Origin of the sequence: Vibrio sp. GLN_1 (assembly GCF_043106015.1) — a bacterium.
Lineage (GTDB): Bacteria > Pseudomonadota > Gammaproteobacteria > Enterobacterales > Vibrionaceae > Vibrio > Vibrio parahaemolyticus.
Genome location: NZ_JBICMD010000014.1, coordinates 459,527 through 574,869, shown reverse-complemented (window position 1 = coordinate 574,869; position 115,343 = coordinate 459,527). Strand labels below are relative to the sequence as shown.

Genomic DNA, 115,343 nt, shown 5'->3' with positions numbered 1-115,343 from the left:
AGATACCCGCTGCTTGAGAGTCTTTAGAGTCTTTCACCATTTGCATACCTGCTTCAAGTAGAGGTAGAGATACACCTACAAGAAGAGCGACACGCATTACTGGTGGCCATACTGCGATGTCCATTGGGAAGCCAAGGATCGCGATGATCATCACCAGAAGACCAAGAAGGATAGCACCGCCAGGAATTGGACGTTTTGCAATCGCTGCTGGGATCATGTAAGTCCCCCAAGATGAAGTGATGTTACCACCACCTACCGCTGTACCTACCATCTGACGGATAGAACACATAGTCATTGTGTCATCAACGTCCATTAGTACTTTTTCAGTCTTTTTAGGGTAGTTAAGTTCTTGGAAAATACGATGACCTAAGAAGTCAGGAGACCACATTGCTACTGCTAGGATTGCAAAAGGCAGTGACGCGATGAAGTGTTCCATATTAGGAAGACCGAGCATCCAACCTTCTTCAGTGCTGCCCCACCAGTAAACAGGGTTTAGATTCGGTAGACCAGTTTCAGTGACGAATTTGATGTCAAAACCAGCACCTAGCACTAGAGCGATAATAAGGCCTGTGAAAGCACACACTGGAATCGCAAGCCAACGTTTGTTCACTTTTGCAAGGAAAGCGTATAGTGCGATAGTCACTGCAAGCACGATCAGACCCACGTAACCCATGCTGCCAGCTTCAACAGTTGAAGATTGTAGGCCAACTGCCCATTCTTGAATCGAGTTGATTTGGCTCATGGTCCCCGTCAAGCCCAAGAAAATGAGCAAGCCACCAGCTGTACCCTCTGAGGTGAGGTTCACCAGTTTAGAACCGCCTTTCAAGAAGCTAAGTAGAAGACCGAATACACCAATAAGAATTGCCAATGCAAGAGGGTGAGCACCAGCGAGAGCGATGGTACCAATAAGAGGGATCATTGGACCGTGGTTACCTGCCAAGTTGGCTTTCGGGTTGATAAAGCCAGAAGCAAGCACACAGAAAAGTAGTGCAGGGATTAGCATTTCTACACGCGCAACTTCAATGGCAAAATCTTTGCCTAAGTTAACGTGGTCCCATGCTGCAGTAAGGCCTTCAGCCCAAGACATCATTACCGCAGAGTACATTGCGATAATGCCGATAGTACCAGCAAGTGCTGGAACAAGGTCTTCAAGCTCAAAGCGGAAGTCACGACCTGGCAAGTTTAAGCCGAAACGACGCGGCTTCATGATTTGTAGTTCGTGGTCTAGGTAGTCTGAACGGCTCGCGAACTCAGATGATGGACGATGAAGCTCACGGTAGCTTTTGGTCTCGATATCTGAATCAGAGTGCGCTTTGTTAACTGCGTCTGACATAGATTCCTCATATATTTAAAAGTTATGAATTATTCATTCAAGTGTGTTATTCCGCATCCTGCGGCACGTCCTATGCTAGCTATTATTAGATTTGTTACACGTCGACGTCGTGCCTAAGCATAGCTAATAACTTGTTGTGTTGAGGCACAAAAAATTCCTCATCTTTTGGCTGGAGTCTAGCAAGATAGCCATTTAGGGTGATTGATTTAGATCACTTTAAGAATAGATGTGAAATAAAACTACAGAAAGTGTCTGGTATGCGAATGAGATGGTTATTTAGTGTGTAATTTCATTACACAAGTTGCATAAAATTAGAGTTTATTGCCCTACATCGCATGAGTCACCCTTAAATGATCAATATTCACGATGTTTATATAAAGCTGGCTTTATTCTTGCTTTGTACCGAGCAACGACGATTTTTTGGCTAATCATTGCCGCTCAGTTTAGGAAGAAGACATGAAACAGCTTAAAGTACTGCCACTTGTGGCAATTATCTCAGGTTTAATGGTCGGTTGTGGCGGCGGTGGTGGAGGTGGCGGCGGTGGCGGTACACCTCAAACTGCATTTAACTTCACTTTTGTTGCGCCAAAGACACAAGCGCTTTCAAGTAACGGTACTTGTACGATTTACGATCGCTTTGAGTCAAACAACATTGAGCAAGTATTGAATTACCATAAGCTGGGTGGTGTTTTAGACACTCAGTTAACAGCTTATTACTCTGATGCATCGGGTAACCGCGTTGGTGATTTGGTAACAGCAAGCAATGACAAATTGACGATTATTCTGCAAACGATTCCAGATGGCGGTAGTGTTACTGTTCAAGAGGTGAATGGCACTATTATTAACGCGATTACCTTTTCAAAAGATCTTTTGGAATCTGAGTCCTCTTTGAGAAACGTATACCTATCTGCAGATGCGAACGTAAGTAATACGAGCTGTCTGACGGGAAATAACGATTCAAAAGTCAATAAGACGAACTTGGACTACAAGACTGCGGAAGATGCTTCAGGCAATCCATATTCGACGTTCTACTTTGATTCCCAGCTAGAAACTGTAACGGCGAACGAATCGCGCTTTACCAAGGGTGAAAGTTTACCAGCGGTTAGTACCGAAAAAACGATGGTAGCTCAATACCGCACTGCTTCACGCTCTTCCTTGTACCAATATGGTTTTGAAGACTGGACTGATGGACGCATGGTCTTTGCAGGAACGCCTTCGATGCCTATGGTCAGTACGTCGGGTATCAATTTTTCTAAGATAGATATTGATACAATCTACAAAAACTTTTCTTACCGTTTAGCTGAAGTGCCAAAGACAAGTGCGTTTTATCACCCTGATGCATTGAAAGGCGATGTTTGGACATTCAGTGTAGAAGGCACGATTGCAACGCCTGGATGGACAGCTGCATACACAGACAAAGTTTCTGAAAACTGGAGCATTGTTGTTGATGACCGCTCTCTATTTTCAGTAACGGATACCCAGAACACGAAACCAGGTGTATCAAACAGTGTTGTTGATCTAACTGACAGTATTGGTTTAGGCCAAGAAAACGGGTTACAACGCGTGAGCTATCAGCAAGGTACGATGGTTGGTGCAACGCCATACGTTGTTCGCCATTCTGTTTACTCGTTGATCGAAGGAAGTATCGTCGTTCCTGACTTAGATTACTCTAGTGTTCCTTCTGGTGCTCGAAGTGATTTAGTTATCTCCAATAACTCGTTAATTACTCAGAGCTATGTGTTTACCGATGAAAAAGCAGACGTTAAAGCTGCTGATTTTCTCACTGCTTTTGCCAATGGTGATGGCGCTGATACGGCAAAAGATGTACTCGGTATCGTAATGAATGAGAAACAAGTTAGAGATACGATGAATCGCATTGCTCAAACTAAGACGCTGATGTTAGAGAGAAGCAATTAACACTTTTGTAAATTTATTTAGCCCCTCACTTGAGGGGCTTTTTTGTGGTCTATATTCACGAATAAAAGAATATGTTGCTATATATTGCATATTCATTTGTCTATCGTATCTATCTATTCGATTTATTTAGGTTAATAATTTGTTGCAACTTTCTAGGGGTGGTGCTAATTTGTTCCGAAATAGAGAGGGCGGAGTCCCTTAATTGCAGTGACAAAAACACAGGGAGTAGAGCGCATGAATGATGTACCAGCGCTAGATATAAAAGACCTGCACAAAACATTTGGACAGAATGAAGTCCTGAAAGGCATTTCACTTGCCGCTCACAAAGGGGATGTTATCTCCATCATTGGCTCTTCCGGTTCTGGCAAGAGTACTTTTCTTAGATGTATTAACTTACTAGAAACACCGACCGCTGGTGAAATTTGGGTAAACGGCGAGCTTATTCAAATGAAAAACAACCGCGCGGGTGAATCTGTACCTGCCAACGAAAAACAAGTTCAGCGTATTCGTTCGCGTTTAGCTATGGTTTTTCAGGGGTTTAACCTTTGGTCTCATCTTACCGTTCTTGAAAACGTCATCGAAGCACCTGTCCACGTTCTTGGAGTGCCGAAAGCTCAAGCAATTGAAAATGCAGAGTTGTTACTGAAAAAAGTCGGCCTTTACGAGCGTAAAGATTATTACCCAGGTCATTTATCTGGTGGTCAGCAACAGCGTGCTGCGATTGCTCGTGCCCTTGCTGTAGATCCAGAAGTTATGCTGTTTGACGAGCCTACCTCTGCGCTTGACCCTGAGCTTGTTGGGGAAGTGCTAGGGGTAATGAGAGATTTGGCAGATGAAGGGCGAACCATGTTGGTGGTGACGCACGAAATGGCGTTTGCTCGTGACGTCTCAAATCATGTGATGTTCTTGCATCAAGGCTTAGTGGAAGAACAGGGAGATCCAGCTAAGCTATTTACTAACCCCGATTCTCAGCGATTACAGCAGTTTATCTCATCTATCTACTAATATTCATTAGGCGGCAGAGTTTTGCCTCCTAAGTAAGCACAACGAACAAAACCAAATAAAATAGCAATCACAGGAGTATGGAAATGAAAAAGTGGTTATTGGCAGCAACTCTTGCTGCAACGGCAGTGTCTGGTGTTGCTCAAGCGAAAGAATGGAAAACAGTTCGCTTTGGCATTGAAGGCGCATACCCTCCATTTAGCTGGACAGAAACCGATGGTTCTCTAAAAGGCTTTGATGTTGATATGGCCAATGCGCTGTGTGAAGAAATGCAAGTGAAGTGTCAGATCGTTGCACAAGATTGGGATGGCATTATTCCTTCTCTATTGGCTCGTAAATACGATGCGATCATCGCGGCAATGTCGATTACCGAAGAACGTAAGAAGAAAGTGGATTTCACGGGCAAATACGCACTGATCCCAAATAAGTTCATCGCTAAGAAAGGTGCAAACCTAGACTTTGCTAATCTAGATGGCCAAAAAATCGCAGTTCAACGCGCGACAACTCACGATAAATACCTGACTGACAACTACGGTGACAAAGTTGAAATTGTACGTTACGGCTCTTTTGACGAAGCGTACCTAGACCTTGCGAACGGCCGTGTTGCTGCAGTTTTGGGCGATGCATCTGCTCTAGAGGAAGGTGTATTGAACAAAGCTGGTGGTGATGCGTACGAATTTGTTGGCCCATCTCTGACTGATGCGAAATGGTTCGGTGAAGGTTTCGGTATCGCTGTACGTAAACAAGATAAAGATCTAACGAAGAAACTTGATGCGGCAATCTTGTCACTGCGTGATAAAGGTATTTACCAAGAAATTGCTGGCAAGTACTTTAACTACGATGTTTACGGCGAATAAGCGGTAATTAAGCGACCGTTGGCTTGTTCCTAGAAGTAGTCAACGGTCGATTTTTTGAGTTTAGGGATTAGGAACTCACCTATGCTGGATTTACAAGGATATGAAGCCTCCATTTTTAAAGGGGCTTTGGTAACCATCGAAGTAGCTGTGCTGTCACTACTGCTTGCGGTGATATTGGGAATGCTTGGCGCGCTTGCTAAGCTTGCTCCCTACAAATGGGCAAGAGCAATTGCCACACTTTACACCACCATTATTCGCGGCATTCCAGACTTAGTTCTGATGATGTTGATTTTCTTTGGTGGGCAAATACTTTTAAACAATAGCCTCTATTCCATCAACGAAACGCTCAATGAATGGTTTGCATCTAGCGACCCAAATCATGAGTGGACTTCTTACTTACCTGACTACATTGATGTGAGCCCGTTTATTGCCGGTGTGCTGACAATTGGTTTTATCTTTGGAGCTTACATGGCGGAAACTTTCCGTGGTGCGATCATGGCCGTCGATAAAGGTGAGTTGGAAGCAGCAAAAGCTTATGGCATGAGCCCAGTGTTGTCGTTCAGAAGAATCCTTCTTCCTCAGATGATTCGCCATGCACTACCGGGATTTGGTAACAACTGGCTGGTATTGTTAAAAACCACCGCGCTTGTCTCCATTATCGGGCTTGAAGATATGGTGAGAATGAGCTCTCTGGCGGCTGGTACAACCAAAATGCCGTTCACGTTCTACATGGCCGTTGCACTGATTTTCCTTTTCTTCACCAGTATTTCGACGGGGTTGTTAAAACTCGTTGAACGCAAATTCAGTATTCATGCGAGGTAAGTAATGGATTTTTCGTTGATTATTGAAAGCTTCCCTGTTTACCTTCAAGGGCTTTGGACGACCGTTTGGCTGGTGGGCATTTCATTGGTGATTGGCTTGTGCGTCTCAGTTCCACTCGCCATTGCGAGAAACAGTACCAACTACGCTTTGAGCCTTCCTTCTTGGGGATTCATTTACTTTTTCCGAGGAACGCCACTGCTTGTTCAGTTGTATCTGATTTACTATGGCATGGATCAGTTTTTCCCAGTGAAAGATACCTTATGGGAACACGCGTGGTTTTGTGCTCTGGTTGCGTTTGTACTAAACACATCAGCGTATACGGCAGAGATCATTCGTGGTGCGATTAACGGTTTGCCGAAAGGCGAAGTGGAAGCCGCAAAAGCGTATGGCATGAGTAAATTTATGACTTACAAACGCATCATCTTGCCAAGTGCGTTACGCCGAGCACTACCTGCTTATTCTAATGAAGTGATCTTCATGCTTCACGGCAGTGCGGTTGCAGGGATCGTAACCATCGTGGACTTAACTGGTGCAGCGCGCTTAGTTAACTCTCGTTATTACGCACCATTTGAGTCGTTCTTGACGGCTGGACTTTTCTATATGTCGCTTACGTTTATCATTCTTTGGTGCTTTAAACGCGCGGAAAAACGTTTCTTAGCGTACCTGCGTCCTCTGAGCTAAATCATGTATTTAAGTAATGGTACCTACGGGTACCATTCTATTTTTGATACCTTCATTCATACTTTTCTGATTTATCAACAAGACTATTTCGCTCCCTCGTTCGCTTACATTACACTTCGGCAAAACCCTTGTTTAATAAGTGAAATATGAAAAAAACAATTATATCGTTGGGTCTTGCCGCTGTTGCTACCGGATGCGGTGGTGGAGAGAGCAAGTCACAATCAAACAGTCAAGTCACACCAACTCCAGTTCCTGTTCAACAAGCGCTAGAAACGGGCAATGCCCTATTGGTTTCTGACCCAAATGACTTCATTCGTGAAAGCCGTCAAGTTGTTGAGGCGCACAAGAAACAGTCGAATGCGATCAAATCTGCGATAGCAAAAAATCTTTCGGGTCTTTACTGGGATCCGACGCATGATGCCGCGATTTTTGCTCCTACCTATGGATTCAACGACACCATATTGATGACCAATAAAGCGATGGCGAGTGGCTACAAAGACCAAGCGTTGTCGATTGGTATTGCTGGTGAGCAAACTAATGGCCAGCGTTATGCTGTTTTAGGCAGTAACCCATTTCGAACCGCACAACGTTTTCCTGATTCTTCTAATGCGGCAATGACTCAATGGTTAAAAAACCTCGTTACTTGGTTGTCAGGTGGAGCTACTTCAAACGTGGTCATCGCGCAAATGGATCAGTCTTATTACTTTCCTGATGAGCAAGCGACGCGCAGTTGGTTAAATAACAATATTTCACCAGACCTGACATTTAATGAAGCTAACCTGTGCGACGGTTCAAAACTACTTAGCTGCTTGAAAGCCGATAAGCCAAACCTGTTGATTCTGTCACAACATTTGCTGTCAGGAGATACCAATCAACAGGTATTAGATGCGCTGGCTTATGCCGAGCAAGCTAAAATTCCGGTTTTGTATCTGCATTGGGACGGTGGGCTGACCGATCTTGGCCGAGACATTTTGGCAAAATTCCATGTTGACTACGTGGGGGACAACTATTGGCGTAAGTTAGGTTTGGTCGATTGGGCACCTTCATCACTGATGAACTTTGTGCCAGATTCTGTCATCACGCAACAAGCGTTGTTGTCCCGTTTCGAAACTCAAAACTTCAATGTTGATTTGTCCCAATGTGATGATAAATCATGCCCAGAAGTAGCGAACATGGACAGTCAGTTTTACGACGCTGCCAACAGCATTCGCCAATGGCTGAAATCACTTGATGAGCAAAAAATCTCGTTGTTTGAACAAGATGGTTATCAATACGAAAAGCTGATGGTGTTATTGGCGGATCATTATCGTCAAACGGCCTCTTTTCCAATGGATAAGCAGTCTACGGGGACGACCGAATTTTTGAAATCGTACTTCGCGGACTACGTTCAATACAACAGTCGTCGCATCAACCCAAAACAACCAAATATGGGAAACTTCAGCCGCAGTGAATTTGGGGCCGATGTAAAGAGAATTGATACTACGGTGAATATGGAGTCTAAACGCAGCTTCCGTTCGGCAGGAGTGTATGCGCTGCCAGGTGAGACTTTCACGGTAACGCGTAAAGACAACAATGATGTGACCACAAAAATTGTCATCAATAGCTTAAGAAGTGGAGCGACCCATGAGTTCAGTAAAGACGGTTATACTCGACCTAAACTGCTGACTTCATTTGCTTACGAAGTCAAAGCGGGTGAAACCATCACGCTGACTTCTCCTTATGGCGGCCCAGTACAGGTTCACTTTGACAAAAATGATATTCCGGTTGAACTGAGATTTAACCATGTGGCACAGCATCCTGTATGGAGAAGTGAGAAGGACAACGACACCTTTATTCAGCAGCTAGAAGCCAATTTGTTTGATTGGGCCGAGCTGATCACCCCTGGGTTTGAAGTGCACTCAAAGCGTGACAAGATGTTAGAGTCGGTCAACGATGAAATGTGGTCTACCCCTGCGGAAATGGCGCTTGCAACGGAAGAATATGTTCATAACTACCCGCATGTTCTGGCTGGTTTCCAAGGGCCGGGTATAGACGAAGTACCTGAAATTATTCAATACGCTCAAAACCAAGGCTGGGAAATTGCCAATATTGATATGGTTAAGCACATGAATGCTGACCAAGCCACTTGTGGTTATGGCTGCTCTGGTAACCCGTACGATGCTTATTGGGCCTTCAGTCCTTTAGGTCACGGTGATTTGCATGAGCTAGGCCACGGTTTAGAGAAAGGACGATTCCGATTCGCGGGTTGGGAAGGGCATTCGACGACCAACTACTACTCCTACTACAGCAAGTCTCGTTTCTTCCAAAATACGGGTAAGGAATCAACCTGCCAAAGCTTGGATTTCAAAGGTCAGTTTGAACTGTTGCAAACCAGTCGAACACAAAGCGATCCAAATGCTTATATGGCGGAGCAAAACCAAACGGGTTGGAGCTGGGGTGCTCGCGTTTACATTCAAATGATGATGGCAACTCAGCACGAAGGTGTGCTTAAAAATGGTTGGCATTTACTGGCGCGACTTCATCTTATTGAGCGTGAGTTTAATCGTTTGAAAACAGATGAGGCACTGTGGAATGCGAAACAATCAAGCATTGGCTTCTCGATGTATACCAAAGATGAAGCGAACAGCATCTCAAACAATGACTGGTTGCTCATTGCCCTAAGTTACGTGGCTCAGCGAGATATGACTAACTATCTCGACATGTGGGGATTCTCGTTCTCAGAAAAAGCGAAGCAACAAGTTGTTGCGTTGAATCTGACGCCGATGCCTCTCACTTACTTTGCAAGTAGCAATACTGGCTACTGTCTGAACGAATTCGCTCAAACGCCAGTAAGTATTGATGGTCAAACGGTTTGGCCGCTGAACTAGCTGAGTAGAAAATAACGTGCATGAAAAAGGGAGACTGAGTCTCCCTTTTTACTAGATTTATCTTAGCGTTGAGTCACGGTTATTGCTTTGCAATGTATTACTTGAATGTCGACCAGATTGGCGCGTGGTCTGAAGGCTTTTCAATACCGCGTAATTCATAATCGATACCCGACTCAATACATTTTTGCGCGAGAGAAGGAGTCGCCAAAATCACATCAATTCGTAGGCCTCGGTTGTCATCAAAGCCGCGAGATCGGTAGTCAAACCACGAGAAGCGATCGTTCACTTCTGGGTAGAGCTTACGGAAAGTATCTTCAAAGCCCCAATCTAACAACGTTTTCAGCCATTCACGTTCTTCTGGTTGGAAAGAGCATTTACCCGTTTTCAACCAACGCTTACGGTTCGGTTCTCCGATACCGATATCTGAATCGATAGGGCTGATGTTGATATCACCCATAACAATCAACTGTTCATCGTTGCTGTGATGATCGTTTAGATACGTCAATAGATCTTTGTAGAACTGGCGCTTGTATGGGAATTTCGTTTCGTGGTTAATGTTGTCCCCTTGAGGGAAGTAGCCATTAAGCACCGTTACTTTTTCACCATTTTCGTTTTCAAACGTCGCCATGATCATGCGCTTTTGGTGTTCTTCGTTATCCGTTGGAAAACCTTTTTGTACGCGGATGGGCTCTTGCTTACAAAGCATCGCTACGCCGTAATGCGCCTTCTGGCCATGAAAATACACTTTGTAACCCATGGCTTCGACATCTTCAATCGGGAACGCTTCATCATGCACTTTAATCTCTTGAAGACCAATAACGTCAGGCTGGTGTTTATCGATGAGCGCTTGGAGTTGGTGCAGTCGAGCACGTAGTCCATTGATGTTAAAGCTGATTACTTTCATTATTTATCCTTTTGAGGGCGTATTTTTCTAGAATGGTATCATTCTGAAAGCGTAGTGAAAATGAATCTCAACAAAAGAAAAAAGCGCTTTTTACTGCGCTTTCAATTTGTTTTCTAAATCTGTTTGTACGATCTTCAATGCTTTAATCGCAACTTCTGGATCAATCTCGTTGGTTTCAAGCAAGTAGATCAAATCAACGGCCAGCTTGATCTCTTCTGGTGCATCATCAAGAGGAGAGGTTGGTTGGTCTGCCATTATTGGTGCTTTTCCCTATGTGTAATTTGATTTTCTAGTTTAAGAAGCGCTGCCTCACACCGAGCTAAACGTTGCTCTGTCGCCAGTAATACTTTCTGAGCTTCAGCTCGCATAAAACTAGGTGCAGTTTCCACTGCGCGTTCCTTTTCTAACACCATTTCTCGCAAGCGTCTTGCCCATTCTTGATGCTGCGCGAGCTCTTGGTAAAGCACGTTAATTGGTTTGCGAAAGTGGCTGCTATGCTTGATTTCATTCTTACGAATTTTAGTGGTAGAAATCTCTCGCTGAATTGCGCCAATTTGCGCTACGAGTCGTTCGGTGAGGTACTCCGCTCGCAAAGCGGTGAGCTTATTTTCGTTTTGCTCTCGGATAATCGCGTCCAGTGTCGATTTCGCTTCTTTTACGCAAGGCGTAAGTAAGCGAGAACGGCAGCTAAATAAACGTTCATCAAACAACGGAACGTGATGCTCTCCTCGTTGGCGATCCAATGTCGCGGCTTGATTCGCCATGTGTTCTAAACTTTGCGAAAGTTGTTCGATGTTCATGATAAACCTACAAACCAAGCGTCATAAGCCAGCTTAATCGCCAATACGCTCACGACCGTGACAAAAACGGGACGAATGAACTTAGAGCCGAATCGAATTGCAGAATGCGCACCAACAAATGCCCCAGCCATTAAACACACACCCATTGTTAAGCCTAGCACCCAGTTAATATGACCTAAAATAGCGAAAGTAATAAGTGAGGTAAAATTACTGGTGAAGTTCATTGCTTTGGCTAAACCAGAGGCGAGCAATATATTGAGACGGTACAGCGCCATAGAACTTACAGTCCAAAACGCGCCAGTTCCTGGACCGGCTAATCCATCGTAAAAACCAATCGACAAACCTTGCAGGTACTGTTTTTTATGCAGCTTTGGGCAAGGCTCTGGTATTGGGCTTTGATGAGGGGAATGTGGCGTTTTGTGGAATACGGTATACAGCGCAGCGGCTAATATAATAAGAGGCAAGACTTTTTCTAGCCAATCCGTACTGATGGCATCGACAAAGAGCGTGCCCAATGTTGCGCCGACAAGCGTTGCTGCAAACGCGCGCCCCCAACACTGAGGTTTGAACAAGCGTTTTTTGTAGTAAGTGAATGCGGCAGTTGACGATGCAAAGGTAGCAGCCAACTTGTTCGTCCCCAAAGCAATGTGAGGAGGAAGCCCCAAAGACAGCAAAGCAGGGACGGTTAGCATCCCTCCACCACCTGCGACTGCGTCAATAAATCCAGCAACAAAAGCGACTAGCGCCAACACCAACAGCATTGTCGGCTCTATCATTTCCATAAATTCTTATTCTTCTAATATTCTATTTTTCGTTTAAATGGCGGCAGTGAGTCGATAAGTGCTTGCCCGTAGCGTTTGGTTACGAGGCGTCGATCCAGAATGGTCACTCTACCAGAATCTCGTTCTTTACGCAGTAGGCGGCCCACGCTCTGGATCAGCTTTTTGCTCGCATCAGGTACAGTGATTTGCATAAACGGGTTGCCGCCTTTCTTTTCTATGTATTCTGAATGCGCTTGTTCTACTGGAGAGGTAGGAACACCAAATGGAATTTTGGTGATCACTAAGTTTTCCAGTAACTCTCCTGGCAAATCGAGTCCTTCCGAAAAGCTTCCTGTACCAAAGAGAACGCTGGTTTTGTTTGTTTCTACAAGCTTTTTATGTTTTTTTAGAATTTCTTGACGAGAACTTTCGCCTTGTACTTGCAAAACCCAGCCTCGTTTTATGAACTCTGAAGACAGCGCTTCTGCGACTTGGTTCATCTGCCAGTATGAGGAGAATAATACCAAGTTGGCCTTTTTGTCTTCTAAGTACTTAGGCAAGATCTCAATAAGATATTCAGTAAATTGAGGTGCCGATGGTTCGTACTTCATTGCAGGTATGAGTAACTCAGCTTGGTTTTGATAATCAAAAGGCGAAGCGAGTGCCAAAAACTGAGTCCCAGATTCTGGCTTTCCATCAATGCCTACTTGATGGCAAAAATAGTGGAAAGAGTTCAACGCTCGCATTGTTGCTGAAACTAATACGGCACCAATACAACGACTCCAAATCTGTTGGTCTAGCTGCCATCCAATCTCAAGAGGGGAGACACTCACAATAAAATCGCCTTCACGATCTGGGTGAGTTTCTAGCCATCTCGCTAAAGGTGCTCCTTTTTCTCGTGTTGGCTCTGCCATCAAATGCCAAACTTGAGCGAGGTTCTCTAGTCGTTGAATATAGAAACCTAGTTCAGCGAGCGCAGGCTCGGCCAATCTTGCCGCGAGTTCGCCATCTTTGACTCTTTCTGCGATAAGATCGGCGATTTTCGCGACGCTTTGGTTTGCTTTCTTGCTGAACTGCTTTAGCTCTTTAGATTGGTTTTCTAGCCAAGTTGGCAGTTCGCCATGTTCAAAGCGGTAGATGCCTTCTTCAAACTGAGATGGGTCGAACTGTTTAGTCAGTTGAGTGAGCGCAGGTATTAAGTTTTGCACCGAGTCTTGCAAGTCATTGCGGAATCGAGCGACACGTTTCTCATCAGCCAGTGATGAAAATTTACTGATTGACTGATTCAGCTTCTCTAGCCACGCTGCTGCGCCTTTTAAACTCGCGGATGCTGAAGCGTGATCACGGGCGACGTGAGGCAGGTGGTGAGCTTCGTCAAAGACATAAATCGTATTTTCTGGCTCTGGTAAGATTACGCCACCACCTAAGTCAGCATCAGCCATAACGAGAGAGTGATTCGCGATGATCACATCATTTTTGTCCAGTTCAGAGCGAGCCTTTTGAAACGGGCACCCTCTGTGACCTGGCAAACTGTTATTGCAGCTGTGTTTGTCGCTGACAATCAATTGCCAGATGCGGTCGTCTATAGGTTTAGGCCAAGCGTCGCGGTCACCATCCCATTTCCCTTGAGCGAGTGAGCGATACATGGTTTCCAGTAATTCAATGTCTTTTTTCTTTGGCTTGGTCTCAAACATCGCTAGTTGACCGCCATCCACACCACTGGCTGTTGCGAGCTTTTCTGCGCAGCAGTAGCGCTGCCTACCTTTGGCAAGAATGAAAGAGAATTCTCTGTCTGTAATACGACGGAATAGAGGAAGGTCTTTATTCACTAGCTGTTCTTGAAGCGCGACGGTTGCCGTTGAGATAACGACTTTGCGGTTGTTATGCACGGCAACTGGTATAGCGGCCATCAAATAAGAAAGTGACTTACCGATCCCTGTGCCTGCTTCTGCTACCAGTATTCGATTGGACTTATGATATTGACCACAAAGCGTCTTTGCGATTTCAGCGACAAGATAGTTTTGAGCTCGTCTTGGTACAAAGTTATCGAGTTGAGCTTGTAGGTTCTGATAGCTATTGCGAATCGATTTTTGAATGTTACTGGTCAGCATACGGGCCTCAAATGCGTTGGAGCCGAATAGTAGCACACATCACTAGTTGTACAGTAGTTCACAAAACGGAATGCTTTTGTAAGGAATCTAGATCTTCTTCACAAAAAAATATTGAACTCCATATCAATGCAAATAATTTCATTATATGAAAAATATAAAACTTCAAAAATGTAGATTTGTTAGATTTTAATGCTGTTTTGATTGCCTTAAAGTTTGTTTTTAGATTTAAATTTTGATTATTAATAGGATGATAAATTGAGAAAAATCAAGCCGATAGTTTAGATGTTCATCGAATAAATTAAATAAAGTAAATCAAGTTGTTGTTTTTATTGGTTATTTTTATTTTTTGATATTTATATTTAGAAAATTTGACAGGCAGAATAATCTTTTGCAATCTAGTGCCCAGATTTTGTAGGTCATGCATTGTTACGAATCGATAACAAGTGGCCTCAAAAATATAAAAAAGGGAATTCGGAAAGGATATCCCAAACTAAGAAAAGGCAGTGGATTAATTATGAAAAAGACTCTATTAGCACTAGCTGTAGTTGCGTCTGCAACTTCAGTTAACGCAGCGGAAGTATTCAAATCTGAAGAAGGTTCTGTAGATTTCTACGGTCAACTACGTCCAACTCTTCTATTCCTAGACAGCACAGACCACACTGCAGAGCTAAACACTAGCTCTTCACGTATGGGTGTAAACGGTGTTTACGTTGTAAACGATAGCCTTAAAGTTCTAGGTGAAGTTGAAATCGGTGTTGCACTTGGTGACAACTACGGTGCAGGCGCAGATTCAAGCGAGCGTACAGATGACACTGTATTCGTTCGTCGTCACATCTTCGGTTTCGACATGGGCGATATGGGTACACTTCGTTTCGGTAAAGAAGGTACTTTCGCGGATGACGTTTACGGTGCTGATTACTCTTACTTCTTTGGTGGCTCTGCTCTTCTTTACGGACACGAGTGGAACAACGACTCTCAAATCAAATACTCTTTCGAAAACGATGCATTCTGGCTAAAAGCTGGTTACGCGCTAGGTGAGAAAGACAAGAACGAAGAAGTTCGTGAAGTATTCGTAGGTAAGTCTTTCGGTGAACTATCTGTTCACGCTGGTGTACTTTCTTCTGTAAATAAGATTGCAGTTAAGAATGTTGCGCACAACACTGAAAACCTATCTTTTGAAGTAACTGGTGAATACGCACTTGGTGAGCACACTCTAGGCGCGACTTACTACTACAACGAAAACGAAGATAAAAACGCTAACTCAACTGTTGATTCTCACGGTATCTCTCTAGCGGGTATGTTCGCTGTAGCACCTAAGACAACTCTATACTCTGGTTACGAACTAGTAATGTCTTCTTCTGATGTTGCTGGCACTGTTGACGCAGACGACTCTCGTTTCTACGCTGGTGTTGAATACAAGTTCTCTAAATGGGCTCGCGTATTCGCTGAAGGTGCATACGTATTTGAAGAAACTAAGCTAGACAACTCTAAAGTTGACAGCAAAACTGACTTCGGTGTTGGTGCACGTTTCTACTGGTAATCAAAACCCAGTCTGATATTGTAAGACCCAGCTTTATGCTGGGTCTTTTACTATGAAGATAAGGATGAGAAATTCTATGCAGTTATCATTTAAAGTGGCGATGGCTCTGTCTATTTTTGCCAGCTCAAACCTATATGCTGCAACAACTCTGGTGGTTCCTGAAGATGTTAAACTTCTGGCTGTCAACATGGAAAAACCTAAGTTGGAAGGTGGGATCTTTTCTGATGAAAAGACAATAGAAATACCTGATGGGACGAATCAGATTGTCTTCAAATATCAACCTGAATTTGAAATTGGCGACGATATTAAAAGTGTATATAGCGATGTGATTATTGCTAAGTTTGATGTTAATAATGAAAAGATTAAGTTCCAGCTTCCTCAATTTAATACGTATCGCCAAGCTCAAACGAGCATTTCTCCATTAGAGTGGCAACTATTGGACTCTAAAGGCCAGACAATCGATTTAGTAGAAGATACTCTCGAATCGGAGGGTGTTCAAATAGGTCGAAACTATCCACAAGAAGCCCGCAGTTATAATATTGCTGGTGGTGTCGCTAGTGTTGCAGTTACTTATGTTACTGTGAATCAGCATCAACAAGTTGTGACGGGTATTGAGCCTGCTTCAAAAACCGTAGAAAGCACTCAAGGTTCTGGGCAACAAGATACGCAAATGGTCGACTTGCTAAAAACTATGTATCTAAAAGCTTCTCCGGCCGATCAAGAAGCATTCAAGCTCTGGATCTCACAGCAATAATTCATCAACAATAATTGTTATTGGTGACGATAAAAATATAAAAAGCAGGCGATGGCCTGCTTTTATGTTTTTTGATGTTGACTACTTTAAGGAATGTGCTGTTTTAAGATGGCTAGAGCTGAATCTCTTTCCATTGGCCAGGCTGCAAGTCTCCAAGGGTAATGTCGCCCATTGAATAGCGTACTAAGCGTAAAGTTGGGAAGCCGATATGAGCGGTCATGCGTCTTACTTGGCGGTTTCTACCTTCAATGATAGTGATTGCTAACCATGTCGTTGGAATATTTGCACGGAAACGAACTGGTGGGTTTCTCTCCCAAATCGTCGGAGCTTCAATGACTTCTACTTTTGCGGGTAAGGTCATACCATCTTTTAATTCAACGCCTTTACGCAACTTCTCTAAATCTTGCTCTTGTGGCGCTCCATCCACCTGTACCCAATACGTTTTCGGCGACTTTGATTTCGGCTGAGTCAGCTTCGCTTGTAGGATACCATCATTGGTTAACACCATTAGGCCTTCACTGTCTCTATCTAGTCGACCTGCTGCGTATACGTCTTTTACTGGAATGTAGTCAGCCAATGTTTTACGGCCGTCACCATCGGTAAATTGGCTCAGCGTATCGTAAGGCTTATTGAAAATAATGACTGTTCTATTTTGCAGGTCGACTCGAGGTTTATTGGCTTTGGCTGTGCGAGTAGGGTGGCGTCTTGTGGTTTGATCCTCTACACGGTTTGGTTTACCGGAACGTTTAAAATGGCCTGTTTTAGATTGGCTGGTACGACGCCCTTTTTCATGACCTGTGCGAGATGACATGTTAACTACCCTGCAAAAATGTAAATGAACTGTGTTTGAAAGTTTTAAGTTTTCTTAAGATCGGCTATCATTTGCGCGCCTAAAACTAACAAATGCGCACAGAATAATAGACTATTTCGTGTTATTTGTTTAATTATATCAGTGCACTCATGGATTCAGAGCCAAGAGCTTCAAACTACAAGAAAGAGTGCAAACCGCATGTGGCGTTAGCGAGGAGATACACACTACTAACGTGTAGCAATGCGTCAATTACACCAACTCAGACGCTGAGTTGATCAGCCAACAAGTTGATTCAAAAATAGGGAAATTTCATGCCTACAGAAAAACCTACCATTATCTACACCATCACTGATGAAGCACCGGCGCTAGCAACTTATTCATTACTACCAATCATCCAATCGTTTACTGCATCGTCTGGCATCAACGTAGATACTCGTGATATTTCACTAGCGGGTCGAATTATCGCTAACTTCCCAGAGCACTTAAAAGAAGAGCAACGCATTGGCGACGCGTTAACTGAGCTGGGCGAACTCGCACAAACACCAGAAGCAAATATCATCAAGTTGCCAAACATTTCGGCTTCTATTCCTCAGCTAAAAGCCGCAATCAAAGAGCTTCAAGCTAAAGGTTACGACCTGCCAAACTACCCAGAAGAGCCAAGTACTTACGAAGAAAAAGCGATTAAATCGGCTTACGATAAGATTAAGGGCAGTGCGGTAAACCCAGTACTTCGTGAAGGTAACTCTGACCGTCGTGCGCCACTTTCTGTTAAGAACTATGCAAAGAAAAACCCACACTCAATGGGCGCATGGTCATCAGATTCTAAATCTCATGTATCAAGCATGGCGGGTGACGATTTCTTTGGTAGCGAGAAATCAACAACCATTTCTGGCGCAACAGAAGTAAAAATCGAGTTTGTTGGCGAAGATGGCTCTGTAAAAGAGCTAAAATCTGCTTTCCCACTGTTAGACAAAGAAGTTATTGATAGCTCTGTACTGAAGAAAAAAGCATTGGTTGAGTTCTTCGAAAAAGAAATTGCAGATGCAAAAGAGCAAGACGTACTGCTTTCTCTACACATGAAAGCGACGATGATGAAGGTTTCTGACCCGGTTATCTTCGGTCACGCTGTAAAAGTTTACTACAAAGACGTTTTTGCTAAATACGGTAAGTTATTCGAAGAGCTTGGCGTTGATGTAAATAATGGTCTTGGTGATGTTTACTCGAAAATCGAGTCACTACCAGCAGCACAAAAAGAAGAGATTGAAGCGGCAATTCAGGCGGTTTACCAAACTCAGCCTGAACTTGCGATGGTTGATTCGGATCGTGGCATCACGAACCTGCATGTCCCAAGCGACATCATTGTCGATGCATCTATGCCAGCAATGTTGCGTTCTTCTGGCCAAATGTGGGGTCCTGACGGCAAGCAAAAAGATACTAAAGCGATGATTCCAGATCGTTGCTATGCAGGTATCTATCAAGCAGTTATCGATTTCTGTAAAGAGCACGGCGCATTTGACCCGACAACAATGGGCAGCGTACCAAACGTGGGTTTGATGGCTCAAAAAGCAGAAGAGTACGGTTCTCATGATAAGACCTTTATCCTAGATGCAGCAGGTACAGTACGTGTTGTTGATGCTTCTGGCGCAGTGCTGCTTGAACAGGCGGTAGAAGAGGGTGACATCTTCCGTATGTGTCAGGTAAAAGACGCGCCAATTCAAGATTGGGTGAAACTTGCAGTAACTCGCGCACGTGCGACAGGCGTTCCAGCTGTATTTTGGCTAGATGAAAACCGCGCACACGATGCAGAGCTTATTAAAAAGGTCAATGCATACCTGCCAGATCACGATACGACAGGCCTGGAAATTAAGATTCTTGCTCCAGTAGAAGCATGTAAATACTCATTAGAGCGAATGAAAGCTGGTTTAGATACTATTTCTGTAACGGGTAACGTACTTCGTGACTACCTAACAGACTTGTTCCCAATTTTGGAACTGGGTACATCCGCTAAAATGCTCTCAATCGTTCCGTTGATGAACGGCGGTGGCCTGTTTGAAACCGGTGCTGGTGGTTCTGCTCCAAAACACGTTCAACAAGTTGAGAAAGAAAACCACCTTCGTTGGGATTCTCTAGGCGAGTTCTTAGCATTAGCTGCTTCTCTAGAGCATTTAAGCTCAGTAACTGGCAATGCTAAAGCGCAAGTTCTAGCCGATACACTAGACAAAGCAACGGGTGAATTCCTAGACAAAAATAAATCGCCATCACGTAAAGTAGGTGAGTTGGATAACCGTGGTAGTCACTTCTACTTAGCACTGTACTGGGCGAAAGCATTGGCAGAGCAAACGGTGGATGCAGATTTAGCCACTGAATTTGCACCTATTGCAAAATCTCTTGCTGAGCAAGAAGAGAAGATTGTTGCAGAACTTAATAGTGCTCAAGGCGTGAAAGGTGAGCTAGGTGGTTACTACTTACTAGACGATGCTTTAGTTTCTAAATTGATGCGTCCAAGCGAAACGTTTAACGCAATCATCGACAAGTAATCTGCGGATGACATGTCGTGAGCGGCGTGTTTTTCAGATAATAAGAAACCCGCTTAATTGGCGGGTTTATTTTTCTCTTCACAAAGGTTTAAGCTATGTGAGAGCAATGGTTTCTACGACAGCACTCAATTTACTTGGCTTGGGCTTCAATTGGCACAACGCTACTTGCGTGGCAACCCTTTGGACCTTTTTCAATCTCGTAAGAGACTTGTTGGCCTGCTTTCAGTGTACGATAACCGTCCATTTGGATAGTTGAGTAGTGGGCAAAGATGTCTCCTTCCTCTTCGTCTGAACAGATAAACCCAAATCCTTTGGCATTGTTAAACCACTTTACTGTACCTGTAGCCATGCTTATACATCCCTCATGCATTTTTTACTGATGTTGTTACAACAACCAAGTTATACCTTTAACTTGGTACTACTGTTAGCGACCGCTAACAAACGTCTCATTGATACAGAATCACATTCACCAAGTTGCTTAAATTCAAACTGATCCAGAATGAGGATTTATGCATCAATACTTTCCACTGTAGTCAATGAATCCATACAGTCAATAGTGTCGAGCAACAAACGGAAACATAATTGAAAACAAATCACTTTTGAGATTAACAATTTTGCAAACTGTTTTTTGGACGTACGCCGAAGTTTAGATATTTAGACCAAAAAGCGATGGGTTACGAAAAATCCATACTGTTGGTGTTGCTTATGATAGTGAAATCATCGGATTGAATAAAAAATGAAGTTTTCGTGATAAATAACCTTTTCTCAGTGAGGAAGTGTGATCTAACACAGAAATTAGCGTTGGTCAGATTCTGTTCGTTAGTGAGAAAAGAGAGTGATTTTTGAGTAAAAGTTCAGGGCTTATCGATAACCATCTTTTATTTGCGCGCCCGCGAGACGTGGATTAGTCTCTATATTAGGTAGCAACTTTTATCTATCAAAGTTCTAAATCGGTGCCACATCTCACTACACCGCACAGCATGCTTGTGGTAGATTGTTTTTATAGGTCGAAAACATCAACCCTTTGATACGATATCTTTAAATTGCCATGAGTAAAAATTTTGAATGGGTCACTCCGGACTCTGATCTTCTGGAGCGAGAAAGTACAAAAGTTCAGCCACCTAAGCTGTATAACGTTGTACTCAATAATGATGACTATACACCTATGGATTTCGTCATAGAGGTACTTGAGCGATTCTTTTCACATGATATTGATAAAGCAACACAAATCATGCTCAAAGTGCACTATGAAGGAAAGGCAGTCTGTGGAACTTACAGCGCAGAAATTGCCGAAACAAAAGTAGCGCAAGTTACGATGTACGCAAGGGAAAATGAACATCCGCTACTTTGTACTATGGAGCAAGCGTAGAAGAAGACTTGCTCGAACAACCCAAGTTGTTTTTTCGGGAGGTACTTATGCTAAATAAAGAACTAGAGTCAAGCCTTAACGGTGCATTTGCTCGTGCAAGAGACAAACGTCACGAGTTTATGACTGTCGAACACCTCCTACTTGCATTGTTGGAAAACGATGCAGCTAAGGAAGCCCTTTTAGCCTGCAAAGCAGACCTCGATGCTTTGCGCAATGAGCTCGATATATTCATCGATCAAACTACGCCGCTTATCCCTGAAAGTGATGAGACGCGCGAAACCCAGCCGACTTTGAGTTTTCAACGTGTATTGCAACGCGCGGTTTTCCATGTTCAGTCGTCTGGTCGCAACGAAGTAACGGGTGCTAATGTATTGGTCGCAATCTTTAGCGAACAAGAGTCGCACGCCGCTTATTTATTGAAGAAAAACGACATTTCTCGCTTAGATATTGTCAACTTTATCTCCCACGGTATTACGAAAGCTTCTGGCGCCGGAGAAGATCCATCTTCTTCAGATTCGTTTAGCTCGGATAGTGTCGAAGAAACAGGTTCCGATGAGCGTTTAGAAAGCTTTGCAACAAACCTCAACCAAGTGGCGAAGGCCGGTAATATTGATCCATTAATTGGCCGTGACAAAGAGCTAGAACGTACGATCCAAGTTCTATGTCGTCGTCGTAAGAATAACCCATTGCTCGTTGGTGAAGCCGGTGTGGGTAAAACGGCAATTGCAGAAGGCCTAGCTTGGAGAATTGTTGAAGGCCAAGTACCTGAGGTGATTCAAAATAGCGTTATCTACTCACTTGATATCGGTTCGCTGCTAGCAGGCACTAAGTATCGTGGTGATTTCGAGAAACGTTTCAAATCGATTTTGAAGCAGCTTGAAAAAGAAGAAGATGCCATCCTGTTCATTGATGAGATCCATACTATTATCGGTGCTGGTGCAGCGTCTGGTGGCCAAGTCGATGCGGCAAACTTGATTAAACCTCTACTAAGTAGCGGTAAGTTGCGCTGTATTGGTTCAACTACCTACCAAGAGTACAGCAATATTTTCGAAAAAGAGCGTGCGCTATCTCGTCGCTTCCAAAAAATCGACGTTGTAGAACCATCTCTGGACGATACAACCAAGATCCTGATGGGCTTGAAACCAAAGTACGAAGCTCACCACGAAGTGCGTTACACCAACAAAGCACTGCGTGCAGCCGTAGAGCTGTCTGCGAAGTACATCAACGAACGTCATCTACCTGACAAAGCGATTGACGTTATTGATGAAGCCGGTGCTCGTAGTCGATTAGCTCCAGCAAGTCGTCGTAAGAAGACGGTTGGCGTGGCTGATATTGAAGCCATGGTTGCAAAAATGGCTCGAATTCCAGAGAAGTCGGTGTCTTCATCTGACAAAGACATCTTGAAGAATCTTGATGGCAAAATGAAGATGCTAGTCTTTGGTCAAGACAACGCTATTGATGCGCTTTCGGAGGCTATCAAACTATCTCGTGCTGGTTTGGGTGTAGATAACAAGCCTGTGGGTTCGTTCTTGTTTGCAGGGCCTACTGGTGTGGGTAAAACCGAAGTAACTGTTCAGCTATCGAAACTGCTTGGTATTGAACTGCTTCGTTTTGATATGTCTGAGTATGGTGAGCGTCACTCTGTGAGCCGCTTAATTGGTGCTCCTCCAGGTTATGTTGGTTATGATCAAGGTGGCTTGTTAACCGATGCCGTTATTAAGCATCCTCATTCCGTTGTTTTGTTGGATGAGATTGAGAAAGCGCACCCAGATATCTTTAACTTGTTACTGCAAGTGATGGATAACGGTACGCTGACGGACAACAATGGTCGCAAGGCCGATTTCCGTAACGTGATCCTTGTGATGACCACTAACGCGGGTGTGGCTGAAACTGAGAAGAAATCGATCGGTTTAATCCAACAAGATCATAGTCACGATGCCATGGCAGAAATTAAGAAGGTGTTCACTCCGGAGTTCCGTAACCGTCTTGATAATATCATCTGGTTTAATAGTCTAGATGAAAGTGTTATCCATCAAGTGGTTGATAAGTTTATTGTCGAGCTTCAAGTCCAGTTGGATGCTCGCGGAGTATCCATGGAAGTATCGCAAGATGCTCGCCATTGGTTAGCACATAAAGGTTATGACAAAGCGATGGGGGCACGTCCAATGGGCCGTGTAATCCAAGAGCAATTGAAGAAACCATTGGCAAATGAACTGTTGTTCGGATCACTTGTTGATGGTGGTACGGTGAAAGTGTCGTTAGTAAATGATGCGCTTGAATTTGAATATTTGAGTGAGAAAGAAGCAGCAATGCACTAACGTTTGTCGTCAATTTCAAATCAAAAGCGTGCGATTGGTCGCACGCTTTTTTTATATCTGTCTAGCACGCAGACTCATCTCTTTATTTCTGTTTTATTCATAGTTGTGCATATTGAGAAATAAAGAGGAAAGCATGAAAACTTTCATCATAGCGTGGTTTCTTATTCTACTCGTAGGGTGTGATAAACACGCATTAGTTGTTGAGGCGAGTAAGCCAGAGTTTGATCCTATCATTCAGCGAGTAGAACAAGGACAAGCAGCAAACCTGCATAGCTTACTAGTGTGGCAAGATAGCCAGTTGACGTTGGAACTGTATCGTCAAGGTGGTGGGCTTGATGGTAATCGTCAAACACCAAATGTGCCTGTCGGGCAAGAGGTTGTGCATAATGTGCATTCTGTCACGAAATCCTTTGTCGCTACGCTGATTTTCATCGCTATTGATGAAGGCAAAATCGAAGGGTTAGATACGTCAATATTTGATTTCTTTCCTGAGTATATCGAGCCAGATAGAAAGGCGAAGCTAGCGATAACATTACGAGATGTTCTAAATATGTCCACAGGCTACGCATTGGGCGAATTGTCCGTACCATATGGACAAGGCAACATTTTTTCTCGTCATTACAATGCGAAGGACTTAAAACAGCAGTTTCTTTCCACTCAATTAGCTTTTGATCCAGGAACAAAGTTCGCGTACAGCGGTCTTTCTACAGTTGGTCTTTCTAAAGTAATTGAAAAAGTATATGGGCAATCATTTACGAAAGTAATGAAAGAGAAGATTTTTTCCCCTTTAGATATTGAAGAGTATCAGTGGTTGCCAAACATTGGCAGTGGCGAAGCAGGAGCTGACTGGGGGTTACGTCTAACATCCCGAGATATGGGTAAGTTTGGCTTGATGTGGCTAAACAAAGGACAATACAACGGAACGCAAATTGTTGATAAAGAATGGTTGAATGAACTCAGAAAGAGTAAGTTCTATTCATTTGAGATGGGGTATGGGTTACATTTTTGGCAGGTTTCTAACGTTGAGAATGGCGTTGCGGCAGTAGGGATAGGAGAGCAGTACATTGTTGCCATTCCGAACAAAAATGCAGTGATTGTCACGACCGCTGGGAACTACGAAACAAGATCTCGACCAGTGTTAACTCTGATCCAGCAATTGGCCGAGTTACTTTAATTCAATGTTTACAAATAAAAAACGGAGCAAAAATGCTCCGTTTTTTATTTGCATCCGAAAATCAAAGATTAACGAGCGCGGAAGACGATGCGGCCTTTTGATAGGTCGTATGGAGTCATCTCTACAGTTACTTTGTCACCCGTTAGGATACGGATGTAGTTCTTGCGCATCTTGCCAGAGATGTGAGCAGTCACAACGTGACCGTTTTCAAGTTCAACACGGAACATAGTGTTTGGTAGAGTGTCAAGGACAGTACCTTGCATCTCGATTACGTCTTCTTTAGCCATTTAATCCTCTTTAGAAATTAGGCAATATTAGCGAGCGTTATTGTGCCGCTAAATAGGAATTATGTAAAGTTGGGGCGTATTCTACCCTTGCCAACGCTGATTTACTAGCCTTTGGTGGCGTTGAAAACGCGTTTTGTAGTTCATTGCTGGACATTCATCAATCTGATAACCCAAATATAGCCACTGCTCGTTATTTTGTTGGCAGTAGTTCACTTGGTACAGCACCGCTAGTGTACCGAGTGAAAGTGGGTAGTCTGGATCAAAAAACGTATAAAACGCGCTAGAACATTGTGTCATCACATCAGTCACCGCTACACCAAGTAGTTGATTTGATTCATCATAGATGTGCAAGAACAACGTTGTCAGCCAAGTCGTTTGTGCAAAACGTGAGAACTCATCTCGCTTTGGAGGGTACATGGTACCGTTTTTGTGTCGCTTGCAAATGTAACGGCTGTAGAGCTCAAACCACTCGGCGTCCATCTCCGTTTTCATCTCCCAACGCAGATTTTTGGCTTTACTGAGCAGTCGTTTTTGACTTCTAGATAGTACGAAATCAGGTATCGATATGCGAATAGGCTGGCAAGCATGGCAACGCTCGCAATGTGGTTTGTATATTGTATCTCCGCTGCGACGAAAGCCATTAGCCATCAATAGTTGATAGTTTTGTTCAGTATGTAATTCAGCGTCCAATGCCACCGCAACACGCTCTTGTCGCTCCGGTAAATAGCTACAAGGATGGTTGTTGGTTAACCCAATTCGAATGTGTTGTAGATCTGTGCTCATGATTCTGAATCCTGCAAAACTTGGGGCGTAAAGGTGTCAGAAGCCGTTTGCTTTTCTCTTAAAGATAGTAGCTTTTGTATGAACTCGTCTCGGTCAAGTTCAAATGCGCCGAGGGATGCCAAGTGCGGGTTCATCACCTGACAATCTATTAATTGACCATGCTTTGACGCCAAATGCGTGCACAAATACCACAATGCGATTTTTGATGCGTTGTCTTTCAAACTGAACATGGACTCGCCACAAAAAAGTTGACCCACGCTAATGCCGTATAAACCGCCAACAAGCGTGTTGTCATGCCATACTTCTACTGAGTGGCAATGCCCTAGGTTGGATAGCTGAATATAAGCGGCTTGCATCTCTTCATTCAGCCATGTTTCATCTGCTGGCCGTGTCGACGAGCAAAGTTGAATGACGCGCTCAGTCGCTTGATTTATAGTGACTTTATATTGATGCTTGCGCTGAAACTTTTTAAGACTTTTTGATGGCTTAAACGTTAAAGGATCAAACACCGCACGTGGCGAAGGACTCCACCATAAAATGGGTTCTCCTGGACCATACCAAGGGAAAATACCTTGGTAGTAGCCACTCAAAATTCTATGTGGATCTAAGTCTCCGCCAAAAGCCAACAGACCATTGGGATCTGACAGAGCTTCGTAAGGGTATGGGAAGTTGAACGTTGAATCGAGTTCAGTTAAATAGATTGCCATAGAAAAGTACTGACCAATATCGAACCAAAGGAACTTGTGATGACTCGAGTTAGAAAATTTTTGAAAGTATGTCCTTGGATCATACTGTTTTTACCCCTTTTCGCCAATGCAGCGTACCAAAGGAATGTCGCAAAACCAGTGAATGAAGTGGTGTACGGGAAGATAGATTCAGTGCGTTACATCACTCAACAAGAAGTTGTGCAATCGAAAAGCAACGGTTGGAAAACTCTATTAGGGGCAACCATTGGTGGTTTAGTTGGCAACCAGTTTGGTGGTGGCACGGGTAAAGAGGTAGCAACGGCGGTCGGCGCACTGGCTGGCGCTGCGGTTGCGCAAAACCAAAGTAATTATCAATACACAGTTGAATATAAGTTGGTTGAACTGCTAATTAAAGTTAAAGGCGATAAACTGATCAACGTTATTCAGGATGTTGATAAAAATATGCTGTTTAGCCGAGGGGATGAAGTTCGTATCTTATATTTCGATGATGGAGTGCGCGTAGATTTAGTGTACTGAGTGGGTGTTTTAGCGTCAATTTTATCGTTGACTAATTATTCAGAAATTAGCGCAGATTTGCTCTGGTTTTGTGCCGGTTTTTTCGTTAGTCTGAATCCACGAAGAATTGTTTAGCTCTCACAACAGCGTGAATTGAGAGCACAAAGGATTATCAACTTTTAATGGAAAGCCTAACGTTACAACCGATCAATAAAATTCAAGGGGAAGTGAACCTTCCTGGTTCCAAAAGTGTTTCGAATCGAGCACTTTTACTCTCTGCATTAGCAAAGGGGACGACTCGTCTCACCAACCTTCTCGATAGTGACGACATTCGTCACATGCTAAACGCACTCACTAAACTAGGCGTGAAGTACACATTATCTGCAGATAAAACAGAATGTGTAGTTGAAGGCCTTGGTCGTCCGTTCTCAGTATCAGAACCTGTTGAGCTCTTTCTGGGGAATGCGGGCACAGCCATGCGACCTTTAGCAGCCGCACTTTGTGTTAGCCAAGGTGAATATGTGCTTACTGGCGAGCCTCGTATGAAAGAACGACCAATTGGTCATCTTGTGACTGCATTGCAAGAGGCGGGAGCAGATATTGAATATCTGGAAAACACAAACTACCCACCACTAAAGATTGTCGGTACTGGTCTGAAAGCAGGCACAGTGTCGATTGATGGTTCTATTTCTAGTCAGTTTCTCACGGCTTTTTTGATGTCTGCACCACTTGCCGAAGGCGAAGTGCGTATTAAGATTGAAGGTGATTTGGTATCAAAGCCTTACATTGATATTACGCTGCATATCATGAAGCAGTTCGGTGTCGAAGTGATCAACAACGACTATCAAGAGTTTGTGATTCCAGCTGGTCAGCACTATGTTGCGCCTGGTGATTTTCTTGTGGAAGGGGATGCTTCGTCGGCCTCTTACTTTTTAGCGGCGGCTGCAATCAAAGGCGGTGAAGTCAAAGTAACTGGCATCGGTAAAAATAGCATCCAAGGTGATATTCAATTTGCTGATGCGCTAGAAAAAATGGGCGCAGAGATTGAATGGGGCGATGATTACGTTATTTCCCGCGTCGGGAAGCTTAAGGGCATCGATATGGATTACAACCATATTCCAGATGCAGCAATGACCATCGCGACGACGGCTTTGTTTGCTGAAGGTACCACGGCAATTCGCAATGTTTATAACTGGCGTGTAAAAGAAACCGATCGTTTGTCTGCAATGGCAACAGAGCTTCGTAAAGTTGGTGCGGAAGTGGAAGAAGGTGAGGATTACATCATCGTTAAACCAGTACCTCACCTTAAACATGCGGCTATTGATACCTACGATGATCATCGTATGGCGATGTGCTTTTCTCTGGTGGCGTTAAGCGATACACCAGTGACGATTAATGACCCTAAATGTACGTCCAAAACATTCCCGGATTATTTCGACAAGCTTAAAGCGTTGAGCAGCTAGATCTCTAACTGAAAAGCCAGAGCGATGATGCTCTGGCTTTTTTGTCTTAATTTGCTGTTATTTAATCAGCGTAAATTCTTTAGAAAGGTGATGGGCTAAGTATTTGAACATATTGAATACTGCCGTAGTATTTGCGGTTGGTAAGCCTTTGTCATCAAGGAAGTACTCACCTTTAAATACCAAAACCCCGTCTTTTTCTTCTACGCTTGTCGCTCGCATTCCGTTGATGTAATCATCGTGCTCTTGGATGATTTGGTTTGCGATTAAAAGAAGGTCGAATTCTTCAATAAACTTTCTATCAGACATAACGTTCTCATCATTCATTACAAATTAAAAAGTGTGGCGAAGTATACCCATATTCTTTAAGGGTTTGCATGATTAATTCCATCACCACGTTGGTTGATTTGAGGCGAGGGTTAACTCAGTACTGAGGTTACGTGGATACAAAGTGGCTTTCAGCGCAACAACCTAAGGTTGCGCCATATTGACAGAAAATATTTTGTGATGAGTAACAAAATTTATTGCATTGGATTAGCAGTAGCAAAGTTTGCCTGCTTAGATATGCCGCTCAATACCTTTCAGACCCCTGTCTCTTTGAAGTATAAAGACGATGAATTGTCAACCAATCGGATCTGAATTTCAAAAAAGCAGTTGATCTTCTTTTCATCTCGCACAATAGTAAAAAAAGAAGCAATGAAATAGAACACTATGCGGGTGACCTTAAAACGAGGTTTCTACCCGCATTATTATGAAGGACGTTAGAGTCAGTTATGGGTAAATCACTCGTTATAGTGGAGTCTCCAGCCAAGGCAAAGACGATAAATAAGTACCTTGGTAAGGACTTTATTGTTAAGTCTAGTGTTGGTCATGTGCGTGATCTGCCTACGGCCGGTCAAAGCACTGGTGAGAAGAAAGCTGCAGCTATCTCAACAAAAGGGATGAGCGCAGAAGAGAAAGCGCGCGTTAAAAAAGAAAAAGATCGTAAAGCGCTGATCAAAAAAATGGGGATTAACCCATATCATGACTGGGAAGCGAACTATCAGATTCTTCCGGGTAAAGAAAAAGTCGTAAGCGAACTACAAAAATTAGCCAAAGATGCTGATTGCGTTTATCTCGCAACCGATTTGGACCGCGAGGGGGAAGCAATCGCATGGCACCTTCGTGAGATCATCGGTGGCGATGAAGAGCGATACAAACGAGTAGTCTTTAACGAAATTACTAAAAATGCTATCCAACAAGCTTTCCAGACTCCTGGCGAGTTAAATATGGATGGCGTTAATGCGCAACAAGCACGTCGATTCATGGACCGCGTTGTAGGTTTCATGGTTTCTCCATTGCTATGGAAGAAAGTGGCACGTGGCCTGTCTGCTGGTCGTGTTCAATCTGTAGCGGTGAAGCTATTGGTAGAACGTGAGCGTGAAATCAACGCATTTGTGCCAGAAGAATTCTGGGATATTCACGCAAATACCAAAACTAAAGATAAGTCAGATTTCAAACTGCTGGTTGCGCAGAAAGATGGCGTTGCGTTTAAGCCTGTTAACGAAACAGAAACCAAGGCAGCCATTTCTGTCCTTGAAAACGCAAGCTACGAAGTGTGTAAGCGCGAAGACCGCCCGACGAAGAGCAAGCCTTCCGCGCCATACATCACATCAACATTGCAGCAAGCGGCAAGTACCCGTTTAGGTTACGGCGTTAAGAAAACCATGATGTTAGCTCAGCGTCTGTATGAAGCGGGTTACATCACTTATATGCGTACCGACTCGACTAACTTGAGTGCGGAAGCAGTTGATGCTGTTCGTGACTTCATTGGTTCAGAATTTGGTGACAAGTATCTTCCAGCTAAGCCACTGACGTACGGCAGCAAAGAAGGTGCTCAAGAAGCGCACGAAGCGATTCGTCCATCTGATGTATCAGTGAAAGCAGAAGACTTGCAAGGTGTAGATGCGGATGCTCACAAGCTTTACTCACTGATCTGGAATCAGTTCGTTGCGTGTCAAATGACACCTGCAGAATATGATTCAACCACAATCAGCGTAAAAGCGGCGGAATACACGCTAAAAGCGAAAGGTCGTATCCTTAAGTTTGATGGTTGGACTCGCGTACAGCGTCCAATGGGCAAAAACGAGGACACAATCCTTCCTGCGGTACAACTTGGCGATAAGCTAAGCCTAGAGTCACTTGACCCTAAACAGCACTTTACAAAGCCACCTGCGCGCTTTACGGAAGCGGCATTGGTTAAAGAGTTAGAAAAACGAGGCATTGGTCGTCCTTCGACTTACGCATCGATCATTTCTACTATTCAAGACCGTGGCTACGTAAAAGTAGATCAGCGCCGATTCTACGCTGAAAAAATGGGTGAAATTGTTACTGACCGTCTTGATGACAGCTTCAACGATTTAATGAACTACGACTTTACTGCGCGTATGGAACAGAAACTGGACCAAATCGCAGAAGGTGAAGTGAACTGGAAAGCAGTACTCGACAACTTCTTTGCGGATTTCACTGGTGATCTAGAAAAAGCCGAGTTAGATGAATCTGAAGGTGGTATGAAGCTAAACCACATTGTGATGACGGATATCGCGTGTCCGACATGTGGTCGCCCTATGGGTATTCGTACCGCTTCTACAGGCGTATTCTTAGGCTGTTCTGGTTACGCATTGCCACCTAAAGAACGTTGTAAGACAACCATTAACTTGGGTGACGAAGAAGGTATTATCAACGTTCTAGAAGAAGACGTTGAAACGGCTGCTCTTCGTGCGAAAAAACGTTGTCCGATCTGTGAAACTGCGATGGACGCGTACTTGATTGATGACAAGCGCAAGATGCACGTTTGTGGTAACAACCCGAACTGTGAAGGCTATGTTGTTGAGTACGGCGAATTCAAAGTGAAAGGCTACGATGGCCCTGTTGTTGAGTGTGACAAGTGTGGCTCAGACATGGTGCTTAAGAACGGCCGCTTTGGTAAATACATGGATTGTACGAGTGAAACTTGTAAGAACACCCGTAAAATCCTGAAGAACGGTGAAGTAGCGCCACCTAAAGAAGATCCTGTGCACTTCCCTGAATTGCCATGTGAAAACTCAGATGCATACTTCGTGCTTCGTGATGGTGCTTCTGGCCTATTTATGGCGGCAAGCAACTTCCCTAAATCGCGTGAAACAAGAGCACCTCTAGTCTCTGAACTGGCGCGTTTTGAAGAGCGTCTACCAGAGAAGTTTAAGTACCTAACAACGGCTCCTCAAGAGGATCCAGATGGTCGCCCAGCCGTGGTTCGCTTTAGCCGTAAGACGAAAGAGAACTATGTTCGTTCAGAAGACGACGGTAAACCAAGTGGTTGGACTGCACTTTACGTTGATGGTAAGTGGGAAATCACTGATAAACGTAAAAAAGCGAAAGCTTAAACTCAACTTGTAAAATAAAGGCAGCAAATACGCTGCCTTTATTTTTATATCCACCTGTCTAAGCGGGTTTCCATCTGCTCCTTTCCCTACCGTTTTTAAGCTCTGTTTTCCCAGTTTTAACGATTTGTTTTGTCTGAATCTACAAGTGTCTTTTCTGTAAACAACATTCAGTTGAACTATTCATTTTATATTCACACATTTGTTATATCTTGGTATTTCAAACATGAACTGTAGTTAACGCGTTCGTAAATTGTTTTCACAATGTAATCGCTTACTTGGCCTTGTGTGATCTGGATATCGTCTTGAGCAAGTAACCTTTGTATGCAACACAGAACGGCATATTAAAAATTGTAATTTAGATTCTGGTTGGATAATTTATTACAAAATTAGTGCAATTGTATGCATTTATTTAGCGTCAAAAAATAAGAACAATTTGAATATTTGCATACTGGAAAATGCAATAGCTTTTTTATCTACACTGCAAGGGCTCAATAGAGGCTCAGGTGTAGGTGCAACAATGTATTCGCTTGACTCCCCGAGTTTTACTCATTCAAGTGAGTACTAAATCCAAGCTATAACGATATGGAGAACAACGAATGGCTGGTGTTTTGGGAATGATTCTTGCTGGCGGTGAAGGCTCTCGTTTGAGACCTTTAACTGAATCCCGTAGTAAACCTTCGGTACCTTTTGGTGGAAGTTATCGGCTGATTGATTTCGCTCTAAACAACTTTGTAAATGCGGATTTGATGCGCATTTATGTCCTTACTCAATTTAAATCTCAGTCACTTTTCCATCACTTGAAAAAAGGGTGGAATATTAATGGTATTACTGATCGCTTTATTGACCCAATTCCTGCGCAAATGCGTACGGGTAAGCGTTGGTATGAAGGCACTGCAGATGCTATCTATCAGAACTTACGTTTTATGGAGCTTGAAGAACCGGATCAGGTTTGTATCTTTGGCTCTGACCACATTTACAAGATGGACATCAAGCAGATGCTGAACTTCCATACGGAGAAGAAGGCGTCATTGACGGTGTCTGCACTGCGCATGCCACTAAAAGAAGCTTCTCAGTTTGGTGTAATAGAGGTTGATGCTGAAGGCAGAATGATTGGCTTTGAGGAAAAACCCGTTAATCCAAAATCGATTCCTGGAGAACCAGATTTCGCGTTAGTCTCGATGGGGAACTACGTATTCGAAGCACAAGTTCTATTTTCTGAACTCGTGGAAGATGCAGACAATGAAGCTTCTTCTCATGATTTTGGTAAAGATATCATCCCGAAAATGTTCCCTCGTGGTGACGTTTTTGTCTATGACTTCAGCACCAACAGAATCAGTGGTGAGAAAGAAGAGGTTTACTGGCGTGATGTAGGTACGATTGATGCGTACTGGCAAGCGCACATGGATCTATTGGAAAAAGACGCGCCATTCTCTTTGTACAACCGTAAGTGGCCTCTTCATACCTATTACCCACCATTGCCACCTGCAACGTTTACCGATTCAGACAATGGTCGAGTGCAGATCATCGATAGCTTGGTATGTAATGGCAGTTATGTGCGTGGTTCTCGTATCGAGAAGTCAGTACTTGGATTTCGCAGCAATATTGCATCCGCGTGTGATATTAGCGAATGTATCCTATTAGGTGACGTAAAAATTGGCGAAGGCTGTGTGTTACGTCGTGTTATTGTCGACAAGGATGCCGATATTGCACCTGGAACTCAAATTGGTGTGAATCTTCAAGAAGATAAAAAGCATTTCCATGTGTCGGAAGAGGGCATTGTTGTTATTCCGAAAGGAGCACGAGTTGGCTACTAACAACTTATCCATTCTGTTTGTAGCTTCTGAGGTTGAAGGTCTTATTAAAAGTGGTGGCTTGGCAGATGTTGCCAAGGCACTGCCGGAAGCCCTTCAAAACCTACAGCAAGATGTAAGAATTACGATTCCTGCGTACACCAGTATCGAAAGATTAGCGGACGCAGAAGTTGTGCTAGAAACAAATCTAACGTCATGGCCGCATACAAAGTATCGAGTTCTATTGCTTACGTTAGGAAACAATCCTGTCTATCTGATTGATTGTGAGCCGTACTTCAATCGGCCATCAATGTATGCAGAGAACAACCAAGCGTATACCGATAATGGTGAGCGTTTTGCGTTTTTCAGTGCTGCATGCCTCGACATGTTGCCGAAGCTGGCGTTTCAACCTGATATCATCCATGCAAATGATTGGCACACAGGGCTGGTTCCGTTTTTGCTTAAGCACAGGTATGGCAATGATCCCTTTTTTGCTCATACAAAAAGCGTCATTTCAATTCATAATGCGGTCTTTAAAGGCGTATTTAGTTATGACGACGTACAGTGTTTGCCTGAGTTTCACTGCCGAAACGTTCCCGATGCTGCGGTGAGTACCACGCATATTACTATGCTCAAAGCTGGCGTAATGAATGCCGATAAGATAAATGCAGTCAGCCCAACGTACGCTGAAGAGCTAAAGACAGAACTTGGCAGTCATGGAATGGCATGGGAGTTTCAGCAACGAGCAGGGGATCTAGTCGGAATTTTAAATGGTTGCGATTACAGTGCTTGGAATCCGGAAACTGATGTTTATTTGCCAATGAACTATAGTGCCCACAAACAAAGTATGGTTCTAGGTAAAAACACTTGTAAGCGCGCATTACAGCAGAGGCTAAACCTTGCTGAAAAAGACGTAGCCATGTTTGGTATGGTTTGTCGTTTGACTCAGCAAAAAGGCGTGCATTACTTGCTGCCGGCTTTGGCTGATTTTTTGAAGCATGATGTTCAAGTCGTTGTTGTTGGGACGGGTGATCCCGTTTTGGCTGCACAATTGGAAGAGGTTGCGGCGCAATTCTCTGACAAGTTTGTGTTTGTTGAGGCGTATGACAATGAACTCGCGCATTTAGTTGAAGCTGGTTCGGATTTCTTCTTAATGCCTTCTGAATTCGAACCATGTGGCTTAAATCAGATCTACAGCATGGCTTATGGCACCTTACCTATCGTGAGAGGGGTAGGTGGCTTAAAAGACAGTGTGAATGATTACGACGTAGACCCTTGCGACGCTACTGGATTTGTATTTTATGAACCGACGTCTCAAGCGCTGCTACTTACTATGCTGCGAGCGTTGCTGTTGTATGCGCAAAACCTGACGGAAGTGCAAAGAGTACAACTGCATGCAATGCAAAAAGATTTCTGCTGGAGGAAGGCCGCAGAATCGTATTTGCAACTCTATCGTTCAGCGTTAAATTGACGCAAGTTTGATAAAAAGTGTAACCAAAGGCACCTATTGAGGTGCCTTTATTACCTTGGCTTTACGGAGTGTGATAGGATTCTGTCACTCTCTATCACAAAGAATCTTACTTATACTGACTCATGACTCAGCCACTGCTTTTTCACAAAACCTATCTGCATCCTACTAGTAATGAGTGGGTTGTTTTCGTGCATGGTGCTGGTGGCAGTTCTTCGATATGGTTTAAACAAATTAAAGCATATAAGCAGCACTTTAATTTGTTGCTGATCGACTTACGAGGACATGGAAAATCCAATCAGCTTTTGAAAGAGTTGATAACTAGTCGTTACACCTTCACGGAAGTGACGCAAGATATATTAAAAGTGCTGGATCACCTAAAAATCCAGTCGGCGCACTTTGTTGGCATGTCGTTGGGTACGATCATTGTTCGAAATTTAGCGGAGTTGTCTTCTGAAAGAGTTCGTTCGATGGTTTTAGGCGGTGCGGTGACACGCTTGAATACGCGTTCGCAGATTTTGGTTAAGTTGGGTAACTTCTGTAAACATATCTTGCCTTATATGTGGTTGTATAAGCTGTTTGCCTACATTGTGATGCCTCAACGAAGTCAGCGTGAATCAAGGCATTTGTTTATTCGAGAAGCAAAGAAGCTGTGCCAAAAAGAGTTTAAACGCTGGTTTATTCTTGCCGCGGATGTAAACCCATTGATGAAGTACTTCAAAGACAGAGAGTTACCCATACCGACATTGTATTTGATGGGTGATAGAGACTATATGTTCATCCAACCGGTGAAAGAGATGGTTGCAGCGCATAAGCTCAGTATCTTGCGTGAAATTCCAAACTGCGGTCATGTCTGCAATGTAGAGCGTCCTGAAGATTTTAACCAACACTCTATCGAATTTATAAAGCAACAAAGTATCGTCGCCTAGCCATCAATATAGACACCTGAGAAATGAGAGAATAGGGGAACGATCATGGCTCCCCAATTTGATATCCACATTGCCAACACGCACCAAACTGTCCTTCGTTGTGTTCAAGACAATGAGGACATTGCCAGTCTTCATATATGTTGCTTTGTGACTGCTGCCTAAATGCTTCAATAATTGAGTGAGCTTTCAATTGTTGTTCTGGATCTAATAGCCAAACATAAGGATCAGTATCATCGCCAAAAGGAAGCTCACCTTTCAGACCAAAAAGTCCTTCTCCACGCACCTCACAGCATATATCTTCAGTTTTTAATAGTCCACATACGATGTGCGCTTCTGCTGGATTTTTCGCGATAAAGATTTTCATCAAATACTGCCATTTGGCTGAGTAGGGGTTGGCCTGACCTTATTCATAACCCATTTTACGAGTATTGGAAACAGCCCCAGCAAAGCAAAAGATGCTAATACCGTCGGGGATACGATACCAGAAAGGCTATCAATGGTTGCTAACTGAGTACCAGCGTTAAGGTAAACGGCAGTACCAGGGAGCATGCCTATTTGACTGGTTAAATAAAAGCGCGCAATGCTCATAGGTGTTAATCCCATCAGTAGGTTGATGAGGAAAAATGGGAACACTGGAATCAAGCGCAAAGAAAACAGATAAAAAGCGCCATCCTTTTTTACTCCTTGGTTAATCGCAACAAGCTTTTCCCCAAATCTCGATTGAACCCAATCCCTAAGCAAATATCGGCTACTCAAAAAAGCTAAGGTCGCACCGATCGTACTGGCAAAAGAAACCAAAAGTAAGCTAAACCAAAACCCAAACAAAGCTGCGCCTAGCAAAGTAACCACTGCTGCTCCGGGAATAGAAAATGCGGTAATCGCAACATACGCTAAAAAATACACCGTGGCGGCATAGACGATGTTGGCTTCGATGAATGAATTGAGCGCTTCTTGCTGCGCTTTTGCGTTTTCAAGCGTTAGATATTGACCAAAATTAGCGCCTAACAAAAGAATGGTGGCAACAAGTATCAGTCCAAAGATAAGTTTTTTATTCATGTGTGCTCCGTTTCTATATCTAGGCTACCGCTTAAAGTATTCATACTGAATATTGTTTTAACAATCTCGTTATCGAAACTAAGTCGTTGCGCTGAAGATACGGGTGTTTTGGGATTTACAAAGGAGTAGACACGAGGGGAGCTAAAAAAATTTCATAAAAAAACCGCAGTTCGCACTGCGGTTTTAGTCGATAGATTAGAGCAGACTTCTGTTACGAAAGGCCATTCATTAATTCTTCACGACGAGACTGGGGAACTACACTCCAGTGTGTGCCGTTAATAGCACCTTCTAAGGCCCAAAGTAGCTCAAGGCTAACTGTGGTGGAGTGCGTGTCTCTGATCGCTTTATAAGCACTTAGTGCGCCTTCTTCTTCAAGTTGAGCAACAGAATCAATACCCGCTTTCTTAAGCATTCTTTCTGTAGCCAATCTCAGATTCGGCAGATCTTTCAAGCGATTAGGCTTAGTGCTCGCTTGTTGTTCTTTCTCAAGTTTTGCGTTTTCTAAGGATTTTTTCGCTACTTCAATTAAGCGATCGCTAGATTCCCATAGTTCGCTGGAAATAGCGTAGTACTTAGTAACGACTGGGAAGCCACGTTTTTTATAAACGTAAGGCTTTAGACCCTGTGTCTCGAAGTCAGATGAAGTTTGTTGGTCTGCTCGTATATGAAGCTGGTTGTTTACCACTAGTGCAAACATCGTTTCATCAGCGAAAAGTCCGAAGCCACCAAACATTGAGCGCGACTTGATAGTACCAAGTGCCTCAAATAGCTTCATAGAGTCTTTGAGTATCGGTTTATCCATGTTTTGTTATCTCGGTGTAATTAATATTACGCCACCAAAAGTCAGGTCCGAGAGAGTAGCAAACGTGCGCAAAGGCAATGTCATTAAAGGGTAAAGACATTGGTTGCACACTTGCCATCGGTAACCCCGCTACCTTCCATATACTACTATGGTTCAGGCCGGAGGCTTTGCGTCCCACCCTTTCGGATGGTTTGCCCTGTGCGTGACCAGATGAGGATACTTCGTATATTGAATTAACATCACACTTTAGATTTTAAAACGTGATCTTGATTCAATAAATAATGCCATTTTGTGCATGGGTACTCATAATTGAGAATTGTATTTAATGTTTGAAAAGAAGCGGGAATTAATAATTCACATGTAAAGAAAACAGTAACTTATGGAAGTTATTGTTTTTAAGAATGAGGCAAAGTGTGCGGGAAGTGTTATTTTTTTAATAAAAAAAAGCGCCCCTAAGGGCGCTTGTGTTCATTTAATTAAGTTTCTTAACGGTGTTGCGGATAACAATCTCTGGTTGCATCTCGAACACACGCTTTTCGTGTTCTTTATCTTTAATGCGTTCAAGTAGGATCTCAAACGCATTTTTACCCACACGACGTTTAGGTTGGTGAATCGTTGTTAGCGGTGGTGAGAAGTACTCTGCAAGTTCAATGTTGTCGTAACCGATAACAGAAACGTCATCTGGAACCTTGATGCCGTTTTGTTGCAGACGGCTCATTAAGCCAAGTGCCATGGTATCGTTAAAACAGAATACTGCAGTAGGGCGTTTTTCCATCGCGGTGATCTTGTCTGCAACCAGTACCGCAGTATCGCATTCAAAGTTACCTTCAAGAATCCAATCTTCATTGATTGGCAGTTTTGCTTCAGCCATGGCACGACGGAAACCAGCGATACGCTCTTGGCAAGCAAGTTTCTCAAAGTGACCACTCAGGCAGGCGATGTCAGTGTGGCCGTTATCGATAAGATATTTAGTTGCTAGGTAGCCACCTTCTTCAGAGTTATCGATGATCTTGTCCGCACGAGAACTCTCTGGGCCCCAATCCATCACAACTTTCGGGATGTCTGAATGACGATCTAACATCTCTTTTAGTTCTTCGGTTAGATCTGAACACATCACCAAAATGCCATCTACACGTTTCTCAGCAAGCATGCGGATGTAGTCGCGCTGTTTCTCGTAGATGCCGCCAGTATTACACAAGATCAATGTGTAACCTTGACGGTAGCAGTAACTTTCTACACCGTCGATCACTTCAGAGAAGAATAGGTTAGTTGACTGTGTTACCAACATACCAATAGTACGAGTTGAGTTGCATTTTAAACTACGAGCAACTGCGCTTGGTGCGTAGTTAAGCTCATCAACCGCTTTCATTACTTTTTCTTGGGTTGCTTCTGCAACAAAACGTGTCTTATTAATAACGTGCGAAACTGTGGTAGTAGAAACGCCGGCTAAGCGAGCAACGTCTTTTATAGTGGCCATAAATGATGTCCTGTATCGAGCTACTTAATACCGTAGTGAATACAACCATACGCTTAGTTTTTTGCGCAAACTAAACACCACAACAACAGTAGTGTCTATTCTAGTAGGCAGCGGTTGTACCGAAATCGGTATAAAAAGATTTGTAGCAACTTGGTTGAAGGTACTCGGCTTCCTACTAAATATGAGGAAGTGGTTATCAACCTATTAATAAAAAACAAAAACCGCTATATTTCAGCGGTTTACATATAAATCATATTTAATCGTTTGCGTTCACATTTTAGCCCTATGTGGGCTGACTGGCAATATTTTCAGCAAGAGTTTTGTGTATTTGAAGTCACATTTTGACTGCTAAATGAACGAACGTCTTTGAGCCAGATTAAAAGCAAGCGAATAAAATAGGGAGCCCGACAGGCAGGCTCCCTAAAAATAGGCGGTGATTATTCACCAAGAAGGTAAGCGCTGTCCAGTTTACAAAATGCAATTAATAGTTGCGCAACGCTTAAGTAGAAGCCAAATTCATCAAATTGCTTACATTTTTCAGCAAATTTTGGCAACCAAGACATGAGTTGATTTTGGATGAAGTCATTTTGTTTAACGAAAGCCTCTTCCATATGTTTTTCTTGCTCTAACTCATTTGAGCGAATGATCATGTTGCCCAAAAAGTCCAATTCGACAGCAAGATGGTCTGCTGGTTCTTTGAGGTTTTCGTCTACCTGAACCCCAAAATCTGCCATCAGTTTTTCCATTTCTTCTGCAGGTTTGTCATTAAGCAAACCTGATTCACCAATGTACATAGAAGCGTACGGTAGTGCCCCATACTTATCTGTTTTTAAGAACAGCTCGCAAAAATCTGCTGCAAGTTCTAGTTGAGCATCATTGCGGTCTTGGAGTCGGTTTAGGGCATCAACTAGGCGATCAACGGCTGGCTTGAGTGATTCGTTCTCACCTAAGCCCGCTAAAAAACTGCGAATTTCAACACTGTGGTAGGTTTCTAGTTCTTTTTCGCTGAGTTCTTTAGCGAATAAGCTCGAAAACCACCAGTAAATTTCAGCACGCTTTTCATTAAAAGCTTTCACTTCTTGCATTTTTGGCTCCTGAAGGATGCTTCGAGTATTGCATCATAAAGTCAATTAGGGATATCCCCTAAGTGTAATCAAATAAGATGAATAGCAGTAACTATAATTATTGTTGATTATGTTGAATTGTGTGCACTTATTAACGGTGATGGGCAAGCTTGTTTTGAATCAATAAAAACGCTAAATCTTGCTTTTTAATGTATCTATGACTAGAAATGTTACTAGTTATGAATAGAATCCGTCTTGGATAATAAGAAGACAGAAAGTGGTGTAAATGAGCTATCACGTATTAGTCGTAGAAGATGATGTTGTAACTCGTAGTAAGCTTGCGGGATATTTCCAAAATGAAGGTTACAAAGTTAGCGAAGCAGAAAGTGGCGCGGAGATGCGCGAAGTTCTGCAAGGCGGTGATGTAGACCTTATTATGTTGGATATTAACTTGCCGGGCGAAGACGGCCTAATGCTTACGCGTGAGCTACGCAGTCAATCAGACATCGGCATCATATTGGTAACAGGACGCACGGATAGCATCGACAAAATCGTAGGCCTAGAGATGGGTGCAGACGATTATGTTACAAAGCCTTTTGAACTAAGGGAATTACTAGTTCGAGTTAAAAATCTACTGTGGCGCATTTCTGCGGCGCGAAGTGGAGCAAGTAAAGCGGCAAGCGAAACAAACGATGAACATATTGTTCGCTTTGGTGAGTGGACATTCGATATTCAGCGTCGAGCACTTAGCCGTAATGGTGAGCCAGTAAAACTAACCAAAGCAGAATATGAGCTTTTGGTGGCGTTATCGTCTTACCCGAATCAAGTGCTGAGTCGTGAACGTATTTTGAATATGATCAGTCATCGAGTTGATGCTCCAAATGATCGTACGATTGATGTTCTTATCCGACGCATGCGCGCTAAGATGGAGTTTGATCCTAAGAACCCACAAATTTTTGTGACCGTTCACGGTGAAGGCTATATGTTCGCAGGTGATTAATCACCATCAGACAAGCAGTAAAGAAAAAGGAGAGCCAATGCTCTCCTTTTTTGTGTTTATAAATCGGGTTTATTCCGCTTCCACCATCGGCGTTTGCCCTATGGTGTCACGCAGTCTTTGCCAAACGCTACCAAGGTATTCATGCCAAAACAGTTCAGTTTGCTCAAGGTAGCGAGCTTTAGGTGAATACTTGTCCCACGGTTGGCTAACTTCGTCTATCGCTAAGAAATTCGTTGGAGCAGGGATGGGTTTAATTCCAGCTGCGTTAAACTCGTACAGCGCACGGCTCATGTGGCTCGCTGACGTGACTAGCACAATCTCTTTTTGTTGAACAAAAGCGGCGGCTTGTCTTGCTTCTTCCCACGTGTCTTTTGCGTCTTCCAACAAAATAATGTCGGATTTTGCAACACCTAATGCCAAAGCAACGTTTGCCATCATACGAGCATGGCTGATCTCAGAGCCACCATCATAACCTGATAAAATTAGCTTTGCGCCTGGGTACATACGCAAAATACGAATGCCTTCCGTTAATCGCATCAACGCCGCGCGGCTTAATTGCGATGTTGGTGGAATTTCGTCATCGACCACGTGGCCATTACCCAGCACCATAACGTAGTCAATGGTACCTGACACAGGTAAAAAGGCCTTATGCTCGCGCTCAAGTGGCATGAGAAGCTTGGTTGAAACAGGTTGGAAGGCAACTAGAAAAAGGCCAACAAAAGAGAACAGAACAACGAAGCAGCCAGTTTTACGTTTTGTGGTAAAACTAATGAGAGCAAGACCTAACAAGCCTATCAGTAGCAATGCCGGAAGCGGCATAAGCAAGGCTGACATTACTTTTTTCAGCTCAAACATACATAAATAGTCCGAAAAAACATCAATTGATAATAAAAATGAGGGTGACCCTCTTTATTCCTGCTTTCCTTGTGCCAGAATAGCGGCACAATCCGATATGATAACTCAGCAGAAGTGACAGAAGACCGCAATTTCGACGATATCGCCCACAAATTTGCAAAAAATATTTACGGCTCCGATAAAGGGGAGATCCGCCAAATCATTGTGTGGGAAGATTTTCTACAGATTCTAAGTGAATTGGATGCGAGCCAGCAACCCCTAGAAGTACTTGATGCAGGTGGTGGTTTAGCACAAATGTCGCAAAAGCTTGCTAAGCTCGGACATCGTGTTGCGTTATGTGATCTATCTTCGGAAATGCTGCAACTAGCCAAACAGGATATTGAAAAAAACGGTTTGCTTGAGCAGTATCGCCTGATTCATTCGCCTGTTCAGTCCATTGCGGAGCACATGGAAGAACAGGTGGATCTCGTTATGTTCCACGCTGTCATGGAGTGGCTCGTTGATCCTAAAACGGCGCTAGAGACAGTATTGGAACAAGTAAAGCCGGGGGGCATCGCATCAGTGATGTTCTATAACCACCATGGTTTAGTCTACAAAAACGTGGTTTGTGGCAACATTCCTCATATTTTAGACGGCATGCCCCACCGAAAAAGATTTAAACTACAGCCGCAAAAAGGCTTGAAACCGGAAGATGTCTATCACTGGATAGAAGAGGCTGGTTTTAGCATTTGTGGCAAATCTGGTATTCGTTCCTTTAGTGATTACATAGGTAATATGCAATACATGGGCGATTACGAGTTTGAAGATGTGTTGGCGCTAGAAAAACAACTATGTCGACAAGAGCCATACCTCTCATTAGGCCGCTATATTCACGTGTGGGCCAAAAAGAACGATAAACAGGAATAACAATGAGTGAGATGACTCTCAATGCTGCAGAGCAACCAATCGATGAGTTGGTTGGCTGGGTTAAGCAGCACGATTTCTCGTTGAACCTGACCACAGAGCGATTGGCATTTTTGATTGCCATCGCCGTACTGAGTAATGAAAGGTTCGACGAAGAACTGGGTGAAGGTGAACTGCACGATGCGTTTGCCATCGTCACTCGACTATTTGATGAGACTGGCGAAGCCTCCGCTTTTCGTGCGAACAACGCCATCAACGAGATGGTCAAGCAGCGTCTTATTAGCCGTTTTGTCAGTGAAATTACTGACGGAGCGAGCATTTACCGCTTGTCGCCTTTAGCGATAGGAATTACCGATTACTACGTGCGTCATCGCGAGTTCTCAAGACTGCGTCTGTCTATCCAACTATCGATGGTAGCGGATGAAATGGCGAAAGCGATTGAAGCGGCACAAAAAGGTGGCACACCGGGCCACTGGAAGAAAAACGTGTACGGAGTTTTAAAATATTCTGTAGGCGAAATCTTCGATCAAATCGACCTCAACCAACGTGTAATGGATGAGCAGCAGCAATCTGTGAAACAACAAATTGCCGACCTGCTAAACAAAGACTGGCGTGAAGCGATCAACAACTGTGAAGCACTTCTGTCAGAAACATCAAGCACGTTGCGTGAACTTCAAGATACGCTGCAAGCCGCGAGTGATGAACTGCAAACTCAGATCCTAGATATTCAAGAAATTGTTTACGGTGATCCTGAGCTTGAGTTCATCGAAGAAGCCTTGTTTGGTCTGCAAATGAAGTTAGACCGAATCACAAGCTGGGGCCAGCAAGCGATTGACCTCTGGATTGGCTACGACCGACACGTGCACAAGTTCATCCGTACCGCTATCGATATGGATAAGAACCGTGCATTTAGCTCGCGTCTGCGTCAATCGATAAAAGACTATTTTGATATGCCTTGGTATCTGACTTTTGCAGATGCAGAAAGGCTTTCCGACCTTCGTGATGAAGCTTTGGTACTGCGTGATGACGAGGTAACCGGCCAAGTTCCGATGGAAGTGGAATACGAAGAATTTCAACAAGTCAATGATGAGCTATCAGAACGCATTGGTGACATGCTAAAAGCGCATAAAGAGCAAGGCACGCCAATCGATTTGAGTGTGGTGCTGCGAGATTACCTTGCACAACACCCATACACTCATCACTTTGATTTAGCTCGAATTATCGTTGATCAAGCCGTACGTCTTGGTTATTCGGAATCGGATTATCAAGCGATTCAGCCTGACTGGAAAGCAATCAACGAATTTGGGGCAAAGGTACAAGCGAATGTCATCGACCGATACTAATGAATACATGTCAGATAATCTGGCAAAAGCAATTTCTAACCCTCTGTTCCCAGCGCTAGACAGCATGCTACGAGCAGGGCGTCATATTTCAACTGAAGATCTCGACAATCACGCGTTGTTGTCTGATTTCGAGCTTGAGCTTTCTTCTTTCTACCAGCGCTACAACACCGAGTTGGTAAAAGCGCCAGAAGGCTTTTTCTACCTACGTCCACGTTCAACATCATTGATTGGCCGCAGTGTTTTATCTGAGCTGGATATGCTGGTGGGTAAGGTACTGTGTTTCCTATACCTAAGCCCAGAGCGCTTAGCGCACGAAGGCATTTTCACCAATCAAGAGCTTTACGACGAGTTGCTTGCATTAGCAGACGAGAAAAAGCTGATGAAACTCGTGACGAACCGTGCAACGGGTTCGGATCTAGACAAAGAAAAACTGTTTGAAAAAGTACGTACGTCACTTCGTCGCCTACGTCGTTTAGGGATGATCATCAACATCGGTGAAACCGGTAAATTCAGCATTAGCGAAGCGGTATTCCGTTTTGGTGCTGATGTTCGTGTGGGCGATGACATCCGTGAAGCGCAGCTGCGTCTTATCCGTGATGGTGAAGCCGTAGTCCACACTAAAGAGCCGAGCCAAGGCAGCTTGCTGTCTGAAGAAGATCAAGAAGAACAAGCCCAAGAAGAAATGACAGAAGAGGGTGAAGCATGAGCATGATTGAACGCGGTAAATATCAATCGCTTACCATGGTCAACTGGAACGGCTTCTTTGCCCGTACGTTTGACATCGATGGTCTGGTTACGACATTGTCGGGCGGTAACGGTGCCGGTAAATCAACCACGATGGCAGCGTTCATCACAGCGTTGATTCCTGACCAAACGCTACTGCACTTCCGTAACACAACCGAAGCGGGCAGCAGCCAATCGTCTCGCGATAAAGGTCTATACGGTAAACTACAGCCGGGTGCGTGTTACGCAGCGCTAGACGTAGTGAACTCACGTAACCAACGTCTATTGTTTGCAGTAAAACTGCAGCAAGTCGCGGGTCGTGACAAAAAAGTAGACATCAAACCGTTTGTTATCCAAGGTCTTCCAAGCCATGTGAAACCAACGGATATCCTGGTTGAAAGCGTATCGGCGACTCAAGCGCGCGTACGTCAAATCAATGAAGTCAAAGATGCGATTGCGGAATTTGAAGGCGTTCAATTCAAAGCCTTCTCTTCAATCGTGGATTACCACGCGCAAATGTTCGAATTCGGTGTGATTCCGAAGAAACTTCGCAACTCAAGTGACCGCTCTAAATTCTACCGTTTGATCGAAGCCTCGCTTTACGGTGGTATCTCAAGTGCGATTACACGCTCACTGCGCGATTACCTCCTGCCACAAAACGGTGGTGTGAAGAAAGCATTCCAAGACATGGAATCGGCGTTGCGTGAAAACCGCATGACGCTAGAAGCGATCAAAACCACTCAGGCTGACCGTGACTTGTTCAAACACTTGATCACTGAGTCGACAAACTACGTGGCTGCTGACTACATGCGCCATGCTAACGATCGTCGCAACAAGCTTGAACAAACTCTATCTTTGCGCTCTGAGCTCTTTGGCTCACGCGAGACGTTGATTGAGCAAAACAATCTGCTTAATCGCGTTCAAGAAGAACTTGAGCTTTTAATCGAATCGGAATCGGCACTAGAGCAAGACTATCAAGCGGCTTCTGACCACTTGCAATTGGTGCAAAACGCACTGCGCCAGCAAGAGAAAATCGAACGTTACCAAGAGGATCTTGAAGAGCTTAGTGAGCGTCTTGAAGAGCAGATGATGGTCGTTGAAGAAGCGCAAGAACGCGTGATGATGGTGGAAGAGCAAGCAACCGTTGCAGAAGAAGAGGTGGACAGCCTCAAGACGCAACTGGCTGACTACCAACAAGCACTAGACGTTCAGCAAACTCGTGCTCTTCAATACCAACAAGCGGTTCAGGCACTTGAGAAAGCGAAACAACTACTTGGTGATGACTGCCTGACGGCAGAATCCGCGCAAGCACTTGTTTCTGAGCTTAAGAACAAAGAATCAGAAAGCACTAACGCGCTGCTATCGGTTAAGCACAAGCTGGATATGTCTTCTGCAGCAGCAGAGCAATTTGAAACTGCGCTGAAGCTTGTACAAAGCATCGTTGGGCAAGTCGAACGTAAAGATGCGGCTGAACAAGCGAAAATCGTCATTACGAAAGCGCGTGAATCTCAGCAAATCGCACAAAACGAACAACAATGGCGTGCTCAACATCGCGACCTTGAGCGTAGCCTTAATCAGCAACGTCAAGCGCGCGAGCTAGTGAATGAATACCAAAAGCAGTTCCATGTTGAACTGACGGACGAAATCACGTTTGAACAAGAACGTGAACGTCACGCGATGCAAATCGAAACGCTAGAAATGACGCAAGAAGAGCTGCGTGAGCAACGCAGTGAACAGCGTCGTCTAGAACAAGATGCTGCGGCAGAAATCAACAAGCTAGAAGCCATTGCACCAACTTGGATTGCCGCTAACGATGCGTTGGAAAAATTGCGTGAGCAAAGCGGTGTAGAGTTAGAAGATCGCCATGCAGTGATGAGCCACATGCAGGTTGTTCTGGAGCAAGAGAAAGAACTGTCTCTAGCGAAAGACAAACTGGCAGAGCGTCGCTCGCAACTAGAAAGCGAAATCGAACGATTGGCATCACCTGGTGGTTCAAACGATCCTCGTCTGAAAGGCTTGGCAGATACACTCGGCGGTGTGCTTCTATCTGAGATTTACGACGATATTACAATCGACGACGCACCTTACTTCAGCGCGATGTATGGTCCGGCACGTCACGCGATTGTGGTTTCTGACCTGTCGGGTATCGAAGAGAAACTGGTAGAGCTAGACGACTGTCCGGAAGATTTGTACATCATTGAAGGTGACATAGATGCCTTTGATGACAGCTCGTTTGACGCAGAAGAACTTGAAGGTGCGGTATGCGTTCGTATGAACGACCGCCAAATGCGTTACTCTCGTTTCCCTGAAATTCCATTGTTTGGACGCGCGGCGCGTGAACAGCGTTTAGAGCTACTGCGCAATGAACGTGAGGAAGTGGTTGAGAAGCACGCAAAAGCGGCTTTCGATTCACAAAAGATGCAGCGTCTATACCAAGCATTCAACCAGTTTGTGGCTAACCACATTCAAGTCGCGTTTGAAGCTGACCCAGAACAAGCATTGGCAAATGTTCGCGAAAAACGCGGTCAAATCGCCCGTGTATTGGCTGATTTGGAAGCGAAAGAACAACAACATCGTTCTCAGCTTCAGACTAGCAAGCAAGCTCTGTCTTCGTTAGACAAGCTCGCACCAAACATGGCTCTGATTGAAGACGATACGCTGCAAGCGCGTTTCGACGAGCTGGAAGAGAAAATTGCGCAATTGTCGGAAACGAAAGCGTTCTTGAACAACCACGCGAAAGCCGTGGCTGAGCTTGAAAAAATTGCTTCTGCACTTGATGCAGACCCTGAACAGTTCGATGCGCTAGAAGCAGAATACAAAGCCGCGGACGAGCAACTTCAAGAATTGAAGAAGCAGATCTTTGCCTTGTCTGATCTCGTTGAGCGTCGTCACTACTTTGCGTATTCAGACTCCGTTGATTTGCTTAACCAAAGCAGTGAACTTAGTGAGCAGTTAAAAGCGAAGCTGGTTCAGGCTGAGCAAATGCGTACACGCTCTCGTGAAGAGTTGAAACAAGCGCAAGGCCAAATGAACCAATACAACCAAGTATTGGCATCATTGAAAAGCTCGCACCAAGCGAAATTGGAAACCGTTCAAGAGTTCAAACAAGAACTGCAAGAGTTTGGTGTTAACGCCGATGAAGGCGCAGAAGAGCGTGCGATCCGTCGCCGTGATGAGCTGCACGAGCGTCTACACACATCTCGTAGTCGTAAGAGTGAATACGAGCGTACCATCACCTCTACTGAGCTAGAGATGAAAGGTCTGGCGAAACGTCTGAAGAAAGTTCAGAAGGAATACGCAGAGCTGCGTACCTTCGTGGTTGCTGCGAAAGCGGGCTGGTGTTCAGTACTTCGCTTGGCACGTGAAAACGATGTTGAACGTCGTCTTCACAAGCGCGAGTTGGCGTACATGTCTGCCGATGAACTGCGTTCAATGTCGGATAAATCGTTGGGTGCGCTGCGTCTTGCTGTTGCAAACAATGATGACCTACGTGATGCGTTACGTTTGTCTGAAGATAATGCACGTCCAGAGCGTAAAGTTCTGTTTTACATTGCGGTTTACCAGCACCTTCGTGAGCGTATTCGTCAGGACATCATCCGCACAGATGACCCAGTAGAAGCTATCGAAGAAATGGAAGTAGAGCTAGCGCGTCTGACTGAAGAGCTAACTCAACGCGAAAACCGTCTGGCAATCAGCTCTGAGTCTGTGGCAAGCATCATCAAGAAGACGATTCAGCGTGAGCAAAACCGTATTCGCATGCTAAACCAAGGTTTGTCGAACATCTCGTTCGGTCAGGTGAAAGGTGTGCGTCTAAACGTGAAGATCCGTGAAAGCCATGAAGTGCTATTGCATGGTCTGTCTTCGCAGCAAGAACAGCATAAAGATTTGTTTGAATCTCCACGTTTCACTTTCTCAGAAGCGATGGCAAAACTGTTCCAACGCGTGAACCCTCACATCGATATGGGTCAACGCTCTCCTCAGGTTCTGGGTGAAGAGCTCCTGGATTATCGTAACTATCTAGAGTTAAGTGTGGAAGTTAACCGTGGTTCTGATGGTTGGCTGCAAGCGGAATCTGGGGCGCTATCAACGGGTGAGGCAATCGGTACTGGTCAGTCAATCCTATTGATGGTTGTTCAGAGCTGGGAAGAAGAATCCCGTCGTCTACGCAGCAAAGACATCATCCCATGTCGTTTGTTGTTCCTCGATGAGGCGGCACGTCTGGATGCGAAGTCGATTTCAACGCTATTCGAACTGTGTGACCGTCTGGATATGCAGCTGTTGATTGCTGCACCAGAGAACATCAGCCCAGAGAAAGGTACAACCTACAAGCTGGTACGTAAGGTGTTTAAAGATCACGAACACGTACACGTTGTTGGTCTGCGTGGCTTTGGTCAAACAGATAAACCGAAGAGTGAAGTTCAAGAAATGATTGAAGAGTTTGAATCATAAGCTTGGAAGCATAAAAACGCCCGCAATTAAAGCGGGCGTTTTTGTATCTGATTAATAGGGAGATGCAGGTAACGGGCATAAAATAAGCCGAGGCTGTAGGACGACAGTCTCGGCTTTTTCGTGAGCACTTAGACCAATAGCAGGGAGTATTGGAAATAATCTAAGCGCTATTCCTCTGAAATATCGGTTCCAGCTTCGATAATTTCAGCAAGCTCTTCAAGTGCTTGAACCGAAAGCTCAGACAAACGCTGTAAGTGTTGGTCAAAAGTTTCCTGGTCTACAAGCTGTGGTTCATTATTATTTGTTTCTTTTGTTAGCATCGCCCAACCTCTTTAAGTTGAGTAAGGGGAGTAAACATCATACTCAATGGGCTCAGTGGAAAAGAAACGATCTATGTTGATTCTGTTAGCTCGATCATTGATTCAAATGATGAAACCGGCGAAATGAGATAGGAAGGGGAGTGAAAACGATGGCAGAAAGAAAAAAGCTAGCAACCATGTGCTGATTGCTAGCTTGTAAGGTTTAGAACTTTGGTTTTACACCAAATTGCTCAACCGCGTAGGCTACGCGCTCTATAGGCTTAGGGTACTCCGCTGGAGTGCCGAGGCTTTCAATATGCTTCAAGCGAGGAAGCAATCCTGCTCCGTTCGCGATTTGAATAGCCAAACCAGGACGAGCATTCAGCTCAAGTACCATCGGACCTTCTTCTTTGTCGAGAACCATGTCGGTGCCCATGTAACCAAGCCCCGTCATTTCCCAAGCACTTGACGCAAGTTCTAGCAAACGCTCCCAATGAGGCACTTGCAGAGTCGATAAATCTTTACCCGTATCCGGGTGGTGCGTTACTGGTTGGTCGAATTGCACCGCGCGAATGGCTTTGCCTGTTGCGATATCAATGCCGACGCCGACCGCGCCTTGGTGAAGGTTAGCTTTACCATCAGACGCTGATGTTGAGCAGCGCATCATCGCCATGACAGGGTAGCCTTTAAATACGATGATGCGTACGTCTGGCACACCTTCGTAGCTGAAACCATCGAAGCAGTCATCAAACTTAATCAAGTTCTCAACCACGGCAACATCGTTCTTACCGCCGAGCGAGAACAACCCCGCCAGTGCATTACTGATGTGGCGTTCCACTTCTTCTTTGTTGATTGTCGCACCAGAAGGTTTGGTGTACACACCGTCTTTATGCGATGTCACCACCAGAATACCTTTACCACCGCTGCCTTGAGCTGGCTTAATCACAAAACCCGGCCAGTCTTTCACCATGTTGTGGATGGTTTTTACTTCTGCTTGGTTGTGGATCACGCCGATAAGGGCAGGGACGGTTGCCCCTGCTGCTTGAGCGATGATCTTGGTTTTTAGCTTGTCATCCACCAATGGGTATTTAGAGCGATCGTTATAGCGACCAATGTAGCTATGGTTACGCTTGTTCATGCCCATAATGCCTTTGTGGCGAAGTTTTGATGGCGTAGTGTAACGTTCAAACATCGTTTAATCCTCCGCTAGCGGTTTGAAACGACGTAGTTCTGTTAGACGGTAACCAGTGTAAGTACCTAGTAATAGAATACCCGCCAAAACAATTAGCTGTAGGCCGATAAAGTTAAATGTTAAGTGCTGGATATACGAGTTGGTCATCGCCAAGTAAACCAGTACCGCAGTCAGTAGTGAACCACCACCTTGCATTGCTACTTCTTTCGCGCCTTCTTCCTCCCACAGAATCGACATACGTTCGATCGTCCATGACAAGATGATCATTGGGAAGAAGGTGATTGTTAGACCTTCTGTCAAACCAATCTTGAATGCTACGACGGTAAACACCGAGATGATCATAATAACCGTGATAATAACCGCGGATATCCTTGCTACCAGAAGTAAGTTGAGCCGCGATAAGTAACTTCGGATGATCAAGCCTGTACCAACAATTAATAGGAAGCCCACAATACCAGTCACAAGCTGCGTTTGAACGAACGCAACCGCAATCAGTACTGGCATGAACGTACCAGAGGTTTTAAGACCAATAATCACGCGCAGGAACACAACGATCAATGCGCCAATTGGGATCAGCATGATGGTCTTGAACATTGCTTGCTCTTCTAGAGGCAAGCTGTGGATTGATAAGTTAAGCAGGCCATCGGCCTCAACCTTGTTGTTTGTCGCTTGTTGAGGCGTCACTTCTTGTTTGATCATGGAGAAATGAACTTGGCTGTTCTTGCCTCCCACAAGGTCAAGTAACGAAACGTTCGATTCATCCCAAACAAGAAGGTTAGGTTTTACGGCTTTCTGCTCTGAATTTGGCGAGAACAGAACCCAATCTTTTCCAGACCAAACTTGCACCATCGGTTGGATGGTTTGACGACGACGGCCATCTTCAAGCTCGATTACGCCAACAATTTTACTTTGAACGCCAGCTGACAGAAGAATCTTGTGCAGTGCATCGGTGCGGTCAAAATCGTTCAATAATAGAGCGGAGTTTTGGCTGTCTGGATCGTTAAGCGCTTTGATTAACTCGCGTGCAAACGTCACGTTGTCCGCAGAACGGCTCATGGCTTGATCGATGAGGGCGCTTGCTGCCGCTTGTTGCGGAGCGGATAAAGTCGGTGGCGTGATATCGCCAGCAGGAGGCAGTGGTTCCACTTTAGCTTGTGGATCAACTAAGAACTGCGCTTTGTAGTAAATTGTTTGAGGGCCTTTCGCTTGGCGAATCGACCATTCGGCACGGCGACCTGAATCAGAGTTAATGTAGGAAACGCCATAACCAGAAGAAGAAGCTGACTCGCCAATCAGTGTATAACCACTTTGTGTATGAGGGGCGGCAAGAGAAGCTTTCACTTCATTCCCGTTTGCATTGAACTCGATACGAGCCTCTACATCCCACACTTGACGTGTTTCGCCTGGCGTCCAAGGCACGCCGTAATTTTGGTGTCTGAAAACACTCAAAGCAATGCCCGCAACCACCAACAAGATGATTGAAAGGTAAAACGGTATTTTTGACGTCATAATCTACCTTATTATTTTTTATCTTCGTCCGTTTGAATGTATGTACGGCTCACATCAACCAATGCGATGTCGCGCATAAATTCTCTACCTAGTAAAACAGGATGGTTCATGTGGGAGCGATCCGCCAACGTAAATTGCGCTTTTTCATGAATTTTTCCAACTCGCACCCAAAGTTCGACCACAGCGCGACGCTCCAGTTCTTCACTTGTTACTTGACGAATTTTCACATAACGAAGAACAGGCGCTTCGATCCATGTATTTTTCTCTTCTTCTGACTTTGTTGCATCAGCAAGATGGAAACGAACCCAGTTTTTGCCGTTTCTTTCGAATTCTTCAATATCAACTGCATTCAAAGATGATGTAGCCGCACCAGTATCGACGCGAGCATCAAACGTTTGTTTGATGGAGTCGATGGTCACTTTTTCGATCGAACCTAAAACGATGTCATGAGTCGGCGTTGGTTCAATAGGGGCAGGCGCTTGGACAATAATAGGCTCTTTCGGTTTTTTAACCTCTGCCATTGCCTCTTCGCGGAAGGTGCTTAGATCACCTTGTAACTTATCGACTTGGTCTTCAAGGCTGTCGATGTAATCTGATTGGTTACTGATCTGCAGCTCTAAGTTAGTTATGCGATTATTGAAATTCGCTTCTGAAGCTTGAATAGCGGCTAACGTTTCTTGGTGGTACTGTTCGCCTTTGGTAAGTGTGCATCCAGATAATAAGGCGATGGCAACAACCGGAGTCAATCGTATTAACATTGAAAACCTTGGGATTGGATTAAGTTGTTTGTTTTTTAAGAGTTTAGCTTATATCGATAAAGGCTCACAAGTAAGAATCTTTCTCTATCTCTTATTGAGTGAGGAATAGTGATGAAAAGCTAATAATCAAGGATGCAAAGCGCACCCTTGATGAGAATAGAAGAGAGGGTAATGTCTTAATGGCAGGAAAGAGTTAAGACAATGTCAGAAATCTCAGTTAATTATGGCTTACGTGCTACCAGCACAGCGCGGCGTGGTGCCGGGTAGCCTTCCACTGTTTTGCTTGGATCGTTTGGATCTAAGTAATCTGGTAGAGAGTTGTGTGTCATCCAATCTGTTGTGCGTTGTTCATCAACTGAAGTCACGTTCTCATCAACAATATGAACATCTTCAAAACCAACCAGTTCTAGCCACACTTTTAGTGCTTTCGCAGACGGGAAGAAGTACACATTGCGCATTTGAGCGTAGCGTGAGGTCGGCACAAGTACTGCGTTTTCATCGCCTTCGATTACCAAGGTTTCCAATACTAACTCACCACCAGAAACCAACTGATCTTTTAGTTGAATCAAATGGTCAAGTGGAGAACGACGGTGGTAGAGAACACCCATGCTGAACACGGTATCAAACGCTTCCAGTTTAGGCAGTTGCTCAATACCCAGCGGCAGTAGGTGCGCACGTTGGTCACCGCCCATGAGTTTGCGAATTGCTTCAAACTGGATCAGGAACAGGTGAGACGGGTCTATACCCACGCAAAGACGAGCACCTTCGCCTAACATGCGCCACATGTGGTAACCATTGCCACAACCCACATCGAGCACGCTGCGATTTTTCAGTGGAGAAATGTGTGGAAGTACGCGATCCCATTTCCAGTCACTACGCCACTCGGTATCGATATGAATGCCGTGCACCGTGTATGGACCTTTGCGCCAAGGGTGGAAAGTACGCAGTAAGTTTTCTAGCTTTTTCAGTTCGCCTTCATGGAAAGGCGTATCGTTGCTGATGGTTACAGAGTTCTTGATATCAACTTGATCTGGTGAGCCTTCTGGAATTTTGTTCAGTGCTTTCAACCAGCGACCAAAGTCACCGTGCTCTGCATTTTGCCAGTCCGTTAACTGTTGTGGTAACACATTCAGCCAAGGTTGAAGACGCGTGTCTTGGGCAATCAATTGGTAGAAATTTGCAAAGTTAAACATAGTTAGTTAATCGCTGAGTTGATGATGTAATTAAATGAGTGAAAGCGCCGCCAAAGGCAGCATCAGTACTTGCCTGCTTGAGTACAAACTGAACTGGGTTCGACCGCGAACCTTACTTAATCGCGAACATAGAACCGAAGTTAAAGCATTGGAACCAAACGTCGTAGCTAGAGAAGCCAATTTTTGCGAAACGTTCTTTGTGGTCTTTTTTAGAGTCCGGACGCATTACGTTTTCGATTGCGCTACGTTTTTGGCTGATTTCCAATTCGCTGTAACCGTTGGCACGTTTGAAGTCGTGGTGAAGGTCAATGAGTAACTCATTAGACACTTCATCTTCGAAAACGAATTTCTCTGACAGAATCAAAATGCCACCAGGACGCAGGCCCGCGTAGATTTTTTCAAGCAGCGCGTAACGGTCTTCTGGTGATAAAAACTGGAGCGTGAAGTTCAATACCACGACAGATGCGTTTTCAATTTCGATATTACGAATATCGGCTTCGACCACAGTCACTGGCGTGTCGCTGCGGTAAGCGTTGACGTGTAACTTACAACGCTCAACCATGGCTGGAGAGTTGTCTACAGCAATGATTTTACAGCCTTCTTGTTTGATATGACGACGCATAGACAGCGTAGCGGCACCCAAAGAACAACCTAAGTCGTAGATGTTTGAGTGAGGCTTCACAAAGCGTTCTGCCAACATACCGATTGCAGAAATAATGTTGCTGTAACCCGGCACCGATCGCTGAATCATGTCAGGAAAAACTTCCGCTACGCGTTCATCGAACGTGAAATCCCCAATTTTATCGATTGGAGCCGAAAAAATAGTATCTGGATTGCTCTTAGGGTTCATAACCAAATCTCTGCATAACAAGCTGACGGGGCGATTCGTCTTCAAAAAACTAGTTAGTCTAGTCTTCAAAAACGTCAGGCATCAAAAAAGGCGCGTATTTTATGAGAAATTCGCGCTTCTGTCATGCGTTGAGCAAATTATTGTTAGAACATCTGTAACTGCGAGTTGCCATCATTGGCAGGGAAGGGGGCTAAATCTGGCAGGGCGACATGCTTTTGCAGATTCTTGTAAATGTTCGCTGCCAGCTCAGGCGCAATAATATTGTCTGCTGTGTGAATCATCACATATGGCTGTTTACCTTCCGCAATCCATTGTGGCAATTTACTTAGCCAAGGCACAAAGAAGTCGTAATTTTTTTGTTCTTCCGGATGGCCAATAAAACGAATCATCGGGTGTGAAGCGGTTGCAATCGCATGAACGGGAACTTTGGGCTTCTTCATTTGAGCATCAATGATGGCTTCATTGTCAGGCTTTGCCGCAAACACAGGGCGGCTATCCATGATTATTCGGTCAATACCGTTTTCCACCAACCACTGATTAAGCGCTCGCTCTTCCTCGCCTTTAGAGAAAAAGGCCATATGACGTACTTCTACGCCCAGTGGAAAGTTAGGCGGGAAACTGGCGTAAAACTTTTTCAAACGTTCAAGATACTCTGGGCCAAAAGCTGCTGGGAGTTGTATCGTCCATTGACCGACGCGCTCATGCAGGGGCTCCATGATTTTCATAAAATCACGAAGTTGCTCGTTGCAGCCTCTTAGCATTTGTTCATGAGTGATAGCCTTAGGGAGCTTAAACGTAAACTTAAAATCGTCGTGCGTTGCTGCTTTCCAATTTTGCACCGTGTTGTGTGTCGGCGTGGCGTAAAAGGTGGTATTTCCTTCCACAGTATGAAATACCTGAGCGTATTTTTCTAAACGCTCAGCAGGTTTAGTTCCACTACCGTAAAAGCTTTGTTGCCATTGGTTGTGAGACCACATGGTTAAACCAAGTCGAAGGGGTAAATTATCCATCATTCTTTATTGTCTGTATCTCCTGTACGCACTTTACGAGAGTTTTGCTGAAATAGGTAATTTAGCGCTATAATCAGCACCAATTTTTTCGCTTTGGTGGGCTTTTGAACATTTGTTGTACTAAAAACCACCAGGGAATGATAAAACACACTTAATTGTATGTTGAGTAGTCGATTTTCATAGACTTTCAGCGTATAACGGAATCTTTACTCTGCTCGGCAATGAGGCTGACAGAGCGTAGTTAACAATATTTGAGAGATTGGGAATTTCATTATGCGTACCCATTACTGTGGTCACCTGAACAAGTCCCTTGCAGGACAAACTGTAGAACTTTGCGGCTGGGTTAACCGTCGTCGTGATTTAGGCGGTCTTATTTTCATTGATATGCGAGATCGTGAAGGCATCGTTCAGGTAGTTGTAGATCCAGATATGGCGGATGCGTATGAAGTGGCTAACACACTTCGTAATGAATTCTGTATCAAATTGACGGGTGAAGTTCGCGTTCGTCCAGAAAGCCAAGTAAACAAAGACATGGCAACAGGTGAAGTTGAGATCCTTGCGAAAGGTCTTGAAATCATCAACCGCAGTGACGTTCTGCCTCTAGACTTCAACCAAAAGAACTCAGAAGAGCAACGTCTGAAGTACCGTTACCTAGATCTACGTCGTCCAGAAATGAGCGACCGTATCAAGCTACGTGCTAAAGCGTCTAGCTTTGTTCGTCGTTTCCTAGATGACAACGGCTTCCTAGACATCGAAACACCAGTACTAACCAAAGCGACACCAGAAGGCGCGCGTGACTACCTAGTACCTAGCCGTGTTCACAAAGGCAGCTTCTACGCGCTTCCTCAGTCTCCACAGCTATTCAAACAGCTTCTAATGATGTCTGGTTTTGACCGTTACTACCAAATCGTTAAGTGTTTCCGTGACGAAGACTTGCGTGCAGACCGTCAACCAGAATTTACTCAGATCGATATCGAAACGTCATTCATGACGGCTGATCAAGTTCGTGAAGTAACTGAAAAAATGGTTCGTGAAATGTGGCAAGAGCTACTGAACGTTGACCTAGGTGAATTCCCAGTAATGCCATTTAGCGAAGCGATTCGTCGTTTCGGTTCTGATAAGCCAGACCTACGTAACCCACTAGAGCTAGTAGATGTTGCAGACCTAGTAAAAGACGTTGAGTTCAAAGTATTCTCTGGTCCAGCGAACGACGAAAAAGGCCGCGTTGCAGTTATCCGTGTACCAGGCGGTGCAGAGTTAACTCGTAAGCAAATCGACGGCTATGCAGAGTTCGTAGGTATCTACGGTGCAAAAGGTCTAGCATGGATGAAGGTGAACGACCGTGCAGCAGGTGTGGAAGGTATCCAATCTCCTGTAGCTAAATTCCTAAGCGAAGACGTGATCAACGGTATCCTAGATCGCACTCAAGCGGAATCTGGCGACATCATTCTATTTGGTGCAGATAAAGCTAACATCGTTGCGGAAGCACTAGGCGCACTTCGTCTTAAACTAGGTAAAGACCTAGGTCTGACTAAAGAAGGCACTTGGGCTCCTCTATGGGTTGTTGACTTCCCAATGTTCGAGGAAGACGACGAAGGCAACCTACACGCGATGCACCACCCATTCACATCACCTCTAGGTGTGACAGCGGAAGAGCTAAAAGCGAACCCAGCAGTAGCGAACTCAAACGCATACGATATGGTGCTAAACGGCTACGAAGTGGGCGGTGGTTCTGTACGTATCCACAACGCAGAAATGCAAGCAGCGGTATTCGATATCCTAGGTATCGATGCAGAAGAGCAACAATTGAAATTCGGCTTCCTATTGGACGCTCTAAAATTCGGTACGCCTCCACACGCTGGCCTTGCATTCGGTCTAGACCGTCTAGTAATGCTGCTATGTGGTACTGAGAACATCCGTGATGTTATCGCGTTCCCGAAAACAACAGCAGCGGCGTGTTTGCTAACAGATGCTCCAAGCATTGCAAACCCAGCGGCTCTAGAAGAACTAGCGATTGCGGTAACTGCAGCGAAAGCAAAAGACGCAGAATAAGCGCACAACAATTAAAGAAAAAACTCCCGCACCTGCGGGAGTTTTTGTTTTAATGGGATATATCCAAACGACTTAAGAATGCTTGGGTTTAGATTCCAATAAAAATAGCGAGTTATTTAGGACGCTTCATGTCAATTATTTTGGGTATTGACCCAGGTTCTCGTATTACCGGTTACGGCGTTATTCGCCAGCAAGGCCGTCATCTGCAATATCTTGGCAGTGGGTGTATTCGTACCTCAGAAAAAGAATTGCCAGGTCGGCTTAAGCAAATCTATGCTGGCGTTACGGAAATCATCACCCAGTTTCAACCAGACGTATTTGCAATTGAGCAAGTGTTCATGGCGAAAAATGCCGATTCTGCTCTAAAGCTAGGGCAGGCTCGCGGTAGTGCGATTGTTGCGGCGGTGAATGCGGATCTTCCTGTGTATGAGTATGCTGCCCGTCTTATTAAGCAAGCTGTAGTGGGGACTGGTGGTGCAGACAAAGTGCAAGTTCAGCACATGGTGCAGCACATGTTAAAATTACCTGCAAAGCCTCAAGCCGATGCCGCGGATGCACTTGGTGTGGCAATTTGTCATGCCAATACGAACAAGACCTTGGTTGCGCTCGCAGGCAAAGCAAGCAGTGCGAGAAAAGGGCGTTATCGCTAGACTCTTACCGTACTAAAAATGAGACACCTCAGACAGATTTAAGGAATAAATTTGTTGTGAAAATGTTACAAAACTATAGTGGTCGGATGTCTAATAAGAAATCAATCAAGGAAGATTGAACATGAATCCAGCCACGCTGTGGCGCAGTGTATTTATGCCGCGCCAACCTCAATGGACGAGGACGCAACAACGTCAAGCTGACATCCTCTCTTTATTTACCTTCATCGCTTTTCTGGTCGGAATTTATAGCTTAATTAAGTGGTTCAAGCATGGACACGAAAGCCTGATCTTAACTTCTGTCATTCTGATTACTCTTGAGCTTATTTCCGCTTCTAGTCTCAAATGGTTTAAGCAACCTGCGTTATCACTTAACCTTGGTTTTGTCGGGATGTCGGTGCATGCACTCAATATCATTTATCAAAGTGGTGGTGTGGTTGATTCAACTCAAACTTATTGGGTGCCTTTGTTGGTTGTCGCTTTCTTCTTATCTGGCACTCGTCTTATCGCTATTGCTTGGAGTGGCGTGGTGATTGCCATTTCCGCCTTAATGACACATCAGCATGTTTCAGGTTTTGAGTTTCCTCAACTGGTATTATCGGAAGCTTCTCAGCGATTAGAAATTTGGTCTGGTACCGTATTGCCGCTGGTGGTGATTTGTATCGCTCAGGCATTTACTGCTAAGCAACGTGATGATGCGATTGAAAATGCCGAAGCAGCAAAAGTCGAAAGTGAACAAGTCGCCAAAAAAGCAACAGAAGGTGAACTGCATCTGGCTGAAGTATTGGAACAAGCTAATTTAAATTCGATAGAGCTGAAATCTGTTTCGCAAGCGCTTGATGAGCAATCGTCGCAGTTGGATGAGCAAGTCAATGCACTCAACGTGAATAGTGAATCTCAAGCAAGTGCGGCAGAGCAAATGAGCCAACAAGTACATCACATGGCCACAGGGATTGAAGAGTCGAGCAAGTTTGTGGAAGAGCTGCGCGAGAAAAGCGAAGATGTTCATTTGCAAGCTGAAAGGAGCTCTGAACTGCTAGAAGATTCTACTCAAGCCATCGGCCAGATCATTACTAGCCATGAAGAAATCATGAAAGTGGCAGACTTGATTACCTCTGTCGCAGAGCAAACCAACTTGCTGGCTTTAAATGCGGCAATCGAAGCGGCGCGAGCAGGAGATCAGGGTAGAGGTTTTGCTGTGGTTGCCGAGCAAGTACGAGAGCTATCTGCGAAGAGTAGCCAGTCCGCTATTGAGATTCGTCACTTACTTGATCGTAGTGAGCAAGAAGTGAAGCATGGTCAAGACGTGGTGACGTCAAGCACCGAGAGGATGAACACTATTATTCAGCAAGTGACGACGATATCTCATGACGTACAAAGTTTATCAAGCATTATGGCAACGCAAATGACAGCGCTAAAAGAACTTGATGAAGCGAGTAGCGAAGTGGCGAATGGTGTAGTGAATACAAAATCCATTGCCGAGATTGTGGCTCAATATGGCAAAGAGCTTAGCGGTCAAGTTGTTGCTGTCCGGACGCTCACACAACAACTTGATCAAGTTGTCTCAAAAATCTAACCCCACAGCATAAAGGACTGGATGTCTATCCAGTTCTTTATTATCCTGTCGCAAATTCATTTCCAAAGAGTATTTATAGTGATTGGACGTCTTCGCGGCATTTTGCTTGAAAAGCAACCACCTGAAGTTTTAATTGAAGTTAACGGCATTGGCTATGAAGTTCAGATGCCAATGAGCTGTTTCTACGAACTGCCAAATATCGGCGAAGAAGCGATTATTTATACTCATTTTGTTGTGCGTGAAGACGCGCAATTGCTTTACGGTTTTAATACAGTAAAAGAGCGTGCGCTATTCCGTGAAGTGATCAAAGCAAACGGCGTTGGCCCTAAACTTGGCTTAGGTATTCTTTCAGGCATGACAGCGAGCCAGTTCGTGTCTTGTGTAGAGCGTGAAGATGTTTCTACGCTTGTGAAGTTACCTGGTGTTGGTAAGAAAACCGCCGAGCGTTTGGTCGTTGAAATGAAAGACCGCTTAAAAGGTTGGGGGGCTGGTGACTTATTCACGCCGTTTACTGATGCCGCTCCTACTGACTCGGCTGCCGCTTCTTCAAATAGTGCAGAAGAAGAGGCGGTCAGCGCACTTCTTGCTCTAGGCTACAAGCCAACTCAAGCGTCGAAAGTCGTTTCTCAAATTGCTAAACCGGACATGAGCAGCGAGCAGCTGATCCGTGAAGCACTAAAATCAATGGTGTAACGGAAAGTTCAAGGTAACAGTATGATTGAAGCCGATCGTTTAATCGCTCCTGAAAATCCAGCGTTTCGTGATGAAGATGTTATTGACCGTGCTATTCGCCCTAAAAAGTTGGCGGATTACCAAGGTCAGGATCATGTCCGTGATCAGATGGAGATTTTCATCAAAGCGGCACAATTGCGTAGTGAGGCGTTAGACCACCTACTTATTTTTGGCCCTCCAGGTTTGGGTAAAACGACGTTGGCAAACATTGTTGCTAACGAGATGGAAGTGAACATCCGTACTACTTCTGGACCTGTTCTCGAAAAAGCAGGCGATTTGGCCGCGTTGTTGACCAACCTTGAGGAAAACGACGTGCTTTTCATTGATGAGATCCATCGTCTTAGCCCTATGGTCGAAGAGGTGCTGTATCCGGCAATGGAAGATTACCAATTGGACATCATGATTGGTGAAGGCCCTGCCGCACGTTCTATCAAAATTGATTTGCCACCATTCACATTGATTGGTGCAACGACGCGTGCGGGGTCTTTGACTTCTCCGCTGCGTGACCGTTTTGGTATTACTCAGCGTCTTGAGTACTACAAAGTACACGATCTACAGAACATTGTTCAACGCAGTGCAGATTGCCTAGGGTTGTCGATGGAGCCAGAAGGCGCGTTAGAAGTTGCTCGACGAGCTCGTGGTACGCCTCGTATTGCGAACCGTCTATTGCGCCGTGTACGTGACTATGCAGAAGTGAAGGGTAACGGACATATTTGTGCCGATGTTGCTGACAAAGCGCTTAATATGTTGGATGTGGATGCTCAGGGCTTCGATTACATGGACCGCAAGCTTCTTCTCGCTATCATGGAAAAATTTGGTGGTGGTCCAGTTGGACTCGACAATATGGCTGCCGCTATTGGTGAAGAAAAAGACACCATTGAAGATGTGCTAGAACCATATTTGATTCAGCAAGGCTATTTACAACGCACTCCCCGAGGAAGAATCGCCACAGATCGTGCATATCTTCATTTCGGAATTGAAAAATAAGATTCTAAGGCTGAGCAAAAATGCTCAGCCTTTCACCATAAGTGACCAACCTCTCATTTATTGAATTTCTTCTAATACTAATTAGGTAAGAAAAAAGCACTGATTGTTAACTCGATGTTTGCATGCAACTGGTTAATTTCTCTCCTGATTACTCTCTCTTAACATACGCTTCTAATACGGGTTGATCTGGATCAATGTGATGGATTTTTGTGCAAATTCAGCGCATAAACATTGATGTATATCAAAGCGCATTCCGGCTATAAACCTTTTGAAACAATCTGTTTTTACAAGTAATATTAGCCCCAGCTATATTAGCTGATGCTTAACAATTAACTAACCAATGAAGCACATTTTTGCAACAAAGAGTTGTGATAATTCAACAATTTTCAAGTGTGAATAACACCTGGATATGGATTGCAATATGTAGAGAGTGTCATTCAGCCGACACATAGGAGTTACCATGATTGACGTAGTTGATCTATCGCGGTTGCAGTTTGCACTAACAGCGATGTATCACTTCCTATTCGTACCATTGACTCTTGGTATGGCCTTCCTTTTGGCCATTATGGAATCGATGTACGTAATGACGAACAAGCAAATCTACAAGGACATGACCAAGTTCTGGGGTAAGCTGTTCGGTATTAACTTTGCACTTGGTGTGGCTACCGGCCTTACCATGGAATTCCAGTTTGGTACTAACTGGTCGTACTACTCCCACTATGTAGGTGACATCTTTGGTGCGCCGCTGGCGATCGAAGCACTTGTCGCTTTCTTCCTGGAGTCAACTTTTGTTGGTCTATTCTTCTTCGGGTGGGATCGTCTATCAAAACGCCAACACTTAGCTGTTACTTGGCTTGTGGCGCTGGGCTCTAACTTCTCTGCTCTTTGGATTCTTATCGCAAACGGCTGGATGCAAAACCCAGTAGGCGCGGACTTCAACTTCGAAACCATGCGTATGGAAATGGTAAGCTTCTCTGAAGTTGTACTAAACCCAGTAGCTCAGGTTAAGTTCGTGCATACGGTTGCTTCTGGTTACACTTGTGGCGCAATGTTTATTCTAGGCATCAGTTCATACTACCTATTAAAAGGTCGTGATATTGCGTTTGCTCGTCGTTCATTTGCTATCGCTGCATCTTTCGGTATTGCTGCGATCCTATCAACCATCGTTCTTGGTGACGAATCTGGTTACGAGCTTGGTGAAGTTCAAAAAGTGAAGCTTGCTGCAATTGAAGCAGAATGGCACACAGAACCAGCTCCAGCAGCGTTTACGTTGTTTGGTGTTCCTAACCAAGAAACCATGCACACCGATTACGCAATCAAGATCCCTTACGTAATGGGTATCATCGCGACACGTTCTTTTGATGAGCAAGTGACAGGTCTTCGCGACCTTCGTGATGAGCACGTTGAGCGTATTCGTGGCGGTATGTACGCTTACGAACTTCTTGAGAAGCTTCGTGCTGGTGACAAGTCAGAAGAAAACATGAGTGCGTTTGATGAAGTGAAAGGTGACCTAGGTTACGGTCTACTTCTAAAACGCTACACAGACAATGTTGTTGATGCGACAGAAGAGCAAATCCAAGCTGCTGCGGATGATTCAATCCCAACAGTATGGCCACTATTCTGGTCATTCCGTATCATGGTTGCTTGTGGCTTCATCATGTTGTTCGTATTCGGTGCGGCATTTATCCAAACATGTCGTCAAAAAATCGAACAAAAACAATGGATTCTTAAAGCTGCACTATTGAGTATTCCACTTCCGTGGATTGCGATTGAAGCGGGTTGGTTCGTCGCTGAGTACGGTCGTCAACCATGGGCTGTTGGTGAAATTCTTCCTGTGCACGTTGCGGCTTCAGCATTGACTGCAGGTGAAATCTGGACGTCACTATTCGCAATCTTGGCTCTATACACGGTATTCCTGATTGCAGAAGTTTACCTAATGTTGAAATTCGCTCGTAAAGGTCCAAGCAGTCTGAAAACTGGCCGCTATCACTTTGAGCAAAACGCTGACTCTGTTGAAGACAAAGTTAGCCGCCAAGTAGAAGCGTAAGGTAAGGAGATAACAAGATGTTTGATTACGAAATCTTGCGACTCATCTGGTGGGTACTAATCGGTGTTCTACTAGTTGGTTTTGCAGTAACAGACGGTTTCGATATGGGTGTAGGCGCGCTTGTACCTATTATCGGTAAAAACGACACACAACGTCGTGTCATGATTAACTCAATTGCCCCTCACTGGGATGGTAACCAAGTTTGGCTTATCACTGCTGGTGGTGCATTGTTCGCCGCTTGGCCTTTGGTTTACGCAACGTCATTCTCAGGCTTCTACTTAGCAATGATCCTGACGCTAGCTGCACTTTGGCTTCGTCCTCTGGGCCTAGATTACCGCTCTAAGATCGAAGAGCCAAAATGGCGTAATACTTGGGATATCTGTATCTCCATCAGTGGTTTTGTTCCGCCAATCATCTTTGGTGTGGCGTTTGGTAACCTTCTACAAGGTGTTCCATTCCAATTGAGCGAGTTTTTGATGCCAACATACCATGGCTCATTCTTTGGTCTGCTAAACCCATTTGCTCTGCTTTGTGGTCTGGTTAGCTTGTTCATGATTTTGATGCAAGGTTCTACTTGGCTACAAATGAAAACAACGGGTGAAGTTCACACACGTGCTCGCAACGTTGCTCAAATCACGGGTCTACTAACAGTGGTTGCGTTTGTTGCTGCAGGCTTCTGGGTTCAAAACATTGACGGTTACGTGATTGTTGGTGGCATCGACACAAACGCAGCTTCTAACCCTCTAAACAAAGAGGTAATCCGTGAAGCTGGTGCGTGGATGAAGAACTTTGAAAACTACCCACTACTATGGGCTGCTCCTGTACTAGGTGTTGCAATGCCGCTGCTTGCTGTATTGTCATCTCGTCTTGAAAAGTGTGCGATTTCGTTCATCACTTCAAGCCTAGGTGTTGCTGGTGTTATCTTTACTGCAGGTTTTGCGATGTTCCCATTCATCATGCCTTCAGATCTAATGCCAAGCCACAGTCTAACAATGTGGGATGCAACATCATCTGAGTTGACTCTGAACCTGATGACAGGCGTAGCGTTTGTTATGGTTCCAATCATCCTTGGTTACACGTCTTGGACTTACTACAAGATGTTTGGTCGCCTTGATGATCAGTACATTGAAGACAACAAAAACTCACTATACTAAGGAGCAATTACTATGTGGTATTTCGCATGGATTCTAGGTGTACTACTTGCTTGTGCATTCGGTATCATCAACGCTCTTTGGTTAGAGCACTCAGAAATGATGGACAAAGACAGTGAGTAATCTCGCTGACAAGGTAGTGAAGTTTCACGAACCAATGGATAAGACTCTGTTAAGAGTCTTATCCCTCATCCTTGGCTTTATGCACGTAGGATTGGTTATGTGGGATCCAGAAGCGTACCATCAAGCGATTGGTGGCTTTAACGCAGTGATCGCCCCGGCACTGATTTGGGCATTGTGCTCAAGTATGGTGTTCGGCGTAGGCTTCAAACCGAGAAATTGGTACTGGCAATTGTTGTTTAGCCCTTACTTCTCGTTAGCTATCTTAATTTATCTAACTGCGCTTTATTTCATGTAAATTGAATTACATTGCAATAAAGTTGGTTATTAAATCATCGAGTAAAAGCCGGGCAGTTTGTCTGGCTTTTATTTTTTCTACAAAAATCAAAAATATTCCTTCCGTTCAGTACCAATTGCTGTTGCTTCAGTTATAGTAACCACTTTAAAGAATTGAATATATTGGTACTCCCTTGCAAGGCACATCAAATCCCTTCCGCTGGCCGATCACCGTGTACTATGAAGACACCGATGCGGGCGGCGTTGTATATCATTCAAACTATTTAAAATTCTTTGAGCGCGCGCGTACCGAGATGTTGCGTGCAAAAGGCATTTCTCAACATGTGTTACTGGAACAAAATATTGGCTTTGTTGTCCGACACATGGATATCGATTTTAAACAAGGGGCGAGACTGGACGAACAGTTGACAGTATTAACCCGAGTGTCAGAAATAAAACGTGCGTCTTTGCAATTCTGTCAAGAGTTGGTCAATGATCAAGGCAAGATATTGTGCAAGGCCTTTGTTAAGGTAGCATGTATCGATAATAAGAAAATGAAACCAATAGCTATTCCAACATTTATCAATTCGGGGCTAACAAATAGTGACTGCTGATATTTCCATTTTAGATCTCTTTCTTCAGGCCAGTCTGTTGGTAAAACTTGTGATGCTGACATTGCTAGGCATGTCAATCGCGTCATGGGCAATGATCATCAAGCGCAGCAAAGTGCTTTCCCAAGCATCAAAAAATGCAGAGCAATTTGAAGACAAATTCTGGTCAGGTACAGACCTTTCCCAACTTTACCAAAAAGTGAAAGGGCGCAAAGACGAGATCGCAGGTACAGAAGAAATCTTCTACGCAGGTTTCACAGAATTTGCTCGTTTACGTAAGAGCAATGCGAACTCACCAGCTTACATTATGGAAGGCACAGGTCGCGCGATGCGTGTTGCTGTTGCGCGTGAAGTTGATGAGCTTGAAACAAGCCTACCTTTCTTAGCAACTGTCGGTTCAATCAGCCCATACATTGGTTTGTTTGGTACTGTTTGGGGCATCATGCATGCGTTTATCGCACTGGGTGAAGTGAAACAAGCCACACTTTCTATGGTTGCCCCAGGTATCGCAGAAGCGTTGATCGCGACTGCTATGGGTCTATTCGCAGCAATTCCTGCGGTAATGGCTTATAACCGACTAAGCAACAAAGTAAGTAAGCTGGAACATACTTACGCGACATTCTCAGAAGAATTCCACAGCATCCTTCATCGTCAAGCGATGGCTGGCCGAGATAGCGCGGATAAGGAATAAAAAGCATGGCGGGTTATCAACCTAAAAAGCGAAAAATGACGGCAGAGATCAACGTTGTCCCTTATATTGACGTAATGCTTGTGCTGTTAATTATTTTTATGGCGACTGCTCCGTTTGTAACTCAAGGCGTAGATGTCGATCTACCAAAGACATCAAATGCAACTCCTGCTCAAGAACTTGCAGGGGATACAGATAGCAGCTTTATCATCATTGAAATCGATCGTGACGGCAATTTAGGCCTAAGCGTGAACGATGAAGAAGTGCAACGTGGTCTTTCACTGCAAGATGTCATTGTTCGAGTTAAAGCAGAGCGTTCCATCAAACCTGATTCACCAGTTGCAGTAGGCGGCGATGCAGCGACGCCATACGCTGATGTTGTCCTTTTACTTGATGAATTGAGTCGTGCTGGAATCCCTAAAGTAGGGCTCCTGACCGATATTAGGGAATAAACGTCAATATTCATGAAAGACAAAAAGAAACAATCGAAAGAGTACACTAAACCGATAGTCATATCGGTAGGTCTGCATGCTCTCTTGGTAGCAGCATTGCTCTGGGGTACTGATTTTGCGATGACCAAACCTGAGCCAACTGGACAGATGGTTCAGGCTGTCGTGATAGACCCTAAACTGGTGCAACAACAAGCGAAAGAAATTCGTCAGCAGCGTGAAAAAGCGGCAAAAAAAGAGCAAGATCGTCTTGATAAATTAAGACGTGAGGCGGAGCAGCTTGAGAAAAACCGTAAGGCTGAAGAAGAACAAATTCGTAAGTTGAAAGAACAGCAAGCGAAAGATGCAAAAGCGGCCAGAGAAGCTGAAGCGGCTCGCAAGCAAAAAGAGCAGGAACGCAAAGCAGAAGAAGAACGTGTTCGCCAAGAAAAAGAGCGTACAGCTAAACTTGAGAAAGAGCGTAAAGCGAAAGAAGAAGCTGTACGTAAAGCAGAGCAGGAACGTTTAGCCAAAGAAGCGGCGATTGCCAAAGCGGAACAAGAGCGAGTAGCTCGCGAGAAGGCGGCAAAAGAAGCGGAAGAAAAGGCAAAACGTGAACGCGAGGCGGCTCAAAAAGCGGAACAAGAACGCATTGCGAAAGAAAAAGCGGCAAAAGAAGCTGCGGAAAAAGCGCGTAAAGAAAAAGAGCGCCTTGAGCGTTTAGAACGTGAGCGTAAAGAGCAAGAAGCTGCACTGGATGATATTTTTGCTGGCCTAGAAAGTGAAGCGAGTGCAAACCAACAGGCTCAGGGGAAATTTGTGGCTGATGAGGTTTCCCGCTACAGTTCAATCTATATTCAGCTTATTCAAAGCCGATTGCTAAAGGATGACTACCTATTGGGAAAGGAGTGTAGAGTTAACATTAAGCTGATTCCTACGGGAACTGACATGATTGTTTCGTCAGTTAACGTGCTTTCTGGTGACTCTAGAGTATGTGCAGCTGCAAAGAGTGCAATTGCACAAGTACCAAGTTTCCCGATGTCAACCGATTCAACAGTTAACCAAAGGCTGAAGGATATTAACCTTACGGTCGCACTACAACAATAAGGGATAAGCCGTGATTAAACGTCTTTTACTAGGAATGTTTGTACTGCTAGGCAGTCTAACAAATGTAGCGCACGCTGCATTGGAGCTGGTCATTACTGATGGTATTGATTCGGCACGACCAATTGCTGTTGTTCCCTTTAAATGGGAGGGCAGTCAACCACTTCCTACCGACATTTCTGCTGTCATTGCATCTGACCTACAGCGCAGTGGTAAGTTCAGCCCAGTGCCAACTAATAAAATGCCACAAACGCCATTCAATGAATCAGAAGTTAACTTTGATTCGTGGACAAGCCTTGGTGTAGATGCGCTGTTAACTGGCTCTATCAAGCAAAATGAGCAAGGCGATTACGTTGTAAATTACCAGCTTGTTGATGTCGTACGCGGTCAGTTAACTGGTGGGCAGAGCAAAGCTCTAGGGAGTGACGGCGAGCTTGTTTTATCTAAAGACCATGTTTTGTTTAACAAAGTGGCTACGGTAAAAGGCCCTCGTATGCGTGAGTACGCTCACCGTATTTCCGACCTTGTCTATGAACAACTGACTGGTGAACGTGGCGCATTTATGACTCGTATTGCCTACGTGGTTGTAAACGACAAAGACCGTTTCCCGTACCAGCTTCGTGTTGCTGATTACGATGGTTACAATGAGCGATTAGTATTGCGTTCTAAGCAGCCTCTGATGTCTCCTGCATGGTCTCCAGATGGGCAGAAACTTGCGTATGTAAGCTTCCAAAATGGCCAAGCAGAAATTTTCATCATGAACATCTATACCGGTGAACGTGAAAAAATTACGTCATACCCTCGCCATAATGGTGCGCCAAGATTCTCTCCTGATGGTAACAAGTTAGCGCTTGTACTGTCTAAGACGGGCACTCTACAGGTGTACACTTTTGATCTGAAAACTCGCAAACTCACCCAAATTACGCGTAGCAGATCAAATAATACTGAACCGTTCTGGCACCCTGATGGCAAATCGCTGATTTTCACATCGGATAGGGGTGGTAAACCACAGATTTATCAAGTAAATTTGGGCAGCGGTTCTATCGATCGCTTGACTTGGCAAGGTAGCCAAAACTTGGGTGGTCAAATCACACCTGATGGCCGATTCCTAGTAATGGTGAATCGCAGTGATTCAGGTTTTAATTTGGCGAAACAAGATTTGGAAACTGGTGCTCTTCAAGTCTTAACTAAGACTCTATTAGACGAGTCTCCGAGTATTGCCCCTAACGGTGGCATGGTTGTGTATAGCTCGATTTACAACAAGAAAAACGTACTATCGATGGTGTCAATTGATGGTCGATTTAAAGCTAGATTGCCGGCAACAAATGGGCGTGTGAGAGCGCCTGCGTGGTCACCGTTTTTGTAGTAATAAGTTTGATTAATAAAGGAAAATAAGATGCAACTGAACAAGGTTCTAAAAGGGCTACTAATCGCGCTTCCTGTAATGGCTATGACTGCGTGTAGTTCAAGCGACGACGCAGCTTCTAACACTGGCGCAGCAACTAACAACAATGCTGCAGCAGAAACAACAGTAGCGACGCCGATCGATCAAAGCGGTCAGCTAACTGAACAAGAGCTAAAAGAGCAAGCACTTCGCGAAACTCAAACAATTTACTTCGCGTTTGACAACTCTACAATTGCAGGTGATTACGAAGAGATGCTAGCAGCTCACGCTTCTTACCTAAGCAAGAACCCTGCTCTAAAAGTAACGATTGAAGGCCACGCTGATGAGCGCGGTACTCCTGAGTACAACATCGCTCTAGGCGAGCGTCGTGCTCAAGCAGTTGCTAACTACCTACAAGCGCTAGGTGTACAAGCAGATCAAATCTCAATCGTTAGCTACGGTGAAGAGAAGCCACTTCTTCTAGGTCAATCAGATGAAGTGTACGCTAAAAACCGTCGCGCGGTTCTAGTATACTAATTCGAGGAAATCCTCATGTTCAGTAACACTAAGCGCGCTGTTGCGCTTACGTTACTGGCAAGTGCAGCGAACTTCGCGTTCGCTGCACCAGCTCCAGTATCCGATCTCAACAGCACATCCTCAGCCTCTAAGAGCCGTTCATCTGAAACGGAAGTCGAGCGATTAGAGCGTCTACTACAAAATCGCAACCGTGTTCAGCTCCAAATGCAAGAGCAGATTGACCAAATGTCACAAGAGATCAGTGATTTGCGTGGTCAATTAGAGCGAAATAGCTATGAAATGCAGCAAATGTTGCAGCGTCAACGTGAGTTGTTTGTCGAGCTTGACCGTATTCGCGGTGAGATGAAGTCGGCACCGGTAAAAGAAACCAAACCAACAGAAACTAGTGGTAAATACACGCCAAATGTTGATGAGCAAACGGCATACCAAAATGCGGTTGACTTAATCCTTAAAAAGCGTGACTACACCGGTGCAATTGCTGCGTTCCAGCAGTTCCAGAAAGACTATCCTGATTCCACATACTCAGCGAATTCACACTATTGGTTAGGCCAATTGTACTTCGCCAAGAAACAGGATAAAGACGCGGTTAAAAGCTTTGCTGCGGTAGTGTCTTATAAAGACTCTAACAAACGAGCTGACGCCTTGCTTAAGTTAGGCGAAATCGCAGAGCGTAATAACAATGCCGCTCAAGCGAAAAAATACTACCAACAAGTTGTCGATGAATACCCAGGTAGTGCGTCGGCTAAACTGGCTGGCTCAAAGCTGAAATAAACACCATTCTAAAAAGGAAGCTTTAGCTTCCTTTTTCTTTTTAGATGCCTTCTGTTTTTTAAATTTTTTACAAAATTGCCGCGCATAAGAAAATGCCACATGTAACAAAGATATACGTCTAGACCGCTAGAAATTCTAGTTACAGGTTGGTTTTTGAAAATTAACGAGGTTACAATACGCGGATTAAAGGAAGTTGCGTAGAGCAAGAGCAATGAGCCACATATTAGATAAAATCGACACTGTTTACCCATTCCCACCAAAACCAATTCCGTTAAGCGAAGAAGAAAAATCGTCTTATATCGCGAGCATCAAAGAGCTGCTAAAACAAAAAGATGCAGTACTGATCGCGCATTACTACACCGATCCTGAAATTCAAGCACTAGCGGAAGAAACAGGTGGTTTTGTTGGTGATTCACTAGAAATGGCTAAGTTTGGTAACCGCCACCCAGCAAGCACACTGATTATTGCAGGCGTACGTTTTATGGGTGAGTCGGCTAAAATTCTGACACCAGAAAAACGAATTCTAATGCCAACGCTGGAAGCGGAATGTTCACTTGACCTAGGTTGTCCGGCGGACAAATTCAGTGAATTCTGTGATGCACACCCAGATCATACGGTTGTTGTCTACGCAAACACTTCTGCGGCAGTGAAAGCTCGTGCTGACTGGGTGGTCACATCAAGCATCGCGCTTGAAATCGTGGAACATTTAGACGCTGAAGATAAGCCAATTATTTGGGGACCAGACCGTCATTTGGGCTCATACATTGCCAATAAAACGGGCGCAGATATGTTGCTTTGGCAAGGTGAGTGTGTAGTGCATGATGAATTTTCTGCTGATGCACTTCGCAAGATGAAGAGTGTTTACCCAGATGCTGCGATTCTTGTTCATCCAGAGTCACCAGCAAGTGTGGTGGAATTGGCTGATGCTGTCGGCTCTACAAGCCAGCTTATCAAGGCTGCGAAAGAACTCCCTCACCAACAAATGATCGTGGCAACGGATAAAGGCATCTTCTTTAAGATGCAACAATTGGTGCCAGAAAAAGAATTGATCGAAGCGCCTACGGCTGGTGCTGGCGCGACTTGTCGCAGCTGCGCACACTGTCCTTGGATGGCAATGAACGGCTTGAAAGCGATTGAAAAAGCGCTTAGTGAAGGTGGAGAAGAGCACGAAATCTTCGTAGATGAAGCGCTACGAGTGAAGTCTCTTATTCCACTGAACCGCATGCTAGACTTTGCTGAGCAGCTAAATATGCAAGTGAAAGGTAACGCGTAATCACTTCTATTTATTAAGATAAATCCCAAAAAACCAGCCGAATATGGCTGGTTTTTTTGTTTTTGATTATCAATGGTTTAATATTGATTGATTTTGTAAATGCAGGGATCGGATATTTATGGCTGTGTGGCTAGTAGTTAAAAAGTGGCTTAGTTCGCACCTATTTAAATTGAGCAACCGAAACCTTCTTGTTATTAGCATTTTGTACATCAGTTTATCGTGGGGGTTTTTGGCTCTTGCGGGTGAAAAAGCGCTAACGGACAACTTCTCCAACTTCATTTATTACCTCATGGTCACCGCTAGTACGGTGGGCTATGGAGATCACTCTCCGGTCACAGACTTAGGGAAGTGGGTTGTTGTGTTGTTTGTTATTCCCGGTGGCTTGAGTTTGTTTGCTGCGTTACTGGGGCGTGTAGCTGGTTCTGCAATCGATTATTGGCGAGCGGGTATTTTGGGTAAACGGAGAGTGAGAGTGGAAAATCATATCGTATTGCTTGGGTGGAACGGGTCGAGAACAATGCACTTGATTCGTATGTTGCAACACGAAGAAGAAGGCAAGCGCCCTATCGTGTTGTGTAGTCGTTCTGATATTGAAAATCCATTGCCGGGTGAGATTCATTTTATCAAAGTGACCAGTTATACCGACGCACAGGAAATGAAGAACGCCAACATTACTGATGCGAGTTGTATCATTGTTGATAATCTTTCGGATGACATTACGCTCTCCGCTGCCCTTTATTGTGCCTCTGTGAATCCTGACGCACACTTGCTGGCTTATTTTAAAGACGACGCTTTAGGTCGATTGCTCAGTCAGCATTGCCCTAAAGCAGAATGCATTCCTGCCGTAGGAGCAGAAATGTTGGCGAAAGCGGCAGTAGACCCTGGCTCTAGCGCCTTGCACCAAGAATTACTGGCATCCACCCGTGGGATGACACAGTACTCAGTCATTTATCCTGAGAATCAACCTATCACCACCATTGAGAGCATCTTTGGCTTTATCAAAAAGCGTCACCACGCGACGTTGATTGCGTTTGATATCGGCAACGGTATCCAACTCAACCCAGATTTAGATGCGGAAGTGCCACCGGGTACCAAGCTGTTTTACATTGCAGATGAACGTATTGATGATTTTGCATGGAAAGAAATGAACAAGGAACAATAATGCACATGATTGCCGGCCTGTTAGCAGGTTTTCCAAACTTTTTACTCTACTTCTCAGTATCCATTATTTTTGTTTTGGCGTTTAAGTTCATCTACGTCAAGCTTACGCCTTATGATGAATGGCATCTGATCAAGGAAAAGCAAAATACCGCAGCCGCAGTGGCGTTGAGTGGCGCTTTTCTGGGTTATTGTATTGCGATTTCGGGTGCGGCAAAAAACTCAGTCAACATTGTCGACTTTATGGTTTGGGGCGTTGTTGCCATGCTTGCGCAAATCATTGCATTTGCCATCGTGCGTTTCATTTTGCTGCCAAGAGTTACTGAGCGCATCGAAAAAGATGAGCTGCCTGCAGGTATTGTACTTGCGGCGGTTTCTATATCGGTCGGCATGTTGAATGCTGCTTGTATGACGTACTAGGAGGAACGATGAAGCGCAGTTCCAACGTTAAACGTTCTTCCATGGATAAAAGCTTAAAGCTTGGAAAAATCATACCGTTCGCGGCATTTGGCGGAATTTTCTTCCTTGCGACCCAAGAATCAAAGACTGAAGGCTACATTTTTTCTGACGCCGATGAATGTAAATCCAACTCGCCAGAGTTTAGTGAGCAGTGTAATATAGCTTACCAAGAGGCATTGGCTCGTGCTGAACGAAATGCTCCTCGTTATAACAATGAATTCGAATGTGAAAACGACTTTTACGAAGACGATTGTTACTACAGCTCAAGCTCTCGTGCTTATGTCCCTCATTTTGGCGGCTTTTTCTATAGTCGTTCAGTTAATGATTTGAAAGGTTACAACAAGAGTTATTATTCGGAACCGATGTACCGCTATAAGTCCAAATTTTATAACGGTGCAGGCCAGTTTTTTGGCTCCTATCGTAACCAGTCGACCAAAGTCGCGACCAGTAACTTAAACAAACGTGGGGGCGGAACCATTGGAAGAGCCATGTCTCGAGGTGGATTCGGGAAAGCGGTTTCGGTCAGTCGTGGCGGTTGATTATGTTTCGACGAGAGATACAAGAACGAGAAAACTGGCGTGAATTAGCACGCCAGTTTGGTTTTGGTTTTCATTCTATGTATGGGCAACCGTATTGGGATGAGAGTGCTTACTACCAATTTACGCTGGAGCAAATCGAGCACGACCTAGAATCTCCCACTGAAGAATTGCATCAGATGTGCTTGTCTATTGTGGATGAGGTGGTTCGCTGTGAGCAACTACTGACGAAATGTGCGATTCCTGAGTTGATGTGGGAACAGGTAGCGTCTTCGTGGCAACGAAAAGAGCCTTCACTCTATTCTCGTTTGGATTTTGCGTATAACGGAACATCACCAGCAAAGCTACTCGAAAACAATGCCGATACACCGACAAGTTTGTTTGAAACGGGTTTTTGGCAATGGGTGTGGCTGGAAGATGTAGTTAACAAAGGTCGAATTCATCAAGCTGCGGATCAATTCAATATTCTTCAAGACTTTCTAATTGAGCGTTTTGCGGAGATAGCCAAATATCAACCGGGACAAACTCTCCACTTTAGCTGTTGCAAGTACACAGAAGAAGATAAAGCGACTGTCCAGTATTTAGAAGATTGCGCGCGCGAGGCGGGGCTAGCGACAGCTTTTGTGCACGTCGAAGATATTGGTGTAACGGAAGACGGAAAATTTGTGGATGTGGACGAACGAGCCATTCGTTGGATGTTCAAACTTTATCCTTGGGAATTCATGTTTGAAGAGGAATACGCGAAATACTTAGCGACTGCAAACGTCAACTGGCTAGAACCCATGTGGAAATCGATTTTATCCAATAAAGCACTTTTGCCATTGTTGTGGGAACGCTTTCCAGAGCATCCCAATCTTTTGCCTGCCTATTTTGCTAATGACCCAAAAGCGAGTTGTTTGAACGATTATGTCATCAAACCGTTATTCTCACGGGAGGGGGCGAATATTGAGATCGTCAAAGATGGAAAGCGCTTGGTGAAAACTCCGGGGCCTTATGAATCGAAGTTCAATATCGTTCAGAAATATCATCCGTTGCCTAAGTTTGGGCAGAACCATACGTTAATCGGTAGTTGGCTCGTCAATGATAGAGCGGCGGGTATTTCGATTCGTGAAGACAGTAGCCTAGTGACACAAGATATGGCGCGCTACATTCCACATGTGATTTTGACGTGATCAAAAAAGCTCTCCATTCAGAGAGCTTTTTCATATCAGATGTTCAATTTCAATGATCAACGATTACGTTATTTTATTGCTCTTCAGCCAACGCAACACCGCGTTGAGTAAGACCACATAGCATCACAGGTATAGCATTGAAGATCTCTTCAAATTGCTCTAAGCCTTCCATGCCTTGCTCTGCAAGCGTTGCAATGGTGGTTTCTGGATCGTACAACATGGTAAGAGAGAGCAGCACTCCACCCAATAGGGCACTGTCTTCGCTGTCTTCTGGCATTAACGTTTCCCAATCATCACGTGTCAGTTGCCAACCTTGAAGTACACCTTCACAGAAATCTCGAGTACTTGCTGAGACAATGTCTTGCTCATCGAGAGTACATCCTTCAGGCCATTGCCAAGAACCTTCTAGCAAAGCTGGTCGAGTTTGGTTCCACATTTGTACAATTTCATCAATGTACAGTTCTAGTTGTTCACCATCTGAGAAAGGTGCTGTCTCTTCGCCGCCCCATAAGAATGGCAGCCACTCTTGAGGGTTCAACACGTTTGGCGCTGATGCCATCGCGGTTACAAAGCCTTGAGTTTTCGCTAGGTTTAGTAGTTTTCCATCAAGTTCTGGAAGAGAAAGCATGTCTTGTAGTTTCAAAATAGAATACCATTTGTTAATGGGCTGATTGGTTGCGCTCATCTTACCAATCAATCAGTGATAAATCGATATTAGGGAATGATTCGTCTACAGATATGGAAATTCGTTCGTCACTTAGAAAAAAAAGCATTCTCGCTCTCACACTGTACCTGTGTTTTTTTATCGCTACGATAGGGTCGGTGGTGTACTTGGTGGTTGAGCCACCTGTCCGTGACAAACTAGAAAGAAATCTCGATTTACGTACTCAACTGCTTGCTTCCCAGATAAAAGAGCCGCTCATCACATCCACGGGCGTACTGAATAGCTTGGTTGGGCTTGCGCAAAGCTCAAACCAAAGCGATTCCCTTAAATCGACCATCCCTCAGATTTTAAGATTAAGCGACGAGATCATCGTCAGCGGTGGATTGTGGCCCAAACCAGAACTCAAAGAAGAACGATGGCGGTTTACCAGTTTGTTCTTTAACAAGAACAGTGAGGGGAACATCGATCAGATTCATTCATACAACAATCCAGAATCTGGCGGTTATGACAATGAGCCGTGGTATCGCGCAGCCGCTGAACGACCGTCAGGCTCGGTGAGTTGGTCTGCGGTGTATATTGATACTTTCACTCAAGTTCAAATGATTACCGCCTCTGCGCCGTATTATAGAAATGGAGAGTTTGCAGGCGTTGCGACGGTCGACCTTTCTTTGGAGGCCTTGTTCCAGTTCATTCGTGAGCACACCAACCAATACTCTTTGGGTGTGGTAATTCGAGATGCTAACTCGAATGTCATCATCGAACACAACTTTCAAATCACCAAACAAATGTACATTAGTAAACTCGATTTTGGTGAATTTCATTGGAAGCTAGAAGTTGTCAATGCTAAGGCGAAAGTGGCAGATCAAGTGTTCGAGCAAGTCATGAGTGTTGAAGGCGGCATCATCCCATTCTTATTGCTATGCGTTCTCGTTGGGTACTATTTACTTAACCGATACATTGTCGAACCTATCGTACGAATCGCTACAAAAATTGATGATTCCAAAACTGGCGGGATCATTGATATCGATTACGGAAGTGAGGACGAAATCGGCCATCTCATTACCAAATTCAACGAGAAGACCATTTACCTCGAACAAGAGAGAGTAAAAGCCCAAGCGTCGACAAATGCCAAAACTGCTTTTCTTGCCACTTTGTCGCATGAAATCCGTACGCCGATGAATGGGGTACTCGGCACCGCCCAAATCCTTCTCAAAACGCCGTTAACGGACGAACAAAGAAAACACCTTAGTACACTATACGATTCTGGTGATCACATGATGACGCTCCTGAACGAGATTCTTGATTACTCCAAGATAGAGCAGGGACATGTAGAGTTTTCGAACTCGCCATTTCCCATAGAATCGATCATCGGCAGTATAAAAAGCGTTTATCATACCTTGTGTGCAGAGAAAGGATTGCAGTTTAAGGTGACGTCGTTAGTCCCTGCGGGACGCTGGTATGACAACGACAAAGCGCGCCTTCGTCAAGTGTTGTTTAATTTACTCAATAACGCTGTGAAGTTTACTGACAGAGGCATTGTTGAAGTGACGCTGAGTGAGCAAACTCACTATGACAAAACTGTGTTGGTTATCGCGATAAAAGATACGGGAATAGGGATATCTAAAGAGGCGCAAAAACGTATATTTCGCCCATTTGAGCAAGCAGAATCATCAACCACAAGGCGCTTCGGCGGGACTGGCCTTGGCCTTGCAATTGTTAAAGAGATCGCCGAGCACATGGGCGGTCATGTGACTGTGCAAAGCCAAGAAAATATCGGCACTACATTCACGGTTGAAGTTGAGATCTCTCCTTGCGAACCTGGGAAAGTGGAATCAGGACATAGGCACAAGCTCAATTGCAATGGTTTGAAGGCCTTGATAGTAGAGGACAATCGAACCAACGCCATCATTATGGAAACCTTCTTAAGAGCAAAGGGCTTTGAATGCTCAAGTGTTGAAAATGGACAGCTAGCGGTAAATAAAATAGCTGTAGAGCCGTTCGATTTAATATTAATGGACAACCATATGCCTGTCCTTGACGGAGTTGGGGCAATCTCAGCAATTCGCTCCATGAGCAGCGCTGCGAAGTCGGTACTGATATTTGGTTGTACTGCGGATGTGTTCAAAGAGACCCAAGAGCGCATGTTAGGCGTAGGCGCTGACCATATCATTGCTAAACCAATAGTGGAGTCCGAACTGGATGATGCTTTGTACCGACATGCCGATTTGCTGTATCAATATCAAACCAAGCAAAATCAACAAGCATTAGAAGTGTTGGGAACCGATTCTTTGCTGATTAGCTTTTATGTCGCTCTAGATAATGGCAATCTCGGAGACGCGCTTGATGCGCTGCTTGCTATAATGGATAGCCTTCAACCTAATACAGATGAGGTATTGTCGGAGGTAATCACTAGGATTAAACGCGATCTACTGCGTCAATCCCTACCCGATCAGGAAGATATAGACACATTAACTATGTTACTTGCTACGCCGTAATTTACAGATAAAAAAGCAGTCCATTGGTTTTCTTCGTCGCTCTTTTGACGCTTCCTGAACTTTAGCGTATTTTTACCATATCGGTAGTGCTTTGTGCCGTCATTTATACTCTGAGTTTTTACATCTAGGTAGCATAAGCGTTTGCAATTGGTGTAATAAAACCAAATTTTGTTCCAATTCTATACCATCTACTCATTTTCAACCCTCTTAAAAGTAAGTCATTTCCATATTTTTGTGCCTTTTTTACCCGTAAAATCCTGTTTTTTCGCTAAAACGGTGAAAAAAACTACTTTTGTTTCTAAAGTTGGTTATTAATTTACAACTTCATTTTAAATATGGAGCCATAATCTACAAATGTTGTGATTTAATAGTGTCATTAACTGGTAATTAAGTTGTGTGGCAGTTAATCATATTTAGTTCTTTATTAATTGCAGTGTTTGATTTTAGGGGTTGTAAATGAAGTCTCGTGGACCATTTTGTATTCGTCATGCCGCAGCGGATACTTTTGCTATGGTTGTTTTTTGCTTTATTACAGGGATGATTATCGAGATTTTGATTTCAGGAATGACGTTTGAGCAGTCTCTGGCATCACGCACGTTGTCTATACCAGTAAATATCGCGATTGCTTGGCCTTATGGCATGTTCCGTGATTGGGTTTTGCGCCAAGGTAACAAACTTTCACCTTCCTCTTTCATGAAAAATGTGTCTGATCTTGTATCGTATGTGCTTTTCCAATCACCTGTGTACGCCGGCATTCTTTTAGCCGTTGGTGCATCGTATGATCAAATTGTTACGGCAGTTGCGAGCAACGCTGTGGTTTCTTGTGGAATGGGCGTGTTATACGGCTACTTTTTGGATATGTGCCGTCGTTGGTTCCGCGTTCCGGGTTATCATCAAGGCGTTTGATTGACACTGTTTTGTTCAATTTAGTTACTTAGTGAGCAAACGAGTGTAAAAGAAGGCTTTTTTTACGGTTTAGCCTTGACCATGAGGCTCATAATCATTAAATTAGCGCCTCGTTAGCCAAGAATGCTAACCACAATTTGATTCGGTGAGTTGTCCGAGTGGCTGAAGGAGCACGCCTGGAAAGTGTGTATACGGCAACGTATCGAGAGTTCGAATCTCTCACTCACCGCCACATTCGAAGCCCTAGCAGAAATGCTGGGGCTTTTTCGTTTTATCAATTCGTATTTTTCTCCTTCCTTTCCTTATTCTTCTCGAAAAGCCTATTTATATCCATCTATCTCAATTTATTTGTTGCTATAAGCTTTAAACATAAATAGATCATCTGCCTAACGTCATTTACTGTTTGAGGCGATTCTAAGGACAACATGAATAAAATCAGGCTACGTTGAAATCAACTTAAGTACTATTTTGTTACATTTTTCACGTCGTGAATCATTTATTTTTCATCATTCTTGTGATTTGCCTCGATTAAAGAAAATTTCCTATAAATCAATTAATTGTTGAAAACAGAACCGTTATCAAAAAGACAAAAAATATTAGATAAAGTTGATCTAGTTACTCAGTTGAATAGTCCATTTGTTTGATATGATAGTGAACGAATTGTACATATATATTAAGGGAATCTATTCATGTTCCAAAACTTTACAATCAAACAAAAGATAGTGATTCCTCTATCTTTGATAATTGGATTGTTCACCGTGAGCTCAGTATTAAATGTTATGACAACGAGCAAGCAATCTGAATTAAGCGACACCTTAAATGAACAGATCGTACCCAACCTGTTCACGATTGAAGATGCGTACCGCGATCTTTACCAAGCGACTTCTGCTGTTCAAGGCATTGCCTTAGCAGAAACACAAGCAGATATTGATCATCACATTCACGAGTACAAAGACAATGCTTACAAAGCGTTGCCGCGTATGGAAAAAGTGATTGAGCTATCGCGTGCGGGAGTGATGCCTGCATCACACGGTGCTGATGTGCAAAAACTGGTGAGTTTAGGTCAAAAGTGGCTACAAAGTTACGAAGTGATGTTGAGCAAGCCTCAATCTCAATGGCTAAGCTACTACAACGAGCACAAGAACACGTTTGAGGAGCAATTTGTTGATGTTCGCGCCCAGCTCAATGTCGTGAAAAGTGCTATCGAAGATAAGCAAGGTGAGTTGAAGTCAGACATTTCTGCGGCGACTGCACGAGCAGAATCGATTTTAGAAATGGGTATCATCGTTGTGATCTTAGCGGCGCTTGGCATGGTGTTCCTGCTGCTACGCACAGTACTTAAACCATTAAACGACATCAAAGACGCAATGGCGCAAATCGCTTCGGGTGATGGTGATCTTAGCCAACGAATCCAAATTAATACGCAAGATGAAATTGGTCAGCTGGCGAAGGCATTTAACGAGTTTGTTTCTAAAATCCAAGCGACCGTGTCACAGGTGATTGATAGCTCAAACACGCTTCGTCAAGAGATGGCAAACTTAAGCTCGCTCACCGCGACGATTGCAGATTCGACAGTATCTCAACAGCGCGATAGCGAAGCAGTTGCTGCAGCAGTGCATGAAATGCAAGTGACTAGCCGCAATGTGAGCGAGAGTGCAAATGAAGCAGCAGTTGCAAGCCAAACCGCGAATGATGAGCTTTCTAATACCAATGTGATTTTGGAGCAAACGGTCGGCTCGATTCGTGACTTGGCTGGAGAGATCGAAAGCGCAAGCCATGTGATCAATACGCTAGATAATGATGTGAGCGATATTGCCTCTGTACTAGATGTAATTCGCGGCATTGCAGAACAGACTAACTTACTTGCACTGAATGCGGCGATTGAAGCGGCGCGAGCGGGTGAGCAAGGTCGTGGTTTTGCTGTGGTTGCTGACGAGGTACGCTCTCTTGCAAGTCGTACGCAGCAAAGTACGGGTGAAATCCAAGCTATGATTGAAAAGCTTCAGTCTGGTGCAGGGCAAGCTGTGGAAGTGATGCGTGGTAGCCAAAATAGCAGTGAAGAGACCATTCAATCTGCCGGGCGAGCAAGCGAATCTCTGGCTGAAATTCTCAATGCAATTTCACGCATGAATGAGATGAACACGCACATTGCAACTGCAGCGAGTCAACAAAGCACAGTGAGCGATGAAGTGAATACCAACGTTCAGGGTATTGCAGACAGCAGTACATCGATTGTTGATATTGTCACGCAGGCTCAGCAATCACTTGCGATGCTGTCACAACAAACTCAGAGATTGGATCAGCAAGTCAGCCAGTTCCGAGTTTAAGCTCTGATATTTTAAATTGATGCGAAACAGCCCGCTGATGTGCGGGCTATTTTTTAGCTGATGTTTAACGTCGCTTTTCGCCAATTGGATTTAATCAATTAAATCTGGACTTGACCTCAAAACTCTGTACAAACACTCGCCGTTTTTATCATCAATTTACACACTTTTTGACCCGTCCACTTGTACACAGAAAAGTGTGATTTCCAACACAATATCTTCAAATCTGAGAGTTCTATTGCACCTTTACAACAAACGTATTCGACAAGCGTATAGAAACGTAAATTTTGTTGTATGTACAACACTAGGTAATTATCATTCTAAGTAATTTGTTTGGGATAAATGTATATCCACTAATCATAATCGAGCCATTCAGAAAGCATTGAATTGGATATTTGTAGGGCTTACAAAATAAGAGAGATGTTTCATGAGACGTAGAACCACGCTATCGCTGCTGATTGCATCGAGCCTGTTTATGGCGGGATGTCAACCAAGCCAAGAAGGAACTGAGCAAGGTGGTGGCGCCGCTCCCGCAACCGAAGTGAATGTGTTGACGGTTGAACCTGTTCGACAAGCTTTGACGGTTGAGTTGCCGGGCCGCAGCCGTGCATTTAAAGAGGCGGAAGTCCGCCCACAGGTAACGGGTATTATTTCAGAACGTAACTTTGTTGAAGGTGGCGTTGTGGAAAAAGGTCAGTCGTTGTATCAAATTGATGACTCTTCATTTCAAGCGGATTTGCTTAGTGCAGAAGCGGAGCTGATTCGTGCGCAAGCTTCTGAAGAATCGACGTTTGCAACCGTTAAACGTTACCGCGCATTGATTACCAAGAAATCGATCAGTCAACAAGATCTGGATGAAGCAGAAGCGGCTTACAAAGAAGCGAAAGCGCAAGTGCTCGTAGCCAAAGCGAAGATCAATACTGCAAAGATCAATTTGACTTATACCCGTGTGAAAGCGCCGATCAGTGGCGTGATCAGCAAGTCAAATGTGACTGCGGGAGCGTTGGTTACGGCAAACCAAGCCGACAAGCTAACGACGATTCAACAACTTGACCCGATCAACGTGGATATCGTTCAGTCTTCTGCTCAATTGCTGCGACTAAAAGCGGCGCTTTCTCAAGGTCACATGCAAGAAGATCAATCTGCGCAAGTCGCATTGACGCTTGAAGATGGCTCGACTTACGAGCACAAAGGCACAATGAAGTTCACGGAAGTTAACGTGGATGAAAGTACGGGAAGCGTGACTTTGCGAGCGGAATTCCCAAATCCTGATGGTTTACTTCTTCCGGGTATGTTCGTGCGTGCGACCGTGATTACTGGTGTTGACCCTAGCGCGATTTTGATCCCGCAAAACACCGTGACTCGCGATGCAACAGGCAAAGCTTCGGTGATGACGGTGAGTGCTGATAATACCGTGGCGATTACGCCAGTCATCACGGCGGAAGTTATAGACAACCAATGGCGCATCATTGATGGATTAAAAGCCGGTGACCAAGTCATTACTGCGGGTTTGCAAAAGGTGCGTCCGGGTAGCCCAGTCACCATCCAAACGGGAGAGCAGGGATAATCATGGCTCGATTTTTTATTGATCGTCCGGTTTTTGCTTGGGTACTGGCGATTCTGACCATGCTTGCAGGGATCATGTCCTTGTTCAACTTGCCAGTGTCGCAATATCCAACCATTTCGCCGACCACGATCACCATCAGCGCGCGCTATCCTGGTGCTTCTGCTAAAACGGTAGAGGACTCTGTCACGCAGGTTATCGAGCAAAACATGACAGGCCTGGATTACCTACGTTACTTGTCTTCGAGCAGTGACGCTTTCGGTAATGCGACCATTACACTGACTTTTGATAGTGAAGCCGATCCTGATATCGCGCAGGTTCAAGTGCAGAACAAACTGCAATTGGCGTTGACTTCGCTTCCTATGGAAGTGCAAAGCCAAGGTATTGTGGTGAACAAATCTAACACCTCATTTTTGATGGTGGTGGCGGTTTATTCTGACGATCCAGATTTTACACAAAACGACATTGCCGACTTTGTTGTAACCAACATTCAAGACCCAATCAGCCGTGTGACGGGTGTGGGTCAAGTACAGGCTTTTGGTTCTCAATATGCGATGCGTGTGTGGCTTGACCCGTTTAAGCTGACTCAGTTCAACCTGACAGCAATTGACGTTGCAAATGCGATCAGTGAGCAGAATGCGCAAGTGTCATCTGGTCAATTGGGTGCAGCACCTGCGCAGAAAGGTCAACTGCTTAACGCGACGATTTCTTCTGCGAGTCGTTTAAGCAGTGTGGCTGAGTTCCAAAACATCATCCTGAAATCAGATGCGAGCGGTGCAAACGTTTATCTAAGAGACGTTGCTCGTATTGAGCGCGGAGCAGAAAGTTACGATATTCAAGGTCAGTACAACGGTTTGCCGGCGTCTGGTTTAGGTATTTCACTTGGTACAGGTGCGAACGCGCTGGAAACGGCGGCTGCAGTCAAAGAGCGTTTAGCGGAGTTGAGTGAAAACTTCCCAGACGGTCTGAAAGTCGCTTATCCATTTGAGACAACACCGTTTGTAGAAGCATCGATTCAAGAAGTAGTGAAAACGCTACTGGAAGCGATTGTGTTGGTGTTCTTAATTATGTACCTGTTCTTACAGAACTTCCGTGCAACGATCATCCCGACGATTGCGGTTCCGGTTGTACTCTTGGGTACGTTTGCCATTCTTTACGCGACTGGCTTCAGCGTGAATACCCTGACGATGTTTGCGATGGTTCTGGCGATTGGTTTGCTGGTGGATGACGCCATCGTTGTGGTAGAAAACGTTGAGCGTGTGATGCACGAAGACGGGCTCGATCCAAAAGAAGCCACTAAGAAATCGATGGGGCAGATCACTGGCGCGTTGATTGGTGTTGGTTTGACCTTATCGGCAGTATTCGTCCCTATGGCATTTATGTCAGGTTCGACCGGGGTGATTTACCGTCAGTTCTCGATCACCATCGTTGCTGCGATGACGTTGTCAGTGATGGTTGCGATCATCCTGACACCAGCGCTGTGTGCTACGTTACTGAAAAAAGGTGACGCTGAATTTACGGATAAAAAAGGTTTCTTCGGTTGGTTTAACCGTAAATTTGACTCGATGACGGCAGGTTATGAGGCTGGTGTAGCCAAGTTGCTAAAACGCACTGGGCGCATGTTGTTGGTGTTTGTGGCAATGAGCGCTGGTGCGGGTTGGTTATTTATGAATCTGCCGACGTCTTTCCTACCAGATGAAGACCAAGGTACGGTGTTCTCGATGGCAATCTTGCCGCCGAACTCGACTCAAGAGCAGACAGAAAAAACACTCGATAAAGTGCGTAGCTATTTCTTGGAAGAAGAAAAAGACAACGTGAGATCCGTGTTTACCGTGGCTGGTTTTAGTTTTGCTGGTCAAGGCCAAAACATGGGTATGGCGTTTATTGGCTTGAAAGATTGGTCTGAGCGCGAAGCGCCGGGTTCGGATGCTGCATCTTTGACTGGCCGTGCTATGGGTTACTTCTCAACCATCAAAGAAGCCATGGTATTTGCGTTTGCACCTCCTGCCATCCAAGAGTTGGGTAACGCAACGGGTTTTGATTTCTATCTACAAGACTCCCTGAGCCTTGGTCACGAAGCATTGGTTGCCGCACAAGGGCAATTACTGGGAATGGCAGCGCAGAATCCAAAACTAGTTGGTGTTCGTCCGAATGGCCAATCTGATGCACCAATGTACCAAGTTCATGTAGATCACGTTAAATTGCGCGCGCTGGATGTCAGCATCAACGACGTGAACCAAATCCTATCCGCCGCTTGGGGTGGTGCGTACATCAACGACTACATTGACCGTGGTCGCGTTAAAAAAGTGATGGTGCAAAGTGATGCAGAGTTCCGTATGCAGCCAGAAGATTTTAACTCGTGGTATGTACGTAATGCGCAAGGTGAAATGGTGCCGTTCTCGGCGTTTGCAAGTGGTGAATGGACGTATGGTTCACCGCAGCTTCAACGCTTTAATGGCCTGGCCGCAATGAACATTCAAGGTGGCGCTGCTCCGGGTGTCAGTACGGGTGAAGCAATGGCTGAGATTGAAGCGATGGTTGAGCAGTTACCAGAAGGCTTTACGGTGAACTGGAACGGCATCTCTTATGAAGAGCGTTTGTCCGGCAACCAAGCTCCAATGTTGTATGCGTTGTCCATTTTGGTCGTATTCCTAGTACTTGCTGCATTGTATGAAAGTTGGTCTGTACCGCTTGCGGTCGTGTTGGTTGTACCTTTAGGCGTATTAGGCGCTGTGCTCGCAGTACTTGGTCGTGGAATGGACAACGACGTGTTCTTCCAAGTGAGTTTGTTAACCACAGTGGGTCTAGCTACGAAAAACGCGATTTTGATTGTTGAGTTCGCGAAAGAATATTACGAGAAAGGTGCAGGTCTGATTGAAGCTACACTGCACGCGGTGCGTGTGCGTCTTCGTCCAATCATCATGACGTCCTTGGCGTTTGGCTTGGGTGTGGTTCCGTTGGCAATCAGTGCTGGCGTGGGCTCTGCTGGTCAAAACGCGGTAGGTACTGGTGTGCTTGGCGGCATGATCAGTGCAACCTTGCTTGGTATCTTCTTTGTTCCGGTGTTCTTTGTTGTGGTAGAGCGTTTGTTTGATCGCCGTGCCCAAAAAGAAGCGCAGAAAGAGCGATCTCAAGAACTCGCTCCAGCAACGGAAAAGTCGGAGTAAGACTTCGTAAGCTTAACTGAGTTATACTAATAACAATAAACATAATAAAAGGGCGCGTAAGCGCTCTTTGTTTATGCTTTCAACTCGATGGTTTAATACGCCACCGATTTTGAATCAAGCCTAGGAAGAGTGATCACGTTTCGAATTCCTCATAAAAAGGTCAGAAAGCATAACATGAAGCCATAAGTTAAATAGGCGGCTATGAAAGAGCAAAAAATTTCACCTATCTCCGTTTTGGATCAAAGCCCAATGTTTGTCTCTGGGGTGATGCAACGGATGTATCGCAACCGAGCGCAAGCAGAGTTATGTCGTCAAAATCAGATGACCTTAGAGATGGCCAGTGCGTTGGCAGCGTTAGAAGAGTTTCAGCCAATGAGTCAACAAGCGTTAGCCGATGCCGTTTTGACCGAACGAAGCGTTGCAAAGCGCATGGTCGATAACTTGGAAAAACGTGGTTTTGTGTGCGTTTCGAAGAGTGAGGCGAACCAACGACTGAAAATGCTCAGTTTGACGAAAGAAGGTGAAGCAACGATAAAGAAAGTTCATCAAATAATGAGGAACTTGCAGCGCGAATTCTTCTCTTGTTTATCAGAAGATGAGTCGGCAGAGTTTTTTCGTTTGGTAAGGAAAATGACATTAGCCAATCATTCTTAAGCGTTTTCTCTGCGTTAAATCTAAGCCTTTTTGTAAAGCCTCAGCTATATTCTGAGGCTTTTTTATTTCATTTTTCAGATCAAACCGTACGATTTTAGAACCACAATACCGAACGTGCAGGTGACGGTTGAAAGCACTGTTGTCAAAGCAATAATGTTGGCTGCCAGTACCGCATTTCCTCCCATTGAGCGGGCCATGACGTAACTCGCTGCCGCAACGGGCGAGGCGTTCATGAAGAATAAAATCCCCAATTCAATACCTCGAAAACCAACAAAATACGCGCCTAACGTGATCAACACTGGGGCGACAATCAACTTGTAACTGCTTGCAAACCAAGACGGGCCTTTTTCCTTTCTCATCAAACTAAAATCCAACGACCCGCCTGTACATAACAATGCGAGCGGCAACGTCATTTTCGACAGATAGTTACCCGCATCAATGACTACATTTGGAACCGGAATCGACAACAAGTAGAAAAGCATACCTAAAACGATGGAGATGATAAGCGGGTTCTTCGTCAGTGTTCTTCCCATCATTTTTGCTGCTTGAGAGGCAGACGTAGCGCCTTTGGGTGATAGGCAGATCACCGCTTGAACGTTGTAGATAAAGGTGGTGATGGCGACATAAAGAGCAGCTAATGCGACACCCTGTGAACCATAAGCATTCGCAACGTATGCAATGCCGATAATGCCAGTGTTGGCGCGAAATCCACCTTGAATCAACACGCCCTGATCGGGAGAAGATTTAAACAGAACAGAAACGGACATGTAGGTGAAAATAAAAAACAGAATGCTCGCGACTACGCCGTAGTTGATGAAACCACTGGCGGCAGAAAAATCATGCTCAGAAGCCACAATACTGACAAACAACATGGCTGGCAGCGTGACCTTAAAAACCAGCTTAGAGCCAATTTCAATAAAGTTATCGTTGATGAGACCAAACCGTTTAAAGATAACGCCAAGCACCAACATTAAGCAGATGGGGCCGGTGATCGACAAAGAGAATTGCAACTGATGTAAAACAGAATCCATGTAAGTATCCGCAGCAAAAAAGAAAAAAGTCATTATTGTTTCGCTATTAAGCCACAAACTAGGGGGCGGGGAATAGGGAAGCGATGAAATTTTATTCTTATGTTGATTAGGATGTACGTTGCATTCCGATATGAGCCTAATATCTCAGTTTGACCAAGCTCGACTGGTCGAAGGTTGCATATATTGGTTTACTACTCCGACTTATCGCACTGGAGATAAAACAGAACTCCAGCGCCGACAAGTGAAATGAAGTTGAGCCGTGCTCATTCCTTGTGCGGTTCTGGTGGTGATAAATAGGAGTCCATCGATGAAAAGTAAACACAACAAAACCGTTCTATGTGCATTTGTTTCTGGTTCGGTATTTGGTGCTGTTCTCGTTATCGCAATGTCCTTGCCGATGTAATCGGGCAAATTTTCACACACTGCATTTTCTTCACATTGGGATTGAGCATTGTCTTAGTCCCTGTTAGCTTAAGACACATGAACTTATTCTTCACACCTTCATCATCATACTTTTTCTGGTGGCGCTCTATGTAGAGCGGCGCGGAATTCTTACATTCTTACGCTGCTGGAAGGTAGCGAAGAGTGTCTTGTCTTTTTATCTCCAGTAGCGATCTATTTTGACTAGGAGATAACCATGAACATCAAAGAAACGCATCAACCACGCGAAATCATTCTCACGGGGGACCGAGCTACAGGGCCTTTACACCTTGGTCATTACGTCGGTTCGTTACAACAGCGTGTGGCATTACAATCGGAGCATGACCAAACCATTCTGGTCGCCGATATGCAAGGCCTGACCGATAACGCGCACAATCCTTCAAAGGTATCTTCGAACATTCTAAACGTAGTCGCAGATTACCTTGCAGTTGGCATCGACCCCATTCAAACCACTATCTGTTTGCAATCTCAACTGCCAGCCCTCGCAGAATTGACGATGTATTACAGCAACTTAGTGTCCATTGCTCGCTTAGAGCGTAACCCAACCGTAAAAAATGAAATTCAAAGCAAAGGTTTTGAGCGTTCAATTCCTGCAGGGTTTCTGACTTACCCAATTTCTCAAGCAGCTGATATAACGGGTTTTCGCGCTACACTTGTTCCGGTTGGGGATGATCAATTACCAATGCTTGAGCAAACGAATGAAATCGTGAGAAAGATTAACCACCTTGGCGGACAAGAGATCCTAAAAGAGTGCCGTCCGTTGCTTAGCGATGCGCCACGTTTACCGAGTACTGATGGCAAAAATAAAATGTCGAAAAGCATGGGCAATGCCATTAACTTAGGGGCGACTGAAAAGGAAATCTCAGCTGCAGTAAAATCCATGTACACCGACCCAAGCCATTTGCGCATCGAAGATCCTGGTCAAGTAGAAGGCAACATTGTGTTCACTTATCTCGATGCTTTTCACTCTGACAAAGAGCATGTCGAGCAACTCAAAGCGCACTATCGCCGTGGCGGGCTAGGAGATGGAACCACGAAAAAAGTATTGGAAGAATGCCTTCAAGAAATGCTGCGTCCGATCAGAGAGAAACGGGCATTGTATTTGAACGACAAAGCGCAACTTATTGAGATTCTTAAACATGGCAGCCAAGTCTCTCGAGAAAAAACAGAACAAGTTTTGTCCGATGTTAAGAGTGTGTTTGGCTTGAACTTGTTCTGAAATAGGTTCGGGAACACAAAGTAAAAAGGCGCGAAAGCTAACCTGCTACGTGCCTTTTTTGTATGCGCACCTTATGAAGCAAAGAACTCGCGACGAAAATTCGCTATCTCTTGTTGATAGTAACGCTGCCAGTCAGATTCAGACCAACTCGAGTGGCTGGTGGCTCTTTGCGTTGCCAATCTGGATTCGAGCTGCTTTAGCTCGGTTTGATAACTGCGAACTTGCTGCTTTTGTTTTGCTATTTGTTGTTCACGAGTGCGGATTTGTTTTCTTTCTTGTTCAGACAGATAGTTTTTCTGCAACTCTTGAATCAAGGTTTGTCTCTCGATCCCTTTCATACTTACAGGGATCAGAGCCACCGCTCGTTCATATTTTGTTTGGTTGCTGTCTAACCCCAAGGCGTTTTCGTTCCCCTGCCATTCGGTGATTAAATCCTCGAATGCTTTCACGTAATCTTGAGCCGATACGGCGTCAAGTTGCTCGGCTTGTAAGCTGAAGTCGTAAAGTGCGAACTCATCGGCGAAAATCACCTCGGCGAGCTCTCCCCAAATCTTTCTCGCTTCGGATTTTAATCGTGCGACACGAGAGGCGAGCGGTTGCTGCTCATCAAACAACAAATTGCCAACGCTTTGCTGCCAAAGATCATCGAGTTGATGGTAGTTCGCTAACAAATTAAAACGCTCTGCAGACAAATCTATAGCTAGTTCATTAAGTTTGGATTCGCAATTGAGCTCGGACATACAGGTGTGCCAAAACGTCTCGATTTCTGCTTTCAATGCTCGACCTTTAGAGCGGTTTAGTCGCTCTGCAAGATCTTGAGTCTCAGTGGGCATGTTGTCTGATTTTGACTTGGACTTTTGTGTACTGCTTTGGCGCTGGGGTGGCGTCGAATCACTATCAACCAATGCGATTGATTTATCCTGCAACTCCGAAGAAAGCTGCGTTAATTGATCGCGCTCGTCGACATTGACTGAAAACCAAACTATGCCCGCCAAAACGGCGGACACAGTGATTAGTAAGCTAAGCTTCATGGCTTGATCACGGCGCTGACAGGGAAGTGATCCGACAGGTTGTAATGTTTCCACAACCCCTCTGCCGTTGAACGTGGAACATCAACGCGGTTGTCGTTAAACGATTTCACGCCATATTCGTTGCTCACCATGACGTAATCGAGGTATTCCACATTTTCGCCACCAGATAGCGCTTCGCCTGCGAAGTTATTGATACGAGGGTCGAACGTAGACGCTGTATAGCCAGAGTATTGAGGCTCCATCGCACTTAGGTTTGCGATCATCTGCTGGTAATCTCCAGGGAACTTCAGCTTGTTTACATTAAAGTCACCACTGTACACGACCGTTTCGTTGTTCGGAATGTTGAGAGACTGCGCCATAGTGCGCATTTGTTGAAATTGACGCTGACGATACTCACGCGCTGTATCAGTATCGAAAGATGCGGTATGTGTAGCAAAAACATGGTAGGCCTGACCACCTTTGATGATCTCTGCGTAGTTTACGCCTTTATCAGCGAAGCAATCGGTACCCGAACAATCTGGGAACACGTATTGTGCCTCGTTGACGATAGGGTAACGACTCACAATGATTACGCCTCCGTCGTAAACGTTGAAGCCATCTTTATCCAACATCTTCGTTTGGTATGGGTACTCTTTTGCAAGCTCACGTAAAAATGCATCACGACCACTAGCAAAAACCTCTTGCAATGCCAGTACGTCATAACCTTTTACGTAATCGGGGATTAGCTCGTAACGTTCACCAATATGCGACGCAATCGCAGGCAAAGCCCAAATGTTGTAAGTCATCAATTTGAGATTTTGCTCGTTGTTATCGACGGCTTCAGCCACTTTGCTTGGTGTGACGGTGTAGTACAAATCGTCATAACGCGCGGTGCTATCGGATTTAAACGCTAGCTCTGCGCTGCGAGAGCCAAACGCCTCGGTATTTGAACGATGAATCGTGCGATCGTCTTTTAATGCCAAGTTCACGTCGGCGGCTGACAAACCGTATTCAATGGTCGAGTTGTACCAATGTCCTTCCATGACTTGGTGGAGTGTAATGCTTTCACCTTGCGGGTTAGATACGACAGTTTCAAAGCGATAGTTCTGACCCGATTTCACTCCTTCCCACCGATTAAAACTCAGTACGGGCTTTGTTTCCCAAGGGCCTAATACTTCTACGTGTTGCTGCCATTCTTCTCCGTATTGCAGCAAATCACTGCCATTGTGTTTGACCTGAATGGTTAATGGTTGGTCTGAGTTATTGGTGAGGTATACGTCCGTATCAGCCAAGCTCGGCAATGCTACTAAAGTGCTCAGCAAAAGACTCCACTGCGAAAATTTCATCTTGTTTATCCATGATTTGTGTTAGAGCAATCATTCTTATTTATAAATGTTACTCGAGCGTTAAAGATGGATGACAGCTTATGGTTCGATGAAAATAGTTCGCTACTTGTGACCTTGGTTCTAACTGAGTTGTAAACAAAATGAAGTTACAGGCGCGGTTTATACAGACGGAGAGGTAGGTTGAAATGGTGAGATTTAAAACTAAAAAGCCAGACTCACATCTGGCTTTTTAGTGACGGTTTAGCACGGCTAAGCAGGTATACCACTGTGGAACTTGAAGTCTTCGTCGGGAGTTGAAATTAGCTCAGCTTCGATACGGCCGAAGTATGCAATACGCTCGCTGATATCTTTGCCTGCAATCTGCTCAGCCAGTACAAGGTAGTCTTGATAATGGCGTGCTTCAGAGCGGAGTAGGGAAACATAAAACTTCGCAATGTCTTCATCCATGTGCGGCGCAAGTTTGGCGAAACGTTCACATGAGCGAGCTTCGATGTAAGCGCCGATAATGAGCTTATCGATAAGCGTCTCGGGCTCATGAGTTTTCATGTGTGAAATCAGCGTTTTTGCGTAGCGGCTTGCGGGAATGTTTTTGTATTCCACGCCACGGCTCTCCATGATTTCCAGTACTTGATAGAAGTGATGTAATTCTTCTTTGATCAAGAGAACCATTTTATCGATCAGATCTTGGCTATACGGCGAATCCGATTTTGCCATGATGGCTTTCGAAATATTGCTCTTACCTTTTAATGTCTCTAATGAGCCGATTTTTCGGTAAGCGAAATCTTCATACGGTTTGAACCAGTCAAGTAAGGCATATGAACTGTCTTTATCTACTGCGTATTTGCGGATCAAGAACATGGCTGACTGACCTGCTTTTAGCTCGCACAGTAAGTGATCCAATAAAATGGTTTGCAAGTTTTCTGGTTTCTTTGCTTCTTCAACCCATTCGTTGGGTGTGCTGCATTGCAGAAATTGATTGATAGGAGCAAGAAGATCTTGATAGGCGTCGAGATTAATCATTTTATTTTTAGTACGTTACGTTCAAATTTGGTTCATCCAGAGCATGAGTAAAACGGAAATCTGGATAGAAAAAAGGCTGCAAACGCAGCCTTTAATCGGATAGGGCGAAAAGCTGGTGGGGATATTACCACTTTTTCTTCTCGCCGAAGAGTGCTTCCATGTCGTTGTCACGCTCTTTGTCTGCCATTTGCTGCATTTCTGCATCGCTTTTGTCTTGGCGTTTTTTGTCTAAGTCGCCAAGCATCTCTTCAAGCTTTTGTTTTGCTTGGATGGAGTACGGATCGCTTTTTGTACTCAGCGCATCGATACCTTTGCGAAGCAGTTGTAGCGCAGTGCCCGGTTGGCCGCGAGCAATGGAATCGTTCGCTCGCTTAATCACGTTTTCGATGTTGATGCGAATTTGCATCGTTTCCAAACGCGCATTTTCGGTTACGTAAGTCTGGGTGTCTAATCGGCCTTTGTTGTGCTCGTTTCGAACGGTGTCACGCAGGCGCTTAACCAGCTTAAGCATTACGATGGCTTGCTTATCGCTGCTTGGCATTTTGAAAGAGGTACTTTCACCAGTCGGACCGTTTTCTTTTAGCTGTCCGATTTGCTGCTTCATATTCTCTATGCGTTGAGTGAGCTGCTTATTTTTCGGGTCAAGCTCATGCATGCTTTCTAGTGCATCAAGAATACGATTGTTTAGGCACAGCAGAAGCTCCTTACTAAAAGGAATATGGTGTGCGTGACCAATCAGTTCTTCAGTGCCATCAATAAGTGCAACATAGCGTGCCGATTCCTGCCTTTTGGCGGTTTCAACTTTAACCTTGTATTGCAACATGATGTTATAGCCTAGGATTAATACCAGTAGGATGGCTACCAAAGCGATTATTAAACCAATATTCATATCTTTGCGTCTGCTTTTACTTTTCTACGGCTAGCGTTCAAGAATACATGAATCTTATCTTACTCGGCACCTTATTTGTTTGATTATTTTGCCTCACCCACGTTTTCGTTACTGATAGAACCAACATCACTAAAATCGATGTTTTTATAAGCTCAACATTGTGCATATTGTTTCTCTGCTTAAGGTTATCAGCTATATGTTAGAAATTACTGTTCATTTCGTTGTGATCGCGTTATAACTAATCATTATATCGCTCGTAAGAGCGGTCAATTTAGTTATGACATTATTATCTCGTGAATGAGTAAGGGATTACGATGAAACTGCAGCAGCTGAAGTACATTGTTGAGGTTGTGAACCATAACCTAAACGTTTCTGCGACGGCAGAGAGTTTATACACCTCTCAGCCTGGTATTAGTAAGCAGGTTCGTTTACTAGAGGATGAGCTGGGAATCCAGATCTTCGAACGAAGTGGTAAACATTTAACGCAAGTGACACCAGCAGGTGAAGAGATAGTACGTATTTCCCAAGAAATCCTTGCTCGTGTTGAGAGCATCAAAGCGGTAGCGGGCGAGCATACTCACCCTGAAATGGGCACGTTAAATATTTCAACAACCCATACTCAAGCGCGCTATGCATTGCCCGATGTCATCAAAGGTTTTACGGCACGTTACCCGAAAGTGTCTTTGCACATGCATCAAGGTACGCCTTCTCAAATGTCTGAAGCGATTGCAAAAGGTACAGCCAACTTTGCGATTGCGACAGAAGCTCTCCATCTTTACCAAGATGCTATCATGTTGCCTTGTTACCACTGGAATCGCTCTATTGTGGTGCCAAAAGATCATCCGTTGGCGAAGAAAGACTTAGTTACTATTCACGATTTAGCTGCTTATCCTTTGGTGACTTATGTGTTTGGATTTACTGGTCGCTCTGAGTTAGATACCGCTTTCAACCGTGAAGGTTTGACGCCGCGAGTCGTGTTCACTGCAACCGATGCGGATGTGATTAAAACGTATGTGCGCATGGGTATCGGTGTTGGTGTGATTGCGAGCATGGCCGTCGATGAAGAGCAAGACCGCGATTTAGTTGCTATTGATGCGAGCCATTTGTTTGGTGCAAGTACAACAAGTATTGGTTTCCGCCGTGGCACGTTCCTGCGTTCTTACATGTTTGACTTTATGGAGCGTTTCGCACCGCACTTAACGCGCCCTGTTGTAGAACAGGCGATTTCTCTTAAGTCGAATGCTGAAATTGAAGAGATGTTTAAAGACATCGAGCTTCCGGTAAGATAACACTTCATTCAAGTTACGATTCCCCCTACAATCCATCCCAAATTGTAGGGGGAGCTATGCAAACGCAATTTCAATTTATTAATGACTGCTTAATTGAGCATCAACCATTATGGCGATTCGAGCCATTTCAAAGCAGCATCCAACCATCATTACCTTGGCAGGAAACGCACCCTCAGCTTTGCCAATGGTTAGAATCGCTTTCTCCCTCACAAATAGAAAATCTCAAAGCTGACTCAGACCTTGCGTTGGATGAAATCAGTGTGTTTTTGCCAGATTTACCATCCTTACTTAGGCATACACAGTTAGAGTCGATGGCATTAGATGGCCTAGCGCTAGAAAGAGGGTTAGACAGTGGAATCCCAGGGCGCAAGTTAGAACAGATCACAGCGATGGGGGAGGCAGCGATTCAATCTCATCAAGGTGAGGAATGGTTAGAGTGGTGCTCGGGTAAAGGATACTTAGGTCGGATCTTAACCACGCAAACCGATCAACCAGTGACCAGTTTTGAATATCAACAAGCGTTATGCGACTCCGGCCAACAAGCCGCGAATGAACATCATTGGAAAATGACCTTTATCCAAGGTGACGCGTTTGATCCTCAAACCAAGGCAGTATTCAAACCCACGCAACATGCTGTCGCACTGCATGCTTGTGGTGACCTTCATGTCCGGTTGATGGAATATGGAAGTGAAGCCGGCATCGCGGCGATGACGATTTCACCTTGCTGTTATCATTTGATTCAAAGCGAGACGTACCAAGCGTTATCCCAATCAGTACGAGCGTCTGAACTCATTTTGTCTAAGCATGAACTGCGCATTCCATTGCAACAGACGGTGACAGGCGGTGAACGTGTGCGTCGCCATCGTCAACAAGAGATGGTATTCAGGCTTGGTTTTGATTTACTGACACGTGAGATTTTGGGAGTTGATGAGTATCAACCCGTGCCAAGCATTCGAAAATCACAGTTAAGTGATGGTTTTGAGGCATTGTGTCTCTGGGCTGCGAAAGAAAAAGGTATCGAGATTAACCAAGCGATTGACTTTGCCGAGTTTGAAAAGCGGGCAATAAAACGTTTTTGGCATATGGAAAGAATGAGCTTAGTGCAACTGGTTTTTCAGCGACCTTTGGAGATCTGGCTCGCATTAGACAAAGTGCTTTATCTTGAAGGACGTGGTTATCGTGTTAGATTGGCAGAGTTTTGCCCTAAATCAGTTACGCCGAGAAATATTTTAATTTGTGCATATAAGAATTAGTTATTTTTTATATCTAAATCGACTATATGAAAAAGCCCACTTTATTGTGGGCTTTTGTAAACAAAACGTGACAAAATTGCTTAATTTTGTTGTTAGTTGAACATGGCGATAGCTTGTTCAGGATCTACATATTCAAGGTCAAAGCTTTCTGCGACTTCTTTACAAGTGACTTTACCGTGAATCACGTTTAGACCTTCTAGGAAGCCTTTGTCTTCCAGAAGAGCTTGTTGATAGCCTTTGTTTGCAAGTTTCACAATGTAAGGGAGAGTGGCATTGTTCAATGCGAAAGTTGAAGTACGTGCAACTGCACCAGGCATGTTTGCTACACAGTAGTGAACGACATCATCAACCACGTAAGTAGGCTCGGCGTGTGTTGTCGCGTGAGATGTTTCGAAACAACCACCTTGGTCGATAGCTACGTCAACGATTGCTGCGCCTGGCTTCATCTTAGCAATATGCTCTTTTGTTACCAGTTTCGGAGCTGCCGCGCCTGGGATTAGAACTGCACCAATAACAAGGTCTGCTTCTAGAACATGCTTCTCGATAGCGTCTTCTGTAGAATAAATGACTTTCGCTTGGCCTTGGAATTCTTCATCCAGTTTACGCAGAGTGTCTACGTTGCGGTCAAGAATTGTTACGTCTGCGCGAAGGCCAACAGCCATACGAGCTGCGTTTGCACCAACGACACCACCACCAACGATAACGACTTTAGCAGGCTCAACACCAGGTACGCCGCCAAGAAGTAAACCACGACCACCGTGTGATTTTTCTAACGTTTGCGCACCCGCTTGGATAGACATCCGACCTGCCACTTCTGACATTGGTGCTAACAGTGGCAAACGACCCATATTATCTGTTACAGTCTCATAGGCTATACAGACAGCTTTGCTCTTGATTAGCTCATCAGTTTGTGGAAAATCTGGTGCTAGGTGTAAATAAGTAAATAAAATTTGCCCTTCGCGGAGCATTGCTCTCTCAACTGCTTGGGGTTCTTTTACTTTTACTATCATGTCTGCTTGCGCGAAAACGTCTGCAGCATGAGGGAGAATGGATGCGCCGACGGCGATGTAATCATCGTCTGAAAAACCAATGCCGGCACCTGCATTGGTCTCAACTAAAACTTGGTGGCCATGTGAGATGAGTTCTCTCACGCTAGCAGGGATCATACCCACACGGTATTCGTGGTTCTTGATTTCCTTAGGTACGCCAATGATCATCCTGTATCCTCTTTCTATAATGGTTGTAAAAACTATTTGTAGGGTGTTATTGTCGAATTTGTAACTAGTATAGTTATAGGTTTGTAAAATTTGGCACCAAATATTAAAAAGTTGTAGTATATTTTTTTGCAAGGAAGTAATAAGGTGGAATAAAAAATGGCAGACAACTATAAAAAGCCGTCCAAGGAACTAGACCGTATCGACCGCAACATTCTTAATGAACTGCAGAAAGACGGTCGTATTTCAAACGTTGAGCTTTCAAAACGTGTAGGACTTTCTCCAACGCCATGTTTGGAGCGTGTGCGTCGCTTAGAGCGTCAAGGCTACATCACAGGATATACTGCGCTACTTAATCCGCAGTTCCTAGATGCATCACTACTGGTATTCGTTGAGATTACGTTAAACCGTGGTGCGCCAGATGTGTTTGAACAGTTTAACTCAGCTGTTCAAAAGCTAGACGACATTCAAGAGTGTCATCTAGTTTCAGGTGACTTTGACTATCTTCTAAAGACCCGTGTATCTGATATGGGTGCTTACCGTCGACTACTTGGCGATACGTTACTACGTCTACCTGGCGTAAATGACACTCGCACCTACGTAGTTATGGAAGAAGTGAAACAATCTAACCAGCTTGTGATTAAAACTCGTTAATTTCTTGCAAAGAAAGCGGTATATGCTTCCGCTTTCGCCATAGAGTAATTGGGTTTTTCTCTTTGATATGGTTAAATCAATTTACCGAGCGGCTTGATGCCGCTCGGAATGTTTTGCAAATTCCTATTTCATTTCCATATTCAAGTTGATTTATGTTCAAAGAGAACGCAAAGAAAGTCGAAACCATCATTAAAACCAGTGAAGAGCCTCAGTCTTCACGCTTAAATGGCTTCCAACGCTTAAAAGAGTGCTGCTTTATCGTTGGCGTTCTTAGCTCGGTATTGCTCGCTGTAGCACTATTTACCTTTAGTCCAGCTGATCCATCTTGGTCCCAAACTGCATGGGGGGGGGAGATCGATAACGCTGGTGGCCTGTTTGGCGCATGGCTTGCCGACACTCTATTTTTCACTTTTGGCTCTCTCGCCTATCCGATTCCTTTCCTACTGGCTGCCGCTGCGTGGGTGATTTGTCGTAAGCGAGGGGAAGATGAGCCAATTGATTTTATGCTGTGGGGAACCCGTTTACTGGGCCTAACTGTTCTTATCATGACCAGTTGCGGCCTTGCCGATATTAACTTCGATGATATTTGGTACTTCTCATCGGGCGGTGTAGTAGGCGATGTTCTATCAAGCCTTGCTTTGCCGACGTTGAATGTACTGGGTACAACACTCGTCCTTCTATTTCTGTGGGGGGCTGGTTTTACTCTGTTTACGGGGATTTCTTGGCTGAACATCGTCGAATGGCTTGGTGATCGCTCGTTAGCGGTATTGGCTGCCATCGCGAATAAGTTCAGAGGTTCAGAACAAGAGACGCTAGAGCCTCAGCTTGATGAGTTTGTTGAGGATAAAGTATCAACAAAACACGTTGAAGACGATCAACAAGACGACGAGACGCTTCCTCACTTAACGGCTTACGAAGTTGAAGAGCCAAAAGAGAAAGCGGCAGTACACGAATATCCTATATATATGCCGCAAGCCAAATCAGAAACGTCTACGGTAAAACCGACGCCAGAGCCCCAAACTCAACGAGTTGCGGCAGTAAATGCGACGCCAACGTATGTTGAACCAGAACCACAACTTAAAGCGGTCAGCACAGATAACGTGGATCCAATGGTTGAGCGTACCAAGCAGCTGAATGTAACCATCGAAGAGTTGGAAGCTGCAGCGCAGCAAGCAGATGATTGGGCGTCAGAAGAACAAACAAGCCAATCTTATGCGGATACAAACGCAGTCTATCAAGAACAGGTGCAAGCCAAGCATGAAGAGGTTGTTGAACACGATACGCCTCAACGAGAATCAAGCTATGAAGAGTATGAACAGTTTGCTGCTCAGCAAGAACAGCAACTCCATGTGGAACCAACGCCACACGAAGAACCTGTTATTGACACTCGTGCACTTGATGACATTACCGACCACGCTGAGCCAAGTGAACATATTGAACCAACCATCTCTGATTTTGATGTAGTAGATGAAGAGGAGGCATATGTTGCTCCTCAACCTCAGTCGCGTTCACCAGAGCCTCAACCTATGGTTCAACCACAATCGGTTTCTCAAATTCAACCAGAACAGACACCAGAGCCGAGTGTAGCGTTTGAACCAGCGCCACAAGAAGTTGAGGTTGAGGAAGTGCAAGATGGCGATCAAGATGTTGCCGCATTCCAAAGCATGGTATCCAGCGCGCAAGCAAAAGTTGCCGCGACGCAAAACCCATTCTTGATGAAGCAAGAGCAGAATTTACCAGTGCCAGAAGAGCCGCTGCCAACACTTGAATTGCTTTACCATCCGGAAAAACGTGAAAACTTCATCGATCGTGAAGCGCTTGAGCAAGTCGCGCGTTTAGTCGAAAGCAAGCTTGCAGACTACAAAATTAAAGCTGACGTGGTCGGCATTTACCCAGGCCCAGTCATCACTCGATTCGAGCTCGATTTGGCGCCAGGTGTGAAAGTAAGTCGAATTTCTGGTCTGTCTATGGACTTGGCGCGTGCTCTATCGGCGATGGCGGTACGCGTTGTAGAGGTGATTCCAGGCAAACCTTATGTCGGTCTTGAGTTGCCAAACATGAGTCGTCAGACGGTTTATCTATCAGACGTCATCAGCAGCCCTCAATTTGAGCAAGCTAAATCGCCAACGACGGTGGTACTTGGTCAAGATATCGCGGGTGAAGCTGTCATTGCTGACATCGCTAAAATGCCTCACGTACTTGTTGCGGGTACGACAGGTTCAGGTAAGTCGGTCGGTGTAAACGTCATGATCTTGAGTATGCTCTACAAAGCTTCTCCAGAAGATCTACGCTTCATTATGATCGACCCGAAAATGTTGGAGCTTTCTATTTACGAAGGTATCCCTCATCTTCTTGCCGAAGTTGTTACGGATATGAAAGACGCATCCAATGCTCTACGTTGGTGTGTGGGTGAAATGGAACGCCGTTATAAACTGATGTCGGCACTGGGTGTGCGTAACGTGAAAGGCTTTAACGAGAAGTTGAAGATGGCAGCAGAAGCCGGCCACCCAATTCACGATCCATTCTGGCAAGAAGGCGACAGTATGGATACAGAACCGCCGTTGCTTGAGAAATTGCCATATATCGTCGTTGTTGTTGACGAATTTGCCGACCTTATGATGGTTGTGGGTAAAAAGGTTGAAGAACTGATTGCTCGTTTGGCTCAGAAAGCGCGTGCGGCTGGTATTCACTTGATTCTTGCAACTCAGCGTCCATCGGTTGACGTTATTACAGGTCTGATTAAAGCAAACATTCCAACACGCGTGGCGTTTACTGTATCAACGAAGACGGACTCGCGTACTATCCTTGACCAAGGCGGCGCGGAATCGCTACTTGGTATGGGTGACATGCTGTACTTGCCTCCAGGTTCTAGCCATACGATTCGTGTTCACGGCGCATTTGCGTCGGATGATGATGTACATGCTGTGGTGAACAACTGGAAGGCGCGAGGTAAGCCAAACTACATCGATGAAATCATCAGTGGTGAGCAAGGCCCAGAAAGTTTGCTTCCGGGCGAACAAATGGAATCAGATGAAGAGATGGATCCATTGTTTGATCAGGTGGTTGAGCACGTGGTTCAGTCGCGCCGTGGTTCGGTTTCTGGCGTGCAGCGTCGATTCAAAATCGGTTATAACCGTGCCGCACGAATTGTCGAGCAGCTTGAGGCTCAAGGCATCGTGAGTGCGCCGGGTCACAATGGTAACCGTGAAGTCTTGGCTCCTGCGCCACCAAAAGATTAATGAACTTGTTTTACTCACCTTAGTCCAACTGAGGTGAGTAACTTTAGGTCTTTGACCCTCTGATAGGTATCTGAATGAAAAAACGATTTTCAGCGAAACTTTTCTCAGCGCTAGTTTTAAGCATTTCTTTCTTCTCTGCTGCAAATGCAGCCTCTCCAAAAGATGAACTGAACAAACGCCTCGCGATGAATGAAGGCTTCAGTGCCGATTTCTCTCAGCAAGTGATCAGCCCAGAAGGGGAAACGGTCATGGAAGGGGAAGGCACGGTTGAAATCGCTCGTCCAAGCCTTTTCCGTTGGAGCACGACATTCCCAGATGAGAACTTGTTGGTTTCAGACGGTAAAACTTTGTGGTACTACAGCCCGTTTATTGAGCAAGTCAGCATTTACTGGCAAGAGCAAGCGACCGAGCAAACACCATTTGTACTCTTAACTCGCAACAGAGCAAGTGATTGGGATAATTATAAGATCTCCCAGAAAGGGAATGAATTTACGCTTATCCCAACCGCAGTAGACTCTACTCAAGGTCAGTTCCAGATCAATATTGACGCGAAAGGCGTAGTGAAAGGCTTTAACGTCATCGAGCAAGATGGTCAGAAAGGGCTCTTTACATTCAGTAATGTTAAGCTTGGCAAACCAAAAGCAGACAGATTTACGTTCACAGTTCCAAAAGGCGTGGAAGTGGACGATCAAAGGAATTAATAGGTAGTGAGTAATTACACATTAGATTTCTCGGGGGACGAAGATTTTCGTCCCCTTGCTGCTCGTATGAGACCGCAAACTATTGAGCAGTACATCGGTCAGCAACACATTCTTGGCCCGGGTAAACCCCTGCGTCGCGCGTTAGAGGCTGGCCATGTCCACTCAATGATCCTTTGGGGGCCTCCTGGTACAGGTAAAACCACGTTAGCGGAAGTCGCTGCTAATTACGCCAATGCGGAAGTTGAACGTGTGTCTGCGGTGACGTCCGGTGTGAAAGAGATTCGTGCTGCAATCGAAAAAGCGCGCGAGAACAAAATGGCGGGTCGCCGCACCATCTTGTTTGTGGATGAGGTCCATCGCTTCAACAAATCGCAACAAGATGCGTTCTTACCACATATTGAAGATGGAACCGTAACGTTTATTGGCGCAACGACAGAGAACCCGTCTTTCGAACTGAACAACGCATTGTTGTCTCGTGCTCGAGTCTACAAGCTGACTTCACTGGATAAAGAAGAGATCTCACTCGCACTAAATCAAGCGATTAACGACAAAGAACGAGGCCTGGGCGATACGCCAGCGAACTTTGCTGATAATGTGTTAGACCGTCTAGCCGAGTTGGTGAACGGCGATGCTCGCATGTCGCTTAACTACCTTGAACTTCTCTACGATATGGCAGAGGACAATGCGCAGGGTGAAAAAGAGATAACACTCAAACTGCTTGCTGAAGTAGCCGGGGAGAAAGTCTCTCGCTTCGATAATAAAGGCGACATTTGGTACGATTTGATCTCCGCTGTGCACAAATCTATTCGTGGATCAAACCCAGATGCCGCTTTGTATTGGGCTGCTCGTATGATAGCTGCAGGTTGTGATCCACTTTACATTGCCCGTCGATTACTTGCGATAGCATCGGAAGATGTCGGCAATGCGGACCCTAGAGCCATGCAAGTTGCACTCTCCGCGTGGGACTGTTTTACACGCGTTGGTCCAGCAGAGGGTGAGCGTGCGATTGCTCAAGCAATTGTTTATCTCGCGTGCGCTCCAAAGAGTAATGCCGTTTATGTTGCTTGGAAACAAGCGCTCACTGACGCACATAACTTGCCTGAATATGAAGTGCCGCATCACTTGCGTAATGCACCCACCAGTCTGATGAAAGACATGGGCTATGGCGCAGAATATCGATATGCTCACGACGAGCCGGGTGCTTATGCAGCGGGTGAGCAATATTTGCCACCAGAAATGGCGGATCGTAAGTACTATCAGCCGACAAATCGCGGTCTAGAAACCAAAATCGGCGAAAAGTTAGATTACTTGGCTAAATTAGACGCAAATAGCCAACAAAAGCGCTATGAAAAGTAGGCGTTTTTGGATACATTTGTTCAGTAAATTTTTTTAACGCGTACGCTTGGAAAGTGCGCGTGATTTCACAACAAAAAGCATAGGATTAACAATGCTGGATTCTAAATTACTTCGTACAGAGCTGGATGAAACAGCTGCTAAACTGGCGCGTCGTGGCTTTAAGCTAGACGTAGAGACTATTCGTAAACTTGAAGAACAACGTAAGTCCATTCAAGTAGAAGTAGAAAATTTACAATCCACGCGTAACTCCATCTCCAAGCAAATTGGCCAAAAAATGGCGGCTGGCGACAAAGAAGGCGCAGAAGAGATCAAGAAACAAATCGGTACTCTAGGTAGCGATCTTGACGCGAAGAAAGTTGAACTTGAGCAAGTAATGGCTCAACTAGACGAATTCACGCTTTCTGTACCAAACATCCCAGCAGATGAAGTGCCAGATGGCAAAGACGAAAATGACAACGTTGAAATCTCTCGTTGGGGTGAGCCTAAGACTTACGACTTCGATTTGAAAGACCACGTTGACCTAGGCGAAATGGGTGGCGGTCTAGACTTCGCAAGTGCAGTTAAGATCACTGGCGCACGTTTCATCGTGATGAAAGGTCAATTTGCTCGTCTACACCGTGCAATTGCTCAGTTCATGCTAGATCTTCATACAGAAGAACATGGCTACACAGAGATGTACGTACCTTACCTAGTGAACTCTGACAGCCTATTCGGTACTGGTCAGCTTCCTAAGTTCGGTAAAGATCTTTTCCACACTGAGCCTCTAGCGGAAAAAGTAAACGACGAAGAGCCACGTAAACTGTCTCTAATCCCTACAGCAGAAGTACCAGTAACGAACCTAGTTCGTGACACTATCACTGACGAAGCGGATCTACCTATCAAGATGACAGCACACACTCCATGTTTCCGTTCAGAAGCGGGTTCATACGGTCGTGATACTCGTGGTCTGATTCGTATGCACCAGTTCGACAAAGTTGAGCTAGTACAAATCACGAAGCCAGAAGATTCAATGAACGCGCTAGAAGAGCTAACAGGTCACGCTGAGAAAGTTCTACAACTTCTTGAACTTCCTTACCGTAAAGTCGTTCTATGTACAGGCGACATGGGCTTCGGCGCTCGTAAAACTTACGACCTAGAAGTTTGGGTTCCTGCTCAAGAAACTTACCGTGAAATCTCTTCATGTTCTAACATGTGGGACTTCCAAGCTCGTCGTATGCAAGCGCGTTTCCGTCGTAAAGGCGAGAAGAAACCTGAGCTTGTACACACGCTAAACGGTTCTGGTCTAGCAGTTGGTCGTACCATGGTTGCTATCCTAGAAAACAACCAAGAAGCAGATGGTCGCATTGCAATCCCTGCAGTACTTCAGAAGTACATGGGCGGCGCAACGCACATCGGTTAATTCATTAGCCACTAGAACACCAAAACCCAGCCTCAGCGCTGGGTTTTTTGTTATCTGCGTCGAGTGAAAATACGTTATTATGTAGATAGCGCACGCAATAGTGAAGAGCTCGCCCAGAATTTGACAGGATGTGACAAATGATATTTTCTAAGCGGTTTTAAAATGACAAGCTAACGGCTTTATTTGTCCTTGTTGTTAAACGTTATGCCATTAAATCATCTTTCTTTGCTTGTTATTTTTCCTCTTACCTTGCTCGTTAGCGAGAGTGTTATCGCAAGTAAACTTATCCAGCCTCAATATCTAGATAGTGAGCGAACCGACCTCTTTTTCGCACGCGAAATAGCGCAGCCTTCCCAAGAAAATATAGATATGCGCAATTCATTCGACTGGGGATATGAGCTTGAGTTGAGTCGTACATCTGGCGAAACAAAATCGGTGTCTAATTGCAAAGACCTGACTAAAGCAAACTTGGCGGGTTTTACTGCGGCCAAAGCCTATGAATACGGCGCGTTTAAAGCGTATTTAATGCAGTGTCAAACATGGAGTGAGATGGCAAAGTTAGCTGCCTCTAAGCGCTCATTTATATCGAAATTGAAGTTAGACGATAACTTTCCTAAATTCGCTCCAAGTGCACTTGCTTTTGTTATATCTGACGAAAGTGAGGAGAAAGTAAAGACACTACCAACGTGGGATGAAGCAGACCATATCCAAAGTACTCGAGTCGTCAGTGAAGTGAGAGCAGAGTACTTCGACGCGACCGGTGGTTTTCAAGTCATCACGGTTGTAGCAAAAGGTGATTACAACGCTGACGGCATCGAGGATATCGTTATTGAGAAAGAAAATAGTGTACTCAGTGGCTCGTATTCTTCTTCACACGGATATGTATTAACTCGCATGTCTGAGCAAGCTTCATTTACTGTGCTGGCTGAATGGTAATGAAACTCATGGCGGTTATTTGGTTCTTAGCTGTTGCCATGGTGAGCACGTTTGCTCTCGCAGACACTCCGCCTAGAAAAGTCTTTGAATGCACAGTAAGCCAAACTACGAAGCTTAGTATATCGATAGACCAAGATAAGGAAGGGCTTCACTTTAAAGAGTTTATTGCCAATCGAAGTCAGCTTTCCCAATGGATAAGACCTCAAGATTATCACGTTAGACACTATCATCGAGCGTTAGTGGATGAAAAGTCACTGGAATTTAGTATTGGTGAACGCGTTATATCAGTCAGTGAGTACTTTAGCGAGGAGTTTAATGAGGTACAGAGAACACTCAGTGTTACTTTTAGGCTGTCAGGGCAAACAGAGTATTTTGAGTGTGAAGAAGAGAGTATTAGTAACCTTGCATTGCTTTTCAAAGAGAGCACAGAGTAGTTGAATACATAATTATTACCAGGGTGTAATAGTGTTTTCTAATTCACCCTAATTATCTTGTTATTTGCAATCGATATAATCGTCCACCTTACCACGGTAAGTAGATTTTCTCATTCAAGTAACGAGGAGGGCTTATGGCCGTAGGGTGGGCAAATGACGATAGCGTTAGCCAACAAATTCAAAATACCATCGACGACGAGATTTCCCGTGTTCGTGGCAATATTAAAGGGGGCGAAAGTGCTCACTATTGTGATGAATGTGGAGACGAGATACCTGAAGCGCGTCGAGTTGCAATGAAAGGTGTTCGTCTTTGTATCGAATGTCAGTCAACAATCGAATTGGTGTCTCAACGCCAAGCATTATTTAATCGACGAGCGAGTAAAGACAGTCAACTTCGATAGCTTTGCTGTTCTTGTAAATAAAGAGACGGTTTGAGTCTCATACTCAAACCGTTTTCGTGTTGAGTTGAACTATGAAGCGAAGCAGTCTTTACGTTGCAACGCTGCATCAATCGCATTAATTAACTTTTCAATATCTTCTGGTTTGCTGATGAATGGCGGCATCATATAAATCAGTTTGCCAAATGGACGAATCCAAACACCGTGCTCAACAAACAGTGCTTGGATGGTTTCCATATTCACTGGGCGATGCGTTTCTACGACGCCAATGGCACCCAACCAACGGGTGTTCTTCACCAAGTCGTATTCTTCAAGTTTTGGCAGTAATTCAGAAAACAGCATTTCGATTTGCTGGGTTTGCTGCTGCCAGTCACCTTGTTCGATCAATTCTAAACTCGCCGTTGCTACAGCGCAGGCGAGGGGATTACCCATAAAGGTTGGTCCGTGCATGAAACAACCTGCGTCACCACCACAAACCGTGTCAGCGACATGTTTACTCGCCAGCGTCGCTGAAAGGGTCATGTAGCCGCCTGTGAGTGCTTTGCCGACGCACAGAATGTCTGGTTGAATATCTGCGTGTTCGCAGGCAAACAATTTGCCAGTGCGTCCAAACCCTGTTGCGATTTCATCCGCAATCAGTAACAAGTCATATTTATCACAAAGCCTACGCACGCCTTTGAGAAATTCTGGATGGTAGATACGCATGCCGCCCGCACCTTGAACGATAGGCTCTAGGATCACCGCTGCAAGCTCTTGATGGTGCGAGTCAATCTTGTGTTCAAAGTCAGCAAGGTCTTCCGGCTTCCACTCATCCCAATAACCACAAGTTGGTGACTCCGCAAAGATATGCTCAGGTAAAAAGCCTTTGTAGAGAGAGTGCATTGAGTTATCTGGATCGGTAACCGACATGGCTGCAAAGGTGTCACCGTGATAACCGTGGCGCAAAGTCAGAAACTTCGGTCGGCGTTCGCCCTTCGCATGCCAATATTGCAGAGCCATTTTTAAGCTAACTTCTACGGCAACGGAACCTGAATCGGCAAGGAATACATGCTCAAGGTTATTTGGTGCGAGGGACAGCAACTTCTTACACAAACTAATTGCAGGCTGGTGGGTAATCCCGCCAAACATGACATGTGACACTTGATCGATTTGCTGGTGAGCCGCTTGATTTAGGTGGGGATGGTTATAGCCGTGGATAGTCGACCACCAAGAAGACATGCCATCGACAAGCTCTGTCCCATCTTCCAATTTAATGTGTACACCATTTGCTGAGGCCACTGGGTAGCAGGTCAGAGGTGTCAACGTTGAAGTGTAAGGATGCCAGATGTGATGGCGGTCGAAGGCGAGATCCATGTTCTATTCCAATAGTTGTTAAGGTTAAAAAATAAACCAATGTAAACTTCGTTGTTTCTTGTTGTGTTGACAGTTTATCGAGACTAAGTAGACTGTCAACACAACAAAAAAGTGATTAAAGGAATACACGTGGAAGTTCGTCATAACTGGACGCATGCTGAAGTGCGCGATCTCATGGAAAAGCCATTCATGGATCTCCTATTTGAAGCGCAGCTTGTTCATCGTCAATACCAACAAACCAACCATGTTCAAGTAAGCACGCTTCTGTCGATTAAGACGGGTGCTTGTCCAGAAGATTGTAAGTACTGTCCTCAGAGCGCTCGTTACACCACAGACATCGAAAAAGAGCGTCTGATGGAAGTCGAACGTGTACTCGACGCTGCTCAAAAAGCGAAAAATGCAGGTTCGACGCGATTCTGCATGGGCGCAGCGTGGAAGAACCCGAAAGAGCGCGACATGCCGCATTTGACCGATATGATCAAAGGCGTAAAAGACATGGGTTTGGAGACGTGTATGACGTTAGGTATGTTAACGCCAGAGCAGGCGAAGCAGCTGGCAAACGCGGGTCTGGATTACTATAACCACAACCTAGATACGTCGCCTGAGTTCTACGGCAACATCATTACCACTCGTACTTACCAAGACCGTTTGGATACGCTGTCTCACGTTCGTGATGCTGGTATGAAGATTTGTTCTGGCGGTATCATCGGCATGGGTGAAAGTGCCAACGATCGTGCAGGTTTGCTGGTTGAATTGGCGAACCTTCCTACACACCCTGAGAGCGTACCAATCAATATGCTGGTAAAAGTGAAGGGCACACCGCTGGAGACTGTGGACGATGTTGAGCCATTCGACTTTATCCGCCTGATTGCAATCGCACGAATCATGATGCCTCAATCGGCTGTGCGTTTGTCTGCTGGTCGCGAAAACATGAACGAACAGATGCAAGCGCTGTGTTTTATGGCAGGTGCAAACTCAGTATTCTACGGCTGCAAACTTCTAACGACCCCAAACCCTTCTGAAGACAAAGACATGGTGCTGTTTAAGAAGCTGGGTATTAACAGCCAAGAAGTGTCTCAAAAACCTGATGAAATCGAAGAAAACGAATTGCTGGATCGCGTGGTAGAGCGCGTTGCTGCACGTCCAACTAAAGACGATCTTTTCTACGATGCCAGCGTTTAAATCTCGAATCGAATCTGCTCTTTCTGCTCGTAAAGCGCAAGGGTTGAATCGTTCAATGAATGTGGTATTTGCCGGAAACCAATCGATTTTAGAACATGATGGCAGACGCTACATCAACTTCTCAAGCAACGATTATTTAGGCTTAGCCAATGATCAAGCGCTTGTACGTGCTTGGCAGCAAGGTCTGAGCGTTTATGGCAGTGGCAGTGGGGCATCACCCATGGTTACTGGCTTCAGTGCTGCGCACAGCAACTTAGAAGCGGCGTTAACTGAATGGTTGGGCTTCGAGAGGGCGATATTATTTGGCTCTGGTTTCAGTGCTAATCAAGCGTTGCTTTTTACTCTGCTAGAAAAATCAGACGTATTGATTCAAGACCGATTAAACCACGCATCTTTGATGGAAGCAGGGTCACTGTCAACGGCGAAAATGAAGCGTTTTAAGCACAATGACATTAAGCATTTAGAAACGCTGTTTACTAATGAAGGCAATCATCTGGTCGTGACTGAAGGTGTCTTCAGCATGGACGGCGATTGCGCGCCGTTGAAAGACATTGCGGAAGTAGCTCGCTTACGTAAAGCATGGTTAGCAGTGGATGACGCTCACGGTATTGGCGTGCTCGGCGAATCGGGTGGAGGTTCTTGTGAACTTGCTAATGTCAAACCAGAGATTTTAGTCGTTACCTTCGGTAAAGCGTTTGGCATGTCCGGTGCGGCGATTTTGTGTGATCAAGCAACGGGTGACTTTTTGACCCAGTTTGCTCGTCACCATGTGTATTCAACAGCAATGCCACCTGCGCAGGCCTACGCGCTGACACATGCGGTTTCTATGATTCAAGAGCAGTCTTGGCGACGCGAAAAGCTGGCGGAGCTAAATGAGGTTTATCAAACGAATCTAAGCGATCTGGATGGCTTTGTTGAAACAGATACCCCGATCAAGCCATTTGTGATTGGCGAATCAGAACTTGCTTTGCAGGTTGCGAACGCTTGTCGACAAAATGGCATATGGGTCACCGCGATTCGTCCACCAACCGTTCCGAAAGGTACCTCACGCCTTCGTATCACGCTCACTGCGAACCATAGTACAGAACAAGTTAAAACGCTTTCAATCGCATTGAAACAAGCATTAGGAGCGCTGTAATGAATAATGCCGAAAACATGGTGTTGGACAACGTACACCAAGACAAAGAGGCGATTGCTTCGTCTTTTGGCAAAGCGGCTGACACCTATGACAAACATGCTGCATTTCAACGAGATGTTGGCCATCGTTTGTTAGAAAAGCTCCCAAGCGATCTTACCAACAAGCGCGTTTTGGACTTGGGGTGTGGAACCGGATATTTTTCTCAGCTATTGCTAGAGCGAGGCGCAAGCGTTGTTTGTGCCGATCTTTCGCAAGGTATGTTGGACAAAGCGCGCGAGCGTTGTGGTGAGCATAATGTTCGTTATGTGGTAGCAGACGCGGAAAGCTTGCCATTCGAGGACGCTAGTTTTGACTATGTGTTTTCAAGTCTCGCGCTACAGTGGTGTGTCGATTTAAGTTATCCGTTGAGAGAAATTCGCCGAATATTAACTGCTAATGGGAAAGGGTGCTTCTCAACACTTGTTGATGGCTCGCTACGCGAACTGCGTGATTCGTGGGCAAAAATTGACACATATCAACACGTGAATAACTTTATTACTCTCAATCAGGTAAAAATTGCGTTAGCGCAATCTCGATGCCATAACCATCATCTAGACTCGACCACCATCACAGTTTGGTACGACTCAGCATTTTCTGTTATGCGTGATCTCAAAGGTATTGGTGCAAATCACGTAAGCGGGCGCTCACATGGTCTAACAAGTCGTCGTACTTTGTTGCAAGTCGAGCGCGCGTACCAAGCATTCAAAAACGATCAAGGTCTTCTACCTGCAACTTATCAGGTTTGTTTTGGAGTCATACATTTATGATTGATGCATTTTTTATTGCTGGTACGGATACTGATGTAGGCAAAACGGTGGCGTCGAAAGCCGTCTTGCAAGCACTCGCAGCAAAAGGACTAAATACCATTGGCTACAAACCAGTGGCTGCAGGAAGCGAAAAAACAGAGCAAGGTTGGCGCAATTCAGATGCACTGCACTTGCAAAAAGCCGCAACCTTAGAAGTGGCTTATGAAGATGTGAACCCATACGCTTTGGAATTACCAGCTTCTCCTCACATCGCAGCCAAGCACGAGCAGGTTGAAATCGAATACGATTTGCTGAGTGAAAAGCTCGCTCAACATAAAGAGCAAGCCGATGTTGTATTGGTAGAAGGTGCTGGTGGTTGGCGTGTTCCTGTGTCAGACACAGACAGCTTGTCTACTTGGGTACAGCAAGAGCAGCTACCAGTGGTACTTGTCGTGGGTATTAAACTGGGTTGTTTGAGCCACGCTTTATTAACGGCGGAAATCATCAAAGCAGATGGTCTAAACCTAGTGGGTTGGATTGCGAACCGAGTTAACCCAGGCACAGAGCATTACGCGGACATTATTGAAATGCTTGAATCGCGCATTGATGCACCGAAGTTAGGTGAGATCCCTTACATTCCAAGTGCGAAGCGCAAAGAGTTGGGTAAATACATTAACGTTGAGCCATTACTGAACATCGATTAAGAGCATTTCTTGTAAACGTACTCAAAACCAAAGGGCTGCAATTTGCAGCCCTTTCTATTGGTGTAGCTTAATAAGATTACTGCTACTTTTCTTGGCTAAGTCCCATCAGCGCTTGCTGTGTCTCAGCAACACGTTTAGACAAGTGATGATCGGTTGAAATACCGAGTTGCTGTTTGGCCTCATCCTCTGAGATCCCTAGGTGACAACGTAGTAAATCGATAGCCATTTGATAGTCGTTAGTTTCTACCATGATATTTCCCTCAAGACATGGAAGTTTCGAGCTTCAATAACGCTCTTAGAGCGTGCTCTGTTTTGTTCATCTCGCTTGAATCTAGCATGTTCATTTGTCATCACAATAAGACCAAAGTCTATACTTAACCTAAGGTGCTGTTTTTAGGTTGGTAACTTGTTTATGATTTTTCAGTCTCGAAAACAAATGTTGCAATTTATTGCTTAACCTTGTTTTTATCGCGGATAGACTATATCTATAACGCAACGGAGCACGAAACTAAGTGGAATCGGCTTTTATAGCGTTTGATTTCCCTTAAAAGATGTTCCATATAACAATCCGTTTTAAAAAAACGATAAGCTTCCTCGGAGAAAAGTAATGAAGCGAATTATGTTATTCCTAGCAACTAACCTAGCTGTTGTGCTGGTTCTTAGTGTTGTTCTGAATATTGTTTACGCGACCACTGGAATGCAACCAGGCAGTCTGTCTGGTTTACTTGTCATGGCAGCCGTATTTGGCTTTGGTGGCGCATTGATTTCGTTAATGATGTCAAAGGGCATGGCACTACGCTCAGTTGGCGGCATGGTGATTGAAAGCCCACGTAACGAAACAGAGCATTGGTTGCTTGAGACGGTAGGCCGCCAAGCGCGACAAGCGGGCATTGGTATGCCAACAGTAGCGATTTATGATTCTGCAGACATCAACGCATTCGCGACAGGTGCTAAGCGTGATGATTCACTGGTTGCTGTATCGACTGGTCTTCTACACAACATGACGCGTGATGAAGCTGAAGCTGTTCTGGCGCACGAAGTGAGCCACATTGCGAATGGTGACATGGTCACGATGACGCTAATGCAAGGTGTTGTGAACACGTTTGTTATCTTCCTATCGCGTTTTATCGCCAATATTGTGGCATCGAACGACGATGAAGAAGGACAAGGCACGAACATGATGGTGTACTTTGGTGTGTCTATGGTGTTGGAACTTGTCTTTGGTTTCTTAGCAAGCTTCATCACGATGTGGTACAGCCGTCACCGTGAATTCCATGCCGATGCAGGTGCAGCGCGTTTAGTAGGTAAAGAGAAAATGATTGCTGCTCTTGAGCGTTTGAAGATGAGCCAAGAATCGAAACTCGATGGCACAATGATGGCGTTCGGTATCAACGGTAAGCAGTCTCTAACAGAGCTTCTGATGAGCCACCCACCACTAGATAAACGTATTGCGGCGCTACGTAACCAGTAATACGACTTACATAGTTTTTTGAAAAGGCTTGGTTTTTACCAAGCCTTTTTTTTGCCTGATGATCGCTCACCAATTTGATTACGTACTACTTTCTAAAAATCAAAGCGCAGAAACAAAGTTATACAAGTTTTTTTTTGTACAACTTTTTCTAATTGGTCTATCTTGTACATATAATATTTTTGTACAATCATCAGTGACATTTGGGAGCGAAAGAATGGACATACAGTCGGTTGGAGACATTTACCAGAAGCTTAACAAAGCGAACCTGCATCTTCTGAAAGACGTTTATCACCAAGATGTGGTGTTTGAAGATTCGGCTCATCGCTTAGAAGGACTGCCTGCTCTTTCTGATTATTTCCAGTCATTGTACGCGAATGTGATTCGCTGTGATTTCATCATCCATGATCATCAGCAGGTTGGGGACACGGGTTTCCTGACTTGGACTATGGATCTTCAACATCCGAAATTACACAAAGGGGCTCCAATCGCTGTGAGCGGCGTTTCCCACATGAAGTTCTCCGATGGCCAAGTCATTTATCACCGAGATTATTTTGATTTGGGTGAAATGCTTTATGAGCATTTGCCTTTGCTTGGCTCTGTCATCAAAACCATTAAGCAAAGGTTGGGGCGATGAACAGTGTCGTTTTAATTACGGGGGCGACCTCCGGGATAGGTAAACAGCTGGCTCTCGACTTTGCTGAGTCTGGTTCGCGTGTCATCGCATGTGGACGCAATGAAGCTGTACTTGCCGAGCTAGCGGCAACTTCTTCATCTATTGAAACGCTGAAGTTTGATGTAACCGATTATGAGGAGACGAAGCGAGTACTGTCTTCGCTTAAGACGATTCCAGATACATGGATCTTCAACGCGGGTGATTGCGAATACATGGATGATGGCATTGTAGATGCGCAACTTATGGCGCGCGTGATGAATGTTAATGTCGTAGGTGTAGCTAACTGTATAGAAGCTTGCCAACCGTATTTTCAGCGAGGGCACCGCGTTGTCATTGTTGGCTCCATTGCCTCCGAAGTCGC

General features: G+C 44.7%; 102 protein-coding genes, 1 tRNA gene and 1 riboswitch (2 of these 104 running past the window's edge). Of the genes, 69 read left to right on the top strand and 34 right to left on the bottom strand.

Annotated elements, in window-relative coordinates; translation table 11 throughout:
• Positions 1–1,333, bottom strand: partial view of a DUF3360 family protein gene (locus ACF8OV_RS07495; RefSeq protein WP_005456280.1) — the 5' portion only. 215 nt of this gene lie to the left of the window's left edge; 1,333 of the gene's 1,548 nt are visible here — the first part of the coding sequence; the start codon lies at positions 1,331–1,333; its stop codon lies off the left edge, out of view.
• A 456-nt stretch (positions 1,334–1,789) separates the two neighbouring features.
• Here ACF8OV_RS07495 and ACF8OV_RS07490 point away from each other — a divergent pair, with 456 nt between their 5' ends.
• The 6 genes from ACF8OV_RS07490 (at position 1,790) to ACF8OV_RS07465 (ending at position 9,479) form a co-directional block, all read left to right on the top strand.
• A complete protein-coding gene (locus tag ACF8OV_RS07490; RefSeq protein WP_203502889.1) occupies positions 1,790–3,250 on the top strand; it encodes a flagellar sheath protein A in 1,461 nt (486 codons plus the stop codon).
• 234 nt (positions 3,251–3,484) lie between these two features.
• Positions 3,485–4,255 carry an ABC transporter ATP-binding protein gene (locus ACF8OV_RS07485; RefSeq protein WP_005456207.1) on the top strand — a complete coding sequence of 257 codons (771 nt, stop codon included), beginning with the start codon at positions 3,485–3,487 and terminating at the stop codon, positions 4,253–4,255.
• A gap of 83 nt (positions 4,256–4,338) precedes the next feature.
• On the top strand, positions 4,339–5,109 hold the full coding sequence (locus ACF8OV_RS07480; protein WP_005456273.1) for an ABC transporter substrate-binding protein: 771 nt from the start codon (positions 4,339–4,341) through the stop codon (positions 5,107–5,109).
• A gap of 81 nt (positions 5,110–5,190) precedes the next feature.
• Entirely contained in the window at positions 5,191–5,931 is a 741-nt protein-coding gene (locus ACF8OV_RS07475; RefSeq protein ID WP_005456256.1) for an ABC transporter permease, read from the top strand.
• A gap of 3 nt (positions 5,932–5,934) precedes the next feature.
• On the top strand, positions 5,935–6,612 hold the full coding sequence (locus ACF8OV_RS07470) for an ABC transporter permease (RefSeq protein WP_005495900.1): 678 nt from the start codon (positions 5,935–5,937) through the stop codon (positions 6,610–6,612).
• A gap of 146 nt (positions 6,613–6,758) precedes the next feature.
• Positions 6,759–9,479, top strand: a complete 2,721-nt coding sequence (locus ACF8OV_RS07465; protein ID WP_203502887.1) for an ImpA family metalloprotease — start codon at positions 6,759–6,761, stop codon at positions 9,477–9,479.
• Positions 9,480–9,576: 97 nt separating this feature from the next.
• On the opposite strand, the gene xthA is transcribed toward ACF8OV_RS07465, so the two are convergent.
• The 5 genes from xthA to dinG all read right to left on the bottom strand — a co-directional run bounded on the left by xthA (position 9,577) and on the right by dinG (position 14,055).
• Positions 9,577–10,383, bottom strand: coding sequence for an exodeoxyribonuclease III (gene xthA / locus ACF8OV_RS07460; RefSeq protein WP_203502879.1), 807 nt, complete (start codon positions 10,381–10,383; stop codon positions 9,577–9,579).
• 90 nt (positions 10,384–10,473) lie between these two features.
• Positions 10,474–10,638: a pleiotropic regulatory protein RsmS gene (gene rsmS / locus ACF8OV_RS07455; protein WP_005456217.1), complete on the bottom strand. Its 165-nt coding sequence runs from the start codon at positions 10,636–10,638 to the stop codon at positions 10,474–10,476.
• Positions 10,638–11,183 carry a primosomal replication protein gene (locus ACF8OV_RS07450; RefSeq protein ID WP_005456195.1) on the bottom strand — a complete coding sequence of 182 codons (546 nt, stop codon included), beginning with the start codon at positions 11,181–11,183 and terminating at the stop codon, positions 10,638–10,640. Before ACF8OV_RS07450 ends, rsmS begins: the two co-directional genes overlap by 1 nt.
• Positions 11,180–11,965: a TSUP family transporter gene (locus ACF8OV_RS07445; RefSeq protein ID WP_005456200.1), complete on the bottom strand. Its 786-nt coding sequence runs from the start codon at positions 11,963–11,965 to the stop codon at positions 11,180–11,182. Before ACF8OV_RS07445 ends, ACF8OV_RS07450 begins: the two co-directional genes overlap by 4 nt.
• A 14-nt stretch (positions 11,966–11,979) precedes the next feature.
• A complete protein-coding gene (gene dinG / locus ACF8OV_RS07440) occupies positions 11,980–14,055 on the bottom strand; it encodes an ATP-dependent DNA helicase DinG (RefSeq protein WP_203502869.1) in 2,076 nt (691 codons plus the stop codon).
• A gap of 514 nt (positions 14,056–14,569) precedes the next feature.
• Here dinG and ACF8OV_RS07435 point away from each other — a divergent pair.
• Together ACF8OV_RS07435 and ACF8OV_RS07430 are read left to right on the top strand one after the other, a co-directional pair.
• Positions 14,570–15,595, top strand: coding sequence for a porin (locus ACF8OV_RS07435; RefSeq protein WP_021449333.1), 1,026 nt, complete (start codon positions 14,570–14,572; stop codon positions 15,593–15,595).
• Between the two features lie 76 nt (positions 15,596–15,671).
• Complete coding sequence (locus tag ACF8OV_RS07430; RefSeq protein WP_203502867.1) at positions 15,672–16,349, top strand: DUF2057 family protein; 678 nt, start codon at positions 15,672–15,674, stop codon at positions 16,347–16,349.
• A gap of 112 nt (positions 16,350–16,461) precedes the next feature.
• Here the strand turns inward: ACF8OV_RS07430 and ACF8OV_RS07425 are convergent, their stop codons facing one another.
• The gene (locus ACF8OV_RS07425; RefSeq protein WP_203502865.1) at positions 16,462–17,160 is read right to left on the bottom strand and encodes a pseudouridine synthase; all 699 of its coding nucleotides are present in this window, start codon (positions 17,158–17,160) and stop codon (positions 16,462–16,464) included.
• A 311-nt stretch (positions 17,161–17,471) separates the two neighbouring features.
• Between ACF8OV_RS07425 and ACF8OV_RS07420 the strand changes: the two genes are divergently transcribed.
• Positions 17,472–19,697, top strand: a complete 2,226-nt coding sequence (locus tag ACF8OV_RS07420; protein ID WP_017448265.1) for an NADP-dependent isocitrate dehydrogenase — start codon at positions 17,472–17,474, stop codon at positions 19,695–19,697.
• 130 nt (positions 19,698–19,827) lie between these two features.
• Here the strand turns inward: ACF8OV_RS07420 and cspD are convergent, their stop codons facing one another.
• Positions 19,828–20,046 (bottom strand): cold shock domain-containing protein CspD, encoded by a 219-nt coding sequence (gene cspD, locus ACF8OV_RS07415; protein WP_005456215.1) that lies wholly within the window; start codon positions 20,044–20,046, stop codon positions 19,828–19,830.
• Between the two features lie 699 nt (positions 20,047–20,745).
• Here cspD and clpS point away from each other — a divergent pair.
• The 3 genes from clpS (at position 20,746) to ACF8OV_RS07400 (ending at position 24,558) form a co-directional block, all read left to right on the top strand.
• Complete coding sequence (gene clpS, locus ACF8OV_RS07410; protein WP_005456259.1) at positions 20,746–21,066, top strand: ATP-dependent Clp protease adapter ClpS; 321 nt, start codon at positions 20,746–20,748, stop codon at positions 21,064–21,066.
• A 47-nt stretch (positions 21,067–21,113) separates the two neighbouring features.
• Entirely contained in the window at positions 21,114–23,384 is a 2,271-nt protein-coding gene (clpA, locus tag ACF8OV_RS07405) for an ATP-dependent Clp protease ATP-binding subunit ClpA (RefSeq protein WP_005495889.1), read from the top strand.
• Between the two features lie 133 nt (positions 23,385–23,517).
• Entirely contained in the window at positions 23,518–24,558 is a 1,041-nt protein-coding gene (locus ACF8OV_RS07400; protein WP_317676140.1) for a serine hydrolase, read from the top strand.
• 68 nt (positions 24,559–24,626) lie between these two features.
• Here ACF8OV_RS07400 and infA read toward each other — a convergent pair whose 3' ends face one another.
• The 3 genes from infA to aat form a co-directional block, all read right to left on the bottom strand.
• Positions 24,627–24,845, bottom strand: a complete 219-nt coding sequence (infA, locus tag ACF8OV_RS07395) for a translation initiation factor IF-1 (protein WP_001040192.1) — start codon at positions 24,843–24,845, stop codon at positions 24,627–24,629.
• Positions 24,846–24,926: 81 nt separating this feature from the next.
• The gene (locus ACF8OV_RS07390) at positions 24,927–25,628 is read right to left on the bottom strand and encodes an arginyltransferase (RefSeq protein ID WP_024699955.1); all 702 of its coding nucleotides are present in this window, start codon (positions 25,626–25,628) and stop codon (positions 24,927–24,929) included.
• Positions 25,625–26,335 (bottom strand): leucyl/phenylalanyl-tRNA--protein transferase, encoded by a 711-nt coding sequence (gene aat, locus ACF8OV_RS07385; RefSeq protein WP_203502859.1) that lies wholly within the window; start codon positions 26,333–26,335, stop codon positions 25,625–25,627. Before aat ends, ACF8OV_RS07390 begins: the two co-directional genes overlap by 4 nt.
• Before the next feature lie 39 nt (positions 26,336–26,374).
• Here aat and ACF8OV_RS07380 point away from each other — a divergent pair, with 39 nt between their 5' ends.
• Together ACF8OV_RS07380 and aroA are read left to right on the top strand one after the other, a co-directional pair.
• The gene (locus ACF8OV_RS07380) at positions 26,375–26,851 is read left to right on the top strand and encodes a glycine zipper 2TM domain-containing protein (RefSeq protein WP_172440583.1); all 477 of its coding nucleotides are present in this window, start codon (positions 26,375–26,377) and stop codon (positions 26,849–26,851) included.
• A gap of 161 nt (positions 26,852–27,012) precedes the next feature.
• Positions 27,013–28,293: a 3-phosphoshikimate 1-carboxyvinyltransferase gene (gene aroA, locus ACF8OV_RS07375; protein ID WP_025612445.1), complete on the top strand. Its 1,281-nt coding sequence runs from the start codon at positions 27,013–27,015 to the stop codon at positions 28,291–28,293.
• Between the two features lie 57 nt (positions 28,294–28,350).
• On the opposite strand, the gene ACF8OV_RS07370 is transcribed toward aroA, so the two are convergent.
• Positions 28,351–28,599, bottom strand: a complete 249-nt coding sequence (locus tag ACF8OV_RS07370; protein WP_005478953.1) for a YciN family protein — start codon at positions 28,597–28,599, stop codon at positions 28,351–28,353.
• A 464-nt stretch (positions 28,600–29,063) separates the two neighbouring features.
• Here ACF8OV_RS07370 and topA point away from each other — a divergent pair, with 464 nt between their 5' ends.
• The 4 genes from topA (at position 29,064) to ACF8OV_RS07350 (ending at position 35,881) form a co-directional block, all read left to right on the top strand.
• Positions 29,064–31,694, top strand: coding sequence for a type I DNA topoisomerase (gene topA, locus ACF8OV_RS07365; RefSeq protein ID WP_029851655.1), 2,631 nt, complete (start codon positions 29,064–29,066; stop codon positions 31,692–31,694).
• A gap of 596 nt (positions 31,695–32,290) precedes the next feature.
• Entirely contained in the window at positions 32,291–33,508 is a 1,218-nt protein-coding gene (gene glgC, locus ACF8OV_RS07360) for a glucose-1-phosphate adenylyltransferase (RefSeq protein ID WP_023585404.1), read from the top strand.
• Entirely contained in the window at positions 33,498–34,955 is a 1,458-nt protein-coding gene (glgA, locus tag ACF8OV_RS07355) for a glycogen synthase GlgA (protein WP_203502857.1), read from the top strand. The genes glgC and glgA overlap by 11 nt, the downstream gene beginning before the upstream one ends.
• Before the next feature lie 122 nt (positions 34,956–35,077).
• A complete protein-coding gene (locus ACF8OV_RS07350) occupies positions 35,078–35,881 on the top strand; it encodes an alpha/beta fold hydrolase (RefSeq protein WP_005495870.1) in 804 nt (267 codons plus the stop codon).
• Between the two features lie 43 nt (positions 35,882–35,924).
• On the opposite strand, the gene ACF8OV_RS07345 is transcribed toward ACF8OV_RS07350, so the two are convergent.
• The 5 genes from ACF8OV_RS07345 to torD form a co-directional block, all read right to left on the bottom strand.
• Positions 35,925–36,245 carry a putative signal transducing protein gene (locus ACF8OV_RS07345; protein WP_140113361.1) on the bottom strand — a complete coding sequence of 107 codons (321 nt, stop codon included), beginning with the start codon at positions 36,243–36,245 and terminating at the stop codon, positions 35,925–35,927.
• The gene (locus tag ACF8OV_RS07340; RefSeq protein ID WP_017448272.1) at positions 36,245–36,937 is read right to left on the bottom strand and encodes a TVP38/TMEM64 family protein; all 693 of its coding nucleotides are present in this window, start codon (positions 36,935–36,937) and stop codon (positions 36,245–36,247) included. The genes ACF8OV_RS07345 and ACF8OV_RS07340 overlap by 1 nt, the downstream gene beginning before the upstream one ends.
• A 211-nt stretch (positions 36,938–37,148) precedes the next feature.
• Positions 37,149–37,739: a TfoX/Sxy family DNA transformation protein gene (locus ACF8OV_RS07335; RefSeq protein WP_005457243.1), complete on the bottom strand. Its 591-nt coding sequence runs from the start codon at positions 37,737–37,739 to the stop codon at positions 37,149–37,151.
• 116 nt (positions 37,740–37,855) lie between these two features.
• Positions 37,856–37,945: riboswitch (cyclic di-GMP riboswitch) on the bottom strand.
• 266 nt (positions 37,946–38,211) lie between these two features.
• Positions 38,212–39,216 (bottom strand): HTH-type transcriptional repressor PurR, encoded by a 1,005-nt coding sequence (gene purR / locus ACF8OV_RS07330; protein WP_005457245.1) that lies wholly within the window; start codon positions 39,214–39,216, stop codon positions 38,212–38,214.
• 437 nt (positions 39,217–39,653) lie between these two features.
• On the bottom strand, positions 39,654–40,301 hold the full coding sequence (gene torD / locus ACF8OV_RS07325; RefSeq protein ID WP_020904011.1) for a molecular chaperone TorD: 648 nt from the start codon (positions 40,299–40,301) through the stop codon (positions 39,654–39,656).
• Positions 40,302–40,566: 265 nt separating this feature from the next.
• Here torD and torR point away from each other — a divergent pair, with 265 nt between their 5' ends.
• The gene (gene torR / locus ACF8OV_RS07320) at positions 40,567–41,280 is read left to right on the top strand and encodes a two-component system response regulator TorR (RefSeq protein WP_005457237.1); all 714 of its coding nucleotides are present in this window, start codon (positions 40,567–40,569) and stop codon (positions 41,278–41,280) included.
• Positions 41,281–41,349: 69 nt separating this feature from the next.
• Here the strand turns inward: torR and elyC are convergent, their stop codons facing one another.
• Positions 41,350–42,135, bottom strand: a complete 786-nt coding sequence (gene elyC, locus ACF8OV_RS07315; RefSeq protein WP_097371717.1) for an envelope biogenesis factor ElyC — start codon at positions 42,133–42,135, stop codon at positions 41,350–41,352.
• Positions 42,136–42,249: 114 nt separating this feature from the next.
• Between elyC and cmoM the strand changes: the two genes are divergently transcribed.
• Genes cmoM through mukB form a run of 4 tightly spaced genes read left to right on the top strand, consistent with a single transcriptional unit; the run spans position 42,250 to position 49,553 of the window.
• Positions 42,250–43,041, top strand: coding sequence for a tRNA uridine 5-oxyacetic acid(34) methyltransferase CmoM (gene cmoM / locus ACF8OV_RS07310; RefSeq protein ID WP_005495865.1), 792 nt, complete (start codon positions 42,250–42,252; stop codon positions 43,039–43,041).
• A gap of 2 nt (positions 43,042–43,043) precedes the next feature.
• Complete coding sequence (mukF, locus tag ACF8OV_RS07305; RefSeq protein WP_005483103.1) at positions 43,044–44,381, top strand: chromosome partition protein MukF; 1,338 nt, start codon at positions 43,044–43,046, stop codon at positions 44,379–44,381.
• On the top strand, positions 44,362–45,087 hold the full coding sequence (gene mukE, locus ACF8OV_RS07300) for a chromosome partition protein MukE (RefSeq protein WP_005483111.1): 726 nt from the start codon (positions 44,362–44,364) through the stop codon (positions 45,085–45,087). Before mukF ends, mukE begins: the two co-directional genes overlap by 20 nt.
• Positions 45,088–45,089: 2 nt before the next feature.
• Positions 45,090–49,553, top strand: a complete 4,464-nt coding sequence (gene mukB / locus ACF8OV_RS07295; protein ID WP_203502950.1) for a chromosome partition protein MukB — start codon at positions 45,090–45,092, stop codon at positions 49,551–49,553.
• Between the two features lie 167 nt (positions 49,554–49,720).
• On the opposite strand, the gene ACF8OV_RS07290 is transcribed toward mukB, so the two are convergent.
• The 7 genes from ACF8OV_RS07290 to ACF8OV_RS07260 form a co-directional block, all read right to left on the bottom strand.
• Positions 49,721–49,873, bottom strand: coding sequence for a hypothetical protein (locus ACF8OV_RS07290; RefSeq protein WP_005457235.1), 153 nt, complete (start codon positions 49,871–49,873; stop codon positions 49,721–49,723).
• 202 nt (positions 49,874–50,075) lie between these two features.
• Positions 50,076–51,044 carry an alpha-L-glutamate ligase-like protein gene (locus ACF8OV_RS07285; RefSeq protein ID WP_005457241.1) on the bottom strand — a complete coding sequence of 323 codons (969 nt, stop codon included), beginning with the start codon at positions 51,042–51,044 and terminating at the stop codon, positions 50,076–50,078.
• A gap of 3 nt (positions 51,045–51,047) precedes the next feature.
• Complete coding sequence (locus ACF8OV_RS07280) at positions 51,048–52,553, bottom strand: inactive transglutaminase family protein (protein WP_005495851.1); 1,506 nt, start codon at positions 52,551–52,553, stop codon at positions 51,048–51,050.
• 11 nt (positions 52,554–52,564) lie between these two features.
• Positions 52,565–53,311 (bottom strand): ATP-dependent zinc protease, encoded by a 747-nt coding sequence (locus ACF8OV_RS07275; RefSeq protein WP_005457212.1) that lies wholly within the window; start codon positions 53,309–53,311, stop codon positions 52,565–52,567.
• A 221-nt stretch (positions 53,312–53,532) separates the two neighbouring features.
• The gene (cmoB, locus tag ACF8OV_RS07270) at positions 53,533–54,504 is read right to left on the bottom strand and encodes a tRNA 5-methoxyuridine(34)/uridine 5-oxyacetic acid(34) synthase CmoB (protein ID WP_005483112.1); all 972 of its coding nucleotides are present in this window, start codon (positions 54,502–54,504) and stop codon (positions 53,533–53,535) included.
• 112 nt (positions 54,505–54,616) lie between these two features.
• Entirely contained in the window at positions 54,617–55,354 is a 738-nt protein-coding gene (gene cmoA, locus ACF8OV_RS07265) for a carboxy-S-adenosyl-L-methionine synthase CmoA (RefSeq protein ID WP_005457217.1), read from the bottom strand.
• Between the two features lie 143 nt (positions 55,355–55,497).
• Entirely contained in the window at positions 55,498–56,364 is an 867-nt protein-coding gene (locus tag ACF8OV_RS07260) for a DUF72 domain-containing protein (protein WP_274055796.1), read from the bottom strand.
• A gap of 273 nt (positions 56,365–56,637) precedes the next feature.
• Here ACF8OV_RS07260 and aspS point away from each other — a divergent pair, with 273 nt between their 5' ends.
• The 21 genes from aspS to ACF8OV_RS07155 all read left to right on the top strand — a co-directional run bounded on the left by aspS (position 56,638) and on the right by ACF8OV_RS07155 (position 76,073).
• The gene (gene aspS, locus ACF8OV_RS07255; protein ID WP_005483110.1) at positions 56,638–58,416 is read left to right on the top strand and encodes an aspartate--tRNA ligase; all 1,779 of its coding nucleotides are present in this window, start codon (positions 56,638–56,640) and stop codon (positions 58,414–58,416) included.
• A gap of 128 nt (positions 58,417–58,544) precedes the next feature.
• Positions 58,545–59,066, top strand: coding sequence for a crossover junction endodeoxyribonuclease RuvC (ruvC, locus tag ACF8OV_RS07250; RefSeq protein ID WP_005457261.1), 522 nt, complete (start codon positions 58,545–58,547; stop codon positions 59,064–59,066).
• A 121-nt stretch (positions 59,067–59,187) separates the two neighbouring features.
• Positions 59,188–60,639: a methyl-accepting chemotaxis protein gene (locus ACF8OV_RS07245; protein ID WP_138938444.1), complete on the top strand. Its 1,452-nt coding sequence runs from the start codon at positions 59,188–59,190 to the stop codon at positions 60,637–60,639.
• 78 nt (positions 60,640–60,717) lie between these two features.
• Positions 60,718–61,332 carry a Holliday junction branch migration protein RuvA gene (ruvA, locus tag ACF8OV_RS07240; protein ID WP_005486097.1) on the top strand — a complete coding sequence of 205 codons (615 nt, stop codon included), beginning with the start codon at positions 60,718–60,720 and terminating at the stop codon, positions 61,330–61,332.
• Positions 61,333–61,353: 21 nt separating this feature from the next.
• Positions 61,354–62,358 (top strand): Holliday junction branch migration DNA helicase RuvB, encoded by a 1,005-nt coding sequence (gene ruvB / locus ACF8OV_RS07235; protein ID WP_005495833.1) that lies wholly within the window; start codon positions 61,354–61,356, stop codon positions 62,356–62,358.
• A gap of 460 nt (positions 62,359–62,818) precedes the next feature.
• Positions 62,819–64,405: a cytochrome ubiquinol oxidase subunit I gene (cydA, locus tag ACF8OV_RS07230; RefSeq protein WP_021485394.1), complete on the top strand. Its 1,587-nt coding sequence runs from the start codon at positions 62,819–62,821 to the stop codon at positions 64,403–64,405.
• 17 nt (positions 64,406–64,422) lie between these two features.
• Entirely contained in the window at positions 64,423–65,559 is a 1,137-nt protein-coding gene (gene cydB, locus ACF8OV_RS07225; RefSeq protein ID WP_005483614.1) for a cytochrome d ubiquinol oxidase subunit II, read from the top strand.
• Between the two features lie 12 nt (positions 65,560–65,571).
• On the top strand, positions 65,572–65,679 hold the full coding sequence (gene cydX / locus ACF8OV_RS07220) for a cytochrome bd-I oxidase subunit CydX (RefSeq protein WP_000270284.1): 108 nt from the start codon (positions 65,572–65,574) through the stop codon (positions 65,677–65,679).
• Positions 65,672–65,974, top strand: a complete 303-nt coding sequence (ybgE, locus tag ACF8OV_RS07215; protein ID WP_029844672.1) for a cyd operon protein YbgE — start codon at positions 65,672–65,674, stop codon at positions 65,972–65,974. Before cydX ends, ybgE begins: the two co-directional genes overlap by 8 nt.
• Positions 65,975–66,146: 172 nt before the next feature.
• Complete coding sequence (gene ybgC, locus ACF8OV_RS07210; protein ID WP_317676141.1) at positions 66,147–66,566, top strand: tol-pal system-associated acyl-CoA thioesterase; 420 nt, start codon at positions 66,147–66,149, stop codon at positions 66,564–66,566.
• Positions 66,556–67,254 carry a protein TolQ gene (gene tolQ / locus ACF8OV_RS07205; protein WP_005485405.1) on the top strand — a complete coding sequence of 233 codons (699 nt, stop codon included), beginning with the start codon at positions 66,556–66,558 and terminating at the stop codon, positions 67,252–67,254. Before ybgC ends, tolQ begins: the two co-directional genes overlap by 11 nt.
• Positions 67,255–67,259: 5 nt before the next feature.
• On the top strand, positions 67,260–67,703 hold the full coding sequence (locus tag ACF8OV_RS07200; protein WP_005485411.1) for an ExbD/TolR family protein: 444 nt from the start codon (positions 67,260–67,262) through the stop codon (positions 67,701–67,703).
• 12 nt (positions 67,704–67,715) lie between these two features.
• Positions 67,716–68,786, top strand: coding sequence for a cell envelope integrity protein TolA (gene tolA, locus ACF8OV_RS07195; protein ID WP_005459865.1), 1,071 nt, complete (start codon positions 67,716–67,718; stop codon positions 68,784–68,786).
• 10 nt (positions 68,787–68,796) lie between these two features.
• Entirely contained in the window at positions 68,797–70,149 is a 1,353-nt protein-coding gene (gene tolB / locus ACF8OV_RS07190; protein WP_005459807.1) for a Tol-Pal system beta propeller repeat protein TolB, read from the top strand.
• A 30-nt stretch (positions 70,150–70,179) separates the two neighbouring features.
• Positions 70,180–70,704 (top strand): peptidoglycan-associated lipoprotein Pal, encoded by a 525-nt coding sequence (pal, locus tag ACF8OV_RS07185; RefSeq protein WP_005459802.1) that lies wholly within the window; start codon positions 70,180–70,182, stop codon positions 70,702–70,704.
• Positions 70,705–70,719: 15 nt separating this feature from the next.
• Positions 70,720–71,475, top strand: coding sequence for a tol-pal system protein YbgF (gene ybgF, locus ACF8OV_RS07180; protein ID WP_005495819.1), 756 nt, complete (start codon positions 70,720–70,722; stop codon positions 71,473–71,475).
• Positions 71,476–71,686: 211 nt separating this feature from the next.
• Positions 71,687–72,748, top strand: a complete 1,062-nt coding sequence (gene nadA, locus ACF8OV_RS07175) for a quinolinate synthase NadA (protein WP_005459805.1) — start codon at positions 71,687–71,689, stop codon at positions 72,746–72,748.
• 118 nt (positions 72,749–72,866) lie between these two features.
• Positions 72,867–73,910, top strand: coding sequence for an ion channel (locus ACF8OV_RS07170; protein WP_021449313.1), 1,044 nt, complete (start codon positions 72,867–72,869; stop codon positions 73,908–73,910).
• Positions 73,910–74,326 carry a DUF350 domain-containing protein gene (locus tag ACF8OV_RS07165; protein WP_005459831.1) on the top strand — a complete coding sequence of 139 codons (417 nt, stop codon included), beginning with the start codon at positions 73,910–73,912 and terminating at the stop codon, positions 74,324–74,326. The genes ACF8OV_RS07170 and ACF8OV_RS07165 overlap by 1 nt, the downstream gene beginning before the upstream one ends.
• Positions 74,327–74,334: 8 nt before the next feature.
• A complete protein-coding gene (locus ACF8OV_RS07160) occupies positions 74,335–74,904 on the top strand; it encodes a DUF1190 domain-containing protein (RefSeq protein WP_193256342.1) in 570 nt (189 codons plus the stop codon).
• 2 nt (positions 74,905–74,906) lie between these two features.
• Positions 74,907–76,073: a glutathionylspermidine synthase family protein gene (locus ACF8OV_RS07155; RefSeq protein WP_025637024.1), complete on the top strand. Its 1,167-nt coding sequence runs from the start codon at positions 74,907–74,909 to the stop codon at positions 76,071–76,073.
• Positions 76,074–76,146: 73 nt separating this feature from the next.
• Here the strand turns inward: ACF8OV_RS07155 and ACF8OV_RS07150 are convergent, their stop codons facing one another.
• Entirely contained in the window at positions 76,147–76,758 is a 612-nt protein-coding gene (locus ACF8OV_RS07150; protein ID WP_005459839.1) for a YecA family protein, read from the bottom strand.
• A 53-nt stretch (positions 76,759–76,811) separates the two neighbouring features.
• On the opposite strand from ACF8OV_RS07150, the gene ACF8OV_RS07145 reads away from it, so the two are divergent.
• The 7 genes from ACF8OV_RS07145 (at position 76,812) to ACF8OV_RS07115 (ending at position 87,847) form a co-directional block, all read left to right on the top strand.
• The gene (locus ACF8OV_RS07145) at positions 76,812–79,232 is read left to right on the top strand and encodes a hybrid sensor histidine kinase/response regulator (RefSeq protein ID WP_029843721.1); all 2,421 of its coding nucleotides are present in this window, start codon (positions 76,812–76,814) and stop codon (positions 79,230–79,232) included.
• A gap of 456 nt (positions 79,233–79,688) precedes the next feature.
• Positions 79,689–80,138 (top strand): L-alanine exporter AlaE, encoded by a 450-nt coding sequence (locus tag ACF8OV_RS07140; protein ID WP_005459815.1) that lies wholly within the window; start codon positions 79,689–79,691, stop codon positions 80,136–80,138.
• Positions 80,139–80,282: 144 nt separating this feature from the next.
• Positions 80,283–80,370, top strand: a tRNA-Ser gene (locus tag ACF8OV_RS07135).
• Between the two features lie 457 nt (positions 80,371–80,827).
• Positions 80,828–82,465 carry a methyl-accepting chemotaxis protein gene (locus ACF8OV_RS07130; protein WP_021453313.1) on the top strand — a complete coding sequence of 546 codons (1,638 nt, stop codon included), beginning with the start codon at positions 80,828–80,830 and terminating at the stop codon, positions 82,463–82,465.
• A 424-nt stretch (positions 82,466–82,889) separates the two neighbouring features.
• Positions 82,890–84,029 (top strand): multidrug efflux RND transporter periplasmic adaptor subunit VmeA, encoded by a 1,140-nt coding sequence (vmeA, locus tag ACF8OV_RS07125; protein WP_017448300.1) that lies wholly within the window; start codon positions 82,890–82,892, stop codon positions 84,027–84,029.
• Positions 84,030–84,031: 2 nt separating this feature from the next.
• Positions 84,032–87,193, top strand: a complete 3,162-nt coding sequence (gene vmeB, locus ACF8OV_RS07120; RefSeq protein ID WP_005477950.1) for a multidrug efflux RND transporter permease subunit VmeB — start codon at positions 84,032–84,034, stop codon at positions 87,191–87,193.
• Between the two features lie 201 nt (positions 87,194–87,394).
• Positions 87,395–87,847 carry a MarR family winged helix-turn-helix transcriptional regulator gene (locus tag ACF8OV_RS07115; protein WP_015296501.1) on the top strand — a complete coding sequence of 151 codons (453 nt, stop codon included), beginning with the start codon at positions 87,395–87,397 and terminating at the stop codon, positions 87,845–87,847.
• Between the two features lie 74 nt (positions 87,848–87,921).
• On the opposite strand, the gene ACF8OV_RS07110 is transcribed toward ACF8OV_RS07115, so the two are convergent.
• Positions 87,922–88,878 carry an AEC family transporter gene (locus ACF8OV_RS07110; protein WP_021449307.1) on the bottom strand — a complete coding sequence of 319 codons (957 nt, stop codon included), beginning with the start codon at positions 88,876–88,878 and terminating at the stop codon, positions 87,922–87,924.
• Positions 88,879–89,515: 637 nt separating this feature from the next.
• On the opposite strand from ACF8OV_RS07110, the gene trpS reads away from it, so the two are divergent.
• Positions 89,516–90,538 carry a tryptophan--tRNA ligase gene (gene trpS, locus ACF8OV_RS07105; RefSeq protein ID WP_053805650.1) on the top strand — a complete coding sequence of 341 codons (1,023 nt, stop codon included), beginning with the start codon at positions 89,516–89,518 and terminating at the stop codon, positions 90,536–90,538.
• Positions 90,539–90,609: 71 nt separating this feature from the next.
• Here the strand turns inward: trpS and ACF8OV_RS07100 are convergent, their stop codons facing one another.
• From ACF8OV_RS07100 to ACF8OV_RS07085, 4 genes are all read right to left on the bottom strand, one after another.
• Complete coding sequence (locus ACF8OV_RS07100) at positions 90,610–91,569, bottom strand: chromosome partitioning protein ParA (protein WP_203502855.1); 960 nt, start codon at positions 91,567–91,569, stop codon at positions 90,610–90,612.
• Positions 91,566–92,894 (bottom strand): sphingomyelin phosphodiesterase, encoded by a 1,329-nt coding sequence (locus ACF8OV_RS07095; protein ID WP_042772982.1) that lies wholly within the window; start codon positions 92,892–92,894, stop codon positions 91,566–91,568. Before ACF8OV_RS07095 ends, ACF8OV_RS07100 begins: the two co-directional genes overlap by 4 nt.
• Positions 92,895–93,143: 249 nt before the next feature.
• Positions 93,144–93,914: a tRNA isopentenyl-2-thiomethyl-A-37 hydroxylase MiaE gene (locus ACF8OV_RS07090; RefSeq protein ID WP_203502853.1), complete on the bottom strand. Its 771-nt coding sequence runs from the start codon at positions 93,912–93,914 to the stop codon at positions 93,144–93,146.
• Positions 93,915–94,038: 124 nt separating this feature from the next.
• Entirely contained in the window at positions 94,039–94,803 is a 765-nt protein-coding gene (locus ACF8OV_RS07085) for a hypothetical protein (protein ID WP_005459911.1), read from the bottom strand.
• A 314-nt stretch (positions 94,804–95,117) separates the two neighbouring features.
• Between ACF8OV_RS07085 and cysB the strand changes: the two genes are divergently transcribed.
• Together cysB and ACF8OV_RS07075 are read left to right on the top strand one after the other, a co-directional pair.
• Positions 95,118–96,092: an HTH-type transcriptional regulator CysB gene (gene cysB, locus ACF8OV_RS07080; RefSeq protein ID WP_005459882.1), complete on the top strand. Its 975-nt coding sequence runs from the start codon at positions 95,118–95,120 to the stop codon at positions 96,090–96,092.
• A gap of 56 nt (positions 96,093–96,148) precedes the next feature.
• Positions 96,149–97,345: a methyltransferase gene (locus ACF8OV_RS07075; RefSeq protein ID WP_203502851.1), complete on the top strand. Its 1,197-nt coding sequence runs from the start codon at positions 96,149–96,151 to the stop codon at positions 97,343–97,345.
• Positions 97,346–97,437: 92 nt separating this feature from the next.
• Here ACF8OV_RS07075 and ald read toward each other — a convergent pair whose 3' ends face one another.
• Complete coding sequence (ald, locus tag ACF8OV_RS07070; RefSeq protein ID WP_005459904.1) at positions 97,438–98,562, bottom strand: alanine dehydrogenase; 1,125 nt, start codon at positions 98,560–98,562, stop codon at positions 97,438–97,440.
• A 156-nt stretch (positions 98,563–98,718) separates the two neighbouring features.
• Here ald and lrp point away from each other — a divergent pair, with 156 nt between their 5' ends.
• The 8 genes from lrp (at position 98,719) to ACF8OV_RS07030 (ending at position 107,679) form a co-directional block, all read left to right on the top strand.
• Positions 98,719–99,213, top strand: a complete 495-nt coding sequence (gene lrp / locus ACF8OV_RS07065; RefSeq protein ID WP_005378234.1) for a leucine-responsive transcriptional regulator Lrp — start codon at positions 98,719–98,721, stop codon at positions 99,211–99,213.
• A gap of 152 nt (positions 99,214–99,365) precedes the next feature.
• Positions 99,366–102,452, top strand: coding sequence for a DNA translocase FtsK (locus ACF8OV_RS07060; protein ID WP_203502849.1), 3,087 nt, complete (start codon positions 99,366–99,368; stop codon positions 102,450–102,452).
• 74 nt (positions 102,453–102,526) lie between these two features.
• Positions 102,527–103,153, top strand: coding sequence for an outer membrane lipoprotein chaperone LolA (lolA, locus tag ACF8OV_RS07055; RefSeq protein ID WP_005460060.1), 627 nt, complete (start codon positions 102,527–102,529; stop codon positions 103,151–103,153).
• A gap of 66 nt (positions 103,154–103,219) precedes the next feature.
• On the top strand, positions 103,220–104,509 hold the full coding sequence (locus ACF8OV_RS07050) for a replication-associated recombination protein A (RefSeq protein ID WP_021447448.1): 1,290 nt from the start codon (positions 103,220–103,222) through the stop codon (positions 104,507–104,509).
• Between the two features lie 91 nt (positions 104,510–104,600).
• Complete coding sequence (gene serS, locus ACF8OV_RS07045; RefSeq protein ID WP_005495761.1) at positions 104,601–105,908, top strand: serine--tRNA ligase; 1,308 nt, start codon at positions 104,601–104,603, stop codon at positions 105,906–105,908.
• A 369-nt stretch (positions 105,909–106,277) separates the two neighbouring features.
• Complete coding sequence (locus tag ACF8OV_RS07040) at positions 106,278–106,844, top strand: hypothetical protein (protein ID WP_021453009.1); 567 nt, start codon at positions 106,278–106,280, stop codon at positions 106,842–106,844.
• Positions 106,838–107,278, top strand: a complete 441-nt coding sequence (locus tag ACF8OV_RS07035; RefSeq protein ID WP_203502841.1) for a hypothetical protein — start codon at positions 106,838–106,840, stop codon at positions 107,276–107,278. Before ACF8OV_RS07040 ends, ACF8OV_RS07035 begins: the two co-directional genes overlap by 7 nt.
• Before the next feature lie 134 nt (positions 107,279–107,412).
• The gene (locus tag ACF8OV_RS07030; protein WP_021449297.1) at positions 107,413–107,679 is read left to right on the top strand and encodes a DksA/TraR family C4-type zinc finger protein; all 267 of its coding nucleotides are present in this window, start codon (positions 107,413–107,415) and stop codon (positions 107,677–107,679) included.
• Positions 107,680–107,748: 69 nt separating this feature from the next.
• Here ACF8OV_RS07030 and bioA read toward each other — a convergent pair whose 3' ends face one another.
• Positions 107,749–109,029: an adenosylmethionine--8-amino-7-oxononanoate transaminase gene (gene bioA, locus ACF8OV_RS07025; protein WP_025533885.1), complete on the bottom strand. Its 1,281-nt coding sequence runs from the start codon at positions 109,027–109,029 to the stop codon at positions 107,749–107,751.
• 129 nt (positions 109,030–109,158) lie between these two features.
• On the opposite strand from bioA, the gene bioB reads away from it, so the two are divergent.
• From bioB to bioD, 4 genes are read left to right on the top strand one after another with little or no spacing between them, the layout of a single operon-like run.
• Positions 109,159–110,211 carry a biotin synthase BioB gene (bioB, locus tag ACF8OV_RS07020; RefSeq protein WP_203502839.1) on the top strand — a complete coding sequence of 351 codons (1,053 nt, stop codon included), beginning with the start codon at positions 109,159–109,161 and terminating at the stop codon, positions 110,209–110,211.
• Positions 110,198–111,349, top strand: a complete 1,152-nt coding sequence (bioF, locus tag ACF8OV_RS07015; protein ID WP_203502837.1) for an 8-amino-7-oxononanoate synthase — start codon at positions 110,198–110,200, stop codon at positions 111,347–111,349. Before bioB ends, bioF begins: the two co-directional genes overlap by 14 nt.
• Positions 111,349–112,155: a malonyl-ACP O-methyltransferase BioC gene (gene bioC / locus ACF8OV_RS07010; protein WP_053811692.1), complete on the top strand. Its 807-nt coding sequence runs from the start codon at positions 111,349–111,351 to the stop codon at positions 112,153–112,155. The genes bioF and bioC overlap by 1 nt, the downstream gene beginning before the upstream one ends.
• Positions 112,152–112,838, top strand: a complete 687-nt coding sequence (bioD, locus tag ACF8OV_RS07005) for a dethiobiotin synthase (protein WP_005460040.1) — start codon at positions 112,152–112,154, stop codon at positions 112,836–112,838. The genes bioC and bioD overlap by 4 nt, the downstream gene beginning before the upstream one ends.
• Before the next feature lie 82 nt (positions 112,839–112,920).
• On the opposite strand, the gene ACF8OV_RS07000 is transcribed toward bioD, so the two are convergent.
• Positions 112,921–113,088: a hypothetical protein gene (locus ACF8OV_RS07000; RefSeq protein WP_005459995.1), complete on the bottom strand. Its 168-nt coding sequence runs from the start codon at positions 113,086–113,088 to the stop codon at positions 112,921–112,923.
• A gap of 357 nt (positions 113,089–113,445) precedes the next feature.
• On the opposite strand from ACF8OV_RS07000, the gene htpX reads away from it, so the two are divergent.
• From htpX to ACF8OV_RS06985, 3 genes are all read left to right on the top strand, one after another.
• Positions 113,446–114,309: a protease HtpX gene (htpX, locus tag ACF8OV_RS06995; protein WP_203502830.1), complete on the top strand. Its 864-nt coding sequence runs from the start codon at positions 113,446–113,448 to the stop codon at positions 114,307–114,309.
• 214 nt (positions 114,310–114,523) lie between these two features.
• Positions 114,524–114,943 carry a nuclear transport factor 2 family protein gene (locus ACF8OV_RS06990; protein WP_005495742.1) on the top strand — a complete coding sequence of 140 codons (420 nt, stop codon included), beginning with the start codon at positions 114,524–114,526 and terminating at the stop codon, positions 114,941–114,943.
• Positions 114,940–115,343, top strand: partial view of an SDR family oxidoreductase gene (locus ACF8OV_RS06985; protein ID WP_020840375.1) — the 5' portion only. 322 nt of this gene lie beyond the right edge of the window; 404 of the gene's 726 nt are visible here — the first part of the coding sequence; it begins with the start codon at positions 114,940–114,942; the stop codon falls past the right edge of the window. Before ACF8OV_RS06990 ends, ACF8OV_RS06985 begins: the two co-directional genes overlap by 4 nt.

What these genes read in the sequence shown, in the direction of transcription:
- ACF8OV_RS07490 (WP_203502889.1), top strand. Translation starts at nt 1,790, where the DNA reads ATGAAACAGCTTAAAGTACTGCCACTTGTGGCAATTATCTCAGGTTTA.
- ACF8OV_RS07485 (WP_005456207.1), top strand. Translation starts at nt 3,485, where the DNA reads ATGAATGATGTACCAGCGCTAGATATAAAAGACCTGCACAAAACATTT.
- ACF8OV_RS07480 (WP_005456273.1), top strand. Translation starts at nt 4,339, where the DNA reads ATGAAAAAGTGGTTATTGGCAGCAACTCTTGCTGCAACGGCAGTGTCT.
- ACF8OV_RS07475 (WP_005456256.1), top strand. Translation starts at nt 5,191, where the DNA reads ATGCTGGATTTACAAGGATATGAAGCCTCCATTTTTAAAGGGGCTTTG.
- ACF8OV_RS07470 (WP_005495900.1), top strand. Translation starts at nt 5,935, where the DNA reads ATGGATTTTTCGTTGATTATTGAAAGCTTCCCTGTTTACCTTCAAGGG.
- ACF8OV_RS07465 (WP_203502887.1), top strand. Translation starts at nt 6,759, where the DNA reads ATGAAAAAAACAATTATATCGTTGGGTCTTGCCGCTGTTGCTACCGGA.
- xthA (WP_203502879.1), bottom strand. Translation starts at nt 10,383, where the DNA reads ATGAAAGTAATCAGCTTTAACATCAATGGACTACGTGCTCGACTGCAC.
- rsmS (WP_005456217.1), bottom strand. Translation starts at nt 10,638, where the DNA reads ATGGCAGACCAACCAACCTCTCCTCTTGATGATGCACCAGAAGAGATC.
- ACF8OV_RS07450 (WP_005456195.1), bottom strand. Translation starts at nt 11,183, where the DNA reads ATGAACATCGAACAACTTTCGCAAAGTTTAGAACACATGGCGAATCAA.
- ACF8OV_RS07445 (WP_005456200.1), bottom strand. Translation starts at nt 11,965, where the DNA reads ATGGAAATGATAGAGCCGACAATGCTGTTGGTGTTGGCGCTAGTCGCT.
- dinG (WP_203502869.1), bottom strand. Translation starts at nt 14,055, where the DNA reads ATGCTGACCAGTAACATTCAAAAATCGATTCGCAATAGCTATCAGAAC.
- ACF8OV_RS07435 (WP_021449333.1), top strand. Translation starts at nt 14,570, where the DNA reads ATGAAAAAGACTCTATTAGCACTAGCTGTAGTTGCGTCTGCAACTTCA.
- ACF8OV_RS07430 (WP_203502867.1), top strand. Translation starts at nt 15,672, where the DNA reads ATGCAGTTATCATTTAAAGTGGCGATGGCTCTGTCTATTTTTGCCAGC.
- ACF8OV_RS07425 (WP_203502865.1), bottom strand. Translation starts at nt 17,160, where the DNA reads ATGTCATCTCGCACAGGTCATGAAAAAGGGCGTCGTACCAGCCAATCT.
- ACF8OV_RS07420 (WP_017448265.1), top strand. Translation starts at nt 17,472, where the DNA reads ATGCCTACAGAAAAACCTACCATTATCTACACCATCACTGATGAAGCA.
- cspD (WP_005456215.1), bottom strand. Translation starts at nt 20,046, where the DNA reads ATGGCTACAGGTACAGTAAAGTGGTTTAACAATGCCAAAGGATTTGGG.
- clpS (WP_005456259.1), top strand. Translation starts at nt 20,746, where the DNA reads ATGAGTAAAAATTTTGAATGGGTCACTCCGGACTCTGATCTTCTGGAG.
- clpA (WP_005495889.1), top strand. Translation starts at nt 21,114, where the DNA reads ATGCTAAATAAAGAACTAGAGTCAAGCCTTAACGGTGCATTTGCTCGT.
- ACF8OV_RS07400 (WP_317676140.1), top strand. Translation starts at nt 23,518, where the DNA reads ATGAAAACTTTCATCATAGCGTGGTTTCTTATTCTACTCGTAGGGTGT.
- infA (WP_001040192.1), bottom strand. Translation starts at nt 24,845, where the DNA reads ATGGCTAAAGAAGACGTAATCGAGATGCAAGGTACTGTCCTTGACACT.
- ACF8OV_RS07390 (WP_024699955.1), bottom strand. Translation starts at nt 25,628, where the DNA reads ATGAGCACAGATCTACAACACATTCGAATTGGGTTAACCAACAACCAT.
- aat (WP_203502859.1), bottom strand. Translation starts at nt 26,335, where the DNA reads ATGGCAATCTATTTAACTGAACTCGATTCAACGTTCAACTTCCCATAC.
- ACF8OV_RS07380 (WP_172440583.1), top strand. Translation starts at nt 26,375, where the DNA reads ATGACTCGAGTTAGAAAATTTTTGAAAGTATGTCCTTGGATCATACTG.
- aroA (WP_025612445.1), top strand. Translation starts at nt 27,013, where the DNA reads ATGGAAAGCCTAACGTTACAACCGATCAATAAAATTCAAGGGGAAGTG.
- ACF8OV_RS07370 (WP_005478953.1), bottom strand. Translation starts at nt 28,599, where the DNA reads ATGTCTGATAGAAAGTTTATTGAAGAATTCGACCTTCTTTTAATCGCA.
- topA (WP_029851655.1), top strand. Translation starts at nt 29,064, where the DNA reads ATGGGTAAATCACTCGTTATAGTGGAGTCTCCAGCCAAGGCAAAGACG.
- glgC (WP_023585404.1), top strand. Translation starts at nt 32,291, where the DNA reads ATGGCTGGTGTTTTGGGAATGATTCTTGCTGGCGGTGAAGGCTCTCGT.
- ACF8OV_RS07350 (WP_005495870.1), top strand. Translation starts at nt 35,078, where the DNA reads ATGACTCAGCCACTGCTTTTTCACAAAACCTATCTGCATCCTACTAGT.
- ACF8OV_RS07345 (WP_140113361.1), bottom strand. Translation starts at nt 36,245, where the DNA reads ATGAAAATCTTTATCGCGAAAAATCCAGCAGAAGCGCACATCGTATGT.
- ACF8OV_RS07340 (WP_017448272.1), bottom strand. Translation starts at nt 36,937, where the DNA reads ATGAATAAAAAACTTATCTTTGGACTGATACTTGTTGCCACCATTCTT.
- ACF8OV_RS07335 (WP_005457243.1), bottom strand. Translation starts at nt 37,739, where the DNA reads ATGGATAAACCGATACTCAAAGACTCTATGAAGCTATTTGAGGCACTT.
- purR (WP_005457245.1), bottom strand. Translation starts at nt 39,216, where the DNA reads ATGGCCACTATAAAAGACGTTGCTCGCTTAGCCGGCGTTTCTACTACC.
- torD (WP_020904011.1), bottom strand. Translation starts at nt 40,301, where the DNA reads ATGCAAGAAGTGAAAGCTTTTAATGAAAAGCGTGCTGAAATTTACTGG.
- torR (WP_005457237.1), top strand. Translation starts at nt 40,567, where the DNA reads ATGAGCTATCACGTATTAGTCGTAGAAGATGATGTTGTAACTCGTAGT.
- elyC (WP_097371717.1), bottom strand. Translation starts at nt 42,135, where the DNA reads ATGTTTGAGCTGAAAAAAGTAATGTCAGCCTTGCTTATGCCGCTTCCG.
- mukF (WP_005483103.1), top strand. Translation starts at nt 43,044, where the DNA reads ATGAGTGAGATGACTCTCAATGCTGCAGAGCAACCAATCGATGAGTTG.
- mukE (WP_005483111.1), top strand. Translation starts at nt 44,362, where the DNA reads ATGTCATCGACCGATACTAATGAATACATGTCAGATAATCTGGCAAAA.
- mukB (WP_203502950.1), top strand. Translation starts at nt 45,090, where the DNA reads ATGATTGAACGCGGTAAATATCAATCGCTTACCATGGTCAACTGGAAC.
- ACF8OV_RS07290 (WP_005457235.1), bottom strand. Translation starts at nt 49,873, where the DNA reads ATGCTAACAAAAGAAACAAATAATAATGAACCACAGCTTGTAGACCAG.
- ACF8OV_RS07285 (WP_005457241.1), bottom strand. Translation starts at nt 51,044, where the DNA reads ATGTTTGAACGTTACACTACGCCATCAAAACTTCGCCACAAAGGCATT.
- ACF8OV_RS07280 (WP_005495851.1), bottom strand. Translation starts at nt 52,553, where the DNA reads ATGACGTCAAAAATACCGTTTTACCTTTCAATCATCTTGTTGGTGGTT.
- ACF8OV_RS07275 (WP_005457212.1), bottom strand. Translation starts at nt 53,311, where the DNA reads ATGTTAATACGATTGACTCCGGTTGTTGCCATCGCCTTATTATCTGGA.
- cmoB (WP_005483112.1), bottom strand. Translation starts at nt 54,504, where the DNA reads ATGTTTAACTTTGCAAATTTCTACCAATTGATTGCCCAAGACACGCGT.
- cmoA (WP_005457217.1), bottom strand. Translation starts at nt 55,354, where the DNA reads ATGAACCCTAAGAGCAATCCAGATACTATTTTTTCGGCTCCAATCGAT.
- ACF8OV_RS07260 (WP_274055796.1), bottom strand. Translation starts at nt 56,364, where the DNA reads ATGGATAATTTACCCCTTCGACTTGGTTTAACCATGTGGTCTCACAAC.
- aspS (WP_005483110.1), top strand. Translation starts at nt 56,638, where the DNA reads ATGCGTACCCATTACTGTGGTCACCTGAACAAGTCCCTTGCAGGACAA.
- ruvC (WP_005457261.1), top strand. Translation starts at nt 58,545, where the DNA reads ATGTCAATTATTTTGGGTATTGACCCAGGTTCTCGTATTACCGGTTAC.
- ACF8OV_RS07245 (WP_138938444.1), top strand. Translation starts at nt 59,188, where the DNA reads ATGAATCCAGCCACGCTGTGGCGCAGTGTATTTATGCCGCGCCAACCT.
- ruvB (WP_005495833.1), top strand. Translation starts at nt 61,354, where the DNA reads ATGATTGAAGCCGATCGTTTAATCGCTCCTGAAAATCCAGCGTTTCGT.
- cydA (WP_021485394.1), top strand. Translation starts at nt 62,819, where the DNA reads ATGATTGACGTAGTTGATCTATCGCGGTTGCAGTTTGCACTAACAGCG.
- cydB (WP_005483614.1), top strand. Translation starts at nt 64,423, where the DNA reads ATGTTTGATTACGAAATCTTGCGACTCATCTGGTGGGTACTAATCGGT.
- cydX (WP_000270284.1), top strand. Translation starts at nt 65,572, where the DNA reads ATGTGGTATTTCGCATGGATTCTAGGTGTACTACTTGCTTGTGCATTC.
- ACF8OV_RS07200 (WP_005485411.1), top strand. Translation starts at nt 67,260, where the DNA reads ATGGCGGGTTATCAACCTAAAAAGCGAAAAATGACGGCAGAGATCAAC.
- tolA (WP_005459865.1), top strand. Translation starts at nt 67,716, where the DNA reads ATGAAAGACAAAAAGAAACAATCGAAAGAGTACACTAAACCGATAGTC.
- pal (WP_005459802.1), top strand. Translation starts at nt 70,180, where the DNA reads ATGCAACTGAACAAGGTTCTAAAAGGGCTACTAATCGCGCTTCCTGTA.
- ybgF (WP_005495819.1), top strand. Translation starts at nt 70,720, where the DNA reads ATGTTCAGTAACACTAAGCGCGCTGTTGCGCTTACGTTACTGGCAAGT.
- nadA (WP_005459805.1), top strand. Translation starts at nt 71,687, where the DNA reads ATGAGCCACATATTAGATAAAATCGACACTGTTTACCCATTCCCACCA.
- ACF8OV_RS07170 (WP_021449313.1), top strand. Translation starts at nt 72,867, where the DNA reads ATGGCTGTGTGGCTAGTAGTTAAAAAGTGGCTTAGTTCGCACCTATTT.
- ACF8OV_RS07165 (WP_005459831.1), top strand. Translation starts at nt 73,910, where the DNA reads ATGCACATGATTGCCGGCCTGTTAGCAGGTTTTCCAAACTTTTTACTC.
- ACF8OV_RS07160 (WP_193256342.1), top strand. Translation starts at nt 74,335, where the DNA reads ATGAAGCGCAGTTCCAACGTTAAACGTTCTTCCATGGATAAAAGCTTA.
- ACF8OV_RS07155 (WP_025637024.1), top strand. Translation starts at nt 74,907, where the DNA reads ATGTTTCGACGAGAGATACAAGAACGAGAAAACTGGCGTGAATTAGCA.
- ACF8OV_RS07150 (WP_005459839.1), bottom strand. Translation starts at nt 76,758, where the DNA reads ATGAGCGCAACCAATCAGCCCATTAACAAATGGTATTCTATTTTGAAA.
- ACF8OV_RS07145 (WP_029843721.1), top strand. Translation starts at nt 76,812, where the DNA reads ATGGAAATTCGTTCGTCACTTAGAAAAAAAAGCATTCTCGCTCTCACA.
- ACF8OV_RS07140 (WP_005459815.1), top strand. Translation starts at nt 79,689, where the DNA reads ATGAAGTCTCGTGGACCATTTTGTATTCGTCATGCCGCAGCGGATACT.
- ACF8OV_RS07130 (WP_021453313.1), top strand. Translation starts at nt 80,828, where the DNA reads ATGTTCCAAAACTTTACAATCAAACAAAAGATAGTGATTCCTCTATCT.
- vmeA (WP_017448300.1), top strand. Translation starts at nt 82,890, where the DNA reads ATGAGACGTAGAACCACGCTATCGCTGCTGATTGCATCGAGCCTGTTT.
- vmeB (WP_005477950.1), top strand. Translation starts at nt 84,032, where the DNA reads ATGGCTCGATTTTTTATTGATCGTCCGGTTTTTGCTTGGGTACTGGCG.
- ACF8OV_RS07115 (WP_015296501.1), top strand. Translation starts at nt 87,395, where the DNA reads ATGAAAGAGCAAAAAATTTCACCTATCTCCGTTTTGGATCAAAGCCCA.
- ACF8OV_RS07110 (WP_021449307.1), bottom strand. Translation starts at nt 88,878, where the DNA reads ATGGATTCTGTTTTACATCAGTTGCAATTCTCTTTGTCGATCACCGGC.
- trpS (WP_053805650.1), top strand. Translation starts at nt 89,516, where the DNA reads ATGAACATCAAAGAAACGCATCAACCACGCGAAATCATTCTCACGGGG.
- ACF8OV_RS07100 (WP_203502855.1), bottom strand. Translation starts at nt 91,569, where the DNA reads ATGAAGCTTAGCTTACTAATCACTGTGTCCGCCGTTTTGGCGGGCATA.
- ACF8OV_RS07095 (WP_042772982.1), bottom strand. Translation starts at nt 92,894, where the DNA reads ATGAAATTTTCGCAGTGGAGTCTTTTGCTGAGCACTTTAGTAGCATTG.
- ACF8OV_RS07090 (WP_203502853.1), bottom strand. Translation starts at nt 93,914, where the DNA reads ATGATTAATCTCGACGCCTATCAAGATCTTCTTGCTCCTATCAATCAA.
- ACF8OV_RS07085 (WP_005459911.1), bottom strand. Translation starts at nt 94,803, where the DNA reads ATGAATATTGGTTTAATAATCGCTTTGGTAGCCATCCTACTGGTATTA.
- cysB (WP_005459882.1), top strand. Translation starts at nt 95,118, where the DNA reads ATGAAACTGCAGCAGCTGAAGTACATTGTTGAGGTTGTGAACCATAAC.
- ACF8OV_RS07075 (WP_203502851.1), top strand. Translation starts at nt 96,149, where the DNA reads ATGCAAACGCAATTTCAATTTATTAATGACTGCTTAATTGAGCATCAA.
- ald (WP_005459904.1), bottom strand. Translation starts at nt 98,562, where the DNA reads ATGATCATTGGCGTACCTAAGGAAATCAAGAACCACGAATACCGTGTG.
- lrp (WP_005378234.1), top strand. Translation starts at nt 98,719, where the DNA reads ATGGCAGACAACTATAAAAAGCCGTCCAAGGAACTAGACCGTATCGAC.
- ACF8OV_RS07060 (WP_203502849.1), top strand. Translation starts at nt 99,366, where the DNA reads ATGTTCAAAGAGAACGCAAAGAAAGTCGAAACCATCATTAAAACCAGT.
- lolA (WP_005460060.1), top strand. Translation starts at nt 102,527, where the DNA reads ATGAAAAAACGATTTTCAGCGAAACTTTTCTCAGCGCTAGTTTTAAGC.
- ACF8OV_RS07050 (WP_021447448.1), top strand. Translation starts at nt 103,220, where the DNA reads ATGAGACCGCAAACTATTGAGCAGTACATCGGTCAGCAACACATTCTT.
- serS (WP_005495761.1), top strand. Translation starts at nt 104,601, where the DNA reads ATGCTGGATTCTAAATTACTTCGTACAGAGCTGGATGAAACAGCTGCT.
- ACF8OV_RS07040 (WP_021453009.1), top strand. Translation starts at nt 106,278, where the DNA reads ATGCGCAATTCATTCGACTGGGGATATGAGCTTGAGTTGAGTCGTACA.
- ACF8OV_RS07035 (WP_203502841.1), top strand. Translation starts at nt 106,838, where the DNA reads ATGGTAATGAAACTCATGGCGGTTATTTGGTTCTTAGCTGTTGCCATG.
- ACF8OV_RS07030 (WP_021449297.1), top strand. Translation starts at nt 107,413, where the DNA reads ATGGCCGTAGGGTGGGCAAATGACGATAGCGTTAGCCAACAAATTCAA.
- bioA (WP_025533885.1), bottom strand. Translation starts at nt 109,029, where the DNA reads ATGGATCTCGCCTTCGACCGCCATCACATCTGGCATCCTTACACTTCA.
- bioF (WP_203502837.1), top strand. Translation starts at nt 110,198, where the DNA reads ATGCCAGCGTTTAAATCTCGAATCGAATCTGCTCTTTCTGCTCGTAAA.
- bioC (WP_053811692.1), top strand. Translation starts at nt 111,349, where the DNA reads ATGAATAATGCCGAAAACATGGTGTTGGACAACGTACACCAAGACAAA.
- bioD (WP_005460040.1), top strand. Translation starts at nt 112,152, where the DNA reads ATGATTGATGCATTTTTTATTGCTGGTACGGATACTGATGTAGGCAAA.
- ACF8OV_RS07000 (WP_005459995.1), bottom strand. Translation starts at nt 113,088, where the DNA reads ATGGTAGAAACTAACGACTATCAAATGGCTATCGATTTACTACGTTGT.
- htpX (WP_203502830.1), top strand. Translation starts at nt 113,446, where the DNA reads ATGAAGCGAATTATGTTATTCCTAGCAACTAACCTAGCTGTTGTGCTG.
- ACF8OV_RS06990 (WP_005495742.1), top strand. Translation starts at nt 114,524, where the DNA reads ATGGACATACAGTCGGTTGGAGACATTTACCAGAAGCTTAACAAAGCG.